Genomic DNA, 114,173 nt, shown 5'->3' with positions numbered 1-114,173 from the left:
TGCTGGCGACCTCGGTCGCAACCGCTGAGGCCCCAGACCTCAGCCGCCCCATTGCCCTGTCTGGTGCTTCCAACTTCCGCGACCTGGGCGGTTACCGGGGGCTGGACGGGCGCAGCCTGCACTGGCGCAAGCTGTATCGCTCGGCCCATCTGGCTCACCTGACGCCCGAGGATCTGGCCCAGCTCCAAACCCTGGGCGTCAAGCGCAGCGCCGATTTTCGCGGCTCGGGCGAGAGCCTGCATTTGGCATACCAGTGGCCCAGCATTGCCCGCCATGCCCTGGTGGTGGAGCCCACCGTGGTGCAGCGTGCCCAGGCCATGATGAGCCAAGGCGAGGAGCTGACGGCAGGCACCACCGAGGAGCTGATGCACGACACTTACCGCAGCTTTGTGAACGTTTACGGCCACCGCTTTGCGGAGTTCTTTGCCCTGCTGCAGGTCAGCGATGAGCCGCTGGTCTTTCATTGCACGGCCGGCAAGGACCGCACGGGCTGGGCCGCCTTGCTGCTGCTGACCGCACTGGGTGTGGATGAGCAGCAGATCATGGAAGACTATCTGCTGACCAACCAGCTGTTCAAACGTCCGGCGTCGATGTACGGCAACATGTCCGAAGAGGTGCTGGACGCCTTGTGGCGGGTGCAGCCTTCCTATCTGATGGCCTCGGTCGATGTGGTGCGCGCGCAAAGCGGCTCGGTGGACCGCTATCTGACCGAGGTGCTGGGTGTGGACCGTGCCGCGCGCGAGCGCCTGGCGCAGCTGTATCTGGAAGCTTGAAGAAACTCCTGATTCGATAGCTTCATACGTTTGATTGCATTGATCTTGAGCACAAATTAAGCCAAGTTTTGAGTGTGTTTACACTCTGAAATACCCCAGATTCGTTGCGCCGACCTGGGGTATTTTTCCAGGGGTTACCATGGGGCAATGGTCCCGAATATCGAGTCGGGCGTACTGGAGAGAGACATGCGAACCTGGATTTCATTGGCAGCCGCCGCCTTGCTGACGGCCGCACTGACCGCCTGCTCAGGCACCACCCCCACACAATCGGGCCAAAGCAGTCAAAGCGGCGTCACGGTGTTTGGCACCATCGATACCAACATCAGCCACACGCGTTAAACACCGCTGCGGCTGTTGCTGCAATTGGACAAGCCCCATAAAAAAAGCCCCACCGGCAACCATGCAGGCGGGGCTTTTTTGCGAGCGTATGGCGAGTGTTTACTCGCCGTGTGCGGCGATTTCGGCGTTCACCTGGGCATGGGTTTTCTGCACCTCGGCCGAAGGCGCTTTGCCCAGCAGGCTGACCACGATAATGGCCAGGCTGGACAGTGCAAAGCCCGGCACGATTTCATAGAGCTTGAACCACTGGTAGTTCTGCCAGACCAGCACCGTCACGGCGCCCACGATCATGCCGGCCAGGGCGCCGTTGCGCGTCATGCGGCCCCACAGCAGCGACAGCAGCACCAGCGGGCCGAAGGCCGCACCAAAGCCGGCCCAGGCATTGCTGACCATGCCCAGCACCTTGCTGTCCGGGTCTTGCGCAATCACGATGGCGATGACGGCAATGGCAAACACCATGGCGCGGCCGAACCAGACCAGCTCTTTCTGGCCGGCCTGCTTGCGCAAAAAGGTTTTGTAGATGTCTTGCGTCAGGGCGCTGGAGCAGACCAGCAGCTGGCAGGACAGGGTGCTCATCACGGCGGCCAGCACGGCAGCCAGCAGCACGCCGCTGATCCAGGGGTTGAACAGCAGCTTGGCGACTTCCAGGAACACGGTTTCGGCGTTGCCGTTCACGCCCACGGCCAGATCGGGGCGGCTGCCGAAAAAGGCGATACCGAAAAAGCCCACGGACACGGCGCCACCCAGGCACAGCACCATCCAGCTCATGCCGATGCGGCGGGCATGGGGAATGGTCTTGAGGGATTCCGCCGCCATGAAGCGCACCAGGATGTGGGGCTGGCCGAAATAGCCCAGGCCCCAGGCCAGCAGCGAGATCACGGCAATCGCCGTCTGGCCCTGGAACATGTCGAAGGCACCGCTGCGGGCGGTCGCGATGATGGCCGTGCTGGCGCCCACGCCGCCGTCGGCGTAGATGACCATCAGCGGCGCCAGAATCAGCGCCGTGATCATCAGCGAGGCCTGGATGGTGTCCGTCCAGCTCACGGCCAGAAAGCCGCCGATGAAGACATAGGCCATGGTGGCGATGGCGCCCACCCACAGGGCGGTCTGGTAGTCCATGCCGAACATGCTCTCGAACAGGCGGGCACCGGCCACCACGCCCGAAGCGCAGTAAATCGTGAAGAACACCAGAATCACCATGGCGGTGACGATGCGCAGCAGATTGCTGCGGTCTTCAAAGCGGTTGGTGAAGTAGTCGGGCAGCGTCAGCGCATTGCCCACTTTCTCGGTATAGACGCGCAGGCGCGCCGCCACAAAACGCCAGTTCAGCCAGGCGCCCAGGCACAAGCCTATGGCAATCCACGAGGCCGACAGGCCTTGCACGAACACGGCACCCGGTAGGCCCATCAGCAGCCAGCCGCTCATGTCCGAGGCACCAGCCGAGAGCGCGGTGACCACGGGCCCCAGGCTGCGTCCGCCCAGAATGTAATCGGAGAGGCTGGAAGTGGCTTTGTATCCCATCCAGCCGATGGCAAACATGGCCAGCAGGTAGATGGCGAAGGTGACGAGCGTTGGTGTATTGGCGGTCATGGAGGCTCCGGTTCGGCGCGGCACACTCCACGGTAGTGAGGGCGCGCAAGAAGGCCTCGCACAGGTGAACCGGATAGGTCGCACAGGGCAAGGCCAGGCCGGTATTGGAACAGCTTCTCAACAGCCCAGTAGGACAAAAGGCTGCAGGCGCGCCTGCAGCCTGGCCCTTTGTCGTGAAATCAAGCGCTTACTGCGGTGCTGCCGGGACGGGTAACGGAGCCAGGGGCGGCAGTTGCGTGCCCACATCGCTCCAGCCGGGCGGCGTGGACGACCCCGACTGCGATGGCGTCGAAGACGGTAGCGGAGAGGGTGGTGCAGACGGCGGAGCCAGACCCGGGCTGGTATCCAGATCCGGGCCGTCCTGACCCTGAGCCGGCGTCGGCGCTGCCGGAGCGTTGGAAGAGGGCAGGGCGGGCGTGCTCTCCTCAATCTCCACCGGGGTGTCGGCGGGCTGCGGCCTGGCGGGTGGCGGGGCCTTGCCCTCGTCCTTGCCGGCGTCCTCATCGGTTCCGGCCCATTGCTGCAGCTTCTCGCGCAGGCGGTCCACCAGATTGCCCCACCAATGGCTGGACTCGGGTTGGACAAACTGGGCCTTGGCATTGAGCAGCGGGCTGGCCAGCGCGCGGTGCATGAAGTCGCCCACCATGGGCAGGGCGCTGCGCGCACCCTGGCCCCAGAGATCGCTCTTGATGGTGATGCGCGCATCGTTGAAACCGGCCCAGGCACCGGTCACGATCTGCGGGTGCATGAGGATGAACCAGCCGTCGGCATTGCCCTGGGTGGTGCCGGTCTTGCCGGCCACATCGGCGCGTATGCCGTACTGGCGGCGAATGGCGCGGCCCGTGCCTTTGTCGATTACGCCGCGCAACATGTCCACCAGGGCGTAGTTCTCTTCCTCATCCCAGGCCTGCTGAGGCTTGGGTGGGGCAAATTCGGCCAGCACTTCGCCGTCGGAATTCTCGATGCGGGTGACCAACTGCGGCGGTATATAGCCGCCTTGGTTGGCCAGGCTGCCATAGGCGTTGACCATCTCCAGCAGCGTGACCGGGCTGGCGCCCAGAGCCAGGGCCGGAACGGCCTCCAGCGGGCTTTGGCGTACGCCCAGGCTTTGCGCCAGCTTGATGACGGAGGTCGGGCCGACTTCCTGCATCAGCTTGGCGGTAATCGTGTTCTTGGAATAGGCCAGGGCGTCCTTGAGCGTGAGTTCCACGCCCGTGGGGGCCGAGGCATCGGAGGGGCGCCAGATCTCACCGCCGGGCAGAGCGATTTCCACCGCCTCGTCCCGGCGCTTGTCCTCGGGCTTTAGGCCGTCCTTGAGGGCGGCGCCGTAGACAAAGGGTTTGAAGGTACTGCCGGGCTGGCGGCGCGCCTGCGCCACATGGTCGAAGGCATCCAACGCATAGTCGCGGCTGCCCACCCAGGCCAGCACGGCCGAGGTGCGCGGGTCCATGGCCACAAAGCCGGCCTGTATGCGCGTCTTGTCCGTGCGCAGCTCCTTCATGAAGCTCTTGTCGGCCAGCAGTTTTTTGACGACCTCCTGCTCGCTCAGGTCCTCGGTCTTGGCGCTCTTCATGCGTTTGCGAAAGGCATCGCTTTCGCGCACCAGCTGCACCACCAGCGGGTTGTTGGCATTCCAGCCGTCGGCGTGGTTCCAGTTGTTGTTGGTAATGCCTTGCAGCGTCTGCATCTGGCGGTTCACCGCCTGCTGGGCCCAGTTCTGCAGGCGCGAATCCAGCGTGGTGCGCACGATCAGGCCGTCGGTGTAGATGTTGTAGTCGTTCTTGTCGGCCCAGGCGATCAGCCATTTGCGCAGCTGCTGCGAAAAATGTGGGGCCATGCCCGTGGGCTCTTCCTGGCGCTCGAAGTTCAGGCGCATGGGGCGTTTCTTGAGGCGTTCGAACTCATCGTCCTTGAGCTCGCCGCGCTTGACCATCTGTGCCAGCACCGTGTTGCGGCGCGAGATGGCGCGGTCCGGATTCATCACCGGGTTGTAATAGGCATTGCCCTTGAGCATGCCCACCAGGGTGGCGCTTTCCAGCACCGAGAGCTTGGCCGCCGGCTTGTCGAAATAGGTGCGCGCCGCCATCTCTATGCCATAGGCGTTGTAGAGAAAAGGCACGGTGTTCAGATAGGTCTCGAGAATCTCGTCCTTGGTATAGAGCGCCTCGATCTTGAAGGCCGTGATGGCTTCCTTCAATTTACGGTTGAGGTTGCGCGCCCGGCCGATTTCCGTGGGGTAGAGATTGCGCGCCAGCTGCTGCGTAATGGTGGAGCCGCCCTGCGGATTGCCGCCCAGCGTATGAATCATCGAGCCCACGGTGCGCGTGAAATCCATACCGTGGTGCTGGTAGAAACGGTGGTCTTCGGTAGACACCAGCGCCTTCACCACCGAGGGCGAAATCTGCGCCAGTGGCACCCACTGGCGGTTGCTGCGCTTGAACTCGCCGATCAGCTTGCCGTCGGCGCTGAGGATTTGCGCCGGCTGCTCCAGCTTGGCCTTGCGCAGGTCGCTGATGCTGGGGGTGAAGGGAATCAGCAGCAGCACATAGAGCAGGGACAGGGCCGGCACTGCCGCCGCAAACCACAGCCATTCACGCCCTGTGGGCAGGCGGCGCCACCAGGGCAGATCGGCAATGCGCTGGCCCAGGGCGCTGGCGCGCCAGCGCATCCACAGCGCAGCTATGGAGGCCACCAGTTTTTCTTTGAAATCGTTCACGGACAGGCGCACGGAGCAGGGCAGCACTGGGCTGCGGATTGGCGAAAGCGCAAAGAATGCCCAAAATCAAGGCAGTTTGCTTGGGGTGGCGGTCTTTTCTACGCAGACAGCCCCGGTATTTTGCGGGCTCGGCTCTGGCGGGTGGCAAAACGGCTTAGCCCGATTGCGGCAGGCAGCCCGCGCGAGCTGTGCCGGTAACAGTGCTTTGCACCATGACGTAAGCTTGTCGCTTCACATCAGCCCAAACGGGAGGGCCGCATGAGCAGCACAGCACAAAGCGTTTTCGACTTTGAAGCCACGGACATCAAGGGGCAGAGCGTGCCCCTGTCGCAGTACCGGGGCAAGGTATTGCTGATTGTCAACACGGCCAGTGCCTGTGGCTTCACGCCGCAGTACAAGGGGTTGCAGGCCCTGCATGAAAAGTATGCGGACCAGGGCCTGGTGGTGCTGGGCTTTCCCTGCAATCAGTTTGGCGCCCAGGAAAAAGGCTCGGACGATGAAATCGCCAGCTTTTGCGAGCTAAACTTTGGCGTGAGCTTTCCGCTCATGCACAAGATCGAGGTCAACGGCGATGGCGCTCACCCGTTGTACCGCTGGCTGTGCAGCGAAGCGCCGGGCGTGTTGGGCACCAAGTCCATCAAGTGGAATTTCACCAAGTTCCTGATCGCCCGTGACGGCCAGGTGGTGCGCCGTTATGCCCCCCAGGACAAGCCGGAAAAGCTGGCCGAGGATATCGCAGCGGTGCTGAGCTGAAGCAGTTGAATTTTCTAAAACAATAGCGGCCAGCGCTTGTTGATCAAGGGCTGGCCGCTGTTTTTTCATGCATGTGGCCTGAATGCGCCGCCCGCTGTCAGGCGATGCCGTCCAGCGTCAGCACATCGGTTTCAACGCACACGCCGTTGTCCAGGCTGGTGCGGAGCACAAAGCCCTCGTCAATGGCCACCAGCTGCACGCTGTCCACATTCTGGCCCTGCTTGCCTTGCGGGCCGTCGAAGCTGAAAAAGCCGCGCAGCGGCAGCTCGGCAGCGCATTCCATGTCGGTATTTGCGTGCTGCTCCAGCAGCCACTGGCGGGCAGAGCGCAGCGTGGCGGCCACGGGTTGGAAGGCCTGGGGGAAGTCGATGTGCGCGGTGCGCGTGGTGTCGTCACCGCTCAGTCCGTCAAATTCGCCAATGGTGTAGAAGGGCAGGGTAAAGCTATGGATGCTCATGGGTTTTGCTATTAAAAAGGTTAGCGCTACGTCCGTATATCAAGCATTACCGGCGAGTTGGACTGAAGTTTTTAGCTCGGTGCCGTGACGGGACTGCATTGTGCTGGATGCTGCGCCGTCCAAAAAGGAAACAGCACGTGCAGGTGAATGGCAGGCGCCCGGCGCCAGGCCCTGCCGCTATTCCTCACCCATGGCTTTGAAGGCCGTCGCCAGATGATCGAGCAGTGCCCGCACCGCAGGCAGCTGCCCCCGGCGCGAGGCATAGACGGCGTGGATGATCTCGGCACGCGGCTCCCAGCCCGGTAGCACCTGCACCAGCGTGCCGCTGCGCAGATCGTCGCGTACAAACATGCTGGGCAGCTGCACCACGCCCACGCCGGCCATGGCGGCATCGCGCAGCGCCAGCATGGATTGCGTGACAAAGCGCGGGCTGTGGCGTATCTCGGCACGGTTGCCGTCGGGGCCGTAAAGCTGCCAGCGATGCGCTTCCTGTGGCGTGCCCATATCCAGGCTGGGCCAGTGCGATAAATCCATGGGCCCGGCCGCCTGACCGCATTGCTGCAGCAGCGCTGGTGCGGCCACCAGGCACTGGCGGCGTTCGGCCAGCGTGCGCAGTACCAGATCGCTGTCCTGCAGCGGCGGCGGGCGCACGCGAATCGCCAGATCCAGGCCTTCGGCCACCACATCCACCCGGCGATTGGTTTCATCCACCTGCAGCTGCACACGCGGGTGCTGCAGCATGAAGTCGGCCAGCATGGCGCCCACGCGTGCGGCCAGCAAGGCCACGGGGCAGCTCAGGCGCACCAGGCCGCAGGGCTCGGACTGGATCAGCGCCACCGACTCCTCGGCGGCCTCGGCCTCGGTCAGCATGGCGCGGCAGTGCTCGTAATAGCGTTTGCCCACCTCGGTGACGGCAAAGCTGCGGGTGGAGCGCAGCAGCAGCTGGACGCCCAGCCGCTCCTCCAGCAAGGCCACGCGGCGGCTGAGCTTGGACTTGGGCAGACCCAGGGCGCGGCCTGCAGGCGCAAAACCGCCGTGTTCCACCACCTGGGCAAAGTAGTACAGCTCGTTGAGGTCGGGTAGTTTCATTGTTTCAAAAATAGAACTCTGAGAGCAATTATTGCCGACTACTCAAATCATTGTTCCGAATTCATACTTCTCTCCATGTTCAACGGATCGGTGATGTCAGGCACAGGTGGTGACTGGCTTCCGATCCCAAAGCAGGCAACCGGTGAAAAACGCCGTGTTTGCCGCAACAGGAGAAGTGCCATGCTCAAGAAAATTCTGGGTGTTTACGAAGCCCCCCGTCCCCACTGGGTGGGCAATGGCTTTCCCGTGCGTTCGCTGTTCAGCTACGGCGACCACGGCAAGGCTTTGAGTCCCTTTTTGCTGCTCGACCATGCCGGTCCGCAAAGCTTTGCCCCCACCAGCGGCCGACGCGGCGTGGGCACGCATCCCCACCGTGGATTCGAGACCGTGACCATCGTCTATGAAGGCGAAGTCGCTCACCGCGACTCCACCGGCGCAGGCGGCACCATCGGTCCCGGCGATGTGCAGTGGATGACGGCGGGCTCGGGCATCTTGCATGAGGAGTTTCACTCCGAAGCTTTTGCCCGCAGCGGCGGCGCGCTGGAGATGGTGCAGCTGTGGGTCAATCTGCCTGCCAAGGACAAGATGAGCGCTCCCGGCTATCAGAACCTGCTCAATGCCGATATTACGCAGGTTGAGCTGCCCGGCGGTGCCGGTCATCTGCGCGTCATCGCAGGGGACTACAACGGGGCAGACCGCAAGGCCCACGGCCCGGCCCATACCTTCACTCCCATCAATGTCTGGGATGTGCGTATCAAGGCCGGTGCCACGACCGAGCTGAAGGCCCAGCCCGGCCACACGCTGGCGCTGGTGGTGCTGCACGGCACGGTGCTGATCAATGGCGAAGAAGTGGCGCGTGCCGGTCAGCTGGTGCATATGGATCGTGCTGAGGACACCGTGCATCTCGAAGCCAACAACGAGGTCACGCTGCTGTGGCTCTCCGGCGAGCCGATTGACGAACCCGTGGTCGGTCACGGCCCCTTCGTCATGAACACTGACGAGGAAATCGAGCAGGCCATTGACGATTTCCGCAGCGGCCAGTTTGGCCGTATTCCAGCCGTGGTGCGCGATGCGCCCCAGGCTGGACTGAACCACTGATGCATCGCCCGGACCTGCGCGGCAGCGCAGGTCTGCGATCTCCAGGCTCACCCGCTTTATCCCTGCCCCTCCCCCTGTCCTTTTCCACCTCCAGGAGACTGCCATGAGCATCCCGTCCGCTGCGATTCCTGCCAACTTCAACGGTGCCAAGCCCGTGATCGATCCCGACAACGTGGCCATGCTGTTGATCGATCACCAAAGCGGTCTGTTCCAGACCGTGCAGGACATGCCTTTCACCACGCTGCGCCGCCTGGCCAGCACGCTGGCCAAGATCGCCAGCCTGGCCAAGATTCCCGTGATCACCACGGCATCGGTGCCCCAGGGCCCCAACGGCCCGCTGATTCCCGAGATTCACCAGAACGCGCCCCATGCCATCTACGTGCCTCGCAAGGGCGAAATCAACGCCTGGGACAACCCGGACTTTGTGCAGGCCGTCAAGAATACGGGCAAGAAGCAGCTGATCATTGCCGGCACCATCACCAGCGTGTGTATGGCGTTTCCCTCCATTGCCGCCGTGGCGGACGGCTACCAGGTGTTTGCGGTGATCGATGCTTCGGGCACCTACTCCAAGATGGCCGAAGAAATCACCCTGGCGCGCATGCTGCAGGCCGGCGTGGTGCCCATCGATACCGCGGCCGTGGCCTCCGAGCTGCAAAAGACCTGGAACCGCGCTGATGCGGCCGAGTGGGCCCAGGCCTATACCGGCATCTTCCCCAACTACCAGTTGCTGATCGAAAGCTATGCCAAGGCACAGGAAGTGGTGCAAAACCACGAAGTGCTCGATTCCCTGCGCGCCTGATTTCCCTGGTCCCGTCATCTACCCTGAAGGAGATTCCCATGAGCAACAAGCCCTACGTTCGCCTCGACAAAGACAATGCCGCCGTGCTGCTGGTGGACCACCAGACCGGTCTGCTGTCCCTGGTGCGCGATATCGATCCGGACAAGTTCAAGAACAATGTGCTGGCCCTGGCCGACATGGCCGAATACTTCAAGCTGCCCACGATTTTGACCACCAGTTTCGAGAACGGTCCCAACGGTCCGCTGGTGCCCGAACTCAAGGAGAAATTCCCTACCGCACCCTATATCGCCCGCCCCGGTCAGATTAATGCCTGGGACAACCAAGACTTTGTGAAGGCCGTGAAAGCCACGGGTAAAAAGCAGCTCATCGTGGCCGGTGTGGTGACTGAAGTCTGCGTGGCTTTCCCCGTGCTGGCCGCCCTGGAAGAAGGCTTTGAGGTGTTTGTGATTGCCGATGCTTCCGGCACCTTCAACGCCATGACCCAGCAAGCCGCCTGGAGCCGCATGGAACAAGCCGGTGCCCAGCTGATGACCTGGTTTGGCGCGGCCTGCGAGTTGCACCGCGACTGGCGCAATGACGTGGAAGGCCTGGGCACACTGTTCTCCAACCACATCCCCGATTACCGCAATCTGATGAATAGCTACAGCGCGCTGACGGCCGGCAAATAAGCCTGCTCAGCCCGCAACAAAGCCCGTCGCGCGATGCGCTGACGGGCTTTGCTTTTTTGATAGCTGAAAGCGGATATTGCGTCTGCGCTCAGGCCGCTTTTTGCTCTGAATTTTCGGTGCAGCTGGCGGGCGGGGTGTCGTCATGCAGACGGTCCTTGACATATTCCTGGCCCCAGTTGCGCATGGCAATCAGCACAGGCTTCAGGCTGCGGCCCAGTTCGGTCAATTCGTAGTCCACGCGTGGCGGGACTTCGGCATATACCGTGCGCAGCACAATGCCCGCGTCTTCCAGCTCGCGCAGCTGCAGCGTGAGCATGCGCTGGGTGATGGCGCCTATCGAGCGGCTCAACTCGCTGAAGCGCTTTTTGCCGTGCAGCAGATGGAACAGGATGATGGGCTTCCAGGTGCCGCCCATGACAGACAGCGTCACCTCCACAGTGCAACCGCTTTTGCTGTTCAAACGTTTCACAAGCACCTCTTTTCCTGATTTCCAGATACGCTACATCCTAGCGCCAGGCAAGCATTCATGCATTACTTACATTTTTAATACTATCAAACAAATATGTAGGTTCTGGCGTTTTTCATCCTTTGACGGCACCATGCACAGCCTCTGCATTTCTTCTTCACAAGGACAGCCATGAAAGCCATGCAACTTGCCGCCCCCGGTGGCCTGGATAACCTGAAGATCACCGACCTGCCTGCCGCTGCTGCCCCTGCTGCAGGACAGATCCAGGTGCGCATTCACGCCAGCTCGCTCAACTATCACGATCTGGGCGTGGTTCGCCGCCCCGGCGCGGCTGCCGACGGCCGCATTCCCATGGCCGATGGCGCGGGCGTGGTGACCGCCGTGGGCGGTGGCGTGACGGAATTTGCCGTGGGCGATGCCGTGGTCTCCACCTTCTTCCCGCAATGGCTGGCCGGCCGCAAGGTGCCGACTGACTTTCAGCTGGTGCCCGGCGACGGCATGGACGGCTTTGCCCGCGAGTCCGTGACCCTGCCCGCCACCTCTTTTACCCGTGCGCCCAAGGGCTGGACGCATGCCGAAGCCTCTACGCTGACCACGGCCGGCCTGACGGCCTGGCGCGCCCTGGTGGTTGATGGCGGCATTCAGGCCGGCGATACCGTGCTGGTGCTGGGCACCGGCGGGGTCTCGATTTTGGCGCTGCAAATGGCCAAATCCATGGGGGCCAAAGTGATTGCCACCACCTCCAGCACCGCCAAGGCCGAACGTCTGCGCGCCCTGGGTGCCGATGTCGTCATCAACTACAGCGAAACCCCTGAATGGGGCGACGCCGTCCTGGCCGCCACCGGCGGGCGCGGTGCTGACATCGTGGTCGAAGTCGGCGGCCCCGGCACCCTGCCGCAATCGATTCGCGCCTGTGCCCCCGGCGGCCATATTGCGCTGATCGGCGTGCTCACCGGCATTGCTGGCGCCGTGCCCACGCTGGAGCTGATGCGCAAGCAGCAGATCCTCAAAGGCCTGATCGTCGGCAGCCGCGAGCAGCAGCAGGACATGGTGCGCGCGCTGGAAGTGTTCGGCTGGAAGCCGGTGATCGACAGCAGCTACCCGCTGGAGCGTATGGCCGAGGCATTTGCGCACCAGGCAGCAGGCAAGCATTTCGGCAAGATTTGCTTGGAATATTGATAGCTGATGGCGCTTGACGCGCCTTGGTTTGAGATGGATCGGGCATGTGATTATTTTTGAATCGCATGCCCGATTGGCTTTTAGCGGCCGGCTATCGATCCCTCACGGCTGGATAGCCATGCTTTGCAAGCAAAGAAAATCCAAATTCAATAGCCAATGGCAATTGACCGATAAACGCGAGACCGTAATGAGTGAATGGATTGATATCTCTCGCCCGATGGAGATTCTTTCGCTGAAAGACTGATGCCTGGGCCATAGGCTATAAACACCCATCCTTGAAACAACAAGATACAAGTGAGGGTGGAGGCAATGGCGGTACTGATACCCGCATTCGGCAGTTGCGCGGGGCGTATGACACATGGTGAAAAGCGTCTGGCCCAGCGTTTGCAGCAAAAGCTGGAAGACGATTATTGGCTGTGGTGGGATGTGCCAATCGGCCCCAAACAGACGCGGCCCGATTTTGTCTTGGTGCATCCGCGCCGGGGTGCGCTGATTCTGGAAACCAAGGACTGGCATCTGGAAACCATTCGCAAAGCCACGCGCGAATATTTTGAAATTCTGGATGCCGGCAGCAGCCGAGCCAAGGTGGTCATGAGCCCGCTGCAGCAGGCGCGCCACTGCGCGATTCAGGTTATCAATGCGCTGGAGCGCGATCCGCAATTGGTTGCTGATGACGGCCCGCACCAAGGCAAGCTGGCTTTTCCCTGGGGCCATGGCGTGGTCTTCACCCGCATCACGCGCAAGCAGTTCAACGATGCCGGTCTGGGCCATGCCATTGCCGGGCATCTGGTGATCTGCCAGGATGAGATGCTGGAAAACGTCGATGCCGAAGTCTTTCAGCAGCAGCTGTGGAATATGTTTCCGCACCGCTTTGGCCCAGACATCAATGTGCCGCAGCTGGAGCGCATCCGCTGGATTCTGTTCCCCGAAGTGCGCGTGCCTCAGCAGCAAAGCCTGTTTGACGACAGCGCCCGGAATCAGGATGAGCTGCCCGACATCATGCGCGTGATGGACTTGCAGCAGGAGCAGCTGGCGCGCAGCCTGGGCGACGGCCACCGCGTCATCCACGGCGTGGCAGGTTCGGGCAAGACCATGATTCTGGGTTACCGCGCCGAGTATCTGGCCAGCACGCAACAACAGGCGGACGTGCCGGACAGCAAGCCGATTCTGGTGCTTTGCTACAACGAGCCGCTGGGCGTGCAACTGGCGGCCAGCATGGAGGCCAAGGGCCTGCAGGACCGCGTCCATGTGCGCCATTTCCACAAATGGTGCCGCGAGCAACTGGTGGCCCATGAGCTGCTGCCCGAAGACACCCACGGCTGGCCGACAGGCAAGCTGATGGAGGAATATGTGCGGCGCGTCATCCGGGGCGTGGAGGACAAGCTGATTCCCACCGGCCAGTACCACGCCATCCTCATCGACGAAGGCCATGACTTTGCGCCCGAATGGCTCAAGCTTGTCACCCAGATGGTGGACCCCAGTACCGACAGCCTGCTGCTGCTCTATGACGATGCGCAAAGCATTTACGACCGGGGCCAGAAGCGCAACTTCAGCCTCAAAAGCGTGGGCATACATGCGGCCGGCCGCACCACCATTCTCAAAATCAACTACCGCAACACGCACCAGATTCTGCAACTGGCCCACCGTGTGGCGGGCGACATGCTCACGGCCGAAGATGCCAAGGATGAAGACAGCATTCCCCTGCTCAAACCTCTGAGCTGCGGCCGCGAAGGCCCGGATCCCATCGTCATCGACCTGCCTACCTTGCCCGAACGCGCTGCCCGCGTGGCCGAGCTGCTGGCCGACCAGCATGCCCAAGGCCATGCCTGGGGCGATATGGCCGTGCTGTGTCGCCACAAGGACGAGCTATGGGTTTGCGCAGACGCCTTGCGCCGCAAAGCCTTGCCGCATCGCGTGCGGGAAAAGTCCGGTGACTTCAAGCCTGAGCACGACTCCATCAAGCTCATGACCATGCATGCCAGCAAGGGGCTGGAGTGGCCGGTGGTGGCGGTGGTTGCTTCTGACGCAGAGCGCAAAGCCAAGGACGTGAAAAAGGATGGGGCGCTGGAGGCCAGATTGGTTTATGTGGCTGCAACTCGCGCAACATATAAAGCAATTCAAGTTTGATTACTTTGAATGTGTTTTTTGGGAAGAGGTTGGTATGAATCCCAGGCCAACACATTGCCGTAAATTTGAGCACCATGTGGCTGCACTCTTCGGCGCCGCTGCGCGCAACAAGAGGCTGCCGTCACCGGAGTGGGCATAAGGGACGATTACCGGGGCGGAATAGCTTCTTTATGAAATTAATAGCTGTTAGCGCAAGCAGCTATTCGGCTGAAGGCCTATTTCGCTCATAAATCTCGCAGACCGTCCGCTCCCACCCCTTTTGGCTGCGCCCGCAGCGAAACGCAGGGACGCAGACAGCAGGGCGGCGTTCTTTGCTTACTTTCTGGCGCGTCAGAAAGTAACTCGCCCACCGGGGCGAGACCCGGCATGTCTGGTCAGGCCGCTAGCGGGCAATGTCAGGGCATATCAAATTTGATAGCCGTCTGCGCTTGATGCACAAGCGCTAAAGGCAGATTTGGCACAAAAGGGCGAGCTGCCCCAGCGCCGTGCCTGATGCACTCTCCAGCAGCCGGGCTGCACGCTCAGCTGCGAAGGCGCAGGCTTACTTCTTCAACGCGGGCGCGCCGTTTTGCCAGGTGGCCCAGTCGCGCACGATGGTGTCCACCACGATGCTGCCGACCTTCGTCACATTGGCCACGGTTTCGGCAAAGCCGCCGGCGGTTTCGCCGGGCGCGGGGTCCAGGTGGGCCAGCGTGGTTTCGTTGGGGTTGCCCTGGTCGAAGTTGACCGAGCCGCGCAGGCTCAGGATACGGTCCGTGCCGTGGGTGCGGGCCAGCACCAGGGCGATGGCGGCGGCTTCCATTTCGGTGGCCACGTAGTCGTCTGCACCGTAGCTCTTGACGATGTACTGCGCTTCGTTCGACAGGCCGGGGCCGTGGAAGAAGGTGTCGCCCGACACATGGGTGCCCACGCCCACATGGGGAGCGCGGCGTGCCTGTGGCTGGGGGTAACGCAGGCGGTAGCGCTGGGCCGATTCGGAGTCCTGCAGCTGGGTGTTCTGGGTCAGCTGCATGGCCCATTGCACCAGGGTGGGGTTGAGCTGGAAGCGGCGGTAGTTTTCGTAGCCTTTGCGCGGCATGAAGACGGGCGCGCCGGGCTTGCCTTCTTCGGGTGCCCAGCGGTGGCCCAGGTCGTAGTCGACCAGCCAGCTGCCCCAGGTCACGTCGCCTATGGTGCCGCGCGCTGGCGGCGTGCCGGCCACGCCGGAGATCACGTAATAGGCCTTGGAGAAGTCGAACTGCGGGTTCAGCACGATGGCCTGCACCGAGGCCGAGGAGTTGACCTTGCCCATGCCGAGCACGCTGCCGCAGACGCCGTCGGCGTTGCAGAACACCGGGCTCAGTGCGCCGGGCACGTTGATGGGCGTGGCGTCTTTCCAGTAGCGCTCGAACCACAGCTGAAACTCGCCCGCGCGGTCACCGGTGTTATTGCCGATTTCAAACATGGCGCCGATAAAGACTTTCACGGCCACGGGTTTGGCCGCAGCCACGGTGGTTGCCGCCGCGCTGGTGGCTGGGGTCTGGGTCTGCGCCTGGTTTTGCGCGTAAGCGCCGCTTGCTGCAGCGCTCAGTACTGCGGCAGCCAAAGCGATTCGGGAGAGTGAGAAAAAAGCAGACATGGTGGGCAAGGAAAAAAATAGAGAGAGGGAAGTCAATGAGAAAGGGCGGGATTTTCGCATCTGCACCCGAGTGTGTGTGGCGTGCCGGAAGCCTAATTGCCTGCCGGTGCAGCGGAGCAGGCTTTTGCCGCGCTATGGATAAGCGCTAGCCAGCAATTTTCCCTGTATCTGGCACGACGGAAAACACCGTGGCTGCCACTGCTTTGCCATGTAGTTGTAGCCGGTTGCGGGCCATGCATTCCCGTGTGGCACCGTACTTCCTGGCCACGCTCTCGCTGGCGGTATTGCCCGTCGCCACCACAATTTCCACGCGCTGCATGCCCAGTGTCTGAAATGCGTAGGGCAGCAGCGTCTGCATCGTGCGCAAGGCGATGCCTTGGCGCTGTGCCGATTGTTTGACCCAGTAGCCGAGGTTGCAGAACCGGTGCTCGTGATTGATGGCGTTCAGCCCTGCTCCACCCAGCAGTTCGCCCTTTGCTGAGAAGATGCCAAATTCATGGGCGTTGCCGCTGGCTAGGCTTTCGCGGCACATGGAAAACCAAGCCAGGGCGGTGGCTTCTGAAAAGCCGGGCTGGCACCAGTCCATCCAGCGGCCCACGGTGGCTAGCGATTCATAGGTGGCTGCCGTCATGGCGCGCGCATCGCTGTCTTCAAAGGCGCGCAGCACCAGCCCTTCGCATTCGACGGTTGGGAGGCGGTGAAGTCGTGGCTTATCAAATTCCATAGCTGGTGGCCTTTTTTAGAGGAGGACTGAGGGGCGTTTCTACGGAGACCCCTGTACCGTGGAGCTGGGTACGTTCACTCCCTTCCCGATCGCAAAAAACTGCCCACCCGCCACATAGTGCAGCGTGCGCAGCTCGGCCGGTGCCGAATCAAACTCCCAGTGCCCGTCGCGGAACACGCGTTCGTCGGCCCAGGCGGCGATGACTTCGCCTATGAACAGGTCGTAGGTCTGCTGGTTGTGCGGCTCGGGTATGAGCTTGCAGACCAGCCAGGCGGCGCAGCCCGCGACCAGGGGCAGGGCTAAGCCCGGGGCCTCGAACAGCGGCACGCCATGCTTGGCGAGCTTTTCGGGCTCGGTCACGGCGCTGTCCGTGCCAATGCCTACCGTCATGGCGGCCTGGGGCACGGTGGGCAGTTGCAGGGCAAACAGGCCGCTGGCTTCGACCAGGGCACGGGTGCGCGTGGCCTTGTCGAGCACGACGGTGACCTTGGGCGGCGCAAAGTCCAGTGCGCAGGCCCAGGCGGCGCTCATGGCATTGCTCTGACCCGCATGCCGGGCCGAGACGATGACCGTGGGGCCGTGGTTGAGCAGGCGGTAGGCTTTTTCCAGAGGGACGGGAGTGAAGTGTGCAGGCAGCATGGCAAGTGGTGAATGCAAGGAGACAGGGTTGGCTCAAAAGCCCGTTACGATGGCGCGGCGATTTCCCCATCTTCGCCCGAATCCGGGCCCCTCAAGGAGAACACCATGTTTAGCCACATCATGTTGGGTGTGAATGATCTGGAGCGCGGCAAGCGCTTTTACGACGCGTTGCTGGGTCAGTTGGGCATTGCGCCCGGCGTGGCCAACCGCAACCGCTTCTTCTACCGCAGCCCCACGGGCACGTTTGCGATCTCCACGCCCATCAATGGCGAGCCTGCCTCGGCAGGCAACGGCGCGACCGTGGGCTTTGGCGCCCAGTCGCCCGAGCAGATCGATGCCGCACATGCGGCAGGTTTGGAGGCCGGTGGCGTGTCGATCGAAGACGCACCGGGCTGGCGCGGCGAAGGCGCTGCCGCCATGTATCTGGCCTATCTGCGTGACCCGGACGGCAACAAGATCTGTCTGGCTTATCGCAAGCCCAAGGCGTAAAAACAAAGCGGCCCACGGGCCGCTTTTTTATTTGTGCGTGGGCGTGAGCGAGGCTCAGGGCTGGCGTGGCGGCTCGCCAGGCGGCCGCATGCCGCGCCCCGGTCCCCGGCTGCCTGGTGGCGGGCCGGACGGGCGCTTGCCCCTGGCCTGACACACCGCGTCGTCCAGATTGCTGCGAATGACCAGCGTCTTGCTGGCCAGCATCACGCCGCCCACATTCTGGATGTCGAAAAGATAGGGCGATTTGTCGCTCTCGTTGCCTATGACGTTGTCGGTATCCAGCGTGGTGTCCGGCAGGCCTTTGGCGATGTACAGCGGCTGCTGCTCAAAGATGGATGTGTTGAGAGCATCGGGAAACAGCAGCTGGCTGACCAGCCAGGACGGGGCTCGGTCGCGCCCGTCGTAGCTGCCCTTCATCACGCGCAAATGCACATGGTTGGCGCGCCCGCCGTACCAGCCGGGAAAGCAGCTGTCAAAGTGCACCACGCCCAGCTCATCCGTGCGTTGCCAGCCGCGGAAAAACTGCCGGTTCTTGTCTTGTGCGTTGTTGTTGCACATGGGGTGTATATCGCCCGAATAGCCGCCTGTGTGGTTGGTGTGCCAGACCTCCAAGATTGCGCCCGCCACCGGCTGGCATTGGGCATCCACCACCCGCAGCTGCATCAGCATGGGCAGGCCGTTCCAGCCGTCGCTGATGTCCTGACGCTCTGGCGATTGGGTGTGGCAAGGGCCTATGGTGGCCTCGCAGCTTAGCTGGCAGCTGCTGGAGACGGCGGTGGCCGCAAACGGTTTGACGGCACGCGCAGCGGCTCCTATGCCGGCCGTGCCGCCACTGGCCCAGCGGGCCTGGGTCCAGCTTTCTACGGCCTTGGCATTGCGGGCCTGTGCGCCTGCCAGGGTGCTGTAGCCGCCCAGAGTGCCCCATAGCGGCAGTGCCCAGGCGGCATGGCTGGCGTGGCGCATCAGCGCACGCCGCGAGAGTGGGGCAAAGGTGCTTGGTGCCGAAGCGGCAAAGTCGTATGGAGCTGTGGGCATGGTGCGCATTCCTGATGACGCGCAAATGCTAAGCGGCAGCAGCCGGCCGTTGCTGTGTGTGGCCGGGTCTTTACCTGGCTTTACCTTGTTGCCAACATGGCTGTAAGAATAATTTTGATAGCTTAAAAAGATTGTCTGCATTGCGCTGCAGCCGATTTTTATTCCATCAAATGTGCCAAATTCCCGGCATGCCCGAGTGGGCAGGGGTGGCGATGTGGGATGGGCCGGTGCAAATGCGGTCTGGGCGGCACAATGGCGGCAATTACTGAACGATCAAGACATGAACAAGACCACCAAACCTTCTGAAGAGCATCTGTGCGAACCCTGCACCGGTATTCAGCGCAACTGGCGCAAGGCCCCGGGCCATGCCGAGCTGATGCAGCGCGGCAACCGCAATGAAGAGCGTGGCTCCCACAGCGTGACGATTACGCGCTATCTCTGCGAGCGCTGCGGCACCGTGTGGGACTATGAGAACGACAAAAAGGATCAGCGCAAGGGCTGGTCCGTGGTGGGCCGCGTTTAAAAGCGAGCCGCCGCCGTGTAGGCGGCTTGGGCACAACGGCGCCTTTGCGGCGCCGTTTTCATTGGATATTTCAGGGAGGCTGCGTGCAATCAGCAAGCAACGAGTGGTTTGACGAGGCGTATTACCAGCGCTTTTACTTTGACAAGAAGACCAGCGTGATCGACCCCGAGCACGCGCGGCGGCTGGGTGCTTTTGTTTGCTCGTATCTTGCCTATTTGCGTGTGCCGGTGCGCCGCGTGCTGGATGTGGGCTGCGGCATCGGCCTGTGGCGCGAGCCGGTGTTGCAGCACTTTCCGGGTGCCAGCTATCACGGTGTGGAGTTCAGCCCCTATCTGTGCGAGCGCTATGGCTGGGAGCAGGGCTCGGTGGTGGATTACCGGCCCAAGGATGGGCAGCCTTTTGATCTGGTGATCTGCCAGGGCGTGCTGCCGTATCTGAGCCCGGCCGATCTGAAGAAGGCCCTGGGCAATCTGGGCGCGCTGTCCAGCGGCGGCCTGTATATCGAGGCCGTGGCGCGCGAGGACTATGAGCGCGACATCATTGACGAAGACCTCACCGATGCGCGCCTGTACCGCCACCGTGCCGAGCTGTACCGGCGCGGCCTGCAGCCCCATTTCAAGGAGCTGGGCGGCGGCGTGTGGCTGAGCCGCAAGGCCGAGCTGCCGCTGTTCGAGCTGGAGTGCGTGGGCGGCTGATCTTGGCTTGCGCAGCTTGGTTTTTTGCAGGCAGCAGCCTATATTTCGGATCATTGCAAAAGACGAGAGACGGGAATGCGAAATAGAAGAATCAAGCCGCTGCTGATGGGCGTGGTGACTGCGGCGGCCCTGCTGGCCGGCTGCACCGACTCCAAGGATGCGGCAGCGCCTGCGGCCCAGCCGCCAGTTGCAGCGGCGCCAGAGCCCGCTAACACCGCTGCAACGCCAGCCGCTGCGCCGGGAGACAAGCGCGTCATTGATCAGCTGTTCAGCCTGGAGACGGTTGGCATGAACCTGGCCTATGTGGAAAAAATCGCGGGCCCGGCCATGCGCTCCGAATTTCACCGCCATCAATTCCGCAGCGATGGCTGCGAAGTCACGCTGCTCACCGACGATGCCGACAAGGTGGTCAATGGCGTGGAAGTGGCGATTGCACCGAGCTGCAACCTCTCGCTGGCCCCGCTGCTTGGTGGCTTTGCGGGCGAGCCGCCCATCACGCTCAATGAGCTGACTTTTGGCAAATACGAGCAGATGCTGGGCGGCGGCTACTACGCCGATTGCCTGAGCCTGTGCGGCAATGCCGCAGACCCCGTGGTGTACCTGCATGCGGAAGGCTCGCGTGCCATGCATTTGATGGAGTTCATGGTGCAGGCCCCCATGGTGTCGGGCCCGGTGCTGAATGCGACCAGCCAATGGCGCGATGCCATGATCAAGGCCGAGTCCGAGGACTATGTGCTGGACACGCGCTTCAACTGCGATCCCCAGCGTTTCCGCTCCGTCATCGCCACGGGTCTGGCGGCGGTCAAGCCCACGGCCTTCACCTTTGGCCGCGATCTGGGCTTTCCTCCGGGCGAGTGCAGCTAGGCCGGCGGCACTGGCTGTGCCGTAGCCGCAAAGCTGCAGGCGAATGAACAGGCTTGCGAACGCGCGCACAATGGCCGCCCTTGTGACTGAATCTGTTGGTACGCCTTGTGTCCGCTTTCTTGCCGTCCGCTTCCACGCCTTTGCCTTCTGCTGAAATGCTTGTTCCGCAGCCTCCTCTGAGCCATTTGCAAGCGGTTGAGTCTGAGGTGGAGCCGCATGCAGTTTCGCGTCTGCGCACCGCAAGACTGGCACGCAGTACGCGGCCGTTTCTGGCCCGTGGCGGCCCGCGTGGCGAGCGCTGCGAAGGCTGCCGCCTGCGCCCCTCGCACTGCATGTGCGCGCTGCGCCCGCAGCAGGCAACGCGGGCCGGCATGTGCGTGCTAATGCACGACGCCGAACCCCTGAAACCCAGCAACACCGGCTGGCTGATTGCCGATGTGGTGCAGGACACGTTTGCCTTTGGCTGGGCACGCACGGAAATCGACCCGCAACTCGAGGCTTTGCTGGCCGACCCGCAGTGGCAGCCCTATGTGGTTTTCCCGCGCGAGTTTGTGCACGAAGAAGGGCGCTCCGTGCAGGCACTGGACGGCGAGACGGCGGTGCTGCAGCCGGGCAAGCGGCCCTTGTTCATCTTGCTTGATGCCACCTGGCACGAGGCGCGCAAGATGTTCCGCAAAAGCCCGTACCTGGACGGCTATCCGGTGCTGAGCCTGCACCCCGATCAGGTCTCCGGCTACCGGCTGCGCCGCTCCACGCGCGACGATCACTTTTGCACCAGCGAGGTGGCGGCGCTGTGTCTGGAGCTGGTGGGCGATGCGGCCGATGTGCGTGCAGGCCAGGTGCTGGAGAGCTATCTGGGCGTGTTTACCGAGCGCTATCTGCAGGCCAAGAACCAGCAGCCTGCCGATGCGCAAAGCGCTGCCCATCAGCGCCTGTGCGAGTTGATGGGCTGGACCTCGTGAAACCGCAAGGGCAGGCATAAGCATTCCACTCAAAGCGATAAGCCAGCAACGACAATCAAGTCATCGACCTCCCGTGCTGTGCCAGGGGAGAGCTTTGCCGGATTGGGTTGGTGAATCAGCGCCGATGGCCATGGGTCTCGGCGCTTTTGTTTTTTGGAGTGGGTGATGAGCAAGTCCTTGAAATGGGTTGGTTTGGCTGCGGCCCTGGTTTGCGCGGCTTCGGCCCTGGCAGCAGGCAAGCCGGGCAAGGCCGAGCCGATTGGTGCCAACATCGATACGACAGTGGATGTAAGCCAGTCGCCCACGCTGCAGCGCTGGCAGGCCGGCGGCACGGTGGTGCTGGGCGTGCGCGAGGCGGCTTCGCCCATGGTCTATGCTCTGGGGGCCAACGAGAAGTTTGTCGGCTATCACATGGAGTTGTGCGAGCGCGTGGTGCAGGCGATTGCGCCCAAGGCCCAGATCAAGCCCATGGTGCTGACGGCGCAGAACACCATGCCGCTGATCCACAACGGCACGGCGGATTTCAACTGCGCCAGCATGACCAACAACCTCAACCGCCAAAAGCAGGTGGCTTTCGGCCTGACCACTTATGTGAGCGAGGTGCGGATGGCGGTGCGCGCGGATTCGCCCATCACCTCCTTCAAGCAGCTGCAAGGCCGGAATGTGGCTGCCACCACGGGCACGACGGCTGTGCAGATTCTGCGCAAGTACGCGGGCGAGAATGAGCTGAAATTCAAGACGCTGATGAGCAAGGATCACTTCGAGAGTTTCATGCTGCTGGAGTCAGGCCGCGTCGATGCCTTTGTGCTGGACGACAACCTGCTGGCCGGCGTCATCAGCCAGAGCAAGAACCCCAAGGACTACAAGATCGTGGGCGAGGTGATTGGTGCCGAGCCGATTGCGATTCAGTTCAGCAAGGACGATCCGCAGATCAAGAAGGCCGTGGATGGCGCCATCCTGCAGCTGATCCGTTCGGGCGAGATGCACAAGCTCTATGCCAAGTGGTTTATGCAGCCGATTGCGCCCAAGAACGTGAACCTGAACCTGCCCATGGGCGAGACCCTGAAGAAGCAGCTGGCCGCGCCCAATGACACGCCGCTGGAAGAGTTCGTGATACCCCGCTAAACCGCTGCGCGGGCACAGCAGATAGACTGGCTGGCAACGTTTGGGTCGCTGAAATGCGAGGGAGTTGCCACCGTGCTGGAGTATCTGGTCTATCCGCTGATTGCGCTGATGTTTGTCGCCGTGTTCACACGCGAGGTGATCGCGCCTGCATCGCGCAATCTCTGCAACCGGCGCTGGCTGATCTATAGCGCGGGACTGGGAGCGTTGACCATGCTCAGCGCGCTGGCGCTGGGCTATTTTCTGGAAGACCGCATACGTGCCCATGCCCTGCTGGAGGTGGGCGCGCGCTGGAATCCGCTGCTGGTGGGTTTTCTGAGTTTTTTCCTGACCAGCTTTGTCTTTTACTGGTGGCACAGGGCCACCCATGCCTCTGACTTTTTGTGGCGCAGCTTCCATCAGCTGCACCACAGCGCACGCCGGGTCGAAGCGCTGACCGCGTTTTATGCCCATCCCATGGACTCGGCCGCTGCCGTGATGCTGAGCACGCTATCGAGCTACTGGGTGCTGGGGGCCAGCCCTGCGGCAGCCGCGGTGGCGCTGGCGCTGACGGCAGGATTTGATCTGTTCACCCATGCCGATATGCGCACGCCGCGCTGGCTGGGCTATGTGTTGCAGCGGCCCGAAATGCATACCGTGCATCACCAGTACGGCCACCATGCGCAAAACTACGGCCTGCCGCTGTGGGACATCTTGTTTGGCACCTGGACCAATCCCGCAGAGCGCTCGCAGCACCTGGGTTTTGATGATGAAAAATCAGAGCGCCTGGCCGAAATGCTGCTGTGGCGTGACGTGCACAAAAGCCCGCCGGCCTGCACCGCAGGCCGCAAGCCAGCAGACTGAGTGTTTTCCTGAAAACATAGCTGCTGGCGCTTGAACATCAAGCGCTGCAGCCGGTTTTGCTTCAGGCGGGATCGTGGGCGAGAACCTCGTCCAGCGTGGCCGGTGCATTGCCTGGCACGGGCTGTGTGGGTGCCGGGGCGCTGTAGATGCTGGGGTCTGCCTGGATCAGGCTGATATCAAAGCGCTGGCCTGCCAGATAGTCGCCAATCGACTGCAGCACGATGGGGCTGCGGTGCAGATGGGCGCTGGCCTTGAGCTCGTCCAGCGTCAGCCAGACGCTGCGCACAATGCCGTCATCGAGCAGACGTTCGGCATGGTGCTGGCCCAGCAGGCCGGTAAAGGCAAAGCGCATATAGGTGATGTCGGCACCGGTACGCGTGCGCACGAAACGGTTCATGTAGATGCCGACCAGCGACTGGGGCGTGAAGCTGTATGCGGTCTCCTCCATCACCTCGCGCACGCAGGCTTCGATTGGGGTTTCAGCGGGGTCCAGGTGACCGGCAGGCGTGTTCAGACGCAGTCCATCCGCCGTGTTTTCTTCCACCATTAAAAAGCGGCCATCGCGCTCGATGATGGCCGACACAGTGACATTGGGTTTCCAGCGATTGGGCATGGCGGGCATTATCCCAATCTCGTCTGTCAGAGATGTAGGATATTTCCTACCATGTACAGCGCACCCTCTCCGTAGGTGGCCAGATGTTGTTGCTGTGCCGCATCTGTCACCTGTGTGGCGCGAAAGCCTTGACGTTCCCAATAAGCCTGTGAGCCCTGAACTGACACCAGGGCCGCCTGCCTGATGTTGCGTTGCCGGGCCTGCTGATACACGGCCGCCAATAGCCGCCCTGCCGCGCCCTGGCCTGCTGCGGTGGGCGAGACGGCCATGTCATGCAGATAGAGCACGCTGGCGTCTTGGTACTCGGCAAAGTCGCCGTTCAGCGGCGTGATGGCCCCGGGACGCGACCAGTAGGCTGCCAGATAGGCAATCACCTCATCGCCGCGCACGGCAGCCCAGGAGCAGTGCCAAGCCGTTTGCAGGCGGCGCAAGAACACGGCGCGCGGCTCCGCAAAATGCTCGCCATAGCACTGCCGTTGTATGCGCATCACGGCGTCGATATCTGCAGCAATAAGAGGGCGCATGGACAGAGCTGCTGGCGGCTTGGATGACTTGTGGCTTGCCGACATTTGATTTTCAAGATGGATAGCTGGTCACGCTTTTGGGATAAGCGCCGAAGGCTTGTTTGCCTTGTATTTCTCTGCCCCAGCTTAGCAAGCTTGCGCGGCAAAGCCGGGCGCTGCGGCTTTGTTGACTATCGCGATGGTAATGATTCTCAATTGGAGAAATATATAGCGTCCACCTACCATCAAGGAAACTGCTATCAGAAAGGGCCTCCATGACACGATTGACCAACACCTTGCGCACCCACCAGACCACGCTGGCCAAGACGGGCAGCTATTACTGCATTCACGTGGTGGTGGCCGCCTGCGTGGCCTATGCCGTCACCGGCAATCTGTGGGCATCGCTGACACTGAGTCTGCTGGAACCTACGGTTCAGGCGGTGGCGTTTTTCTTTCACGAGAAAGCCTGGGATCGCGGTCTGAAAAAACGCGATAAAAACGAAGGCCAACTGGCGGCCGGCGCGGCTTGAAGGAGGCGGTGATGCGCTTTGAACACTTTGGTCCGTGGCTGTTGCAGACCCTGGCCGCATGGGCCGACTGCGGCGGCCACGGCAGCTGATACATGCTGTGTAATTTATGTTGATAAATATGAGTAAAAGCTTTTTAAAAACCTGTTGAATATATTTTCTTATCTTGTGATGAATTTCTGTTGATTCTTCTTTGAAAAGAAGATGTTCATCAAATGTTGTTAACAGTCCTGTTATTTGATTGTTGGTGTTTTGTTTGTTGTTTGGTTTTATCTGTGGATAACTAAGAATTTATAGGTGAAAGGGGGTCGTGACAGGCAGCAGCCATGGGTTTGCGGCTATTTCGCAAACCGGGTTGGCAGGGCAACATGGGGCGCTTGTTGAGCCCAGGAGTTTCCATGCCGTTTGCCGACGCCCGACCCGAGACCTCCCATACCGAAGTGCGCCGGGATGCGCAGTGGCTGGAAGCCCACTGGATGCCCTTCACCGGCAACCGCAACTTCAAGGCCAACCCGCGCATGATCACCGGCGCGCAGGGGGCATATTTCACCGATGCCGACGGGCGCAGGATTTTCGACGGACTCTCGGGTCTGTGGTGTTCCGGCCTGGGTCATGGTCGGCGCGAGATTGCCGAGGCCGTGGGCAAGGCCGCGCTGCAGCTCGATTACGCACCGGCCTTCCAGTTCGGCCACCCGGCGGCGTTTGCGTTGGCCAACAAGATCAAGAGCCTGATGCCTGAGGGGTTGTCGCATGTGTTTTTTACCGGCTCGGGCTCGGAAGCGGCGGACACCTCGCTGAAGATGGCACGTGCCTACTGGCGGGCCAAAGGGCAGGGCAGCAAAACCCGTTTGATAGGTCGCGAAAAAGGCTATCACGGCGTGAATTTCGGCGGCATTTCCGTGGGCGGCATGTCGGGCAACCGCAAGTCCTTCGGTCAGGGCGTGGAGGCCGATCACCTGCCCCATACCCAGCCTCCGCCCGGCTCGTTTTGCAAAGGCATGCCGCAAACCATAGCCCACAGCGACGGCCGCGCGCTGGCCGACCGGCTGCTGGACATCATCGCCCTGCATGACGCCAGCAATATCGCCGCGGTCATCGTCGAGCCCATGTCGGGCTCGGGCGGTGTGGTGATACCGCCGGCCGGCTATCTGCAGCGGCTGCGCGAGATTTGCACCCAGCACGGCATCTTGCTGATTTTTGACGAAGTCATCACCGGCTTTGGCCGTGTCGGTGCCATGACGGCGGCCGAGGCCTTTGGCGTGACGCCCGACATCCTGAACATCGCCAAGCAGGTAACCAACGGAACCCAGCCGCTGGGGGCCTGCGTGGTGACGGGCGAGATTTATCACAGCTTCATGGCGGCCGGAGGGCCCGAATACATGCTGGAATTTGCCCATGGCTATACCTATTCGGCTCACCCCGTGGCTTGCGCTGCCGGGCTGGCGGCGCTGGAGCTGCTGGAGCAGGAAGACGGGCCGGGCCGTGTGAAGGCCATGGCCCCGTTTTTCGAACAGGCCGTGCACAGCTTGCAGGGGGCAAAACATGTGCTGGACATCCGCAATATCGGGCTGGCGGCGGGGCTGAGCATTGCGCCGCTTCCCGGCGAGCCGGCCAAGCGCCCTTATGAGATTGCGATGAAGTGCTGGGATGCCGGGTTTTATGTGCGCTATGGCGGCGACACGATTCAGCTGGCTCCGCCCTTCATCAGCGAAAAAGCCGAGATCGAGCGTCTGGTCAATGCTCTGGGCGACGCCTTGCAGGCCACGGACTGAGCGCGCCTGACCCATCTGCCCAGGCCAGATCATCAAGGCCTTGGGCAGCATCGCCGCACCCGGCTGGCGCAGTGGAAATGAGCAGCTTTTTCTTTCGCCTACAAGTCACAGCAGTTTGACCCGCAGCGGTGTACTGTTACGCCTCTTTTTTTGATAGCACTCGGCCTACAATGGCCGATTCGAGACCTATCATCCGCGCGCTGAGAAGGGCTGGGCCGTCAGGCCAGAGAGAGCCCTCACTGCGGATGGCTTACTTTGCGAGCTGGAGACTGCTGATGTCCGACACCAAGCCAATTACATCGATTGATAAGCGCGCGCTGCTGCGCCAGTCTGCACTGGAATATCACGAGTTCCCCAAGCCCGGCAAGGTGGCGATCATGGCGACCAAGCCCATGGCCAACCAGCACGATCTGGCTTTGGCTTATTCGCCCGGTGTGGCCGCTCCCTGTGAAGAAATCGTCAAGGACCCTGCTGCTGCCTACAAGTACACCAGCCGCGGCAACCTGGTCGGCGTGATCTCCAACGGCACAGCCGTGTTGGGTCTGGGCGACATCGGCGCGCTGGCTTCCAAGCCGGTGATGGAAGGCAAGGGCGTTCTGTTCAAGAAGTTCGCCGGCGTCGATGTGTTCGACATCGAAATCGATGAAAAAGACCCGCAAAAGCTGGTGGACGTGATTGCCGCGCTGGAACCTACGTTTGGCGCTATCAATCTTGAGGACATCAAGGCGCCCGAGTGCTTCTTCGTCGAGCGCGAGCTGCGCAAGCGCATGAATATTCCCGTCTTCCACGACGACCAGCACGGCACGGCCATCACCGTGGCGGCCGCCATGGTCAACGCGCTGAAGGTGGCGGGCAAGAAGATCGAGGAGATCAAGCTGGTGTCCTCGGGCGCAGGTGCTGCTGCCCTGGCCTGCCTGAATCTGCTGCTGGAAGTGGGCCTGAAGCGCGAAAACGTGTTTGTGACCGATATCGCCGGTGTGGTCTACGAAGGCCGTACCGAGCTGATGGATCCGGACAAGGCGCTGTTTGCCCAGAACACTCCGCTGCGCACCCTGGGTGAAGTGATTGAAGGTGCCGACGCCTTCCTGGGTCTGTCGGCGGGCAATGTGCTCAAGCAAGACATGGTCAAGAAGATGGCGGCCAAGCCCATCATCTTCGCCCTGGCCAATCCCAACCCTGAAATCATTCCCGAAGATGTAAAGGCAGTGCGCGACGATGCCATCATCGCCACGGGCCGCACGGACTACCCGAACCAGGTCAACAACGTCCTGTGCTTCCCCTATATCTTCCGCGGTGCGCTCGATTGCGGTGCCACCACCATCACCACCTCGATGGAAATTGCCTGCGTGCACGCGATTGCCGCGCTGGCACAGGCCGAGCAGAGCGAAGAAGTGGCAGCCGCCTATGTGGGCGAAGAGCTGAGCTTCGGCCCCGAGTACCTGATTCCCAAGCCCTTCGATCCGCGCCTGATGCTGATCGTGGCGCCTGCCGTGGCCGAGGCTGCGGCTGCTGCCGGTGTGGCCAAGCGCCCCATCGAGGACATGGATGCCTACCGCGAGCATCTGAAGACCTTTGTCTACGCTTCCGGCACCATGATGAAGCCCATCGTCATGGCCGCCAAGAAGGCGTCCAAGAAGCGCATTGCCTACGCCGAAGGCGAGGAAGAGCGCATCTTGCGCGCTGCGCAAATCGTGGTGGACGAGCGCATTGCCCGCCCCACGCTGATCGGTCGCCCCGGCATCATTGCCCAGCGTGTAGAGAAGTTCGGCCTGCGTCTGCAGGAAGGGCGCGACTACGATGTGGTCAACGTCGAGCATGACGAGCGCTACCGCGACTTCTGGCAGAGCTACCACCGCATGACGGAGCGCAAGGGCATTACCGCTCCGATCGCCAAGATCGAGATGCGCCGCCGCCTGACGCTGATCGGCTCCATGCTGCTGCACAAGGGCGAGGTCGATGGCCTGATCTGTGGCACCTGGAACAACACCAATGTGCACCTGAACTATATCGATCAGGTCATCGGCCGCCGCAGCGGCGTGACCACCTATGCCTGCATGAACGGTCTGCTGCTGCCCGAGCGCCAGGTCTTCCTGGTGGACACCCACGTCAACTACGACCCGACCGCCGAGCAACTGGCCGAGATCACCATCATGGCCGCCGAGGAAATGATGCGCTTCGGTATCAAGCCCAAGGCCGCGCTGCTGAGCCACTCCAACTTCGGCTCCAGCAACCAGCCCAGCGCCATCAAGATGCGCCGGACCCTGGAACTGCTGCGCGAGCAGGCACCCTGGCTGGAAGTGGATGGCGAAATGCACGGCGATGTGGCCCTGGACGGCAAGGCCCGCGCCAAGCTCATGCCCAACAGCACGCTGCTCGGTGATGCCAACTTGCTGGTCTCGCCCAATATCGATGCGGCCAACATCAGCTACAACCTGCTCAAGCAGGCGGCGGGCGGCGGCATTGCGGTCGGCCCGGTCCTGTTGGGTGCGGCCAAGCCCGTGCACGTGCTGACTCCCAGCACCACGGTGCGCCGCATTGTGAACATGACGGCCCTGACCGTGGCGGATGCCAACGTCGGTCGCTGAGAGCGACCCGCCTCTCTCAAGGCCAGCCCGGCAAGCCTTGCGGCTGCCGGGCTGGCATCACATGGAGTTTTGCTTAAAATTTGGGCATAACTTGCATTTTTGAGGGCTATCCGTCACACTTACGGGTCGAAATTTCAGGCCTTCCCTGAGATTCTGAAAGGTGTTTTGAATGCTGAAGGCCACTGCCGCCAAGCTGTACCAGACCGGTTTAGCACTCGTATTGGGTGCTGCTTTTGTGTTGGCCTCCCCGGCTGCGCAGGCGCGCAAGGCTGTAGAGCCCGTGGCGGCGGAGTCTGGCCTGGCGGCAATCGCCCTGGCCGACTTGCCGCGTGATGGCCGCAGCACCTATGCCCGCATCCTGCAGGGCGGCCCTTTCAGTAGCGACAAGGACGGCACGGTTTTTGGTAACCGTGAGCGCATACTTCCCCGTCAATCCCGAGGCTATTACCGTGAGTACACGGTGCGTACGCCCGGGGCCAAGAATCGCGGTGCACGCCGCATAGTCTGCGGTGGCGAGCAGCCACAGCGACCCGATGCGTGCTTCTACACCGGCGATCATTACAACAGTTTTCAGCAGATCGTCGAATGAGCCCCTCCGTTGCTGCTAGTCTGGAGAGGCTGGAAGACGTTGACGCGAGTCGCGCCTCTGACTTACAACAGCCGTCAGTACCCCATCTGCCACCTGCTTTGATGTTTTTAGAAAGAATCACGGAGATGGACACGCCACTTCGTAAAGCCTCAGAAACCCCGCTGCGCAATGTTCGCCCGAACATCGTGCAGTCCATTCGCGCCTATCGCATTCCCGATCTGCAAAAGGCCGCGGAGACTCTGGGATCCCATTTTCTGTATGCCAACCTGGCTCATGCCCAGAGCAAGGCCGACATCATGGAGCTGCTGGCCACGCAATTCCACCTGCCAGCGCACTTCGGCAAGAACTTCGATGCTCTCTATGACGTGATGACGGACCCCATCCACAAGGCCGGCGAGCAGCCGGGCTTCATTGTGGTGCTGGACCAGATTCCCACGGCGCCCAAGTTCGACAAGGAGGCGCGCGAGCAGCTGCTGGACGTGTTCCGCGACACGGCCGAGTTCTGGGGCGAGCGCAAGACGGCTTTTCGCTGCTTTTACTCGTTTCTGTAGCGCGTAAGCACGCAGCATTAATAGCAACGCCCGCTTGATTAGCGGGCGTTTTGCATTGAATGAGATCTGAAACGCTTGAGTATCAAGCGCCTGCAGCTCTTATTTTTGCGATAGCTGGGCAGCTACCGCCTCGTATTCGGCCACGGGTACTTCTTCGGCGCGTCGCTGCAGATCGAATTCGCCGCTGAAGCCTTTTTCGTCCAGCCATTTGCCCAGGGTGTTGCGCAGAATCTTGCGGCGCTGGCTGAAAGCGACCTGCACCATGGTCTCCAGCAGCTTGGCATCGAGCTGGGCCGGGGTCTGGCGCGGAATCATGCGCACTACGGCGCTGTCGACCTTGGGCGGTGGGTTGAAGCTGCCGGGCGGCACAAAGAGCACGCTCTCCATGGCGTAGCGCCACTGCAGCATCACCGTCAGGCGGCCATAGGCGGCCGTGCCGGCATCGGCCACCATGCGATCAATCACCTCTTTTTGCAGCATGAAGTGCTGATCCTGCACCACATCCACCTGCTCCAGCAGGTGAAACAAGATGGGGCTGGAGATGTTGTAGGGCAGGTTGCCGACCACGCGCAGCTTGGCCACGCCAAGGCGTGCCGCGATGGCGCGAAAGTCCACCTTGAGCACATCCGACTCCACCACATCCAGATCGGAGCGCAGGCGCAGGCGTGCGGCCAGATCGCGATCGAGTTCGATCACAGTGAGCTTGCCCACGCGCTCGACCAGGGGCTGGGTCAGCGCCATCAGGCCGGGGCCGATTTCCACCACGGGCTCGCCCGCCTGGGGGTTGATGGCGTCGACAATGCTGTCAATGATGGCGCCGTCGGTCAGAAAGTTCTGGCCAAAGCGCTTGCGGGGAATATGTTTCATTGCCATGAGAAAGCGGTGCCGCAGCACCGCTTAGAAAGTAATGGGGATGATCATGACACTGCTGTGCTGATTGACGGCAGGGCAGGGTCATCTAGGGGGCTGCCTGTTACAGCGGAGCCTCGCGGTATTCCACATAGGCGCGGCCGCGCAATTCCTTGAGCCAGGTACCGTAGTCCTGCTCGGCCTTGCGTTCGCGCACCACGTTGCGCACCATTTCACGCTGCTCGCGTGGGGTGAGCTTTTCCTGGCGGCGTTCGACCAGCTGGATCAGGTGCACGCCAAAGCGCGAGACCACGGGGTCGCTGATCTCGCCGGGTTGCAGCGCATCCAGGACGCGTTCGAACTCCGGTACAAATTGGCCGGGAGAGGACCAGCCCAGATCGCCGCCGCTGCGGGCGCTGCCGTCCTTGGAGAACTCCTGAGCCAGTTGCTCGAAGGTGGCCTGGCCGCTTTGCACGCGGCGTTTGTAGTCTTCCAGGCGTTTGGCGGCCTGGGCTTCATTCATGCCGTCGCCCACCAGCAGCAGAATATGGCGTGCATGGTTTTGCGTGATCATCACAGGCAGTCCGCCCTGGGACTTTTCCAGCACCTTCAGCACGTGAAAGCCTGCACCCGAGCGAATAGGGCCGACCACGGCGCCGGTGGCCGCAGCGCCTGCTGCCTTGGCAAACAGCTCGGGATAGTCGCTCAAGGGGCGCAGGCCCATGGCGCCGCCGCCCTGGCCGTTGGGTACATCCGAGTAATCTTTGACCACGGCGGCAAAGTCGGCATTGGCGGTGGCAGCTTCGGCTGCCTTCCTGGCCTTGGCCTCGCGCTCGGCAACCACGGCGGGGCTGGCATTCTCGGGCACGGTGATCAGGATGTGACCCAGATTCACGGCCGAGCTCGCCTGGGCATCGCCAGGGCGCTTTTGTTCCTTGAGATAGCGGTCGATATCAGCGTCGCTGACCTTGACGCGATTGTCCACATCGCGTTCTTTCACGCGCTGCATCAGCATCTGGTTGCGGATTTCGCTACGGAACTGGGTTTCGGAGATGCCCTCGGACTTCAAACGGGCCATCAGACCCGCATGATCGGTATTGTTCTGGCGGGCCACATTGGCGATGGCCTGGTTGATGGTCAGGTCGTCGACATTGATGCCGGAATCTTTGGCTTCCTGCAGCTGCACTTTTTCCACCACCAGGCGCTCCAGCACTTCGCGCGCCAAGATGGCATCAGGCGGCAGCTGGCCGCCTTGTTCGCTCACGTTCTGCGCCACACGCGCCATGCGGGCGCGAACTTCGTTGTTGGTAATGGGCTCGGAATTCACTACGGCCACGATGTAGTCGGCGGAGCGAACACCGCTTTTGCCGGCATCACGCAAAGGCGCAGCAGCGGGCTGGGCCGTGGCATCGAGGGCGCGGGAAACCGCTGCATCGCTTTTCTTGGCCTGGCCGGGGGCACGCATAGTCTGGGCTTGAGCGCCGATGGCCAGCATGGCGACGGCGACAGCGGCGGCGCACGATGTCTTGGAGAAAAAACGCATGAAAAAAAGCCTTGATCAGTCGTAATTGGTAAAGCGGCTAGGCGGGGAGACCGCTTCACGCAGATATTCATAACGGGGTACGTTGCGCTTGAGGCTGGCCGTGGGATCGGCACCAAAGCTCAGGCGCGAGAAGCCCACAAACTCGACCTGGAACAGCAGGCGCAGATTGGACTGCACGACCGAGCTTTGCAGGCGCTCCAGCACCACGCGGCCAATCCAGCAGCAACCGTCGTATTCGAAGCCCACCACGGTATCCACCAATTGTCTGTCTTTGATGCTGTAGTTGAGGCGACCCACGGTATACCAGCGACCACCGCCCTGGCCCCGGCCCTTGCCCAGATCTCGGCCTTTATCGCCCCAGAGATCATTGATAGGCCATTGCCAGCCTACATCGATCAACTCGCTGGTCGGCTTCTTGGTCGTGGTATCCAGTTGGGTACGGTAGCCGATATTGAAAGTTCTATACGGGCTGGGGCTGTATCGCGCCGTGGCCGTGGTGCGCACGGTGCGGTTCAGGTCCTTGTTGTACTGGGTGGTGGCTTCCGTGGACCATTTGTCCGTCCAGTTGATGCTGGCACCCAGCAGAATGTCGGACAGGCCCTTGGTGGCCACCGGGCCCAAAGCGACCTTCTGGTCGGAAAAACGCACGCGCTGGGCAATGGCCAGCTTGAATTTTTCGGCACCGGTGTCCGGATCGATGAAGCGCGAGGTTGCGCCCAGCGACAGCAAATTGTTGTCTGCAATGCGATCCTGGCCGCCGTAATCGTTTTCCGAGAAGATGCTGGCGAAGTTGAAGTCGTTGCGCGCCGTGTCATACAGCGGCAGCATGCTCTGGTCGCGGTAGGGTGTATAGGTATAGAAGGCGCGCGGCTCCAGGGTCTGCAGCAGATTGCTGCCGAACAGGGAGGTGTCGCGCTCGAACACCAAGCCGCTGTCCAGGCTGAAGGTGGGCAGGTTGCGGTTGGCGTTCTTGCTGCCGTTGCTCATCAACTGGTCGGTCTGGTACAGAGCCGAATGCAGCATGAGCTTGGGGGTGATGAAGCCTCCTGGCGACAGAAAGGGGCGACTCAGCTGCGTCTGTAAATAGCTGCGCTGGCCATTGTTAAAGAGCTGGCCAGCCAGGGGGTTGCGCAGTTCAAAGCGCGTGGTGTCCGCCACCAGACTGAAATCCAGGCCGTGCGGCAGATCCAGCGGCGTATAGCGGTACTGCAGCTGGGGCATCATGCTATAGGGCGGGGCAATCAGCGCCGCAGGGTCTTGCAGGGTCTGGTAGCGCGTCATATTGAGGCTCAGCACCCCGTCGCCCTTGGCCCAGCTCAGGCCGCCGGTGCTTGTGATCAGCCGCTGGCGCAGTCTGACCGGGGCCAAGCGGAAATCGCGCCAGTAGTCGTTGTCGCTGACCTGGTTCAGATCCAGGTTCAGCCCCAGTCCTCCCAGCTGGGTATCGAAAGTACCGCGGTGCTGCAAGGAGTACGCCCAGCGCGAACGGTCGCGCAGATTGTCCTTGGGCATATAGCTGGCATAGGCTTCGCCGGAGTAGCTGGGTTCCAGATAGCGGAACAGACCGGCCAGATTGGAGCCGCGCTTGGTCATCACGGTGGGGGTCACCGTCAGATCGCGGTTGGGGGCAATATTCCAGTAATAAGGCTGGGTCAGTTCAAAGCCGCCCAGCTTGTCCATGCCGAACATGGGCGGCAGCAGGCCCGACTTGCGCTTGTCCGACAGCGGAAAGCTCATGCGCGGCACGGGCAAAATGGTCACGCCTTTGAACTGCAGGGCCGCGTTATGGGCCACGCCTACATCCTCGGCCATGTCCATCTCTATGGTTTCGGCCTTCATCTGCCAGGCCGGCGTCCAGCTGGCTTCGTCGTCACGCTGGCATGTGGTGTAGGTGGCGTTGTGGACGACGGCGTGGTCTCTGTCGATAAAGTCCACGCGTGTGGATTCGCCATAACCCCCGGTTGCCAGAAAACGGTAGTTGGCGTTGTCGAACTGGCCTTTGAAGGCGTCCATCTGCAGGTCCAGTGCAGTGCCTTCATAGACATTGCCTGCCTGGTTGATGTGTACGGAGCCCACGGCGTTGACTCGGTCATCGGGCACGGCATAGTCCAGGCGCTCGGCGCGGATCATGGTGTCGCCACGGCGAATTTCGGCCTCGCCGGTGACGGATGCCTTGATATCGGGCTGGCCCGAGAGCGCATCGCCTTTGATGTAGGTGGGCTGCTGGTCCTGCACCTCTTTGGAGTAGGTCTCCTGCAGCAGATTGCTGGACTTGAGCTCCAGCGGGGCCAGGCCATCGGACGCCGTGCTTGGCGCTGCTGGAGCTTTCGTGACCTGGCTGACTTGCGGGGGCTGGGCCGAAGGCGCGGCCTCTTGCGCGTAGGCCGACATGCCCGCACCCGACCAGGCCAGAGCCACGGCCCAGGCCAGGGGGCGGATGACCGGCCGTGCCATAGCGGCCCGGCGGGGGCTGTGCGGCTGGGCTGGCAAAGAATCTCGCGGGTTGGATGGGGAGGGCACGGTGATCAAAAGCGCGCGCGCGCAGGCAGACGATGGGGAAAACTACAGAGCCTAGCACCTCTGACTTCAGGTGCTATGGCATCGGTTTGTAAAATCCGATTATCCATGACCGCTTCAATCACCTCCACCTCCGCCGTTGTCTGGGCTGACGCAGACCGCCATGCAGCCTTCGATGCCTGGCTGGCCCCCCTGGCCGCCAGCCACCAGCTGCGCCCTGAAACCCTGCGTCCCGCTTCGGCCGATGCCAGCTTTCGCCGCTATCTGCGCCTTGATGGCGTGGGCGGCGAAAGCCTGATCGTCATGGACGCGCCGCCGGACAAGGAAGATTGCGCGCCCTTTGTCAAAATCCAGGCCCTGCTGGCAGGTGCCGGCCTGTGCGTGCCGCAAATCCTGGACTGGAATGCCCAGCATGGCTTCATGCTGCTGAGCGACCTGGGCAGCCAGACCGTGATCGAGGCGCTGAACCCCGAAAAGCCGCAGGATGCAGAGGCTTGGTATCGCGCTGCGACAGAAGCGTTACTGGAATGGCAGCTGGCTTCCAAGGCCGGCAATGTCGGCCAGTTGCCTGAATACAACGAAGCCCTGCTGCGCCGCGAACTGCAGCTGTTTCCCGACTGGTATATCGCCCAGCATCGCCAGTTCACGCTGGATGACAAGCAGCAGGCCTTGCTGACCAAGACATTTGACCAGATCGTGGCTCACAATCTGCAGGCGCCCCGCGTATATGTGCACCGTGATTTCATGATGCGCAATCTGATGCAGCCGGTGGCCGCAGGCGCTCCTTTGGGAGTGCTGGACTTTCAGGATGCCGTCTATGGTCCCATCACGTATGACATTGCCAGCCTGCTGCGCGATGCCTTCATCAGTTGGGAAGAGGAATTCATCATCGACATCACCGTGCGTTACTGGGAAAAAGCCCGCAAGGCCGGTCTCGTGGGCGCCAACAGCGCCAGCGGCTGGGGCGATGACTTCGGCGAGTTCTACCGTGGGGTGGAATGGATGGGTCTGCAGCGCCATTTGAAGGTTGCTGGTATCTTTGCGCGCCTTACCCTGCGTGACGGCAAGCCCAAATACCTGGCCGATGCACCGCGCTTCATCCACTACATCCGCTCCACCTGCAACCGCTACCGCGCGCTAGGCCCCTTCTTGAAGTTGATCGATGAGATCGAAGGCATCCAGGCCCAGGTGGGCTACGCCTACGGCCGGATGTAAGCTATATAAAACCATAGCGGCTAGCGCTTGTTCAATATGAACTTCAGTTTCGAATTGGCCTGAAGTCATTGATCAACGAGCGCAAGCCGCTTCACTTTTGAAATTCATGCCCCGTTTTCACTGCCCCACGCCCTTGCACCTGGGCGCCGAACTGGATCTGCCCGCGGGCGCAGCCCGCCATGTGCAGGTGCTGCGCCACCAGCCGGGCGACACCGTCACCCTGTTTGAAGGGCAGACGGGTCAGGGCTTCAGCGGCGGCGAATTTGAAGCCGTCATCACCCATATGGGCCGCAGCGATGTAGGAGTGCGCATTGAGGCGCACCGCGCCGTGGAGCGCGAGGCTGCCCGTGCCGTGCATCTGGTGGTCGGCATGCCGGCCAACGAGCGCATGGACTGGCTGGTGGAAAAAGCCACCGAGCTGGGCGTGGCCAGTATTCAGCCCGTGATGGCCGCGCGCAGCGTGCTCAAGCTCAAAGGCGAGCGCGCCGACAAGAAAATCGAGCGCTGGCAGGCGATTGCTGTTTCGGCCTGCGAGCAATGCGGCCGCAATCAGGTGCCCGTCATTCATGCCCCTCAATCGCTGGCCGATTGGCTCAAGGGCAAGAATGCACCGGCTGCCGATGCGGCCCGCTTGCTGCTGTCGTTGCGCGACGGCAGCCGCCCTTTGCGCGTTGCGGCCGGCGATGCGTCTGCCGTGTGGGTGCTGCACGGCCCCGAAGGCGGGTTGACCGCACAGGAAGAAGATTGGGCGCTGGAGCAGGGCTGGGCACCCGCTGGCCTGGGCAGCCGTGTGCTGCGCGCCGAGACCGCCTCTGTTGCGGCCCTGTCTTTGCTGGCTCTTGATTGAGCGGGCAATAAATTGAGATTTCTATGAGCAGTTTTCACCTTTCCCTCCACGATGCCGAGCTGTACCGCCAGGCCTTTCGCGTGGATGCGCCCGAGCCCCTGCCGGAGCGCCACATCACCCCGCGCAAGCTTGGTTACATCATCGTCAACGCCGCGGCCGACGCATCGGCCGTGTTGCTGGGTCGCGATCCTGCCGTGGCTGAAAAGCTGCCTGCCGAGCTGGCCGCCGTTCCTGCAGAGGCCGCGGCAGATACGCCAGCTGCCGCAGAGGCACCCGAAGGCAAGCCCAAGGAGAGCGCTCCTTTGACCGTGGAGCGGGTGCTGGTGCCCGCCCAGTTCGGCCTGGTGCCCCACTGGGTCAAATCCGCGTCCGATGGCCGCCTGCGCGCGCTCAAGCTGGTCAACGCCAAGATCGACAATCTGACCACGGGCACGGCGTTTCGCGATGCCTGGCTCAACGGCCAGCGCTGCATTGTTCCCATTCAGTCGTTTCAGGTCGACGATATGCGTCCCGGCAAGGCACTGCCCACGCGCATCACGCGCGTCGATAACCAGCCCATGGGTGCCGCAGGCGTCTGGGCGCGCTGGGTGGGGGAGGACGGCGAGATCATCACCAGCTATGCGCTGATCACCATCAACGCCAATGCCCATGCGCTGATGAACCGCTACGGCCACCACGGCAATGACAAGGCCATGCCTGCCATCCTCAACGAAGGTGCTTATGACGCCTGGCTGCAAGCCAAGGTCAGCAAGGCCAAGGAATTTTTGCGCCCCTATCCCGCAGAAAAGCTCAGAGCCAATCCGGTGGAAAAAGGCCGCAAGCAGCCGCCCTCGTTTCTGTGAACTTCACGCGGGCGCGAACTGCTGATCCAGCCAGTGCCTTAGGCGTGAGAACACGGGCGCGGCCAGCGTCTCGCTTTCATTGAAGATCTCGTGATAGGCCTCGCCAAAGCGCTCAGCCTGCAGCACGGCAGGCGGCGCATGCTCGGCAAACAGCTGGCTGCCGGCGGGGTCCACCAGCTTGTCCTGCCCGGCCCACAGCAGCAGGGTGGGCACGCACCAGGCCCTGGCCCTGGCCTGCACGCGCGGGCCGCCTTCAGCCATGTACTGCGCCAGCCTGGCGCTGATGCGCCGGTGCTGCAGCCCATCGGCGTCATAGGCCTGAACCACGGCCAGATCATGTGACAGATATTGCGACTTCACCCCGTTGCTGATCTGCAGCTTGGGCAGCAGCTTGGGCAAGGTGTTGACCAGCAGCCGCTGAGCACCCGACAAATGCAGAGCCAGTGCCGGCGAGGAGAGCACCAGCGCATCCACATGGCGCAGGCCCGAGGCCACAAAATCTGCAGCGACCAGACCGCCCAGACTATGGCCCAGCAAGACCAGCGGCAGCTGTTGCAGCTGGCTGGCGCGGGTGGCATCCATCACGGCGGCCAGATCGTCGAGCAGCCGCGTGTCGCTGCTCAGGCCGCCGCGCGGCCCGCCCGAGAGACCGTGCCCGTACTGGTCATAGCTGCGCACGGCAAAGCCCCATTCGTTGAGGTGGCGCGCCAGCAGGTCGTAGCGGCCGCAATGCTCGCCCAGGCCGTGGACGATGAGTACCGTGGCGCGCGGGCGCTCCGAAGGCGGCAGCGGCCAGTCGCGCAGGGCCAGCTCCGTACCGTCTGGCGCCAGCATATGGCTGATGCGCATGGCAGTCTGTGTGGGATGTGTCAGCGTCACGCTCGGCTTTCCTGGCTCTCCTGCGTCCGCAGGCGGTGTGAAGGCGGTGTTCGCCCAAGGCTGCGAGGATGACGGGACGGGTGCCTAGCGTCAACACGGGCTTACCTGTTGGGGCCAAGTAGATCTATCAAAAAAATAGCTGCTTGCGCTCTATGTACAAGCGCCAGCAGCTGTTTTCATTTCAAAAATGAAGATGACCTGATCTTCAGACCACAGGCGTGTTTTCTCCGGGCTCCTCGCTTTGCGCGCGCGCCATGGCGGCAATCACTTCGGCCACCGAGGCGGTGAGCTTTTTGGCGTAGGGCACGTGCAGAAACTCATTGGGGCCGTGGGCATTGCTCTTGGGGCCGAGCACGCCGCAGACCATCATCTGGGCCTTGGGAAAGCCCTGACTCAGCTGGTTCATCAGCGGAATCGTGCCGCCCTGGCCGATATAGCCGCAAGACGCACCAAAGTGGGCCTGACTGGCGCTGTTGAGGGCTTTTTCAAACCAGCTGTCCATGCCCGGCGCATTCCAGCCGCTGGAGCTGGACAGTCCTTCCCAGGTCACCTTGGCGTCGTAGGGGGCGTTGTCTTCCAGCAGGGTCTTCAATTCCTGCACGCAGACCGAGGCATCCACCAGCGGCGGCAGGCGCAGGCTGAGCTTGAAGGCCGTGTAGGGGCGCAGCACATTGCCGGCATTCTGCAGACTGGGAATGCCGTCCACGCCGGTCACGCTGAGCGTGGGCGACCAGGTGCGGCGGATCAGCGCCTCCACGGGGTCGGTGGTGGTGGGCAGGGAGACGCGGGCCGAGCCGCCGCAGTCATAGTGCGCCCAGGGAAAGCGGGCATAGGTGTCCTCGCCCAGAATGTCGGCCGTGGCGCGGATCTGTTGCAGACGCTCGGCCGGCACCTCGCAGTGAAAGCTCTGAGGCAGCAGGCGACCGCTCTTGCTGTCTTCCAGGCGGTCCAGCACCTGGCGCAGGATGCGAAACGAGGAGGGCACCACACCCGAGGCATCGCCCGAGTGAATGCCCTCGGTCAGGATCTGCACCTTGAGCGTGCCGCTGGCCATGCCGCGCAAGCTGGTGGTCAGCCACAGCTGGTCGTAGTTGCCGGCGCCGCTATCGAGGCAGATCACCAGGCCCACATCACCGAGGCGGGGGCGCAGCATTTCCACATAGGGCAGCAGGTCGGCCGAGCCGCTTTCCTCGCAGGTTTCGATGAGGCCGACGATGCGCGGATGCGGCACACTCTGGCGCTTGAGCTCCTGGATGGCGGCAATGCTGGCATAGACGGCGTAGCCGTCATCGGCACCGCCACGGCCGTAGAGCTTGCCGTCCTCGTACTTGGGCGTCCAGGGGCCCAGATCGCTGCGCCAGCCTTCGAATTCGGGCTGCTTGTCCAGGTGGCCGTACATCAGCACCGTGGGATTGCTGGCCGCTTGGTCGGCTGTGCCATCGACTTCGAAGAACAGCACCGGCGTGCGGCCCGGCTGCTGAATCACCTCGAGTTTGAGCCCGGCCACTTTTTGCGCCTCCACCCAGGCTGCGGCATTGCGCATCACGGTGGCGATAAAGCCCTGCTGCTCCCAATCGGGCGCAAACATCGGCGATTTGGCTGGAATGGCGATGTAGTTCTTCAGCTCGGGGACGATTTGCTGGTCCCACTGGGTGGTGATGTGTTGCAGCGCTTCGGTTGCTTGCAGCAGCTGGGCGGGAGTGCGTGCGTTCATGGTCGGCTCCTTCAATAAGGGTGCGGGCCAAGGTCCCGCAATACGTCCTATTTTGCGCCAAGCCTTCTAGGCTGCACCGCAGGCCTTGGTATGCACTCCCTGCCGCGTCAGCTGCCGATTCAGATTCAAACAGCCGTGAAGCCCATATGGGTCATGGGCTGACAGCTATCAAGGCTGATGCTTTCAGGCGTGCTCGAAATGGAACACGGCCGTGGTGGCCAGCAGATTGGGCAGGCTGCGCACCACCTGGCCGTTTTGCAGGCCAAAGGAGTCCAGGATGCGCAAGCGGTTCTTGGTGGCCAGCACCTCGAAATCCTTGTAGGTGCCGACACGGATATTGGGCGTGTCATACCACTGGTAGGGCAGGCGGCGCGTGACCGGCATGCGTCCGCGCAGCACGGACATGCGGTTTTGCCAGTGCGCAAAATTGGGGAAGGCGACGATGCCGGCGCGACCTATGCGGGCGGTTTCCTGCAGCATCACCTCGGCATTGCGCAAATGCTGCAGCGTGTCGATCTGCAGCACCACATCAAAGCTGTTGTCGCCAAACACGGCCAGGCCGTCTTCCAGATTGAGCTGCAGCACATTCACGCCGCGGCGGGTACAGGCCAGCACATTGGCATCGTCCAGCTCCACGCCATAGCCGGTGCAGCCGCGCTCGCGCACCAGATGCGACAGCAGGGCGCCGTCGCCACAGCCCAGATCCAGCACGCGCGAGCCCTGGGGCACGAGCTTGGCAATTGCATGCATGGTGGTCAGTTCGGTCATGCGGCCTCCGTGGCAAGGGTAGCGGTGTTCAAAGCTTTGGCAATGCCATCAAAATAGGAGCGCATCACGTTCATGTAGCGTGGGTCATCGAGCAAAAATGCATCATGACCATGGGGAGCGTCGATCTCGGCATAGCTGACGTCGCGGTCGTTCTCCAGCAAGGATTTGACGAGCTCGCGGCTGCGCGTCGGGGCAAAGCGCCAGTCGGTGGTGAAGCTCACCAGCAGGAATTTGGCCTTGGCCAGCGCCAGCGCCTGGGTCAGATCGCCGTCATGGGCGCGGGCCGGGTCGAAGTAATCGAGCGCGCGGGTGATCAGCAAATAGGTGTTGGCATCGAAGTAGCTGCTGAACTTCTCTCCCTGGTAGCGCAGATAGCTCTCGATCTCGAACTCCACCTCTTGCGTGCTGTATTTGAGGTCCAGGCCGTCACGTAGCTGGCGACCGAACTTCTGGTTCATCACATCGTCGGAGAGATAGGTGATGTGGCCGATCATGCGGGCAATGCGCAGGCCGCGTGCCGGCACCACGCCATGCTCGTAGAAGTGGCCGCCGTAGAAATCCGGGTCGGTCACGATGGCGCGGCGGGCTACTTCGTTGAAAGCGATGTTTTCCGCGTTCAGATTGGGCGCGCTGGCCACCACCACGGCATGGCCCATGCGCTGCGGATAGCGCAGCGACCATGACAGTGCCTGCATGCCGCCCAGGCTGCCGCCAAGCACGGCGGCCAGCTTGTGTATGCCCAGACGATCGAGCAAACGCGCCTGTGCGTCCACCCAGTCTTCGACCGTCACCACGGGAAAATCGGCGCCATAGGGCTTGCCTGTGGCTGGATTGGTGTGCATGGGGCCGGTAGAGCCGAAACACGAGCCCAGGTTGTTGATTCCGATGACAAAAAACTGCCGGGTATCGACCGGCTTGCCCGGGCCGATCATGTTGTCCCACCAGCCCTCGCTCTTGGGCTGGCCCTCGTAGCTGCCCGCTACGTGGTGGGAGGCGTTGAGCGCATGACAGACCACGATGGCATTGCTCTTGTCGGCATTGAGCTCGCCGTAGGTCTCGAAGGCGAGGTCGTAGTTGGCGATGGAGCTGCCGCTCTGCAAAGGCAGCGGCTCATCGAAGTGCATGGATTGAGGTGTGGCGATGAAGGACATATGAAAAAACCCGGCATCGCTAAAAACGAGGCCGGGTCGGTGTACTGTCACTTCGCGGACGGGTCTTTAGCTGGATTTATAAAGCGCCCGCAAGCTGTAGCAAATCGGCGCGTAGTGGTTTCACTATACCAAAGCCTGGATGGCGGGAGCGAACAAAACAGCCAGACCCAGAACCAGGAAGATGGCCGCACATACCCGGTGAATCAGGCGGATCGGCAGCTTCTGGGTGATCTTGTCGCCCCACCAGACCACGGGCGCATTGGCCAGCATCATGCCCAGGGTGGTGCCCACAATCACCCAGAAGTATTCGCCTACATATTTGGCAGCCAGTCCCACGGTGGCCAGCTGGGTCTTGTCGCCCATCTCGGCCAGGAAGAACAGCATGACCGTGGTGCCGAAAATGCCCCAGCGGTTGTTGCTGCCCACGGACTCGTCGTCGAATTGGTCCGGAATCAGCATCCAGGCCGCCATGGCGATAAAGGAAATGCCCAAAATCCAGCGCAGCACATCTGCGCCCAGCACCGACGCAATCCAGGCGCCCACGGCACCGGCCAGGGCGTGATTGACCAGGGTGGCCACCAGAATGCCCAGAACAATCGGCATGGGTTTACGGTATTTGGCTGCGAGAACCAGGGAAAGCAACTGCGTTTTATCGCCCATCTCGGCCAGCGTGACGCTGGAGGTGGACACAAGGAAAGCTTCAATCATGAGGGGTATGACGGGCCGGAGTGATGCCAAAACGCATTGACCACGCACCAACTCCGGCCCATGAATCGTTATGGGATTGGCGCACGGTCAATGGTCTCGGCCGGTCGCACTGCGGTGTTGCACCGCAGGCCGCATATGCCATAAGCCACGAAGGCTCAAGTCTGTTGACACATGCATCCGGCAGCGTGAATTGCCTGCCGGACGGCCTACTCCCCAGGGACAGTAGGGTTTTATTCTAACATTTGATCTATGTAAGACAAAAAGCTGTTTTTTTATTCCATTTTTACATTTGAGGGTAAATCCCAGGCGCTTGATGTTGTTACGAGCATGAAATTTAGCCTTTTCGTAAAACATGGACAAAGCTTCTGCCACATAATGACGAAGTCTTTGTGTAGAGATACTATTTCTTCATAGGCGAGTGCGTTTGCGTCTCTAACGTTGTCATCCGTTGTTGACTCCCTAGGGCTCCATCGCGTTTTCATGTTTTTTCAGGAGTCCATCATGGGCAACAAGCTTTACGTCGGCAATCTGCCTTACTCTTTCCGCGACCAAGATCTGGAGCAAGCCTTCAGCGAATTCGGCACTGTGAACAGCGCCAAGGTCATGATGGAGCGCGACACCGGCCGTTCCAAGGGTTTCGGTTTTGTGGAAATGGGCAGCGATGCCGAAGCACAAGCTGCTATCCAAGGCCTGCACGGTCAAAACCACGGTGGCCGTGACCTCGTTGTGAACGAAGCACGTCCCATGGAAGCCCGTCCTCCCCGTTCCGGCGGCTTCGGCGGCGGTTTCGGTGGCGGCCGTGAAGGCGGCGGCGGCGGCTTCGGCGGCGGCCGTGGTGATGGCGGTGGTTACGGCCGTCGCAACAGCTACTAAGCAACGGGCAACCTGGCTTACTAGATAAAAAGGGATCTTCGGATCCCTTTTTTTTTGCCCAAACGCTGTCACCCCCTCGATTTGGAGCATTTATTTTTCTGCCAGCCCTGCTTCATAATTGTTTCTGGAGCATTCCCCGTTCGGAAATGAATCGGCATTTGGGTCTGTGCATGCGCTTTCGCAAGCAACTGGATGCTGAAATCCTGAAATTGATCGCCAAATTGAAAGCATTGAGGAGTTGAGGAGTTATGGGTAATAAGCTTTATGTCGGCAACCTTCCTTATGGTGTGCGTGACAACGACTTGGAGCAGGCCTTTGGCCAATTTGGCGCAGTTACCAGTGCACGCGTCATGATGGAGCGTGATACAGGACGTTCCAAAGGCTTTGGCTTTGTGGAAATGGCCAGCGAATCTGAGGCGTTGGCGGCGATTCAAGGTATGAATGGCCAACCGCTGGGTGGTCGCAGCCTGGTAGTGAATGAGGCTCGTCCCATGGAACCGCGCGCTCCCCGCCCTGGTGGCTTTGGCGGCGGTGGCGGATATGGTGGTGGTCGCGATGGCGGCTACGGCCGCAACGAGGGTGGCGGTGGTGGTGGATATGGGGGCGGCCGCGGTGATGGCGGTGGCTATGGCCGGGGTGACGGAGGCTTCCGCAGCCCCTATGGTTCCGGTCCTCGTCACGGTGGCCGTGGCGGTTATGGCGGTGGTAATAACCAAGGCGAATGATAATTTTTGATGCAGTTTGTGCTGCATCAAAAAGATAAAGGCACCATTTGGTGCCTTTATCTTTTGGGTAATCGCCGCTTGAAATCCAGGCCTCTAAGCGCGCAATGACTTACTTGTTGGATTGTAGATACCGAGGTTTGCGGCTTTTTCCTACAAGGAGCTTGTCCCAAATTGTATTTGGCAGAAAACGCATTATCTTTGCGACCAAGCCCATTTGCCAGGGGATGGTGGCATAGCTGGTTTTTTTCTCTATGGCTTTGAAAGCTCGTGCTGCAAATACCTGCGGACTGAGTAAGAAAGGCATGGCGTAGGGATTATTTTTGGTCAGTGGCGTATCCACATATCCCGGCAGCAAAGTGATTACTTGCACGCCAGATGACTGTAATTCTCCACGCAGGCTTTCGCAGTATGCAATGGCTGCAGATTTGCTTGCGCAATATGCACCATGGCCTGGCAATCCCCTGATTCCTGCCACGCTGGCAATGCCGACCAGGCTGCCGGAGCCGCGTTCTAGCATAGGGGTGATGAAAGGCTGAAAGCTGGCCGCCATGCCCGTGGTGTTCACGGCCAGTACCTGCTGCATGACTTCAAGGTCCTCACGCAGTGCGGTGTCCACGCCCCAGCTGATGCCTGCATTGGCGATGACGATGTCCGGCAAACCTTGCTGCTCCAGGCAGCGGCGACCTGCTGCGCAGGCGCTGTCAATCACGGCCACATCGGCAGCATAGAGTGCGTAGCGCTGGGGCTCCAGCTGCTGTTCCAAAGCCCATTCCTGCATGAGCTGCGTGCGCCTCGCGACCAAGGCCAAGGTATAGCCGGCCTGGTAATAGCGCAGGGCCAGAGCTTGGCCAATACCGCTGGATGCGCCTGTGATGTAGACCAAAGGGCGGGTTTGGGCAGAGCTGATGTGGGTCATGACCGGTCAGCGCTTGCTGGGCTGGATGAAGCCTTTGACCCGGCCATTCATCTGTAGCACCTGGTCCAGATTGCCGTATTCCATGCTGTCGCCGGTGAAGCGATCTTCACCACGGGTCATGACCACGGGCTTGTGGGTGCTGATGCGCTCTTCATTGGGCCAGATCTGCAGAAATTCGCTGGCTATCTGCATGGGCGGAACCGCTTTTTTACCCGGGGCGGCCGCGACAGCCTCACGGGTGATTACGGCGTCGCCAAAGAGCTGGACTTCAGAGCCGTCGCCATTGCTCAAAGCACGCTTGGCGCTGCCTACCGAGGTGCGGTCATCGGGCGTGATGCTGAGCATGCGCGCTTCATCCACTTCCAGCGTATCGGTATCCGGATAGTGGCGACCCTGGGTGCCCGTCAAGCGGGTCTTGAGGCGTCCGGATGCCTCAAAATTCTTGATCGAGAAATCTTTCATGAAGTAGTCGGGCTCGTGCACGCGCACTTTTTGCACGCCCGAACTTACCGGCTGAGGCGCATTGCGTACCAGCCACCAGGTACCCAGGGCCAGCAGTGCCATGAGCAGCGCTGGCAGATACAGCGTGGCCCTGTCGCTATAGCGTCGCCATGAGGTGCTCATGATGTGTAATCGGCCAGCAGGCCGGCATAGGCGCCGCGTGCCGCCAGCAGCAGGTCGCACAGCTGGCGTACTGCTCCATCGCCGCCGCAGCGCGTGGTGATGTGATCGGCCACGGCCAGGACTTCCTCATGGGCATTGGCGGGGGCACAGGCAAAAATACTGCGTTGCAGCACGGGCAGGTCGGGCCAGTCGTCTCCCATGGCGGCGGTCTGGCTCCATTGCAGGCCCAGCTCGGCCAGTATGGACTCGGCTGCCGGTACCTTGTCCTCGGTGCCAAAGCGTGCGTGCTCAATGCCTAGATTGCGCAGACGCAGGCGCAGGGCGGGAGAGTCGCGCCCCGTCACCACGGCGGGAGTGATGCCGGCTTTTTGCAGCATCTTGAGCCCATGGCCATCAAGCGTGTGAAAGCGCTTGAGCACCTCACCCTCGCAGCTGAAGTACAGGCCGCCGTCCGTGAGCACGCCATCCACATCAAAAAAAGCCACGCGCACATCCTGGGCCTTGAGCAACAGCTCGGGAGCCCATTGCTGGCGGGGAGTTGGGGTTGCTTTCTGCATCAGATCACCTTGGCTCGCATCAGATCACGAATATGCACCACGCCTTGCAGGCTCTGTTGCGCGTCGGCCACCAGCACGGTGGTGATGCCTTGCTCTTCCATCACGCGGGCTGCGGCCACGGCCAGCAGATCGGCGTTGATGGTGCGCGGATTGGCATGCATGACGTCACCGGCCTTGCGCTCGCGCAGATCGATGCCCGCCTCTACGCAGCGGCGCAGGTCGCCGTCGGTAAAGATACCCACCAGCATGCCTTGTGCATCGACCACGGCAGAGCAGCCCAGGCCCTTGGCGCTCATCTCGCGCATCAAATCCATGCAGCTGGCATCCTGGGTGACAAAGGGCAGGTCTTTGCCGCTGCGCATCACATCGCGCACATGGGTGAGCAACTTGCGGCCCAGCGAGCCGCCCGGGTGGGAGCGGGCAAAGTCTTCGGCACCGAAGCCGCGTGCATCCAGCAGGGCCACAGCCAGGGCATCGCCCATGGCCAGCTGGGCGGTGGTGCTGGCCGTGGGCGCCAAGTTCAGCGGGCAGGCTTCGCGCTCTACCTGGGTGTCCAGCACCCAGTCGGCGTGCTTGGCCAGTGTGGAACGCAGGCCGCCGGTCACGGCTACCAGAGGAATGCCTTGGCGCTTGATCGCGGGCAGCACGCCCGTGAGCTCATCGGTCTCACCGCTATTGGACAGTGCCAGCACCAGATCGTCCGTGGTGAGCATGCCGAGATCGCCGTGGCTGGCCTCGGCCGGGTGCACAAAGAAGGCGGGCGTGCCGGTCGATGCCAGAGTGGCGGCAATCTTGCGGCCTACGTGGCCGCTTTTGCCCATGCCCATGACCACCACGCGGCCCGAAATCTGCAGAATGCGCTGCACGACCTGGGTGAAATCGCCGTTGAGGCGCTGCGACATGGCCTGCAGGGCTTCAACTTCGATGGCGAGTGCTTCGCGCGCCAGGCGCAGGGCATTCGGAGCGTCGTCGGGACGGGTGGGGGCGGCATCAGAATTCATATCTAGGATTCTAGCCAGCGCAGGCGAGCCACACCGGGCCGGGTGCTTGCCGTTTATCCCTTTGGGCCTTCTGGTGGATGCCAGCTACTACACTGACTTCCCCCTAAGCGATCACTCTCAGCGCCATGCAATCCCACACCAGCGTTAACGACTATCTGCGCGCCCACATTCGCACCGTGTCCGACTGGCCAGCGCCCGGTGTGCAATTTCGTGACATCACGCCCCTGCTGCAAGACCCCAAGGTCTTTCGCGTGATGACGGACGCTTTTGTACACCGCTACATGGATCGCGATCTGCGTCCCGATGTAGTTGCCGGGTTGGATGCCCGCGGCTTCATCCTGGGGGCCGTGATCGCCCACGAACTCAATGTCGGCTTTGTGCCCATTCGTAAAAAAGGCAAACTGCCTTTCACCACGGTGGAGGAGACCTATGAGCTGGAATACGGCAGCGCCACGGTCGAGCTGCATACCGACGCCGTCAAACCCGGTGACCGGGTGCTGCTGATCGATGATCTGATTGCCACCGGCGGCACCATGATGGCAGGCAAGAAATTGCTGGAAAAGCTGGGCGCCACCGTCATCGAAGGCGCGGCCATTGTGGACTTGCCCGAACTGGGCGGCTCTGCCCATCTGCGCGAAAAAGGCCTGTCGCTGTTCACGCTGGTGGATTTCGCCGGGCATTGAGTCCGGCGCAGTGCCTGGCGACCGGCTAGCGTAGCTCGCCGTACTGGGTCACACCCAAAGAACCCATATCCGAGGCGTGGAAGTCGCTGCGAGCCTCTTCGTGCCCGTGCGTGCCGGGCCCCAGCAGCGGGCCGGAGCGGTGCTGGCCGTGTGAGGTAAATGACTGGCGTGAGTGCTGCACATCAATGGTTCCCGAGGCTGCCACGGCCAGCCTGAAGGCATCCATCTCCTGCGCATCAATGGGCTCGAAGGATCGCGGCAAAGTGCGTGCGGGCTGGGCTGCCCTTGCCGCGCGGGCCTGATGCAGCTGCTGTACGGCCGAGTTCAGCGGTGATTGGCCGGCGGTGGCTTCTGTTGGTGGCTTTACGGGTTTGAGCTGCTCGCTCACACGCCAGTACACGGCGTGCACGATGGCCGCCATGCGGGCCTTGGCCAGCTCGGCAATCAAGCTCTCAATTTCTCGCAGGCGTGCGGGCTCGGCCGCATAGGCATGGTCCAGATCCACCATGACTACAAAGCGCTGGCCCGCGTTATCCAGCGAAAGCACTTTGAACTTATAGCCTGCCGACAGAATGCTGACGCGCACCATGGCATCGCGGACGACGGAATAGAGCTGCTCGCGGCGTGCCGAGCGTTCGCTGCGCGGATGTTCCGAGTCATGGCGGTCATTGGGTGCTTCAGTGCGTATGGCACTGCCCTCTGTACGCGGCCTGCGAGTGAGCCATTGGAACAAAGACATGCTGCCCTCTTTTAAACCCATTTTTACAAACGAAGATATTTTGCCTGTTCCCGTGGGTGAGCCGCCTTTATTTGCAGCAATGTGCACATTCATCCGATGTGCATCAAAGGTCCGCGTCCACCAACTAGCTGGAAGTCGGCCAACGGCTTGGTGGATGCCGAGCCATGATTACCCCATACTGGGTATGTCGGCAATAACGCTGCTGGCTGAAGCTTGAAGGCGTAGTCTCATTGCCACGCAGACTTCAGGTGCTGGCGATGCGGCGGCGGCTGTCACTGGCGCGGCGAGCCAGCACCTGGCCGGCCATGACGACCAGAGCTAGTGCCAGCGGCGGCTGGCGGTTGGAGAGTTCCGAAAAGCGCAGAGCCGTGAGGCACCAGAGGCGGCTGGGCGTGGAGGCCTGTACCGTGGCGCGGCGGGGGCGGTGGGCAAAGAAGGCTCCTTCGCCCAGCACGGCGCCGGGGCCGACCAGGGCCAGGCGGATGCGCTCCTTGGCATCCTGGTAATGCACGCTCAGGGAGCCGGATTCCACCAGGTACAGGTTGCGGTCCAGCGCGCCTTCGGCAAACAGTGTTTCGCTGACGCTCAGGTTGACGGGCACCAGATAGGGGGCCAGCATTTCCCACTGCCCCGCATGCAACACGCTTTGTGCGCTGTCAGCCGCCATGGACGAGGTCATGGCTTGCATGAGGGCGGACAGGTCGTGGTGCTTGGCAATGGTGGACATGGACGGCGGTGATCTCGAAGATTGAAAGCAGATGTACAGGCCGCAAGCGGTGGCTGGCAGGCATGCTAAGCCAGCGTGGCGTTTTCGCCAATCCGGTAACTGCTGTTTTTTGTAGCAAAACTTGCATCAAGCTGCATTGTCTGGCGCAAACGCCGCACACTCCGGCTGCATCGGCCGTCGTAAAGGCCTTGTTCGTGAAAAAGGAGCGGAACCGACTTGCTGCTCATGACTGTTTTCATGCTGCTGCTGGCTGCAGCGGCGCTGTGGGGCCTGGGGACCATCTGGTTCCAGGGGCCTGGCAACGCGGTGTTGCGTCTGCTCTGGATGGCGGCCTGGCTGCTGTGGCTGGCTGGCTGCGGCCTCTGGGGGCTGGGCCGAGGCCTGCCTGCGGTCAGCACCGCTTTGTGGGTGGTCAGCCTGCTGTTGATGCTGACATGGTGGCGGCAGATCGTGCCCAGCGGCAGGCGCGACTGGGCAGACGATGTGGCCCTGCACATGCAGCTGCAGGCCGATGGCGCTCTGACCGATTCGCGCCAGCGCGTACTTTTGAAGAATGTGCGCAACTTCCGCTGGCGCAGCGATGAGGACTATGACGTGCGCTGGGAATCACGTCGCTATGAGCTGGCACAGCTGGCCAGTGTGGACGTGGCCACTTCGTACTGGATGGGGCCGGCAATCGCGCACACGCTGGTGTCTTTTGGCTTCAACAACGGAGAGCATGTCGTCTTTTCCATTGAAATCCGCAAGCAAAAAGGCGAGCAGTTCGATGCGCTGGCCGGTTTTTTCCGGCGTTACGAGCTGGCGCTGATCGCAGCGGATGAGCGTGATATCCTGGCCGTTCGCACCAATGTACGGGGCGAACAGCTCAGGCTGTACCGCTTGAATATGCGCCAGTCCGTGATGCGCGAGCTGTTCATGGCTTATGCGCGCGAGGCCGATTCGCTCAACGACAAACCGCGTTTCTACAACACGCTCACGGCCAACTGCACCACCATCGTCTGGCAACTGGCGCGGCGTGTGGGGGCTACGTTGCCGCTGGACTGGCGGCTGCTGGCCTCCGGCTATCTGCCCGAATATCTGAACAGCCTGGGTGTGCTCACGCCCGGTTATTCACTCGATGAATTGCGCCTGGCGGGCGATATCACCGAGCGGGCCAAGGCCTGGCAGCCTGCGGCCCTGGACTGCGATGTGGCGGCCAGCGTGGACTTTTCCCGTGCCATACGTGCCGGCATGCCAGGTGTTTTAAATACTCCTTGAATAGGAGCATAAAACGCAATCCATTGTTGGATTACAGGCATGAAATGTCTTGAAATCAAGATGGAATGAGCGCCAGCCGCTCTTATTTTCCTATGCAGAAGGAGCTGAAGATGACGCCCAGCAAGTCGTCCGAGCTGAATTCGCCGGTAATCGAGTTCAGCGACAGCTGGGCCAGACGCAGCTCCTCGGCCAGCAAGTCCAGGTGAGCTGCCTGGGCCGCGAGCTGCTCGTCGGCCATCTCCAGGTGCGCGGCCACAGCCTGCAGCGCTTCCACATGGCGGGCGCGGGCCAGGTACAGGCCTTCGGGGGCCGATTGCCAGCCAGCCACTTGCAGCAGATGGCGGCGCAGCGCATCCAGTCCGTCGCCGGTGCGGGCCGACAGGGCGACCTGGGCCGTCTCCACAGCCGCCGCGCAGCGCTCCAGCACGCCTGCGGCGGCGGTGTCGGTCTTGTTCCAGACATGGATGACGGGCACCTGATGGGGCAGTTTTTGCTGCAGCGTCTGGCCAATGGCCGCGTCGGCGGCCACATAGTCGGCCTGCTCCATGCGGGTGAGGTCGTGCAGAAACAGCACGGCGTCGGCGGCGGCGATTTCGTCCCAGGCGCGGGCAATTCCTATGCGCTCCACCTCATCGTCGCTGTCGCGCAGGCCAGCGGTGTCGATCACGTGCAGGGGCACGCCTTCGATCTGAATGGTTTGCTGCACCTTGTCGCGGGTGGTGCCGGCGATGGGGGTGACGATGGCCAGCTCCGCCCCGGCCAGGGCATTGAGCAGCGAGCTTTTGCCGGCATTGGGCTGGCCGGCGATCACCACCTTGATACCTTCGCGCAGCAGGGCACCCTGGTGCGCCTTGCTGAGTACAGTGGCCACCTGGGCACGCAGGCGCTCCAACTGGCCAAAGGCATCGGCTTTTTGCAGAAAGTCGATTTCCTCTTCGGGAAAGTCCAGCGTGGCCTCGACCAGCATGCGCAAATGCACCAGCGCTTCGCGCAGCACATGGATTTCCTGGGAGAACGCGCCCGACAGCGAGCGGCTGGCGCTGCGCGCAGCGGCTTCGGTGCTGGCGTCGATCAGATCGGCAATCGCCTCGGCCTGGGCCAGGTCGATTTTGTCATTCAGAAAAGCGCGTTCGGTGAATTCGCCGGGCTGGGCCAGGCGTAAACCGGGCAATGTGGCTGCATCGGAGTGTTCACTTACTTGTTGCGCAGCCTCCAGGCAGCGGGCCAGCAGCAGCTGCAGTACCACCGGGCCGCCGTGGGCCTGCAGCTCCAGCACGTCTTCACCCGTGTAGCTGTGCGGGCCGGGGAAGTAAATGGCCAGACCGTGGTCTATGGGCGCGCCGGCCGCGTCCTTGAAGGGCAGGTACGTGGCTTCGCGCGGCTTCAAATCTTTGCCGCACAGTGTTTTCACCAGCGCCGCAATGCCTTTGCCCGAGACCCGCACAATGCCCACGGCCCCGCGCCCTGGTGCGGTGGCGATGGCGGCAATGGGGTCGTTATGGCGGGGCAACATGGGTGGAGAGTCTTTCCAGAAGATAAGCGGTACAACAGCGCCGCGATGATAGCCCGCACCAGGCTTTGAGGTGGCTGTGGGGCATATCGTGGGCGCCTATATTTGCTATCTATTTAATAGCTTCAAGCGTTTGATATATATGGGTTATAGGTCAAAAACAATCATGTAATTGGGTTGCCTGTTTTTTAATCAATCGCCCATGAAAAAAGCCGCCACCCTGGCGGGTGGCGGCTTGGTCGCTTCAGCAGCGCAGCTTATTTGCTCTCGGCAGCCTTGCCAAACTTGGGCAGGTTGAACTGAGGCGGCACACCCATGCGTGTGTTGATGAGCCACTGCTGTGCAATCGACAAGATGTTGTTCGTCAGCCAGTACAGCACCAGACCGGCGGGGAAGAAGAAGAACATCACGCTGAACATCAGCGGCATGATCCACATCATCTTGGCCTGCATGGGATCTGGAGGCGCGGGGTTCAGTGCCGTTTGCAGCAGCGAGGACAGCGTCATCAACAGCGGCAGGATGAAGAACGGATCGGGCATCGACAAATCGTGGATCCAGCCAATCCAGGGAGCATTGCGGATTTCCACGCTGGACTGCAGCACCCAGTACAAAGCCATGAAGACCGGCATCTGGATGATGATGGGCAGACAGCCGCCCATAGGATTGACCTTTTCCTCGCGGTAGATGCGCATCATCTCCTGCTGCATCTGCTGAGGCTTGTCCTTCAGGCGCTCGCGCATTTCCTGAATCTTGGGGTTGATGGCCTTCATCTTGGCCATCGAGCCGTAAGCCTTGGCGTTGAACCAGTAGAAAGCAATCTTCAGCAGCACCACCAGGGCCACGATGGACCAACCCCAGTTGCCGATGAACTTGTGCAGCTCGGCCAGCAGCCAGTACAGGGGCTTGGCCAGAATGGTCAGCCAGCCATAGTCCTTGACCAGTTCCAGGCCGGGAGTCAGCGACTCCAGCATGGGTTCGATCTGAGGGCCGGTGAACAGGCGTGCGGACACGGTCTTGGTCTGGCCGGGTTCCACGGTGCCCAGGGGGGTGACCATGCTCACAGCAAACAGGTTGTCGCCGACCTTGGCCACGCGGTTGTCGCGCTGGATGCCGTCTGCCAGCAGCCAGGCGCTGGCAAAGTAGTGCTGCACCATGGCCACGTAGCCGTTGGTGGAGGACTTGTCCACTTCGGCCTTGCCGCTGGCAATGTCCTTGAACTCCACCTTGTGGTACTTCTTGGCTTCGGTATAGACCGCAGGGCCGGTGAAGGTGGAGTAGAAGGTGGACTCGTGCTCGGGCTTGTTGCCGTCACGCACCAGTTGCAGATACAACTGGGGAGCCACGGCCGCCGTGCCGGTGTTGACCACATCGTGCTGCACGTCGATAGCGTAGGAGCCGCGCTTCAGGGTGAAGGTCTTGATCAGCTTGACGCCGCCCACGGGCGCCGACTCGAAGCGAACCTGCACGCTGTCCTGGCCATCCTTGAGCTCGCGCTCGCCAGGCATCACGGTCATCGGTGTCTTGTGGTTGGGGAAGCTGCCGGCGGCGCCGGTCAGACCCGTCTGGCCCAGGTACACGCGCTTGGCGTTTTCCTCGAACACGGCCATCAGCTTGTTCTGATCCGTGGTGTCCGAGTACTTAAGCAGCTCGGAGCCCTTGAGCGTGCCGCCTTCGCTGTCAAACGTCAGTCGCAGCACGTCGCTGGACACGGTCACGTTCTGGCGAGGTGTGGCGGGCGCTGCGGCGGGCGTGGCCGCTGCATCGTTGGGCACGTCGCTGGTGGAGGCGGTCGCAGCGGAAGGCACTCCCACATTCGCAGGCTTGGCTGTCTCAGCCGCAGGCGCACTGGCGACCTGGGGCTGGGGGAAGAAGGTTGGCTTGTTGCCGTTATGGATTTGCCACTTGTCCCAGAGCAAAACCATGGAAAAGCCAAATATCACCCACAGTATGGTGCGGCGAATATCGTTCATGAAGACTTCTTAGGTGAGGAAGGTTGGGTGGTCGCGGAAGAGTCCGGGGCTGAATCCAGAAAGGAAAACAGCCTGGGCTTTTGCTGTGGCACAGGATCATGCCCTCCGTCACACCACGGATGGCAGCGCGCCAGTCGGCACACTGTCAGATAGGAGCCTACCGCAGCGCCGTGTTGCTCCAGCGCTTGAAGGGAATAGGCCGAGCAGGTCGGCTCGAACCGGCAGGCCGAGCCCAGCCAGGGGCTGAGCATCAGCCGGTAGCCTCGCACCACAGCCATGAGTAGGCGCTGCATCATGATGCAACTCCCGTGCCGGGCGCTATCAAAGTAGAAGCTTCTTGCGCTTTGATATCTTGGGCTGGAACCGACTTTTTATCGGCATCGGCAGGCGTATCGACCTCGGCCTTGGCGCGTGCAATGCGGCGCGAGGCAGAGCCGAACAGCTGTTGCAGCTCGGTGCGCACGGCGGCCTTGAGCGCATCCGAGCTCGCACTGACGAACTGCTTGCGGTCAAAGCCCGAGCGCAGCCGCACCACATGAGAGGCGCCATGCAGCGCTGTCTCATGGTCCTGCGCCACGGCATAGGCCTGGCGCTTGATCGTGTGACGCGTCACCGAATGCTTGGCCCAGCGCTTGGGCACCATGGCGCCCAGCCAGGCTTGCTCGCGCTCAGCACCAATGCCAAACAGGGCCTGCGGATCTTGCGATCCGGGCCCTGTATCGGGGTTGGCAGCCATATCCACTCCCGCACTCAGCACCATGCGATGCAAAGCGAAGTGAGGCGTGCGGGCAATAGTGCCCGCCGACATGGTTGCCTGGAACTGCGGACGTGTTTTCAGTCGTTGCATAGGAAAGCCCCGTTCAGAGGCCGTCAATACAGCGAAGGAGCAGACCGCCGAGCAATGCCGGCCTTAGACGGCCAGGCGCTTGCGACCCTTGGCGCGGCGAGCGTTGATCACGGCACGGCCACCCTTGGTCTTCATGCGAACCAGGAAACCGTGGGTACGGGCGCGGCGAGTCTTGGAAGGTTGGTAAGTACGTTTCATGTTGGTTCCTTGAGAAGGTTCAGTATTTGCGTCGGCAAAGCGCTACGTCTGCGCCCCGCCATCCAGGTTTTGCGCCGCACACTGTCGCCGCCAAGCCGGGTATTTTTTCACATGCGAGCATGTGTTGCGGCAAAACGGTTAACTTGTGGAGCAAAAGCACTCGCCGCATGCCCGAAAGCAGGTGGAAAATGCGCCCAAAATTGGCGCCCGGGTCATATCACCCTGAACACATTCAGGGAAACCCGCGATTATCACAGTGTTGGCGCTTTGATGCAATGACCCCAGAATTTGATTGGGGAGATAAGCCCACATTGCCAGAGACGCGGCAGGGTTTCAAACCGGGGCCGGCTTTCTTTACAAATGCCGTGCCGTCATGGCCCTGTCAATCCAGTAGGATAGGTGGGCTATCCCGCACCGCGGCGGGGGACAGCCTTCTGAAACCGTGTGGATAACTTCCGCAAAAGCTACAATAGCTACCCCGCAACTGTTCCTCCTATCCACAACTAGACTTTTGACAATGACAGAGGAACATACGAACGACGCAGGCCAGGCCCTGTGGCAGGTCTGCGTTGAGCAACTGGGTCAGGAGCTGCCCGAGCAGCAATTCAACACCTGGATCAAGCCGCTGACGGCGCTGGTTGCTGAAGATTTTTCCAAGGTCACGGTCTACGTGGCCAACCGCTTCAAGCTCGACTGGATCCGTGCCCAATATGCAGGCCGTATCTCGGCCATGCTGGAGTCGCTTTATGGCCAGCCCGTGACGCTGGAGCTGGCCATGGCCCACCGCGAAAGCGTGGTGCGCACCTATGTGCGCCCGCCATCGGGCGAGCGCAGTGCGCCGGCCGAGACGGTTTCCGTCTCCGTGCCCACGGTCAGCAACGAAGAAAGCGCAGCCCCCGTCTTCCGCACCCGCCTGAACCCCGCGCTCACCTTCGAGACGCTGGTCGAAGGTACGGCCAACCGTATGGCCCGCTCTGCGGCCATGCATGTGGCCGGTTCGCCCGGCCATCTGTACAACCCGCTGTTCATCTACGGCGGTGTGGGTCTGGGTAAGACCCACCTGGTGCATGCCGTGGGCAACCAGTTGCTCAAGGACAAGCCGGACGCCAAGATTCTCTACATCCATGCCGAGCAGTTCGTCTCGGATGTGGTCAAGGCCTATCAGCGCCGTACCTTTGACGAGTTCAAGGAGCGCTACCACTCGCTGGATCTGCTGCTGATCGACGACGTGCAGTTTTTCGCCAACAAGGACCGGACGCAGGAAGAATTCTTCAATGCCTTCGAAGCCCTGCTGGCCAAGAAGAGCCACATCGTGATGACGTCCGACACCTACCCCAAGGGACTGGCGAATATTCACGAACGCCTGGTTTCGCGCTTTGATTCCGGCCTGACGGTGGCAATCGAGCCGCCCGAGCTGGAAATGCGCGTGGCCATTCTGATCAACAAGGCCCGCGCCGAGAACGCCGAGATGCCCGAGGAAGTCGCCTTCTTCGTGGCCAAGAACGTGCGCTCCAACGTGCGCGAGCTCGAAGGCGCGCTGCGCAAGATCCTGGCCTATTCGCGCTTCAATCAGAAGGAAGTGTCGATTCAGCTGGCACGCGAAGCGCTGCGCGATCTGCTGTCCATCCAGAACCGTCAGATATCTGTGGAAAACATCCAGAAGACGGTGGCGGATTACTACAAGATCAAGGTCGCCGACATGTACAGCAAGAAGCGCCCCGCCAGCATTGCCCGGCCGCGCCAGATTGCCATGTACCTGGCCAAGGAACTGACGCAAAAAAGCCTGCCTGAAATCGGCGAGCTGTTTGGCGGTCGCGACCACACCACGGTGCTGCACGCCGTGCGCAAGATCGCGGCCGAGCGTCAGACCAATACCGAGCTGAACCAGCAATTGCATGTGCTGGAGCAGACGCTCAAGGGTTGATGAAAACTCCCCCATGAATGTCAAACGCACACGGCAAAATGGGGAATTCAAGCGGCATGAGGGAGAGCCCGTACCACCCTGCGGGCGCCGCCGCTTTACAAGATGCGCACTTAAATCACTGAGGTTGACATGATCGTCCTGAAAGCCACACAAGACAAAGTCCTCGCGGTTCTGCAACAGGTGGCAGGCATTGTTGAGCGCCGCCACACGCTGCCCATCCTGGCGAACGTGCTGATCAAAAAGACCGGCAACGCCCTGCAGCTGACGACCAGCGATCTGGAAATCCAGATCCGCACTACCGCCGAACTCGGCGGCGATACCGGCGACTTCACCACCACGGTGGGCGCCCGCAAGCTCATCGACATTCTGAAGACCATGCCCGGCGACCAGACCGTGAGCCTGGAGACTCAGCAGTCCAAGATGGTGTTGAAGGGCGGCAAGAGCCGCTTTACGCTGCAAACCCTGCCGGCCGAAGATTTCCCGCTGGTGCAGGAATCGGCCGCTTTCGGCCCCGCCTTCAGCGTGCCGCAGAAAGTCCTGAAGGATTTGCTGGGCCAGGTGTCGTTTTCCATGGCGGTGCAGGACATTCGCTACTACCTGAACGGCATCCTGTTCGTGGCCGAAGGCAAGCAACTGAGCCTGGTGGCCACCGACGGTCACCGTCTGGCTTGGGCCAGCGCTACGCTGGATGTGGAAGTGCCCAAGCAGGAAGTGATCCTGCCGCGCAAGACGGTGCTGGAGCTGCAGCGCCTGCTGTCCGATGCCAGCGGCGACAACCAGCCCGTGATCGAAATGCAGTTCGCGAACAACCAGGCCAAGTTCACCTTTGGCGGCATGGAGTTCGTGACCAAGCTGGTCGAAGGCAAGTTCCCTGACTACAACCGCGTCATTCCGCGCAACCATCAAAACAGCGTCACCCTGGGCCGCGCCCCGCTGCTGGCCAGCCTGCAGCGCACGGCCATCATGACCAGCGACAAGTTCAAGGGCGTGCGTCTGTCGGTGGAGCCCGGCACGCTGCGCGTGGCATCCAACAATGCCGAGCAGGAAGAGGCCATGGACGAACTCGATATCGACTACGGTGGCGACACCATAGAGATCGGCTTCAACGTGACCTATCTGATTGACGTGCTGACTAATATGAGCCAGGACATGGTCAAGATCGATCTGCAGGACGGCAACAGCTCGGCGCTGGTTTCCATCCCCGAGAACGACAGCTTCAAGTACGTCGTCATGCCCATGCGCATTTAAGCGCGGGTTTGCTGACTGCTAATGCTCATAATTCAATAGCTTGTAGCGCTTGATGAATAAGCGCTACAAGGCTATTTGACTGATATTTTCTTTTGGGAGGCTACAAGCCTCCACCGGATCGCAAGGCTTTCTTTCATGACCGCTGACAACACGCTGCCCGAACCTCAAGGCACTCCCGAGCCGGAGCAGGCCCCCAAGATCGACTCCCAGCAGCCCGGTGCCAGCGAAGGCTATGGCGAAGGCGCGATCCAGATTCTTGAAGGCCTGGAAGCCGTGCGCAAGCGCCCCGGCATGTACATCGGCGATACCTCCGATGGCACGGGCCTGCACCACCTGGTCTTCGAAGTGGTGGACAACTCCATCGACGAAGCCCTGGCCGGCCACTGCGACGACATTCTGGTCACTATCCATGCCGACGGCTCGCTGTCCGTCATCGACAACGGCCGTGGTATTCCCACCCGCGTGAAGATGGACGACAAGCACGAGCCCAAGCGCTCGGCGGCCGAAATCGCCCTGACCGAGCTGCACGCCGGCGGCAAGTTCAACCAGAACAGCTACAAGGTCTCGGGCGGTCTGCACGGCGTGGGCGTGTCCTGCGTGAATGCGCTGTCCATCTGGCTCAAGCTCACCGTCAGCCGCGAAGGCCAGCGCTACGAGATCGACTTCGCGCGCGGCTTTGTGCAAAACCGCCTGATCGAGGTGGTGGACGGCGTGGAAGTCTCGCCCATGCGCGTGCTGGGCCCCAGCGACAAGCGCGGCACCAAGGTGCACTTCTTGCCCGACCAGGAAATCTTCAAGGAAAATTTCGAGTTCCGCTATGAAATCCTGGCCAAGCGCCTGCGCGAACTCTCCTTCCTGAACAACGGCGTGCGCATTCGCCTCAAGGACGAGCGCGACGGCAAGGAAGATGACTTCTCGGGCGCCGGTGGCGTCAAGGGCTTTGTGGAGTTCATCAACGGCACCAAGAAAGTGCTGCACCCCACGACCTTCCATGCCGTGGGCACGCGTCCTGCGGATTCCTATGGCGGCATTCCCGGCACCGAAATCGGTGTGGAAGTGGCCATGCAGTGGAACGACAGCTATGCCGAGCAGGTGCTGTGCTTCACCAACAACATTCCCCAGCGTGACGGCGGTACCCACCTGACCGGCCTGCGCGCCGCCATGACCCGCGTGATCGGCAAATACATTGCCGACCACGAACTGGCCAAGAAGGCCAAGGTGGACGTCACCGGCGACGATATGCGCGAAGGCCTGTGCTGCGTGCTGTCGGTCAAGGTGCCTGAGCCCAAGTTCTCCAGCCAGACCAAGGACAAGCTGGTCAGCTCCGAAGTGCGTGCGCCCGTGGAAGACATCGTCGGCAAGCTGCTCACCGATTACCTGGAAGAAAAGCCGGGTGACGCTAAGATTCTCTGCGGCAAGATCGTGGAAGCCGCCCGCGCCCGCGAAGCGGCCCGCAAGGCCCGCGAAATGACGCGCCGCAAGGGCGTGCTGGACGGCATGGGCCTGCCCGGCAAGCTGGCCGACTGCCAGGAAAAAGACCCCTCGCTGTGCGAAATCTACATCGTCGAGGGTGACTCCGCCGGCGGCTCCGCCAAGCAAGGTCGCGACCGCAAGTTCCAGGCCATCCTGCCCCTGCGCGGCAAGATCCTGAACGTGGAAAAAGCCCGCTACGAAAAGCTGCTCTCCAGCCAGGAAATCATCACCCTGATTACCGCTCTGGGCACCGGCATTGGCAAGGCCAGCGAAGAATCGGGCAAGAGCGGCAGCGACGACTACAACGTCGACAAGCTGCGCTACCACCGCATCATCATCATGACCGACGCCGACGTTGACGGCGCCCACATCCGCACCCTGCTGCTGACCTTCTTCTACCGTCAGATGCCGGATCTGGTCGAGCGCGGCCACATCTACATTGCCCAGCCACCGCTGTACAAGGTCAAGAATGGCAAGGAAGAGCTGTATCTGAAGGACGGCCCGGCACTGGACCGCTACCTGCTCAGGATTGCGCTGAACCACGCCAGCGTGGACACCGGTGGCGCCAACGCCCGCACCGTTGACGGCGAAGAGCTGGCCAAGCTGGCCGACATGCATCTGGCGGCCGAAACCGTGATTGAGCGCCTGTCCAACTTCATGGATGCCGAAGCCCTGCGCGCCATTGCCGACGGCGTGCAGATCACGCTGGACACCATGGAAGACGCCCAGGCCTGCGCTGCCGTGCTGGAAGCCAAGCTGCGCGAACTCTCCGCCACCGGCGTGCCTGCCGCCGTGACAGCTGAGATCGACCCGAACAGCGAGCACCCCATCTTGCGCATCAGCCGCCACCATCACGGCAACATCAGGAGCTCCATCCTCACACAGGAGTTCGTGCGCAGCCATGACTACGCCGCGCTGTCTGCCGAGGCACAGAACTTCAACGGCTTGCTCAATGAAGGCGCCAAGGTCACGCGCGGCGAAGGCGACAAGGCCAAGACCGAAAAAGTGAGCGACTTCCGTCAGGCCATGACCTGGCTGATCTCGGAAGCCGAGCGCACCACGGGTCGCCAGCGCTACAAGGGTCTGGGTGAAATGAACCCCGAGCAGCTGTGGGAAACCACCATGGACCCCAACGTCCGCAGCTTGTTGCAGGTCCGAATCAACGACGCCATCGAAGCCGACCGCGTGTTCACCATGCTGATGGGGGACGAAGTAGAGCCACGCCGTAACTTCATCGAAGACAACGCCTTGCGCGCGGGCAATATCGACGTTTGATGATGTTGTAGGTGGATGCAATAAGCGGGATTTTGGTAGGCCAAAACTGGGATTCTTATCGTCAAACAATTCGAATAGTTATTGCCTAACAGTCACTTAATGAGCCACCTCATAAAAAGCCGCTTCATGCGGCTTTTTTATTTCACACTGTGCAAGTTGATGACTTTGGAGCCACGCATTCAAAGAGTCACAAAACTGCGGTGACTCCTGCAAGCGTTACCGCTTGCCACCATCTTTAATTTCAAGCGCTTAGGTCTTTAGACGTGACTTGCTCATAGAGCACACTCAACTCCGGGATGTTGCAGTTGGTGAACTGCGTTGAGAACACTATCGTTTGAATGCCTGGGTTACATACTCCACGAACGCCTGGACGCGAGTGGCCAGTTGGTGACGCTGCGGATATACCGCGTAAATATCGGCATCTGGTGTGTGCCATTGCGGAAGCACTTGAACGAGACGGCCGCTACGTAGGTACCGCTCAATATCCCATTCGGCGCGCATCAAGATACCGTGCCCGTCCAAGGCCCAATTCACGGCAATTTCTCCGTCGTTTGTTGTGAGGTTCCCTCGTGTCTTTATGGTGTCAACCGTCGCGCTTCCTCCGCGTCCACTGGTGAGCCGCCACACGCCATAGGCCTCTTCACCTTGGCGAATACCAATGCAGTTGTGTTTATTTAGGTCATTGGGTACTTTGGGAGTCCCATGTGCCGCGAGGTAAGCAGGCGATGCACACAGCAGACGGCGATTTGGTGCAATGCGTTTGGCAATAATTCTTGCGTCTGGCGGTGGGCCGAATCGAATACACACATCGAAAGAGTCGTCTGTCAACGCGGGCGGGTTCACCGAAAGTTGAAGCTGCACTTCTACCTGAGGATGCTTGCGTACAAACTTGGATATGAGCGGCGATACGTGCGTACGGCCAAAGCCCAATGTCGCATTCACCCGCAATAGCCCCTTTGGCGTGGCTTTGCCCTGGCCTAGCAGGTGCTCCATATTGTCAATCTCACCCAGGATGCGACGAGCATGCTCTAGGTACACCTCACCCTCAGGGGTCAGACTCATGCGCCTTGTTGTCCGGATGACGAGTGCCGTGTTCAGTCTGCTCTCCATCAGCGCAAGGTGCTTGCTGACGGCGGGCGTCGTAATGCCCAGCTCTCGTGCTGCAGCGCTCAGACTGCCTGCGCCAGCGAGAACAGAGAAGAAACCAAGGTCAGCAGGCTGGATGGAGGCAGTCATATTTCCCTTGAATGAGGCCGAAAGATAGTTAGCTTGAAGTAAACAATGGATTCACTTGAAGGGTGAATTCTAGGCTTTGAAGTGCATACAGTCACTCATCGACAACCTATCGGAGACCCTTGTGAAGACGTACAAAATTGCAACCATTCCTGGCGACGGCATCGGCAAAGAAGTCGTTCCAGCAGGCCAACAAGTCCTGAAGGTGCTGGCTGAGCAGAGCAAGGCGTTCAGTTTCGAGTTCGAAGACTTCGACTGGGGCGGCGACTACCACCGCAAGCACGGCGTGATGATGCCGGAGGACGGACTGGACGCATTGCGCGGCAAGGACGCCATCCTTTTTGGCTCCGCCGGAGACCCGGATATTCCTGACCACATCACGCTGTGGGGTCTTCGTCTCAAAATTTGCCAGGGATTCGACCAGTACGCCAACGTGCGCCCCACGCGCATCCTGCCTGGCATCGATGCTCCACTGAAGCGCTGCAAGCCCGAGGACCTGAACTGGGTCATCGTGCGCGAGAACTCCGAGGGCGAGTACTCCGGCGTGGGCGGCCGAGTGCACCAAGGACACCCTATCGAAGCAGCAACCGATGTGTCCATGATGACTCGTGCTGGTGTCGAACGCATCATGCGCTTCGCATTCAAGCTGGCACAGTCGCGTCCCCGCAAACTGTTGACGGTCATTACCAAGAGCAATGCGCAACGTCATGCCATGGTGATGTGGGACCAGATTGCCTTGGAAATCTCCAGGGAGTTCCCTGACGTCAAGTGGGACAAGGAACTGGTGGATGCCGCCACGGCTCGCATGGTGAACAAACCAGCGACGCTGGACACCATCGTCGCTACCAACTTGCATGCCGACATCCTGAGCGACTTGGCCGCTGCGCTGGCCGGTAGCTTGGGTATTGCGCCCACTGGCAACATCGACCCTGAACGGCGCTATCCCAGCATGTTTGAGCCAATTCACGGCTCAGCATTCGACATCATGGGCAAGGGCTTGGCTAACCCTGTTGGTACGTTCTGGTCGGTCGTCATGCTTCTCGAGCACCTGGGTGAGTTTGAGGCGGCGAAACGCGTAATGAGCGCTGTTGAGAAGGTCACGGCAGACCCATCGCTCCACACCGGCGACCTGGGTGGCAAGGCCACCACTGTTCAGGTTACCAGGGCTGTCTGCGACGCGCTCGCAGCCGGCTGACGCGCTCTCTCCAATGTCTACGCCCTGCTGGGCGTATCAATAGCCGATAGCTTGGCGGCGCTTGCTGCGCTGCCAGCTCTGCTACGGCCGCCATCAAGAGCGGCCGGCTTATGAACGGACGGAGACATGAGATGAAGTCCAGCGAAATTCAGCAACTGTTGCGTGCGATGTTCGACGCAGCGGTGGCAGCAGCGCAGCCTGCTTTGTGCGTTCCTCCTCATTTGCCACCAGCTCCGCAGGGACGGCTGGTCGTCATTGGCGCAGGCAAGGCATCGGCCGCCATGGCACAGGCTGTCGAGGCGAACTGGTCGGGCCCGTTATCCGGCTTGGTCGTCACTCGATACGGTTACGCACAGCCGTGCCAACACATCGAGATTGTTGAAGCTGCACACCCTGTGCCGGATGCAGCGGGCGAGGCAGCAGCAGCCCGGATGCTCGAAATGGTACGAGGTCTAACTGCCGATGACCTCGTGCTCTGTCTTGTTTCCGGGGGCGGGTCATCGTTGCTTCCGTTGGCTCTGCCTGGGCTGACACTGGCAGACAAGCAATCGGTCAATCGCGCATTGCTCCGCAGTGGGGCAAGCATCAGCGAGATGAATGTCGTTCGGAGGCACCTCTCAGCCATCAAAGGGGGGCGGCTCGCCGCTGCTTGCTACCCCGCCCGTGTGGTCAATCTGCTGCTTTCCGATGTGCCAGGAGACGACGCTAGGGACATTGCATCCGGCCCCACGGTCGCCGACCCAACCACCTGCGCAGATGCGCTCGCCATCCTGCGACGCTACTCCATCGATGTACCACCCGCTGCACTCGCCCTCTTGGAAAGCGGAGCTGGGGAGTCCATTAAGCCAGGCGACCCTCATCTACCGTCCATTGAGACACGCTTCATTGCTACGCCACAAATGGCATTGGAAGCTGCTGCGAAGGTTGCATCTTCGGCAGGTGTTGCAGCGCACATTCTGGGCGATGCCATTGAAGGCGAAGCTCGAGAGGTTGGGCGTGTCTTGGGCGGCATTGCCAGCCAGGTAGCTCGTCGAGGATTGCCTTTTGAAGTTCCATGTGTGCTTCTGTCTGGAGGCGAGACGACGGTCACGGTGCGTGGGAAAGGGCGAGGCGGACGCAACGTCGAGTTCCTCCTGGCCTTGGGTGTCGCGCTGAACGCCGAGCCTGGAGTGCATGCGTTAGCGGCAGACACAGATGGGGTGGATGGCCAGGAAGAAATTGCCGGCGCATTGCTCACCCCCGACTCCCTCAGCCGAGCATGGGCACTTGGTCTCCGCGCTAGAGACCGCCTAGACGAGAACGATGGACATGGCTTCTTCGAGGCATTGGGCGACTCTGTGGTTACCGGACCGACATGCACCAACGTAAATGATTTTCGGGCCATCTATATCGAAAGCCCTCAACCTGGAGCCTCGTAAATGCTTCGTTTGCGCAATGCAAAAATTCTCGCCACGCTTGGACCTGCCAGCTCCGAACGCAAAACGATTGAGGCGTTGGTGCACGCTGGTGCTGACGTCTTTCGACTGAATTTCAGCCATGGCACCCACGAGGACCATCGACGCCGATATGAGACCATTCGCGCCATCGAGGCAGAAGTTGGCCGGCCTATCGGCGTGCTCTTGGACTTGCAAGGACCTAAGCTTCGCGTCGGCACGTTCAAGGATGGCCCTGTTCGCCTTGCCGAAGGCGCCACGTTCCGTTTGGACCTAGACAAGAGTCTTCCTGGCGATGCGACTAGGGTGTCGATGCCGCATCCCGAGATATTTGCGGCACTCAGCTCAGGTGTGGACCTTCTCCTCGATGATGGACGTTTGAGGCTTCGTGTAGATGAGGCGGGGCCGGACTTCGCAGTGACCAGCGTCGTCACCGGCGGCATATTGTCCGAACGCAAGGGTGTGAATGTGCCAGGGGTGGTACTTCCGCTTTCCGCACTGACCCAAAAGGACCGCGCTGACCTGGACTTCGGACTCTCGCTCGGTGTCGACTGGGTTGCCTTGTCGTTCGTGCAGCGTGCCGCCGATATTGGAGAAGTCAAAGCGATTGTTCAAGGTCGTGCTGCCATCGTTGCGAAGCTTGAGAAACCGGCTGCCATCGACAGCTTGGATGCCATCCTGGCTGCGACGGATGCAGTCATGGTTGCCCGCGGAGACCTCGGCGTGGAGATGCCTGCAGAGCAGGTTCCCGCAATACAGAAACGAATCGTCCGCGCCTGCCGAAGGTTGGGCAAACCCGTGATTGTTGCCACGCAGATGCTCGAGTCCATGGTGAGCGCCCCTGTGCCAACGCGCGCGGAGGCTTCTGACGTGGCAACAGCCATCTATGACGGGGCAGATGCGGTGATGTTGTCGGCTGAATCTGCTTCCGGTCAGTTCCCAGTCGAGTCTGTTGCAATGATGAACCGCATCATTGTGCAGACCGAGGCTGACCCGCAGTACCGAGCCTCGTTGGATGCAACCCATACGCCACCTGCTGCCCGGACCGCAGATGCAATTGGTTGGGCAGCACGTTCGATTGCAGGCCTGTTGGACGTAGCGGTAATGGTCGCGTACACGAGCTCGGGCACATCGGCGCTCAGCATGGCTCGGGAACGGCCCAGAGGTTCAATCTTGGGCGTGACGCCCCACGTGTCTACAGCGCGTCGGCTTTCCCTTGTTTGGGGGGTGAGGCCAGTGATTAGCGACGACGTACCCACGGTCGACAGCATGACCGATGTCGCAGTCGACGCTTCCATCCGCATTCTGAAGGCGCAGCCTGGTCAAACAATCGTGATTGCCGCCGGTCTGCCCTTTGCCACCCCAGGTTCCACGAACCTGCTGCGCATTGCGCAAGTACCTTGAGGTAAATATGGTAGTGATACAGAGCATCTCTGGATTCGAGATACTGGATTCGCGGGGCAATCCAACGGTGGCCGCTGAAGTCGTACTGTCTGATGGTAAGCGCGGATTTGCGGCTGCACCATCCGGGGCGTCGACCGGTTCACGTGAGGCCATTGAACTGCGCGACGGTGACTCCAAGCGCTACGGCGGCAAAGGCGTCACCAAGGCCGTGTCGCACGTTAGCGAAGAGCTGAATCGCGTGCTGGTTGGACAGGATGCACGTGACCAAGCGAACATTGACCGGCTCATGATTGAGGCTGACGGAACGCCCAACAAGGGCAAGCTTGGCGCCAACGCGCTGCTGTCCGTGTCGCTCGCAGCCGCCCATGCCGCCGCCGCTTCAGCAGGCGAGCCGCTATACCGCCACCTCGCGAACGGCCGCTCGCCCAGACTGCCTATGCCCATGATGAACATCATCAACGGGGGCGCACACGCAGACAACAGCGTGGACATGCAGGAGTTCATGATTCTTCCCGTTGGGGCTCCCAACTTTGGAGAATCCATGCGCTGGGGCGTAGAGGTGTTTCATGCGCTGAAGGGAATCCTCAAGAAGCGAGGCCTGTCGACCGCTGTCGGAGATGAGGGTGGATTCGCCCCCGACCTACCTTCCAACGAGGCTGCGATTGAAGTCATTCTGGAGGCTATCGGGTTGGCAGGCTTCAACGCAGGAAACGACATTGCCTTGGGCCTTGATGTTGCTAGCTCGGAGTTTTTCTCCTCGGGCGTCTACAAGCTGGCATCAGAGGGTAAGCAGTTCAGCTCGGAGCAATTCGCAGATTTTCTCGGCCATTGGGTGGACAGCTATCCCATCGTCACCATTGAAGACGGTATGGCGGAGGGTGATTGGACGGGTTGGGAGCTACTGACTGCCAAGCTTGGGAAAAAGGTGCAATTGGTTGGTGATGACCTGTTCGTCACCAACACCGAGATTCTGCGTCAGGGGATTGAGCGCAGCGCTGCGAACGCCATCCTTATCAAGCCAAACCAGATTGGCACTCTGACCGAAACGCTGGCCGCTATCGACATGGCGGAGCGTGCCGGCTTTGCGTCTGTGGTCTCGCACCGCTCTGGAGAAACGGAAGACACCACTATCGCGGATTTGAGCGTCTGTACGGCCGCAACCCAAATCAAGACGGGGTCTCTGTGCCGGTCAGACCGCATGGCTAAGTACAACCGCCTGCTACTCATAGAGAGCGAGCTCGGAGCCGCTGCTACCTTCGCTGGGCGCTCATCTATTCGACAACTTAGGTAATCCGCTCGTGTTTAGGCATGTCACCCACGGTGACATGCCTACCCGGAACTGCTGCCACTGTTGAATCTGAGTTAACCATGCATTCACCCGGACAGCGAGTTCTTCCCTCAACGGGCCATAGAGTCTGTTTCATAAGTAAATAGGAGACAAGCATGAGCAACAAGCGTACCTTCCGCATCAAGTTCTTGCCAGCTATTGCCATGGCAGCAGTACTTTCCAGTACTGGAGCCATCGCGCAGAGCTTCCCGAGCAAGCCTATCACCCTCATCGTGCCGTTCCCAGCAGGCGGAACCACCGATGTGCTGGCACGTACGCTTGGCGAGCGCCTTTCGCGCAGCTGGGGTCAACCAGTCATCGTGGACAACAGACCTGGTGTGGGAGCCACTCTGGGTGCAAACATGGTCGCCAAGTCCAAGGCCGACGGCTACACACTGCTAATTGGCGCGGTACATCACACGATTGCGACGAGTGTCTACCCGAAGCTTACTTACGATTTCCAGAAAGACTTCGCCCCCATCACAGTTATCGCGATGGTTCCGAATGTCTTGGTTGTTAATCCCCGTGTTCCTGCCAAGAATGTGGCTGAGCTCGTAGCGTTAGCGAAAGCCCAGCCAGGTAAGCTGAGCTATGGCTCCAACGGAAATGGCACGGCTCAGCACCTGATTGGCACCCAGTTTGGGAACATGACGGGAGCGCAGCTTCTGCATGTGCCCTACAAGGGCAGCGGCCCGTTGGCAACCGACTTGCTCGGTGGGCAAATTTCGATGTCATTCGACACCATCACGCCGGTGCTTCCCCACATCAAAGCGGGCAAACTGACCGCGTTGGCTATCACCACAGACAAGCGCTCACCAGCGCTTCCCGATGTACCGACTCTGGACGAAGCTGGTCTAAAAGGCTTCAACCTGGGCACCTGGTTTGGAGTTCTGGCACCTGCAGGGACGCCCAAGGACGTGGTGACGAAGCTCAATACTGAGATGGCAAAAATCATCCACTCGCCGGAATTCCACAAGAAGATGGAAGAGATTGGTGCCGAGCCCATCGGTAATACTCCAGAGCAGATGGCCAAGCAGATTAGTGAAGAGACCCAGAAGTTTTCGAAGCTTGTGAAAGAGGGCAAAGTCGCAATTGAGTAAACCCTAGATACTCTTTCGTAAAAAAGCTGAATGCAGAGGCCGTTGCGGGCTGGTGAACCTCACGGGTTCTGCGGCGGCCGTTTGGTTTAAGTCGCCTCGCTACCGTAATAGCCTGACTGGCTAATTGCCGATAGAAGTTTGCCTCGCCTCGGCAGGCGGGGTGCTCCGACGGAGACCTACGTAGACTTCCGATGGTGCTGCTGCACCCTCTCACCGCTTGCTCACGTTTCTCAGGTGATACCTTGCTTTGACATCGCCAAGGGTTATCCTCTTAGAGCGCTGAGCCTCCTTAAAACCCGAAGCGGTTCACCTATGGGCTTTTCCATAAAATGGGGCTGAATCTGAGGATGGACATGCCATATGCCGCTTTTTAGAGGCGCTAAAAGCTGATGCGCGCACGTGTTGATGTGCATCGCTTTGCGGGTCCATGCATAGGACCAGAGCGAAAGAGCAAGTGATGAGGCATCCCATCTTTTAGGTGCAACTTGCCCCACTTTTCGGGGCCAAAGGTTAACACCTCATTGATTCAAAAAGGGATGAAATCCCTTTTATTCCAATCATCTACATGACCGCATAAGCGGAGAAAAAAGCAGCCATCAGTTGAGGAAACCAGGGCCGCCAGTTTCAATCGCTTCATAAAAAAGGCCAGCAATTGCTGGCCTTTTTTACGTGACCCAGAGAGGAAAATACCAGTCTGGTTGGGGTTTGCTCGGCGCGAGATAGCTTGGCAGCTTACGCATTTTTCGCGGCGTGAAGCCCCGCGTTGCGCCTGAGCACAACGGGCTTGCCACCCATGGTCTTCTTGGTCATCCAGGCGGCCAGTGCCGAGTCCAGATAGTCTGCATGGCCTGGGAACCAGGAGAACAATTGCCTTCCCAGGTTTTGCACCAGCTGGGCGCCGGCGCGGCCCTGGGCCAGCATCTCGCTGACCTCGTGCACTGACTTCAGCACGGCCGCATGCTCGTCAATATGGCAATCGCGCGGCGGAAAGCCGGTGGAGAGCATCCATTCGTCTTCCTGATCAAAATGGCTTTGCGCATGCTCGGCAAAGGCCTTCAGCGCCGCCGCCGCGGTGTCATCGCTGCAGCCTATGAGGCCCAGGGCCACGTCGTAAAACTCCTCGTGAACCAGGTCCATGGGTTGGTAGCCCAGCAGTCTGGCATCGGACCAGAGAACGCTGGTGTCCGCTTTGGGCGTGGGGGCAGCGGGATCTCTTTGAATCGCTTGCTTGGAGTCGCTCATGACCGTGTCTCGATGGAATGGATTTGCAGCCATTTTCGATGCAGATGGCGATTTGGGACTCGGCTGTTTGGAGGGTGTGAGAGGTCAATTTCTGGTGTTTTCGCACCTTGGTGCCGGTTTGCTCACCAGGTGGAGTTCGAAAAACAGTCGAAAATGACCGCTACGCCTTGTGAATAAATCACAGGATGCTATGAAATTTAAAGGCCGCCAGACGACTTATCGAATGCCTTGGCCTAGTAGCTTGCCGTTGACCATGGTGCCGTACAAGGAGTTCTCGGTGTCATGGAACTGTTTGCGCGTGCTGGCCACATCGCCGGTAAAACGAGGGTCCTGCGGGCGTTCTTGGCTGTCAATGAACTGGGCCACGTCCCAGGCTTGCTGATCGCTGAGTGTGTTGCCACGGCTCAGCGGCATATTGGCTTTCACAAAGCCTGCGGCATTGTGCAGATCGGCCATGCCTGCACCCCAGTTGTATGACTGGGCGCCCCACAGCGGCGGAAAGACTTGGATATCGCCGCTGCGCTGGCCTTCGCCATTGGCGCCGTGGCATAGCGCGCACTGGGCCTCATAGACGGCTTTGCCACGGGCGTAATCCGCTGCTTTTTCGGGTGCGGGCAGCTTGACGAAGCCCGAGCCCGGCAGTTTTTCGCCCACGGTCGTGCCCTTGGCCATCCAGTAGGAATAGGTTTCCAGGGCGACCAGCACCTCATGCCCGTCGGGTGGTGCCTTGCCGTTCATGCTGTACATAAAGCAGCCGCGCAGGCGCTCGGAAAAGGTGGACACGCTCTTGGTTTTGCTGCGGTAGGCGGGGTAGCTGAGATAGGCCCCCCAAAGCGGCGCAGAGTTGGCCAGGCGACCGGCATCAAGATGGCAATTCACGCAGTTGAGCGTGTTGCCCACAAAGCCTTTGGCATTGGCCCCGGTGTGCAAAAAGATCTGCTCGCCCTGGCGGATGACGTCGCCCATGGGGCCTTCGGGAATCTGGTCTGCGGCCGGTGGTACGAAGGCGGTTTTTTTGACCGGGCCTGGGCTGGAGGCCGCTTGAGCGCCCGGCGGTGGCGCTGCACCGGTGCTGCCTGCCGAGGCATTGGCGGTTGTGGCGGCTCCGGCTGCATCTGCTGCGTTGGTGGTCATGCGCGCCGGGTGCAGGGGTGGGGCGTCGTTTTGCACGTCTTCGCCGATTTGACGCCCTATCACGAGAGCGGATATCACCACGATCAGGGTGACGACCACGGCAAACCATTGGAGGGCAGCGAACTCTCTGCGTTCTTCACGCTCGGTTTGCTCGGCGCTGCTGGGGTGCTGGTTCATGGCGGCCTCCCTTACTTGCTGGCAGCGGGCGCTGCCGTCGATTGCTTGGCGTAGTACTGCGCAATGGCTTCCACATCCTGGGAGCTGAGCTTTTTGGCAATGTGCTGCATCAGCTCCAGCGGGCCGGGGCTGCGGCTGCCTTGCTTCCACGCATCGATCTGCGACTGCATATAGGCCGCGTTGAGCTTGCCAATGGCGGGAAAGTTGCTGCCTACGCCTTCGCCATGGGGGCCGTGGCAGCTGGCACAGGCGGGTACGCCGTCATTCATGCGCCCGCGCAGGGCCAGCCAGGCGCCGACATCCTTGGGGTCGGGCACGGGCACGCTTTTGGGGGAGGCGATGCCGGAGGGCAGGCTGGCAAAGTAGGCTGCCACATTGGCCTGGTCCTGCGCTTTCAGCCCTTTGGCCACCGGCTCCATGACCGCATTTTTCCGCGTGCCTGAGGCAAAGGCCGCCAGCTGCGCCTGTAGATAGGCGGCTCCCTGGCCGGCCAGCGGTGGAAAGGCCGCCAGACCTTCGCCCTTGGCTCCATGGCAGCTGGTGCATGCGGCAACCGCTGGCGGCACCCCTTTGCTGGCAATGGATTCGCCCGCCTTTGCATCGCCGGAAGCCTGTGCATGCACGCTGCCTGCTACAAAAAACAGGAGTGCAGTAAGCTTGTGCAGCGGGCGATATGGGCCAAAACACAAAAAATCAGAGGCAGCTTTCATCATGGACGGCCTTGTTTCGGTTTTGCTCAAATCTTAGGCAGTCCAAGTGTGGTTGGGTGTCGGCCACCACCTCATGCGCTGCGGATGTGGGTATGGTCCAGGCGAGGCCTGCTTCCGTCGCAGCTAGATTAGTACAGAAAACAAAAAACGGCCACCAGGGCCGTTTTGTTGCAAGTGCCGGAGGTTTACAGACCCAGCATGATTTGCAGGTTTTGCACGGCCGCGCCGCTGGCGCCCTTGCCCAGATTGTCCAGACGGGCGATCAGCACGGCCTGACGGTATTGCTCGTTGGCGAAGACGCGCAGTTCCAGCTTGTTGGTATCGGCCAGCGTATCGGCAGCCAGCTTGTTGTCGTCCGTGGGCGGCAGCACGCTGACCCAGTTGGCTGGCGTGTTGGTGGCGGCGTAGTGGCTGGTCAGTGCGTCGTGCAGATCGGCGGCCTTGGGGGCGCCGGGCAGCAGATCCAGATGCAGAGGCAGTTGCACCAGCATGCCCTGGCGGAAATTGCCCACAGCGGGGATGAACACGGGGCGGCGCGTCATGCCGGTGTAGTGCAGGATTTCGGGGACATGCTTGTGACCCAGGCCCAGGGCATAAGCCTCGTAAGGTGCGGCAGTGCCGGCCTCATAGGCTTCGATCATGGGGCGGCCGCCGCCCGAATAGCCGGAGACGGAAGGCAGGCTCAACGGAAAGTCGGCAGGAATCAGACCCGCGGCGACCAGCGGTGCCAGCAAGGCGATGGCGCCCGTGGCATAGCAGCCAGGGTTGGAGACGCGGGTGGCGGTCTTGACGGCATCGAGCTGGCCCGCGCGCAGCTCGGGGAAGCCGTAGACCCAGTCGGGGGCTGTGCGGTGGGCGGTCGAGGCATCAATGATCTTGATGGCGCGGCCTGTTTCAGCCGTGATGGCGTCCACCATGGCCGTGGTTTCGCGCGCGGCATCATCGTGCAGGCACAGAATGACCAGATCCACGCCGGCGATCAGGCTGCGTTTGGCGGCGGGGTCTTTGCGCAGCTCGGGCGCAATGCTCACCAGCTCTACGCCAGCAAAGTTGACCAGACGTTCGCGGATCTGCAGACCTGTGGTTCCTGCTTCTCCGTCGATAAAGACTTTAGCCATCGCTTTTCTCTCCTGCACGGCGCGCGCATTTGTTGGTCTATGCCGCTGCCTGCGGCACCATTGCCGCTTTTAGGCCGTTATTGTCGTTTAAACCCTGGGCTGGCGTGCAAAAGCGTGATTCTTTGTCTTCGGGCTTGAATTTGTATGTAGGAACCGACACTGTTCCGGCAGTAGCCCTGCAGGCTTCTCTGCTTTGGGCAGTTTTTGATGCATAGGCGTCTGCCCGGCGTGGCGGCTGGCGGTCTCAATAGCCTTATATATAAGACATAAGATAGTTGCGGAGCCCGGAAATATCGTGTAACTGGATTTGTCCAACGATATCAATGCATTGCAGCCAGGTTGCTCAGACGGCAAAGATGTAGGAAATTGTGGATTCTGCGCATATTCAGGTGTCGTTTTGCGCGGTGCAGCATGGTACATTGCTGCTCGCCATGTCATACGAACCCGACTTGTCTGACCACTCGAGTCCGTGGCAAGCGGGTATTTCCCCTCAGTTCAGAGAGACAAACTCATGAAGATTCATGAATACCAAGGCAAGGAAATCTTGCGTCAATTTGGTGTGCCCGTCCCCCGTGGCATTCCTGCATTCACAGTTCAAGAGGCTGTAGAAGCTGCGCAAAAGCTGGGTGGACCTGTGTGGGTGGTGAAGGCCCAGATCCACGCTGGCGGCCGCGGCAAGGGCGGCGGCGTCAAGGTTGCCAAGAGCATCGACGATGTGAAGGCCCTGTCCGAACAAATCCTCGGCATGCAGCTGATCACGCACCAGACCGGCCCTGAAGGCCAGAAGGTTCGTCGCCTGTACATCGAAGACGGCGCCGACATCAAGAACGAACTCTATGTGTCGCTGGTGACTGACCGCGCCACACAGAAGGTTGCCCTGATCGCTTCCAGCGAAGGCGGCATGGACATCGAGGAAGTGGCGCATTCCACTCCCGAGAAGATCATCACCGAGATGATCGATCCGCTGACCGGCATCACTGCCGAGCAAAGCAAGAAGGTTGCTGCAGCCATTGGCCTGACCGGCGCTTCCATTGATCAAGCCGTAGACATCTTCGCCAAGATCTACAAGTGCTACATGGACACCGATGCATCGCTGGTGGAAATCAACCCGCTGAACTGCGACTCCAAGGGCAATCTGATGGCCCTGGATGCAAAGTTCAACTTTGATCCCAATGCCCTGTTCCGTCACCCAGAAATCGTGGCTTACCGCGATCTGGACGAAGAAGATCCAGCCGAAGTGGAAGCTTCCAAGTTCGATCTGGCTTACATCTCCCTGGACGGCAACATCGGCTGTCTGGTGAACGGCGCCGGTCTGGCCATGGCCACCATGGACACCATCAAGCTGTACGGCGGCGAGCCAGCCAACTTCCTGGACGTGGGCGGCGGCGCTACGGCCGAGAAGGTGACTGAAGCCTTCAAGATCATGCTCAAGAACCCTGAAGTCAAGGGCATCATGGTCAACATCTTCGGCGGCATCATGAAGTGCGACACCATTGCCAACGGCGTGGTTACCGCTTGCAAGGCCGTGAACCTGCAAGTGCCTTTGGTTGTGCGCATGAAGGGCACCAACGAACAGCTGGGCAAGCAAATTCTGGCTGACTCCGGTCTGCCCATCATTGCTGCCGACAGCATGGCTGAAGCGGCTGAAAAAATCGTCGCTGCCGTTAAGTAAAAGCCCTCGGAGATACACATATGTCGATCTTTATCAACAAAGACACCAAGGTCATCACCCAGGGCATTACTGGCAAGACCGGTCAATTCCACACTGAAAAGTGCCAGGAATACGCGAACGGCAAGAACTGCTTTGTCGCGGGCGTGAACCCCAAGAAGGCTGGCGAAAAGATTTTCGACATCCCAATCTACGGTTCGGTCAAGGATGCTGCCAAGGAAACTGGCGCTACCGTGTCCGTGATCTACGTGCCTCCCGCAGGTGCTGCTGCCGCCATCTGGGAAGCTGTGGAAGCTGATCTGGACCTGGCCATCTGCATTACCGAAGGCATTCCCGTCCGTGACATGCTGGAAGTGCGCAACAAAATGCGTGCCAAGGAAGCTGCCGGCGGCAAGAAGACCCTGCTGCTGGGCCCCAACTGCCCCGGCCTGATCACGCCTGACGAGATCAAGATCGGCATCATGCCCGGTCACATCCACAAGAAGGGCCGTATCGGCGTGGTGTCCCGTTCGGGCACGCTGACATACGAAGCCGTGGCTCAGCTGTCCGAACTGGGCATTGGCCAGTCGTCCGCTGTCGGCATTGGTGGCGACCCCATCAACGGCCTGAAGCACATCGACGTGATGCGCGCCTTCAATGAAGATCCTGATACCGACGCCGTCATCATGATTGGCGAAATCGGTGGTCCGGACGAAGCCGAAGCCGCCATGTGGTGCAAGGCCAACATGAAGAAGCCTATCGTGGGCTTCATCGCTGGCGTGACTGCTCCTCCCGGCAAGCGCATGGGCCACGCAGGTGCCCTGATCTCCGGTGGCGCCGACACGGCCGATGCCAAGCTGGCCATCATGGAAGAGTGTGGTTTCACCATCACACGCAACCCATCCGAGATGGGCCGCCTGCTGCAAGGCTTGCTGAAGTAAGTCCTGAGAGTTTGTAATACTGCGGGTATTACGCAGTATTACGAACTGGCAAAGAGGTTTGAGACCTCTACACTGCCTCCACTCATAAAAGAAAGCGCCGCGCAATGCGGCGCTTTCATATTCAAAACAGTGGAGTAACAATGGAATTTCTCAACACTGCCGATTTCTGGATCGGCCTGGTGAAGATCATCTGGATCAACATCATTCTCTCTGGCGACAATGCGGTGGTCATCGCGCTTGCTGCCCGTTCCCTGCCTCCTGAACAGCAAAAGAAAGCCATCATGTTTGGCTCCGGCGCCGCCGTGGTGCTGCGTATCGTGCTGACGGTGGTGGCAGCCAAGCTGCTGGAGCTGTCTTTCCTGCAGGTAATTGGTGGCTGTCTGCTGCTGTGGATCGGCTACCAGTTGCTGACCGGTGGAGAAGAGGGCGAAGGCGACTCCAAGGGCCATGGCTCCATGGTGACTGCCATTCGTACCATTTTGATCGCCGACCTGGTGATGAGTCTGGACAACGTGATTGCCGTGGCTGCAACAGCCCAGGGCAATATGGTTTTGCTGATTCTGGGTCTGGCCATTTCCATCCCCCTGGTGATTTTCGGCTCCACGCTGATGATCAAGCTGATGGATCGCTTCCCCGTCATCATCACCCTGGGTGCCGCCCTGATCGGCTGGGTGGGTGGTGAAACCATCGTCAATGACAATCTGCTGCACGGCTACACCATGGCTCACCCCTGGTTGCACTATGCTGCTGCCGCAGCCGGCGCCGTGCTGGTGGTTGGCCTGGGCAAGCTCATGCAAGCCCGTTCGGCTGGCAAGCAAGTCGCGGCCTGATCTGCTGAGCGAGGCTCCCCAAAACGCACTGCTCGCGCAGTGCGTTTTGCATTGTGGCTGCCATACGCTGTTGTCTGCAGGCTTGCAGGGCACGCACACATTCCCATGGCGGCAGCAGCAACAGGCCCGTAGCGGCTTTTGCCGCCGCAGGTCTACACTTTCCTCAGAAATCCACGGAACGCCCGATGCTGTTGTCGGGCCTTTGTCCGTCCGCTTTCGCCGGATGGGGGCCGTGGGAGCCACAAGAAAGTGAATCGCCATGGACGCCATGCTTGGAGCCGATTTCTGGATCGGGCTGCTCAAAATTGTCTGGATCAACATCATCCTGTCTGGTGACAACGCCGTAGTCATCGCCTTGGCCGCGCGCGGCCTGCCTGCCCATCAGCAAAGCAAAGCCATCATGCTGGGCTCTGGCGCGGCCGTGGTGCTGCGCATTGCCTTGACTCTGGTTGCTGCCAAGCTGATGCAGCTCCCGCTGGTGGAAATCATGGGTGGCGTGCTGCTGCTGTGGATTGGTGTCGGTCTGCTCAAGGGCGAGGATGAAAGCGAGCAAAGCGGAGATGCCGTCAAGGTGGGCATGATGGCCGCAGTCCGTACCATCTTGCTGGCGGATCTGGTGATGAGCCTGGACAACGTGATTGCCGTGGCAGCCGCAGCCCAGGGCAATCTGGTCTTGCTGGTGCTGGGCCTGGCAATCAGCATTCCGCTGGTGATTTTCGGCTCCACGCTGATGATCAAACTCATGGCGCGCTTTCCCGCCATCGTCACCCTGGGGGCTGCGCTGATCGGCTGGGTGGCCGGAGAGACGCTTGCCAGCGATCATGTGCTGGAGGGCCTGATTCAGGCTCATCCCTGGCTTACCCATGCGGCTGCGGTGGCAGGCGCTTTGCTGGTGGTTGCCGTGGGCAAAATGTGGCAGGCCCGCAATGCCGCCCCAGCTTCTGGAGCATAAGCCCGCCGCTTCAAATCGGGTATGCCTGTGCCAGTCTCGAAATCGAACGATTAAAAAGTGAGCTGATAGCGCTTGTTTAATTGGACTCTTAAATACAAAGCCGCCTGTAAATTAATCAATCAAAGCACAATGCGCTCCTGATATTGAAGTAATCACCCATGCTGCTGCCGAGGAGCAACGGCTTAATCTGTCTTTGGCACTGGGGCTGGCTGGACTTTGGCAATTACGTTACGCTGAAGACCTGCTCTGACTACGCTCATGTTTCGTACCCTGTTTGTCATGCCTGCTGCACAGCCCCCCAGACCGCCTGCCGCATGGCCTGCTGTGCGCATGATTGCGCGCGTGCACACGGGGTTGGTGCGTACCAATAACGAGGATGCTGTCAGCATCCACCCTGAAGCCAGCCCCTGGCCTGTGGCCGTGCTGGCCGATGGCATGGGCGGTTACAACGCCGGGGAAGTCGCCAGCGCCATGGCCGTCAGCGTGATACCCGCAGCCATGCAGCACACGCACGAGGAACTGGTCGGTGTCGATGTGGAGCTGGAGGCCGCATCCAAGGACTTGGAAGAGGCCTTGTGCCTGGCCAATGCCGCAATCCGTGAAGCCGCCAGGGAAACATCTGGTTGCCAGGGCATGGGCACCACGGTGGTCGCTGCTGCCATCGTTGCAGGGCATGCGGTGATTGCCCACCTCGGTGACTCGCGGGCCTATGCATGGCGTACCGGTCAGCTGACTCGCCTTACCCGGGACCACTCCCTGGTCCAGCAGGAGATGGACGCCGGTCATCTCAGCGCGCAAGATGCCCAGGCTTCGGGCCTGGGTCACCTCGTCACGCGGGCTTTGGGGGTGCAGATGTCTGTCGATCCCGAACTGAACCGATGGCCGTTGCAGGTGCAAGATCGCCTCATGCTGTGCTCGGACGGCGTCACCGATATGCTCGATGACTCCCAGCTCCAAGCCTTGTTCGCTGCGGAGTCTTCACTGCAGGAACTGCTCACGGCTTTGCTGAGCGCCGCCAATGCTGCGGGCGGCAGAGACAACATCAGCGTGGTGCTGATGGAGAATGCCCACCGGGTCGCGCAAGGCCCAGGATCTCCAAGCACAAGCTTGTTTTGACCATTACCCGATGTTCCGTTGAGAATGACTGTGTCAAAGAGCATACACAGTCAGTCGACTGTGCAGGCTTTTGCTGTATTTGAAGCGGGGTCCGGTTCGCAACAGGGGCTGTTTTCATAGAATCACCCATGAGGTGGTCATTGTTTCAAACAGTAACTGCCAAACTATCCTCGGGTCTGTCCCGCTGCATTCAGGAGCTTTCGAGCATGCCGATCTTGGTCATTTCTATCGATGGCGCTGTGGTCAAAGAAGTACCGCTCACCAAAGAGCGCACCACTCTGGGCCGACGTCCATACAACGACATCGTGATCGACAACCTTGCCGTCAGCGGCGAGCATGCCGTGATCACCATGGCCGACGGCGCTGTAGCGATCGAAGACCTGCGCAGCACCAACGGCACCTATGTCAACGGCAAATCCGTGCAGCGTCACAGCTTGGTGCATGGCGATCTGCTGGATATCGGACGCTACAAAATCCGCTTTGTAAGCGCCGGCGAAGAGCCCGCTCGCACCTCTGCCGCACTGGAAGCCATTGCCGCCGTCTCTTCCGCCATGGCGGAGAGCGCCGATGACGTGCACAGCAGACTCAGCACGCCTTCCGGTTTTGGCGAGCTCACCGGCTTTGCGCCTACACAGCACGGCATGTCGTCCATGCTGCCCGAGCGGCATGCAGTGGTGCGAATGCTCAGCGGCAGCATGACAGGCAAGGAAGTCTCACTCTATAAAGTGGTTACCACCTTGGGCCGCCCGGGTGTGACCATCGCTTCCATCACCCAAAAGCCCCATGGCTTTGTGCTGACCCACATGGAAGGCGAGAGCGCATCGCTTAAGCTCAACGGCCAGGAAGTCGGCCCGCTGCCCGTGCCTCTGCTCAATGGCGACACCATGGAGCTGGCAGGGACGCGCATGCAGTTTGTGGTGGGGTGATGGCGTACCTTGGCATCGACATTCAAAGATGCGTAGGCTGATACTTACAAAATTGTCACCATCGTTGCCTGGATAAGTCAAAAGAGGCACTTTTTGGCAACTGTCGCGCGGCGAAAAATGTCAGTACAGAAGTCCCTCTGTCTGTGCTCAACACTTGGCACGACGATTGCTTGAAAGGAACATACTTCTTCAACCAAGGAATTTCGTATGAAGCGTTCCATTCAAAAGGGTTTCACCCTGATCGAGCTGATGATCGTTGTGGCGATTATCGGTATTTTGGCTGCCGTGGCTTTGCCGGCTTATCAGGACTACACGATCCGTGCTAAGGTTTCTGAAGCAATATTGGCTGGCTCTGCGTGCCGAACCTCCATCACTGAAGCGATCCAAAGCCTGCCTGCTGGCCAGACGGTCGCTGCCAATGGATGGGGTTGTGAATACGCTGCCACGACCGATGGCTCTACTGGTACCAAGTACGTGGCATCGATTCAAACTACAGGTTTGACTGCCACACCGGTAACAGCTGATGCTGTGGTTACGGTGACCACGAGAAATATTAAAAACGCGGCTGCAGGTGCTGAAGGTGGAGCCTTGGTGATGGAGGCTTGCTCTGCTTCAACCCAAACGACCTTTTCTACATGTATTCCACCAGCGGCCGGTGGCGTTGTGAACAGCTGGCTGTGTGGCCCGGGCGGAACTGTTCCAATCTTGGCCAAGTTCTTGCCAGGTTCTTGCCGCGCTGCCTAAAAGAGTTTTGTGCGACGAAGAGGCGGCCTGATGGCCGTCTTTTTTTGTCCTAAAGCATTACTGCTTAGTGGCCAGAAAATGCCTCGCTTTTTAATCTCTTGCCCATGATCCGTCTCCCTCTACCCGTAGTAAAAATCAAAGGGTATCCACTTGGTTGATGAGCGCAAAAAATGCATTCTTTGAGATGGCGCCTGCGCGCCAGCACCATTCACTTGGCTATTAGCTTATTGGTTGCTACCTTGGCAGCCTTGTTAGTGTTCGGCCTGTGGTACCCATTTCCGTACCGTGAACTTTCCGGTGGACGCGAACTTTTTTTATGGGTCGTGTTAGTAGACGTGGTGCTGGGTCCTCTCATCACGCTAGTGATATTCGACCGCACCAAAACACCTCGTCATTTGCTGATGGACTTCACCGTGGTGGGTTTGCTTCAACTGGCTGCGCTGTCTTATGGGATATGGGCCGTTTTTACGGCACGTCCTATACACTTGGTATTTGAATACCATCGTATGGCCGTAGTGCATGCCGTGGACGTTGACTTGGCTACGTTGACTCAAGCACCAGCTGAGCTACAGTCTTCGCCACTAACCGGGCCCACTCTGTTATCTTTGCGTTCTTTCAAAAGTGCCAATGAAAGTTATAACTCAACTATATTGGCGTTGGCAGGTATTCCCCAAGCTGCACAACCTGCCCTATGGCAGTCCTATGAAATAGCTCGTGGTGATATTTTGAAGGAATCGAAATCGGTGACTGAACTCAAGGAGCGCTTCCCAGCTCAATCTCACATCATCGAGCACGCGATTAATCTAACAGGGCGTCATCCTGATACTCTGCGAAGCTTGCCTCTAATCGCCCGAAAAACAGCTTGGACGGTACTGATCGATGCTGAGACAGCTTTGCCCGTAGGCTTTGTGCCAATAGATTCTTTTTAGAGTCGAAGCAAGAAATTTCTAAAATCGCTGCCTCGCATAATCAACTTGTCAAGCCACCCAGCTTCCCGACTTTCCCCCCCGCTTCTCCATTACCTTGATCCCTCCCATCACCATCCCCTTATCCACTGCCTTGCACATATCGTAGATAGTCAATAAGCCGACTTGCACGGCGGTCAGGGCTTCCATTTCTACGCCGGTCTGGCCCATGGTTTCTACGGTGGCGGTACAGAGGATGTAGTGGGATTCGGGTTGCAGCTCAAACTCTACGGCCACGCGGGTCAGGGCCAGGGGGTGGCATAGAGGGATGAGGTCGCTGGTCTTTTTGGCGGCCATGATGGCGGCGATGCGGGCGATGCCCAGCACGTCGCCTTTTTTGGCTGTGCCGTTTTGCACAATCGCCAGCGTTTCGGGCTTCATGGTGATCTGGCCTTGGGCCACGGCCACGCGGTGGGTGCTGGGTTTGGCGCCAACATCCACCATATGGGCCTGGCCTTGGGCGTCGAAGTGGGTAAGAGAGGACATGAGGGTTTTTCTTTCGTGTTGGGGCTGGGCGCACGCGCGAGTCCAGCGGTGTTTCTGGCCCGGCTTTACTCTGGGATAAGCCGCCAGGCCGGGCAGCGCAAATCAATCAGGGCATCATAGTGGGGTGTTGAACTGCTGGCAGCTCAGACGGCTGAATGCTGGCAATGCTGTGATCGCCATGCCAATTGTGATGAAAAAACTGCGTCAACCCCATATTTTTAAAGCGCTAACAGCTTCCATACTGATAGCAATTCAGTGTGCAAGCCTGGTACCGGCACCTGTGCAGGCCGCTGGTTTGCCCACCCTGGGCGACGGTGCCTCGTCCATCACCACGGGCGATGAGCGCCGGCTTGGCGACTCCATCGTCAAGGAGCTGTACCGCGATCCTGACTATCTGGATGATCCGGTGCTGCAGGAGTATGTGGAAGGCATATGGCTGCATCTGCAGGATGCGGCGCGCAAGCGTGGCGAGTTGTCGCCCGAGCTGGAAGAGCGCTTTGCTTGGACTTTGCTGCTGGGCAAGGACAGGCAGGTCAACGCTTTTGCGCTGCCTGGTGGCTATATGGGCGTGTACCTGGGGCTGATCAGCGTGGTGGGCAGCGGGGATGAGCTGGCTTCGGTCATTGCGCACGAAACCAGTCACATCACCCAGCGCCATATTGCGCGCATGCTGGCCCAGCAGGGCAAGCAGGCGCCGCTGATGCTGGCTTCCATGCTGCTGGGGGCGCTGGCGGCCACGCGCAGCCCCGATGCGGCCATGGCCATCATGATGGGCGGGCCGGCGGCGATGATGCAAAACCAGCTCAATTTCTCGCGCGCCATGGAAAGCGAAGCCGACCGCGTGGGCTACAGCCTGATGGCTCCTGCGGGCTTTGCACCACAAGGTTTTGTGAGCATGTTCGGCAAGCTGGAGCAGGCCAGCCGCCTCAATGACAACGGTAGCTGGCCTTATTTGCGCAGCCACCCGCTGACCACGCAGCGGATTGCCGACATGGACTCGCGCATTCCGGCCGGCAAGCGCGCCAATGCGCCTGTGCCGACCTTGGCCCACGCCATGATGGCTGCGCGGGCGCGCATCCTGTCCAACCCCGGGGTGGACGTGCGCCGCCAGTGGATGGAATTGCCTCGTTCCGGCAGCTTTGGCAATGCCAGCCAGGTGGAGCAGGTGGGTCAGCTTTATGCCGCCAGCCTGAGCGCGATGGAGCTCAGGGAGTGGAAGTCCGCCCGCGAGATGACACAGCGCTTGCTGACGGCGGTGGCCGGCAACCCCGAGGCTTTGCTGCAGGCCCAGTGGCTGCAGGCGGAGCTGGAGTACAAGGCGGGCAATGCGCAGGCGGCACTCGATGCACTACCCCAGCGACACGCGACTGCGGCCGTGCAGGTGCCCAAGCTCACGGCCAGTGGAAACCTGGCCGGGCCCAGCCTGGCTACTGTGGATGTGGTCGAGCATGTTGCTCCGCGCAGGCCCGAGATGCTGTTGCGTACCGACATCCTGCTCAAGCTCAATCAGTCCAGCGACATGGCCGGTCCGCTGCAGACCTGGGTGACGGATCATCCGCGCGATGCCGGAGCCTGGCAGACGCTGGCGCGCGTATGGCGCGCCCAGGGACAGGAGTTGCGGGCTTTGCGGGCCGAGGCCGAGGCGCAGGTGGCGCGTTACGATTACGCGGCGGCGGTGGACCGCTTCAAGGCGGCGCAGGACATGGCCCGCAAGGCGGGCGGCCAGGCCGATTACTTTGAGGCGTCCATCATCGACACGCGCTTGCGTGCCGTGCAGGAATTACTCCGGGAACAGGCGAGCGACAAGAGCATCCACAAATAGGCCCAGCGCCGAATAGATCAGCGCACCCAGCATGGCAGCCCAAAAGCCGCTGACATGAAAGCCACCGAGGATGCCTGAGGCCATCCAGAACATCAGCCCGTTGACCACAAACAGGAACAGACCCACGGTGATGATGGTCACCGGCAGGGTCAGCACCACCAGAATGGGGCGAATCACGGTGTTGAGCAGGCCGATGACCAGGGCCGCGATCATGGCCGAGCTGAAGCCCTGTACTTGAACGCCGCTGTACACATAGGTGACCAGCAGCAAAGAGGCTGCACAAAGCAGCCATTTGACGATGATTTTCATAGATTCAGCATAGCAGCGGCGAGTGCCTGGGGCATGAAAAAGCCTTGTGCAGCTTTCACCGCACAAGGCCTGGAGATCAGTCGCTATTAGTTTGCCAAAGGGCTCAGATCGAGAGCGATTCCTCGACCACAAAGCCCAGCATGGCGCCGAGAGCAGCCATGGTGCCGGGCAGATTCCAACGGCGACCCGAGGCGTTGGGAGCATCGGCGGTCTTGGCGGGCGCGACCTGCATGGCTTCCTGCTTGGGGCGGCGGGCGTCTATGATCTGGGCTGCGCCGTGTTCCTGTTGCAGCTCGGCAATCAGCTCGGTCAGCGGGCCCTTGGCCAGCACGGGGGTGACCTTGGCGCCGGGCACGGACATGACGGGCAGCACGGCAGCAAACAGCTTGTCTGCCCATTTGCCGCGCCAGTTTTCGCGGGCACGGTGGCTGACCCATTTGCTCACACGGTGGGTCATGCGCGGGGCACAGGCAACCAGCAGCCAGTGGGAAGAAGCCGCCTGGCTAGATCCCGCGAGAGCCTGAAGCATGGGCAGGGCGTATGCGGCGTCATCCACGTAAACAATGATGGGGGTCAAGATGCGTCCTTGTTGGAGCGGTGTTGAGGGAATACAGCCTCCTGTAGGAGGCTTCCGACACTATTGTGAAGCGTGAAGGGCCGGCTTGTATAGCAGCCCTTCACCAGCCTCAGGTTTTAGCCAGGCTGGGCCTGTGCTTAGTGGCTGTGCGCGACAGCTGCGGGGCGGCGGCTGGCCACCCACTTGCCCAGGGCCAGCACCAGCAGGGCGCCGCCAACGTGGGCAATCCAGTACAAGGTAGTGGAGATCTGGGCCAGGCCTTGTTCGTCCAGCGTGCCCAGCTTGGGCATCCAGGTCCACTTTTCAGTGTTCACGAACAGCGGATCGGTCACCAGCATGCCGCCAGCAATCCAGCCCAGCAGCATGCCGCCGACTACGATGATGATGGGGAAGCGTTCCATCAGCTTGATCACCAGCTGCGAGCCCCAGACGATGATGGGGATCGAAATCAGCAGACCCAGCACCACCAGCAGCATCTGGTGTTCACCCGAACTTTGGGCTGCACCGGCAATGGCGATCACGTTGTCCACGGACATCACCAGGTCGGCCACGATGATGGTCTTGATGGCGGCAAACAGCTTGTCGCTGCCCTGGATGTTGTCATGGCCTTCCTCATCGGGGGCAATCAGCTTGATACCGATCCACACCAGCAGCAGGGCGCCGATGAGCTTGAGCGCAGGCAAGGCCAGCAGCGTCATGGCGAAGGCGATCAGAATCACGCGCAACACAATGGCACCGGCCGTGCCATAGATGATGCCCTTGCGGCGCTGCTCAGGCGGCAGCTTGCGGCAGGCCAACGCGATCACGACCGCGTTGTCGCCACCCAGCAGGATGTCAATGATGATGATTTGCCCCAGCGCAATCCAGAACGGCGTGTGGGTGAGAAAGTCCAGATCCATGTGTTGTTTCCTCGTTGTCGAATGCCGCTGACAGACAGTGATCGCAGAATAACCGCGCTTGCCATCAACATCAAATTACCAATGTGACGTCAGGCCAAGTGCTTGATCCGGGCGAGGAAAACCATGCTCGGGGGAGTGCGCCTTGATCGACCGTCATCAGGTCCATCAAAGGTCTTGCTCGATTGCAGCGTGACTGCAACCCGGAGGGCCGGAAGCCTGAGGCTTCGTATTGACGACCATCCGATACCGGCAAAAAGCCAGTGAGGAGCTACTCCCCTTCGAAGCTGCGGATTTCATCACAGTCAACTCTGCATGGCAAGGCATAAAACCCATGATGTTCACAGGTTTTATATCGTGAAAAACGCTGAGGGTGTAGAAGGAATCTGCGCTTTATGCTATTAATTGATGAGCAACCTTGCTGCTGCAGGCAAAGATAGCGCGGCTTATGATTCCGGCTCAGAGTCCTTTTTGAGCCAATGCACGCAGCCATTCACATCACCGATATCGAAGCCGCCATCAACTACTGGCGCGCGCGCGCTCCATCGCCGGATGGTGTCTTGCTCAGCCCCGAGGTGCGGGCGCTGGCCGAGGTGTATGGGCTGATGATTGTGAGCCGCGAGGTGGAAGTGAATACGGTGGGCTTTCCGTCTCACGCCATGGCGGCCTGGCTGGTCTGGTACGACACCATGCCCGACACGCCCTGTATTGCGATCTGCTCGACCAGCCAGGGCGATGCAAAGTGCAAGGGCTGCGGCCGCAGCTTTGACGAGGTGCAGTTCTGGACGGCCATGGAGCCGGCTGAAAAACGTGTGGTTTGGCGCCGGATCACCGCAGAAGGGGATTCCTGGCGCTTTAACCGCTATGCGGAGCGCGCGACCGAGAATCGTCGGCCGCGCGGATAACAGCGCTTATTTCCAGCGAACCGGCTCGACAAACACCGTGCCCAGATTGCTGGACAGGGTCAGCTGGCCTTCCTGAATCGTGGCTTGCAGCTGCATGCTGCGCTCGGCCAGGCTGCCCAGTTGCTGGGCGACTTCGGCGTCGATGTAATGCACTTCCAGCTTGCTTTGGCGGTTGAGCTTGCCTTCCAGGCCTTTCCACCAGATGTGGGACGAATGGTGGAAAGGGTAGACCAGCATGTGGTCCGACTTGTTGCAGGCCTTGGTGATGGGCTTTTCGTCGGGCTGGCCGACTTCGATCCACAGACGTTTCTGGCCGGTGTAATCGGTGATGTGCACATCGGGATCGTCCGGGTCGGACAGGCCGATGCCAAAGCCCAGCGTGCCGTCGCCGTTGCACAGGTCTTGCAGCTTCCAGGCGTTCAGTGCCAGGGCCACCAGGCGCACCATCATGCGGTCGTCGGTCTCGCTGGGGTGACGAGCTAGAGTCAGGTTGTGGTCGGCGTAGTAGTTGTGGTCGATGTCGGCAATCGACAGATTGGCTTTGAAGATGGTGGACTTGATGGCCATGGCGGTAGGCAGTGCTGCCCGCAGGCAGTCCAAAAACAATGATGTAAAAACAAGAGCTGCCTGCGCCTGATTGCTCAGGGTTTGGCAGCTCTTTCTATCTGCAACTGCCTGTTGTCAGGCGGTTGCAGCTATGGATTGCGTAGCGAAGCTTAGACGCGCTTGGCCAGCTCGGCAGCCTTGCCGATGTAGCTGGCAGGCGTCATGGCCAGCAGGCGATCCTTGTCGGCCTGGGGGATTTCCAGGCTGTGGATCAGCTTGTGCAGGTCTTCGGCCAGCACGGTCTTGCCGCGCGTGACTTCCTTGAGCTTTTCGTAAGCGCCTTGCACGCCATAGCGGCGCATCACGGTCTGGATGGGCTCGGCCAGCACTTCCCAGGCGTGGTTCAGATCGTCCTGCAGGCGCTCTTCGTTGAGTTCCAGCTTGTTCAGACCGGTCATCAGCGAGGCATAGGCCAGCGTGGTGTAACCGAAGGCCACGCCGATGTTGCGCAGCACGGTGGAGTCGGTCAGGTCACGCTGCCAGCGGCTGATAGGCAGCTTTTCGGCCAGGTGCTTGAGCATGGCGTTGGCCATGCCCAGATTGCCTTCGCAGTTCTCGAAGTCGATGGGGTTGACCTTGTGGGGCATGGTCGAAGAACCGATTTCACCGGCCTTCAGGCGCTGCTTGAAGAAGCCCAGGGACACATAGCCCCAGATGTCACGCGACAGATCGATCAGGATCGTGTTGGTGCGGGCCATGGCGTCAAACAGCTCGGCCATGTAGTCATGGGGCTCGATCTGGATGGAGTAGGGCTGGAAGCTGATGCCCAGGCCCTTGGGCTCGGCTGCTTCCACCACGTTCTGGCTGAAGTTTTCCCAGTCAAATTCGGGCCAGGCCGACAGGTGGGCGTTGTAGTTGCCCACGGCGCCGTTCATCTTGCCCAGAATCTTCACGCCGGCGATGTTGGCAGCGGCCTTTTGCAGGCGCACCACCACGTTGGCGAGTTCCTTGCCCACGGTGGTGGGCGAGGCGGTCTGGCCGTGGGTGCGGCTGAGCATGGGCACTTCGGCGTAGAGGTGGGCCATCTCGCGCAGCTTGGCGATGATGCCTTCGACGGCGGGCAGCAGCACGGTGTCGCGGCCGACGCGGATTTGCAGGGCGTGGCTGGTGTTGTTGATGTCTTCGCTGGTGCAGGCAAAGTGCACGAACTCGGCAGACTTTTGCAGCTCGGCGCGGCCTTCAAATTGGGCCTTGATCCAGTATTCCACGGCCTTCACGTCGTGGTTGGTGGTCTTTTCGATGGCCTTGATGGCGTCGGCATCGGCTTCGGAGAAATTGGCTACCAAGCCGTGCAGATAGTCGCGCGACTCGGCGGACAGTGGGGGGAATTCGGCAAAACCTGCATCCGACAAGGCGATGAACCAAGTCACCTCCACCTGAACACGGCGGTGCATATAGCCGTATTCGCTCATGATGGGGCGCAGTGCAGACAGCTTGGCGGCGTAGCGGCCGTCCAGCGGAGAAATGGCGGTGAGGGAGGACAGGTTCATGGTGGCGCAATTGTAGGTGCGCAGCATCAAGCGCACGCTGCGCTGGGTTGCTCATGTGCTTGGCAATCCGTCGCCATCCACGGGCGCTCCCTGTGCGCAGGGCAGCGCTCATGACCGCAGAACTAGCGCATAGAATCCAACTACCGGTCTGTCGCCGGTGACCTGTGTCATGGGATAGCTGCTATGAAACTGATAGGCTCAACCTCCAGTGCCTACGTGCGAAAAGTCCGCATCGTGCTCGCTGAAAAAAAGCTGGACTACCAATTCGTCGAGGAAAACCCCTGGGAGGCCGAGCGCACGCCCGGTACCGGCAATCCTCTGGGCAAAGTGCCGCGTCTGATCATGGAGGGCAGCGAAGCCATCTTCGACTCGCGGGTCATTGTTGAATACCTGGACACCCTGTCACCCGTGGGCAAGCTCATTCCGGGCACCGGCCGCGAGCGGGCCGAGGTCAAGACCTGGGAAGCGCTGGCGGATGGACTGCTGGATGCGGGCGCGCTGGCACGCCTGGAAGCCACCTGGCCCGGCCGCACCGACGAGCAGCGCTCTCAGGCCTGGATGGATCGCCAGCTGGGCAAGATCAAGGCGGCGCTGAAAGTCATGTCACACGGCCTGGGCGAGAAGCCGTTTTGCTGCGGCGGCACGCATCTGACGCTGGCCGATATCAGCGTGTGCTGCGCTCTGGCCTGGCTGGATTTCCGCTTTCCCGAGCTGGACTGGCGTGCCGATCACCCCAATCTGGACACGCTGCTGAGCAAGATCGGCGCTCGCCCCAGCTTTGTCGCGACCGTGCCCCACTGAGCGGGGTGCGTACCCAAGAAAAAGGCCGCTGTGCAGCGGCCTTTTTTCTTTGCTTGTTAAAAAAGTTGCGAAGCATCCCGAAACGAATTAAGAGAGGGAGGGAGGAGAAGCGCTCCGGGCCTTCATTGGGCTATACCCAAAGTCTTCGCAACATGAAACTAGGTTGTGCTTGTCCTGTCAATCCAACACATGCTTGATAGATGCGTCACTCTTGCAGAAGTTCAAGCCTCTGTGGCGCTCAAGTTGTAACAGTTTAGAGCTTGATGGCGGCCGCGCTGTAGGCCGCTTTTGACGAATCGTGAGAGTGCTCACTCTTTGAGTGTCAGGGCTGCGGTTTGGGCGGGGATCCGTACATCCGCAGCGCGGCCGTGGCCCAGCTGTGGATGGATTGGGAAAACGCTCAATCGCCTGTTTTGGCAAACACCGCGTTCCAGAGCGCCAGCACGGCATTGCGTGGCTGGCGGGCCTGTTCAGGCTCAAGCTGGCCCGGTTGCTCGTCCAGCCGTGCCACGTGCTGCAGGCGGCGCAGCTCGCGGTAGGCCTTGGCGGCCTCGTAGCCAACGCCCTTGGGTAGCAAACCGGCATCTTCTGCGCGCTGCAGCAGGGCGATATTGCCCACGTTGGCAATCAGCTCGCGGTGGGCTGCAGATTGCGACAGCACCAGGTATTGCACGGCAAATTCCACATCCACCATGCCGCCGGCGCTGTGCTTGACGTCGAACAGCTGACCGCGCACCGGATGAGCGCTGCGCACGCGCTCGCGCATGGTTTCGATTTCGCTGCGCAGGGAAACCGGGTCGCGCGGGGCGGTGATGACGGCTTCACGCACGGCGTCAAAGCGCTCGTGCAGATGCATATCGGTCATGGGCTGGCCGGGCGGCGGCGGAAAGTCGCGGCTGCCCAGCACAAAGCGGGCGCGGGTCATGGCCTGGTGCTCCCAGGTCCAGGCGGTGTTGCTGCCGCGCTGCTGCTGGTAGTTGGCGTAGGACTCGAAGCTGGTCACCAGCAGACCGGAGTTGCCGTTGGGGCGCAGGGCGGTGTCGATCTCGAACAGATCGCCTTCGCCGGTCTTGACGGTGAGCCAGTTGATGAGCTTGCGCACAAAAGCGGCATAGACCTCGGGGGCGCGGTCGTCGTCGTCGTCGAACACAAAGACGATGTCCAGGTCGCTGCCGTAACCCAGCTCCTTGCCACCCAGCTTGCCGTAGCCAATGATGCCGAAGCGGGGCGAATCGCGGTGGCGGTTCTTCAGGCGTGCCCAGCACCACTGGGCGGTGACGCGCAGTATGCAGTCGGCCAGGGCGCTCAGGTCGTCGGCCACCTGTTCCACGGTGATGCGGCCCTCGATGTCGCGGGCCAGGGTGCGAAAGACCTCGGCATGGTGGGCGCGGCGCAGCAGATTGAGCAGGGTCTCGTCGTCGTCTTCGCCCGTCGATTGCAGGGCGGCCAGGCGCAGGGCCAGTTCGCGCTCGAAATCGGCGGCGATGAAGCGCTCCTTGAGAATGGCATCGCTGGCCAGCTCGTCAATCACGCCGGGGTGTTGTTGCAGATAGCGTGCCGGCCAACGTGCGGCACCCAAAAGGTGTAGCAATCTTTCATGGACGGCTGGACGCTCCAGCAGTAAAGCCAGGTAGCTTTCGCGGCGCAGCAGCGGCTCCAGCCACTGCAGAAAGCGCCGGGCCGCCTCTTCGGGTACCTGGGCGCTTTCCACCCATTGCGAGGTGCGCTCGACCAGACGGAACAGGCGGGCGCGCGCTTCGTCGCGCAGACCGGTGATGCGGGCGTTGTTGCGCCAGTCCGCCACCTGCCCGGCCAGGGCGGGCGGCAGCAGCTCGATCAGGTTCTCAATCTCCTGCGGCGTGGGTGTATTGCTGGCGGCACCCTTGCCACCGCCGCAGCGGCCGCTGTTGCACTGCTGGACATCGCCGCCCAGCAAGGTATCGAACTCTTCGGCCACGCGCTCGCGGTGCTCGTCAAGCTGGTGCAGAAAGCCGCGGGTGTCGGCAAAGCCCATGGTGCGGGCAATCCACAGCAGATCGTCATCGCGGGTGGGCAGCACATGGGTTTGCTGGTCGTCCAGATATTGGATGCGGTGCTCGACCTGGCGCAGAAAGACATAGGCCTGGGTCAGCGCCTGGGCAATGTCCTGGCTCATCAGATCGGCCCGGGCCAGACGGTGCAGCGCTTCCAGCGTGGGGCGGCAGCGCAGCTCGGGGAACTGGCCGCCGCGAACCACCTGCAGCAGCTGCACGATGAATTCGATTTCGCGTATGCCTCCACGCGAGAGTTTGACGTCGTTGGCGCGTTCGGGATGGCCTGCGCTGCGCTTGGCCGCATGTTCGCGGATTTGGCGATGCAGCACGCGCAGCGAATCGAACACCGAATAATCCAGATAGCGGCGAAACACAAAGGGCAGTACCACGTTGCGCAAGGCCTGGACATGGGGGGACTGCACGGCGGCATAGGGGGCGACCACACGGCTCTTGAGCCAGGCAAAGCGCTCCCATTCGCGGCCATGGATCTGCAGGTACTCCTCCAGCGAGGCCAGCGAGACAGCGGGCGCACCCGAGTTGCCATTGGGGCGCAGCGCCAGGTCCACGCGAAACACAAAGCCGTGCTCGGTGGTGTCGCCGATCAGGCCGTAAATGCCTTTGACGGCGCGGCCAAAGTACTCATGGTTGGAGATCACGCCTCGGCCGTCGCGCTGGCCAGCGGTATCGCCGTCTGTTTCATAGACGTAGATCAGGTCGATATCGCTGGAGACATTGAGTTCGCGCGCTCCGAACTTGCCCATGCCTATGACCCACAGCTGCACGGGCTGGCCGTCCGGGCCTTGCGGCGCACCGTGGCGGGCATCCAGATCGGCTCTGACCTGGGTGCAAGCACGGTCCAATGCCAGCTCGGCCAGCTCGGTGACAGCCTTGGTCACTACGGAAAGCGTAGCGTTTTGCTCGCAATCCAGGGTGATGAGCCTGTCCATCACCAGCTGGCGCAGCACGCGCAGGCTGGCCGAAAGATCCAGACCGCGCTGGGCAAGCGTGGCCAGAGCCTGCTCCATCAAGGCCTTGTCGGGTGCCCCCGGCGGCAGAGCATCAAACCAGTTTTCATAACGGCGGTGCAGCCGCTGCTGAAAGCGTGAATACTGGGCCAGGGAAGAAATATTCAAGGCGTTGTCTGCCATTGCGTACTCTGGGAACTGCATACGGACCGCGAAAAATTGGCCATGCAGGCGGATGACCCCCAAGGCAACGCTTGGTTACCGAATTGCCGATGAGGGGGCCGGTCATAATTCCCGCCATTGCTCAAGCCACAGATGATCGAACCGAAACCGCACCCAACTCGCCGAACCCATAGGCTGGCCAGCTTGGCACGGTGGTCACTTGGTGTGATTTTGAGCTTATGGCTTCTGGTGGCCGCCGTGTGGGGGGTGCTCCATGGCTGGATTGTGCCGCGAATCAGCGAGTGGCGCCCCGAGCTGCAATCCCTGGCCTCACGTACCCTGGGTGTACCGGTCACCATCGGTTCGTTGTCGGCCCGGCGCGATGGAATCATTCCCCGTTTCGAACTCGGCGATGTGGTGCTGCACGACCCCGCCAGCGGCAGCGAAGCCCTGCATTTGTCGCGCGTGGTGATAGGCGTTTCCGCCCATTCGCTGCTGACGCTGGGGGTGGAGCAGATCTATGTGGAAGCTCCGGATCTGACGATTCGCCGCGCGGCAGACGGTCATATTTTCATAGCTGGCATCGCAATGGATACCAGGGTCAGCGGCAATAATTCGGCTGCAGACTGGATCTTTTCCCAGCCGGAAATTGCCTTGCGCCACGGCCGGCTGCAATGGGTGGACGAGCTGCGCCAGACCCCGCCGCTGTTGCTGACCGATGTGGATCTGGTGCTGCGCAACAAGGCCTGGAGCCACTCGCTGCGCCTCGACGCCACGCCGCCCGAGGCCTGGGGCCAGCGTTTTACCGTCATGGGCAACTACAAGGAGCCGCTGCTTTCCGTGCATGAAGGGCAGCTGGATCGCTGGAGCGGCCAGACCTATCTGGACTTCGCGCAGATAGACCTGTCCCAGGCCGGTCCCTATATCGATACGGCTGACTGGCAGCTGCAGCAAGGCCGTGGCGCCCTGCGCGCCTGGGTGGAAATCGGCCGCGGAAAGCCGGTAGGCCTGGTGGCCGATGTGTCCATCGAATCCCTGGCCTTGCAGTGGAAGGACAGGCCGCAGCCCCTGCAGCTGCAGGCGCTGCAAGGTCGCTTGCGGGTGCGCGAGCACAACGGCTATCAGGCTTCGGTAGAGAATTTCAGCTTTACCGCTGACGACGGTCTGCAGTGGCCGCGCGGCAATCTCTCCCTGAACTATCTGCCCCTGGGCACGCCCGAGCAGGGTCCGCTGGGCGAACGCGGCGAAATCCAGGCCGATGAAATCAATCTGGCCATTGCGGCCCAGCTGCTGCAGCGTCTGCCCGTGCCTCAGGCGCTGCAGGATCAGATGGCGGCCATCACCCCCAGCGGCCTGCTGCGCCAGTGGCAGCTGAGCTGGCGTGGGCCCCCGCAGGCTCCGCTGCAGTTCAAGTCGTCGGGTCGGGTGGAAAAACTCACCCTGCATTCCCAGCCGTCGCCCGAGCCTGCCAGCTACGGCGTGCCCGGCATGAGCGGGATCAGCGGCCGTTTTTCCTTCGATCAGGATAGCGGTGAGGCGCAGCTGAGCAAGGACGCCAGCGTGGCCAGGGCCAGCCTGAGCTTTCCCGGCGTGTTCGAGCTGCCGGAGATTCCTTTCCAGCAACTGGATGCCACGGTGCGCTGGCAGACTCCGACCCAAGGCCAGGGGCGGGCGATCAAGGTGCAAGTGCCTCAGCTGAGCTTTGCCAACGAGGACACGGCGGGCCAGGCCCAGGCCCAGTGGCAGACCGGGGCGGGCACGGCCGCCCAGCCGCAGTTTCCCGGCGTGCTGGACTTGCAGGGGCAGCTGAGCCGGGCCAACGGTGCGCGCATTTACCGCTATCTGCCGCTGGATCTGGGCGGCGATGCCCTGCGCTATGTGCGTGAGGCCGTGGCCTCCGGGCAGGCCGGCAATGTGAAGTTCAAGGTCAAGGGCGAGCTGGATCTGGTGCCGTTCGAAAAGCCCGGCCAGGGGGAGTTTCACATCAGCGCCCAGGTGCGCGATGTGAACTACCGTTATGTGCCAGCCCATTTGCTGGGCGCGGGCGAGAAGCCCTGGCCCGCGCTGACGCGCATGTCTGGCGAGCTGGTGTTCGACAGAAACTCCATGGCCGTGCGCAATGCCAAAGGCTTTCTGGGCGATAGCGCCGTGGTGGTGGACGAGGCCCAGGCCAGCATCGCGGACTGGAATACCACCGAGGTGAAGGTCGCCGCTAAGGCCCATGGCGCGCTGAGCGAGATGCTGGGCGTGGTGCAGGGTTCGGCCCTGGCGGCGCTGACCGGTCATGTGCTGGACGAAAGCCGTGCCACGGGTAGTGCCAGGCTCAATCTGGATTTGTTCCTGCCTACGCTGCACATGGAGCGCAGCAAGGTCAAGGGTGAGCTGCAGTTCGCCGGAAACACCGTCAATCTCATGCCCAGCGTGCCGCCGCTGACCCAGGTGCGCGGGGCTGTGCAGTTCTCCGATACCGGCTTTGCGCTGGCTGGTGTGCAGGCCACGGCGCTGGGCGGTGATGTCAGGCTGGAAGGCGGCATGAAGCCAGAGCCGGTCAAAGCGGGTGCGGGCAAGATGGGGACTGTGAGCAGCCCGGTGCAGATTCGCATCGAGGGCACGGCCACGGCCCAAGGTCTGCAGGAGGCCAAGGAGCTGGGCCTGCTGCCGCAACTGGCCCGCCATATGCAGGGCCAGGCGCGCTACGGCTTGCAGCTCAGAATTGCGCACAGCGAGCCCGACATCAGCTTTCAAAGCGATTTGCAGGGCATGGCCGTTAATCTGCCCGCGCCCTTTGCCAAGGCTGGCGAAGCGGCTTTGCCGCTGCGTGTGAACCGCCTGACGGCTCCCACGCCCGAGCCCGGCACCGATCAGATCAGCGTGCGCTGGGGCGATACAGCGGCAGCGCTGCTTGAGCGCGACATCAGCGGTGCACAAGCCCGTCTGCTGCGCGGCAGCGTGGAGCTGCTGGGCAGCGCCAAGGCCTTGGCCGCGCCAACCGTCAGCCTTCCGGCCAGCGGCTTGCAGGCGCGGGTGGAGCTGCCGGTGGTGGACGTGGATGCCTGGGAAAAGCTGCTTTCCGCACCTGCGGCAGCCGAACCTGCGGCCTCCGCAGCCGCCTCGCCCACGCCTGCTGCCGACTGGCTCTCCTATCTGCCCCGCCAGCTCACGCTCAAGACCGGGGAACTCAAGATCCATGGGCGCCAGCTGCACGATGTCTCGGCCCAGCTCACGCATGCCGGCAGCGTGTGGCAAAGCCAGGTGGATGCGCGCGAACTGGCGGGCCAGATCGAATACCGTCAAGCAACGCTGGCGGAACCCTCGGGCCAGCTGATTGCGCGCCTGTCGCGTCTGGTGATTCCGGATGCCGAAGCCGACGCCCAGCTGGAGGTCTCCCGCGAGCAATCCTCTCCCAGAGAGCTGCCTGCGCTGCAGATATCGGTGGATAACTTTCTGCTGGGCAAGCGCTCGCTGGGGCGTCTGGATGTGCAGGCGCGCAACCTGCTGGTGGCGGGCAGCCCCGGCCTGAGGGAATGGCAGCTTTCGCGCTTTGACATCACCACGCCAGAGGCCGGCTTGACGGCCAAGGGGCGCTGGGCGCTGCGGGCCGGAGACAGCAAGCATCCGGGTCACACCCAGATGCAGTTCCAGCTCAATCTGCGGGATGTGGGCAAGCTGCTGAACCGTTTTGAAATGCCGGGCGTGGTGGCCAACGGTCAGGGCAAGATGCAGGGTGAGATCAGCTGGACCGGCTCGCCCATGACGCCCGATTTCAAGACCATGTCTGGCGGCGTGCATCTCGATGTGCAAAAAGGCCAGTTTCTCAAGGCCGAGCCGGGATTGGCCAAGCTGCTGGGCGTGCTGAGCCTGCAGGCCTTGCCGCGGCGGCTGACGCTGGATTTCCGGGACGTATTTCGCAACGGTTTCTCGTTTGATTTCATGCGCGGCGATGTCAATATCCAGAACGGGATTGCGCGCACCAACAATATGCAGATGAAGGGCGTGAATGCCGCCGTGCTGCTGGAAGGCAGCGCCGATATCGACAAGGAAACCCAGGATCTGCATGTGGTGGTCGTGCCCGAGATCAATGCGCTGACGGCATCGCTGGTGGCCACGGCCATCAACCCGATGATCGGTCTGGGCAGTTTTCTGGCGCAAATGGTTTTGCGTGGTCCGCTGATTGCAGCGGCCACCAAGGAGTTCCAGATTCGCGGCAGCTGGGATGATCCACAGGTGATCGAGTTGCCACGACGTGCAGCCAAAGGCGGTGGCGCTGCCGATGCCGCTACGCCCAAAACAGAGGAAGCCCCATGAAAGTTGCTGCTTTGCAAATGGTGTCCGGCATGGCCGTACCCGCCAATCTGGACACGGCCAGACTGCTGATGCAGCAGGCCGCCTCTCTGGGCGCCGAGCTGGTGGTGCTGCCCGAGTATTTTTGCGGCATGGGCGCGCGCGACACGGACAAGCTGGCATACAAAGAGGCGTTCGGGCAGGGCCCCATACAGGATTTTCTGGCCCGCAGCGCCAGAGAGCTGGGTCTGTGGGTGGTGGGCGGAACGCTGCCGCTGCAGGCCGCTGACGAGCAGCATGTGCTCAATACCAGTCTGCTGTTTTCGCCCCAGGGCGAATGTGTGGCACGCTACGACAAGATCCATCTGTTTCACTTCGACAATGGCCGCGAGCGCTATATCGAGGCCGCCGTCGTCGAGGCTGGCGGCCAGCCCGTGGTTTGCGACATACAGGCGCGAAACGGCGAGAGCTGGCGTCTGGGCTTTAGTGTCTGCTATGACCTTCGCTTTCCCGAGCTGTACCGGGCCCTGAGCGCCCAGGGCGCAGACCTGCTGCTGGTGCCCAGCGCCTTCACCTACACCACGGGCCAGGCGCATTGGGAGTTGCTGCTGCGCGCACGCGCCGTGGAGAATCTGGCCTATGTGCTGGCGCCGGGCCAGGGCGGAGTCCATGAAAACGGGCGCCGCACCTGGGGCCACAGCCTGTTGATTGACCCCTGGGGAGAGGTCCAGGCTCTGCAGGCTGAAGGCGCGGCGGTGGTGATGGGCGAGCTTTCTCGGCAACGCCTGAGCCAAGTGCGGCAACAATTGCCCGCTTTATCCCATCGCGTGCTGTGAGTTCCGATTCCATTCTTTCTACCGATCTTTCCTCCGAGCATCCGGCAGGTTGGCCCTGGCGTCGCTGGCGCATGGCGTGGCGGCGCTGGTCGCTGTGGACGCTGCTGGTGGCCCTGGTGGTCAGCATGCTGGTCACCATGGTCTGGCTGGCCGGGCGCTATGAAGCCAGCCAGGTCCAGGAAAAGCTGGAGCGCGACACCGCCAATGCGGTGGGCGATATACGGGCGTCGCTGAACCGCAATCTGCAGGATTTGCTGGCGCTCAACGCGCCCGACAACGAGATCGCCGGCTGGAAGGTGCGCGCCGCCGAGCTGCTGCAGGTGCGCCGCGAGCTGATGCGCATTCAGTGGCGCAATGCAGACTTTCATGTGCGCGCCCATGCCGAAACCCCGTACCGCGCCGTGCAATGGGAAGACGAGGAGCACTCGCGCAACAGCCTGCTGGGCGATTCTCTGACCTGCACGCATGCGCGGCGGGTGAACGGCCCGACTTATTCGCCCAGCCGCTTTCAGCTTCAGGGAGAAGGGCTGGGCACCGAGACCATGGATGTCTGTCTGCCGCTGACGCAAAGCGGCCAGATCGTGGGCTATGTGGTGGGAACCTACAGCCTGCAAGGCATTCTGATGTCCCAGGTGGGCAAATCCTTGCCGCGCACCCAGGAAGTGTCGTTCACCGAGCCGGATGGCACGCGGCTGGCCCTGGTCGGAGCGGCCTGGCGCGGCTCGCGCATGTTCACGGCGCAGCAGCTGCTGGACTTGCCGGGCAACACCCTGGTGCTGCGCATGGACAGCTGGCATCATGCGCCCAGCGTCTTCCCCAATGTGATGACGGCGTTGGTCACGCTGATGTCGATTGCGCTGATCTCGGTGGTGGTGGTGCTGGTGCGCGACAACCGCCGCCGTCTGCGCGCCGAGCGCGACCTGGGCGATGCGCTGGCGTTTCGCAAGGCCATGGAGGACTCTCTGGTCACCGGCATGCGGGCGCGCAACCTCACCGGCCACATCACCTATGTGAACCCCGCGTTCTGCAATATGGTGGGCTTTACGGCGGACGAGTTGCTGGGGCTGAACGTGGCCCCCTACTGGCCGCCCGAGCTGGCCCAGGAATATATGCTGCGCCGCGACCACCGGCTCTCCGGCATCTCCCCGCCGCCGCGGGAGGGGGCCGAGAGCGTGTTCATGCGCAAGGATGGCTCGCGCTTTCCGGTCCTGATTTTTGAAGCACCGCTGATCAATGCCCAGGGACTGCACACGGGCTGGATGAGCGCCTTCATCGACATCAGTGAGCAGCGGCGCATGGAAGAGCTTTCGCGCTCCTCGCACGAGCGCCTGCAGGCCACGGCCCGTCTGGCCACGGTGGGCGAGATGGCTTCGCTGCTCAGCCATGAGCTGACCCAGCCGCTGGCCGCCATCTCCAGCTATGCCACGGGCGCGCTCAATATGCTGGGGGTTTCGGGCAGCGATGCCGAGCCCGACCCGCGCGAGCTGCACCAACAGCAGCAGGACATGCGCATGGCTATGGAGCGCATCAGCTACCAGGCCGACCGTGCCGGCCGTGTCATCAAAAGCGTGCGGGATTTTGTGCGCCGCCGCGATCGCTCGCGCGAAGTGGTGACGGCGACGGAGCTGTTTGAGGCCGTTTTGCCTCTGGTGAATCTGCAGGCGCACAAGCTGCGGGTCAAGGTGCAGCTGCAGGTGCAGCCCGGCCTGCCGTCCGTGCTTTGCGACCCGACCATGGTGGAGCAGGTGTTGCTCAATCTGGCGCGCAACGGCATGCAGGCCATGGACGGAATCGAGCTGGCTATGCGGGTGCTCACCCTGCGCGCAAGCAGCCAAGAGCAAGCGGATATGTCACGTTGGGTAGAATTTTCGGTAGTGGACTGCGGAACCGGTATTTCTGACGAGATCGCCGAGCAGCTTTTCACCCCCTTCTACACCACCCGTGTCGAGGGCATGGGGCTTGGTCTGAGCCTGTGCCGCACCGTGGTGGAGCAACACGGCGGACGGTTGAGCCACCGCCGGCATCTTCCCCAGGGCACGGAGTTTGTTTTCACGCTGCCGGTCCACAGGGAACTCTGAGAGAGCCAGGATTTCATGGAACCAGTAACTGACGCCACTGTCTACATTGTGGATGACGATGCCGATGTGCGCGAAGCCTTGGCATGGCTGCTGCGTTCGCGCCGTCTGCTCAGCGAATGCTATCCCAGTGCCGAAGCCTTCGAGCTCATGCTGCAGACCCAGTCCGCAGTGCGCCGCCCTTGCTGCCTGCTGTTGGACATGCGCATGACGGGCATGAGCGGCCTGTCGCTGTTCAACCTCATGCTCGAGCGCGGCCAGACCGATGCCATGCCGGTGATCTTCCTCACCGGCCATGCCGATGTGCCCACGGCCGTGGATACGGTCAAGCGTGGTGCGTTTGATTTCTGTGAAAAGCCGTTTTCCGATAACGCCTTGGTCGACCGGATCGAGCAGGCGCTGGCCAAATCCGGCGAGTTCCTGCAGGCCAAGCAGGCGAGGGAGGCGGTGCGCTGCCGACTCAAGGAACTGACCGAGCGCGAACAGGACGTGATGCGCCTGGTGGTGGAAGGCGTGCCCAACAAGCTGATTGCCGATCAGCTCGATATCAGCGTGCGCACGGTGGAAGTGCACCGGGCCCGCGTGTTCGACAAGATGCAGGTCAAATCGGCGGTGGAACTGGCGAATCTTTTAAGAACCCCCTGAGCCTATGCCTTGGGTCCGGGGAGAACCGGTTATCTGTGCTGCCCATTGGTCCTGCACATGAAAAAGCCCCGCTTTGGCGGGGCTTTCCTTTGGGCCTGGGCACTATGCTTAACGGGCTCGTTCGCCCACAAAGATTTCCACGCGGCGGTTGCGTGCGCGGCCGTCAGCCGAGTCGTTGGAGGCCACGGGCTGGCGCGAGCCCATGCCTTGCACCTGAATGCGGGTGCCGCCCACGCCACGCATGGTCAGGTAGTTGCGGGTGGATTCGGCGCGACGCAGCGACAGCGGGTCGTTGATGGCGTCGGAGCCCGTGCTGTCGGTGTGGCCGATGATGCGCACTTCCGCATTGGGGTTGTTGCGCAGGCCGTCGGCAAAGCGATCCAGGATGGGGGCAAAGTTGCCCTTGATGTCGGAGCGGCCGGTGTCAAACGAGATATCGCTGGGAATGTCCAGCTTGAGCTGGTTGTCGGCGGTCTGGGTCACGCCCACGCCGGTGCCCTGGGTGGCGGCTTCCATTTCGGCTTTCTGCTTTTCCAGATTCTTGGACCAGATGTAGGAGCCCAGAGCGCCCACGCCGGCGCCGATCAGGGCTCCCTGGCCCGCATGGCCGCCAGCGATGGCGCCAATGGCTGCACCGCCGAGTGCGCCCACGCCCGCACCGGTGGCCGTGCGGCGCGTGGTGTCGGACATGCCGCCGGTGTTGGCACAGCCGGCGATCAACAGTGCAGAGGCCAGAGCAGCCGTTACGGCCAGATTTTTACGCATAGAAAACTCCTTGTGTTGGCGGCCCTTGAAAGGGTCAGACAAACGGGCTTCAAGTCTGAAGCCATCAAAGCTCAAGCGTAGCAGTGCCACAGGACGAAAATTCGTAAGACTATGTCTCTCATCGGCCAGCAGATAGCCGGTGTGGTCGCTACGGGTCTGTTATACCCTTGCTGTCGGAAAAGCGCTTGTTTTAACGCTTGGGCGGCACATCTGCTTGCTCTTTACCGGCGTCTTCCAGCGGTGAAGGTGCAGCGGTTTGAGAGGGCAACTCACCCTTGCTGCGACCAGAGAACATGGTCCACCACACAATAGCGACCAATATCGCCAACGCCAGCAGTGCTTCGAGCAAAATCAGACCCATGAATTTCCATCTCCTGCGCCATGCCTTGATGGCGCTGATTGTAGGGACCCTGGTGGCCTGCACCACCACCCCGCAGCAGAACGATCCCTCGCCGGTTCCGGATTTGCAGCCCCATGGCGGCACCGCCACGCCACGCCCGCCGATTGCCACCAACACGCCGACCAAGAGCCGCTGGGTGCCGGTGGACTGGTCCGAACTGCCTGGCGTGCAACAGGATTCGTTCACCGAAGCCTGGAATGGCTGGATCAAGAATTGCGAGCGCCCCAATACCGTGTTTGCGGGCCTGTGCACCGAGGTGCGCCGCCTGAGCATTGCCGGCGAGGATGAACAGCGCAACTGGATGATGTCCCAGCTGCAGCCTTATCGCATCGAGGCCAGCACGGGTGGCCCCGACGGCTTGCTGACCTCGTACTACGAGCCCGTGTTCGACGCGCGCCGGGTGCAGGGCGATGGCTTCAACGTGCCGCTCTACCAGACGCCGGCCAGCCTGGGCAAGCGCAAGCCCTGGTACACGCGCCAGCAGATCGAGTCGCTGCCTGAAGCGCAGTCCGCTCTCTCGGGGCGTGCGATTGCCTGGCTGCGCGATCCTGTTGATGCCATGGTGTTGCACATCCAGGGCTCGGGCCGTCTGAACCTGACCGAGCCCGATGGCCGTCAGCGCATGGTGCGCATGGCTTATGCAGGCACCAACGACCAGCCTTACAAGAGCGTGGGCCGCTGGCTGCTGGACCGCAATCTGGTGCGCGATGCCACCTGGCCAGGCATCAGTGCCTGGATTGCCGCCAACCCCTCGCGCGTGAACGAGATGCTGTGGAGCAACCCGCGTTATGTGTTCTTCCGCGAGGAAGAACTCAACCCCCTGGATGCGCAATTCGGCCCCAAGGGCGCGCAAGGCGTGGCGCTGACGCCCGGACGCTCGATTGCCGTGGATCGCAACAGCATTCCCTATGGCACGCCGGTCTGGTTGTCCACTCCCGGGCCCACCGTGGCGCTCAACCGACTGGTGTTTGCCCAGGACACGGGCAGCGCCATTCTGGGTGCCGTGCGTGCCGACTTCTTCATGGGCTGGGGTCCGGAAGCCGGAGATCTGGCCGGACGTGTGAAGCAGAACCTGCGCCTGTGGGCCTTCTGGCCCAAGAGCCAGGCGGGCAGCGCACCGCATCTGCGCTGAGGTCTGTGCATTAGTCAGCTGCTCATATAAAAAGAGCTGCTTGCGCTTGAATTTCAATGATTTCAGATGGTTTTCTATCTGAAATCTAAGAAATTAATGCGCTGGCAGCTCTTTTTTATGGGGCGCGATTACTCCGAGTCGGCAAAGTAGCGCTGCACCAGCGGCGGCTCCTTGCCCCGGTGGTAGGCCAGTTTGCGGTCGCGCAGCGCCACGTCGTCGGCCGTGACGCGGTCAAAGCGGCGAAGGTGCTCGGTCCAGGATTCGTCAACGATCTGCTCCAGATAGCGCTCCGGGCGGCTCATGCTGTGCAGCAAATGCCAGGACAGCGCGCCCTGGCGCATGCGGCTGCGGCGGCTTTCCTGCATCAGGGCGCGGAAATCCTTGGCCCGGTCCGGATCGATCAGGTACTCGATGATCACCACCACGCGGCCGGCCTCGGGCGGCACATCGAATTCGGGGCGCTTGATGGCCTTGGACGGGCTCAGATCCTCTTCGATCTGCCGGTCTTTGATCAGTCTTTGCACCAGCAGCATGGAGCTGACGCCAAACACGGCGGCTACTGTCAGGCTGGTGCGCACGTCGCTCATGGTGGCGACCTGGCCCCAGAGCGCCGCGCCCGCCGCCGTGCCGCCCATGATGGACATTTGATAGATGGACATGCCGCGTGCCCGCACCCAGTTGGGCAGCGCCATCTGGGCCGCAACGCCCAGCGTATTGGCGGTAATGATCAGCGCCACGCCGCTCAAGAACATGGCGGGGGCGCCCACATAGACATTGGGCGAGAAGGCCACCAGCAGCGTGGACAGGGCTTGGACCACAGAGCCCAGCAGCACCAGCCGCTCTTTGGAAAACGCCTGGCGCAGGCGCGGCAGAAAGAAGGCGCCGACGATGGCACCCGCGCCCATGCAGGCCAGCAGCAGCGTAAAGGTGTTGGCACCGCCGTCGGCGTCCGGCCCGTGCAGGCGCTGGGCGGTCAGCGGCAGCAGGGCCATCACGGCCGTGGCCTGCAGAAAGTAGGAGATGGTGCGCGCCAGCACGGCGTGCATGCGCGGTGACTCTTTGATGAACTGCAGGCCTACGCGCATGGCCGAGGGCAGGCGCTCGCGGCCCAGCGGATTTTCCTTGTGGGCGCGCTTCCAGCGAATCAGCACAAAGGCGGAAACGATGGACAGCGCCGCATTGAGCACAAACACCCAGGCGCTGCCCAGGCTGGCAATGATGGCGCCGGCCAGCAGTGGGCCGATGATGCGCGAGGCATTCATGGCCACGCCGTTGAGCGCCATGGCCGAAGGCAGGTGGTGCTTGGGCACCAGCTCGGGAATCAGGGCCGAGAACACCGGCCAGCGCATGGCCAGACCGATGCCGTTGGCAAAAGTCAGCACCAGCAGCAAATGCGCCGTCATCTGGCCCGAGAGCACGGCCAGACACAGCAGCAAGGCCACGGCAGCCACCCAGAACTGGGTGACGATGAAGTAGCGGCGCCGGTCCAGAATGTCGGCCAGCGCGCCGCTGGGCAGGCCCAGCAGAAACACCGGCAAGGTGGAGGCCGACTGCACCAGGGCCACCAGCACGGGCGAGGTGGTCAGCGAGGTCATCAACCAGGCGGCGGCCACGTCGTTCATCCACATGCAGGTGTTGGCCGCCATCCAGATCAGCCACAGCATGCGGAAGGTGGGGCCGGACAGCGGCGCCCAGACGGCATCGGCCGACTTCTTGGCCTGCTCCTCCTGGGCGGCCTGGGCGGCGCCCGCCCTGTCGGCTGCCGTCATGCCCGAGGGATCTTCCAGCAGGATGCCCGAGGCGCCGGGGCCCGGATCCGGCGCTGCCGGGCTGGCAGAGCATTGCGGCTCTGGAGAAAATGGTGTCGCGAGTGGGGGATGAGGATCGTCAGCCATTGATCTGCATTTTGCGGTCAAAAGTTCTGATGTGAACTAATGAAGGTGTAATTTGCAGATGATTGGCTTGCAGCCATTGCATATCAATCGCTTGTTGCTATTAATTTTGCAGTCAATGCTTTAGCTGCGTTTTTTGACTGGCGCCTTGGTGACTCCCGGCGCCTGGCCGGCCATCGCGCCCAGATGGGCCAGCGGCAGGGCCGGGCTGGACTTGATCTCACCCAGGGAAAAGCTGGTCTGCATGTCTTTCACATTGGGCAGACTCAGCAGCGTGTTGCGCGCAAACTGGGCAAAGCTGTCCAGATCCTTGGTGACGACCTGCAGCTCGAAGGTGCCGGTGCCGCTGATGTAGTGGCAGGACACCACCTCGGGCAGCTTGCGAATGGCGTCTTCCATTTCCTGGGTGAGGGATTTGGCCGTCTGCACCGCATCCAGCCGCACAAAAGCCAGCACGCCCAGGCCGATTTTGTGGCGGTCGATATCGGCGTGGTAGCCGCGGATATAGCCGGCTTCCTCCAGCGCTCGCACGCGCCGCCAGCAGGGCGCGGCAGACAGGCCTACGCGCTGGGCCAGTTCGGCATTGGTCAGTCGTGCATCGGCTTGCAGATGGGCCAGTATGGCAATGTCGAATTTGTCCAGATCGTTCACAAAAGCTTTTCTTAAAGAAAGAATCTTGCTCAGGATAGCTGAAATTGAGCAAAGAAAGCAAAGACTTATCCGGCTCCCACCTCTACACTTGAAAGCGGCAATTCACTATCAATGACAACGAGTTGGACGCGGTCCGGCCCCTAGACAGGGCTGGCGCACGACGTCCGGCCACCTACATGGAGACAAGCCATGAATGCCCCACTACCGAACGAAGTGCGCAAAGCACTCGAATCCGTCACGCTCGACGATAAATACACACTGGAGCGTGGCCGTGCCTTTATGAGCGGCGTACAAGCCCTGGTGCGTCTGCCCATGCTGCAACGCCAGCGCGACGCCATGGCCGGGCTCAATACCGCCGGTTTCATCAGCGGCTATCGCGGCTCGCCGCTGGGCACGTACGACCAGTCCCTGTGGGCGGCCAAAAAGCATATGGAGGCGAACCACATCGTCTTCCAGCCCGGCGTCAACGAGGAGTTGGGCGCCACGGCCGTCTGGGGCACGCAGCAGCTTGATCTCTATCCCGATTCCAAGAAGTTCGACGGCGTGTTCGGCATCTGGTACGGCAAGGGCCCGGGGGTGGACCGCTGCTCCGACGTGTTCAAGCACGCCAATATGGCGGGCACGGCCAAGCATGGCGGCGTGATTGCGATTGCGGGCGACGACCACATCAGCAAGTCCTCCACGGCCGCCCACCAGAGCGATCACATCTTCAAGGCCTGCGGCACGCCGGTGTTCTTTCCCAGCAATGTGCAGGACATTCTGGACATGGGCTTGCATGCCTTTGCCATGAGCCGTTTCTCCGGCCTGTGGTCGGGTCTCAAGACGATTCAGGAGGTGGTGGAGTCCTCTGCCTCCATCGAGGTGGATCCCGATCGCGTCAACATCATCCTGCCCGAAGACTTTCAGATGCCGCCCGGCGGCCTGCATATTCGCTGGCCCGATCCGCCACTGGAGCAGGAACAGCGTCTGATGAACTACAAGTGGTATGCAGCCCTGGCCTATGTGCGCGCCAACAAGCTCAACCACAACGTGATTGAAAGCGCGAACGACCGCTTCGGCATCATCTCCAGCGGCAAGGCCTATAACGACACGCGCCAGGCTCTGGCCGATCTGGGCCTGGACGAAGACACCTGCCATCAGTTGGGCATTCGCCTGCACAAGGTCAACGTGGTCTGGCCGCTGGAAGCCACCATCACCCGCGACTTTGCCCGGGGCCTGCAGGAAATTCTGGTGGTGGAGGAAAAGCGCCAGGTCATCGAATACCAGATCAAGGAAGAGCTGTACAACTGGAACTCCGACGTACGCCCGAATGTGGTGGGCAAGTTCAGCGACGAGCATGGCGGCGAATGGTCGCTGCCCAACCCCAGCACCGACTGGCTGCTGCGCCCCAATGCCGATCTGACGCCGGCCATCATTGCGCGCGCCATTGCCCAGCGCCTGAAGAAACTGGGCGTGCCCGGTTATATCGAGGTGCGCATGCAGCAGCGCCTGGCGGTGCTCGATGCCCGCGAAGCCGCCATGAATGCGGCCAAGGCCGACCCTACGGGCGACCGCACGCCCTGGTTTTGCAGCGGCTGCCCGCACAACACCTCCACCCGCGTGCCCGAAGGTTCGCGCGCCGTGGCCGGTATCGGCTGCCATTACATGACGACCTGGATGCCCGACCGCAATACCAGCACCTTCACGCAAATGGGCGGCGAGGGTGTGACCTGGGTGGGGCAGGCGCCGTTCACCAAGGAGGCGCATGTCTTTGCCAACCTGGGTGACGGCACCTACTTCCACAGCGGCCTGCTGGCGATTCGCCAGAGCATTGCGGCAGGTACCAACATCACCTACAAGCTGCTTTATAACGACGCCGTGGCCATGACGGGCGGCCAGCGCGTGGGCGAGCGGCCCGAGGGCCATTCGGTGCTGCAGATCATGAACAGCCTGCTGTCCGAAGGCGTTCAGAAGCTGGTCATCGTCACCGACGAACCGCAGAAATACGCGGGCGCGAAGCTGGGTGAGGGCGTGAGCGTGCACCACCGCGACGAGCTGGACCACATCCAGCGCCAGTTCCGCGAGCTCAAGGGTTGCACGGCCATCATCTACGACCAGACCTGCGCCACCGAAAAACGCCGCCGCCGCAAACGCGGCACCATGAGCACGCCCGACAAGACGGTGATCATCAACGAGCTGGTCTGCGAAGGCTGTGGCGATTGTTCCGTGCAGTCCAACTGCCTGTCGGTGGAGCCGGTGGAGACCGAATTCGGCCGCAAGCGCCGCATCAACCAGAACAGCTGCAACAAGGATTACTCCTGCGTGAAGGGCTTTTGCCCCAGCTTTGTGACGGTGGAGGGCGGCACGCTCAAAAAGCCCAAGAAGGAGAAAAAAGGCAATCTGAACTCCTTGCCCGCGATTCCCGATCCCGTGCTGCCCGTGGCCGAGCAGGCCTGGGGCATTGTGGTGGCCGGCGTGGGCGGCACGGGCGTGATCACCATCGGCTCATTGCTGGGCATGGCTGCCCACCTTGAAGGCAAGGGCGTCATCACCCAGGATGCGGCAGGTCTGGCGCAAAAAGGCGGCTCCACCTGGAGCCATATCCAGATCGCCAACCGGGCGGAGGCCATCTATACCACCAAGGTGGACATGGCCAAGGCCGATCTGGTGATCGGTTGCGATCCCATCGTGGCGGCCACGCCCACCACCATGGCCGTTATGCAGCCAGGCCGCACCTTTATTGCGCTCAACACCCATGCCTCGCCCACGGCCGCCTTTGTAGGCAATCCGGATTGGCAATCGCCCGATACCCGCTGCGTCGCGGTGCTGGCGCAAACCGTGGGCCAGGACAGCGTGGGCAGCTTCGATGCCGAGAAAGCCGCCTCGGCCTTGCTGGGCGACAGCATTTATGCCAACCCCATGATGCTGGGCTACGCCTGGCAAAAAGGCCGCGTGCCGCTGACCCATGCCTCGCTGATGCGCGCCATGGAACTCAATGGCGTGCAGGTGGCCAACAACCAGGCCGCTTTCGAATGGGGACGCCGCTGCGCCCACGATCTGAATGCGGTGCGCGCCCTGTATCAGGCTTCGCAGGTCATCCAGTTCGTCAAAAAGCCTTCGCTAGAGGAAATGCTGGCCAAGCGGGTGGAATTTCTCACCGGCTACCAGAATGCCGCCTACGCCCAGACCTACCAGGACTTTGTGGCCCAGGTGCGTGCAGCGGAGGCGCCGCTGAACCAGGGCACGCGCCTGTCGCAAGCGGTGGCGCGCTATCTCTTCAAACTCATGGCCTACAAGGACGAGTACGAAGTGGCGCGTCTGCACACCGATGCAGCCTTCACCCAGAAGATTGGCGACATGTTTGAAGGCGACTTCAAGATCGTGCACCACCTGGCGCCGCCTGCCATGGCCAAAAAGGACGACAAGGGCCATCTGCTCAAGAAGTCCTACGGCCCGTGGATGCGCAAGGCCATGGGCGTGCTCGCCGGCATGAAAGGCCTGCGCGGCACGGCGCTGGACCCGTTCGGCAAGACCGAAGAGCGCAAGATGGAGCGCGCCCTGATTGTCGAATACCGTCAGTGCATCGAAACGCTGCTGGCAGGACTGACTGCCGACAAGCTGGCGCTGGCCGTGGAGATTGCCTCCATTCCCGAAGACATCCGCGGCTACGGCCATGTCAAGGAGAACCATCTGGCCGCCGCCCGTATCAAGTGGCAGACCTTGATGACCCGCTGGAATGCCCCGGCTTCGCTGGAACAGCCGCAGCCTGTGCCTGCCACGGTGTAAGCTGCAGTGAACTAATCGCGTCTGTGCGCATCAGACAAAGGCCGGGACAACCCGGCCTTTGTATTGGGGCTGGCAGGGCTATTGTTTTGATAGCTGGTTGCGCCGACAATGATTGAATTCAAAAGCATAACAACGAATCATTCGAGAACCAACAAGCGCTAGCCGCTATGGTTTTGTGTCTCCCGTCTGTATTACCGGCTGATGCCCCGCCCATCAGGGATTGTCTGTGCCTGCAGCCCTGTCCCTGCGAGAGGTGGGTGCAACAGGGCCGAATACAATGTTTCGCTAAGCTGCATGGGCCGGAGCACTCTGGCGCATGCAGACATTCTTTTGACAATTCCACTCTTTTCGGAGTTCCGTTCGTGTTTATCTCTTCCGCTTTCGCCCAGACCGCCCCCGCTGCCGCCGCCGAGGGTGGCTTCATGGGTTCGCTGACCGGCATGCTGCCCTTGGTGTTGATGTTCGTGGTGCTGTACTTTGTGATGATTCGTCCTCAGATGAAGCGTCAAAAGGAACACCGCTCCATGATCGATGCGCTGGCCAAGGGTGACGAAGTCGCTACCGCCGGCGGCATCATCGGTACGGTGACTCGCATGGGCGAGCAATTCCTGCACATCGAAGTGGCTTCCGGCGTGGAAGTGCAGATTCAGCGCTCTGCCGTGGTGCAAGTGTTGCCCAAGGGCACATCCAAGTAAGCCCTGCGGCTTTGGATTTCGATAGGGGGTACGGCGCTGCAGGTCGGCGCGCGTACCCGTTGTGCGTTGCTGTAATACAAAGAGCGCGATCATGAACCGATACCCGGTCTGGAAGTACGCGATCCTCGTGATCGCGCTGCTGGTGGGGGTGCTCTACACCCTGCCCAATTTCTTCGGTGAAGCGCCTGCCGTGCAGGTTTCTTCCGGCAAAGCCACCGTCAAGGTGGATCACGCCGTGCTGCAAAAGGTGGAAGCCGCCTTGGCAGCCGCCAACCTCAAGCCCGATGCCCTGTCGCTGGAAGGCACTTCGGTGCGTGCCCGCTTTGAGACGCCCGATGAGCAGCTCAAGGCCAAGGACGTGATCCAGAAGGCCTTGATTCCCGATCCCAGCGATCCCGCCTTTATCGTGGCGCTGAATCTGGTCTCGCGTTCGCCTGAATGGATGGCCGCCATCGGCGCCAAGCCCATGTATCTGGGTCTGGACTTGCGCGGCGGCGTGCACTTCATGCTGCAGGTGGACATGGCCGCGGCCCTGACCAAGAAGGCCGAAAGCTACGCCAGCGACCTGCGCACCACCATGCGCGACAAGAATATTCGCCATGGCGGCATCAGCCGCGATGGCAACAACATCGACATCCGCGTGCGCGACGAAGCCACGCAGAAGGCGGCCAGCAATCTGATCACGGACCAGTTCCCCGATCTGATCGCGGTGTCCCAGCCCGATGGCACAGGTTTCAAGTTGCGCGCCAGCATCAAGCCCGAAGCGCTGCGCAAGGTGCAGGAACAGGCGCTCAAGCAGAACATCGTCACCCTGCACAACCGTATCAACGAGCTGGGCGTGGCCGAGCCGGTGATTCAGCAGCAGGGTCTGGATCGCATCGTGGTGCAGCTGCCTGGCGTGCAGGACACTGCCAAGGCCAAGGACATTCTGGGCCGTACCGCCACGCTGGAAGTGCGCATGGTCGATGAGTCCACCGAAGCGCGTGGCGCGGAAATGGGCACCGGCCCCGTGCCTTTCGGCTCCGAGAAGTACCTGGACCGCAACGGCCAGGCGGTGATCGTGCAAAAGCAGGTGACGCTGACCGGCGAGAACCTGACCGATGCCCAGCCCGGCTTTGACAGCCAGACCCAGGAGCCCACCGTCAATCTGACGCTGGACGCCAAGGGTGCACGCATCTTCAAGGACGTGACCCGCGAGAACGTGGGCAAGCGCATGGCCATCATCCTGTTCGAAAAGGGCAAGGGCGAGGTGGTGACGGCGCCGGTGATCCGTGGCGAAATCGGTGGCGGCCGGGTGCAGATCTCGGGCCGTATGACGACCCAGGAAGCCAATGACACCTCGCTGCTGCTGCGCGCCGGTTCGCTGGCCGCGCCCATGGAAATCATCGAGGAATACACCATCGGCCCCAGCCTGGGTGCCGACAACATCAACCGCGGTATTCACTCCGTAGTCTGGGGCATGGTGGCGATTGCGGCCTTCATGTGCGTGTACTACATGCTGTTCGGCGTGATCTCCACGATCTCGCTGGGCGTGAACGTGCTGCTGCTGCTGGCCATTCTGTCCATGCTGCAAGCCACGTTGACTCTGCCCGGTATTGCCGCCATGGCCCTGGCGCTGGGCGTGGCCATTGACTCCAACGTGCTGATCAACGAGCGCATCCGCGAGGAATTGCGTGCCGGTGCTTCGCCGCAGGCCGCGATTCATGCCGGCTACGAGCATGCCTGGCACACGATTTTGGACTCCAACGTCACCACGCTGATCGCCGGTCTGGCGCTGCTGGCCTTTGGCTCGGGTGTGGTGCGCGGCTTTGCCGTGGTGCACTGCATTGGCATTCTGACCAGCATGTTCTCGGCCGTGTTCTTCTCGCGCGGTCTGGTCAATCTCTGGTACGGCGGCCGTAAAAAGCTCAAGAGCCTGTCGATTGGTCAGGTCTGGAAGCCTCAGGGCGACGAACACCGCTCTGTGGCCAGCCGCGGCGGCAACAACTAAGGAGGAAGATCATGGAATTCTTCCGCATCAAAAAAGACATCCCGTTCATGAAGTACGCGTTGTTCCTCAACGCGGTTTCCTTCATCACTTTTGCTCTGGCCGTCTTCTTCCTGTTCTCGCGCGGGCTGCACCTGTCGGTGGAGTTCACGGGCGGTACGGTCATGGAAGTGGCCTATACCCAGCCTGCCGATATCGGCAAGGTGCGCGAAACCATCTCCAAGCTCGGCTTTCAGGATGTGATCGTGCAGAACTTCGGCACGTCCAAGGATGTGATGATCCGCCTGCCGGTGCAAAAAGGCGTGACCTCCGCTCAGCAAAGTGAGCGCGTGCTCTCCGAGCTGAAGTCGCAGGATGCCGAAGTGACGCTGCGCCGTACCGAGTTCGTGGGGCCGCAGGTGGGCGACGAGCTCATGCACAACGGTCTCATGGCCCTGGGCATGGTGGTGCTGGGCATCGTGATCTATCTGGCCTTCCGCTTCGAGTGGAAGTTCGGTGTGGCGGCCATCGTCGCCAACTTGCACGATGTGATCATCATTCTGGGCTTCTTCGCCTTCTTTCAGTGGGAGTTCTCGCTCTCGGTGCTGGCAGGCGTGCTGGCCGTGCTGGGTTACTCGGTCAATGAGTCGGTGGTGATCTTTGACCGGATTCGCGAAGCCTTCCGCAAGTTCCGCAAGCTCGATACCGACGAGGTGATCAACCACGCCATCACCTCCACCATGAGCCGCACCATCATCACCCACGCTTCCACGGAAGCCATGGTGCTGTCCATGTTCTTCTTTGGCGGTCCCAGCCTGCATTACTTTGCGCTGGCGCTGACCATCGGCATCTTGTTCGGTATCTATTCCTCGGTGTTCGTGGCGGCCGCCATTGCCATGTGGCTGGGCGTCAAGCGCGAAGATCTGGTCAAGGCTCCGTCCAAGGCATCTCAGGATCCCAACGACCCCAATGCGGGAGCGACCGTATAGAAGTTGGGCTTACACTTGAGCCAATGCCGCTCTCGCCGCCCTCATCCAACGCGCCTGCAGCCCAGATTCAACTGGGTTGGCAGGCGCGCTTGCGTTGGGCGCATGGCATCTGCCAGGGCCTGCCGGCGGTGGTCCGGCAGATCGACGATGCCCTGGGCAGGCCTGCCGAAATGGGCTGCACGCATAAGCAGATGCAGGACCAGCGCGAGGCCTGGGAGTCGTTTCAGCAGCACAAGGTTGTCTGGCAGCAAGAGAGCCTGAAAGCACTGCAGCTGACGGCGCGCCAACAGGCCACGACGGCAGCAATAGCGGCCCCGGTCAAAGCCGCTGCTCCGCTGACTTTCGAGCTGCTCAGCGACGATGTGGTGGAAAACAAGATTCAGGCTTCGCGCATGGCATTGACCATGGGCGAGGCCACGCAACCCGGCTTTGATGCCATGCGCCTGCGCATCCAGGCGCTGGAAGGCCGGGAAATGTCGGCGCAGGACATTTTTCGGGTGGATGCCGTCTGTCTGCTGCTGGTGGAGCAGTGGCTGCTGTGCGGCA

103 protein-coding genes and 1 riboswitch (2 of these 104 running past the window's edge) are annotated in these 114,173 nt (G+C 61.2%); of the genes, 57 read left to right on the top strand and 46 right to left on the bottom strand.

The window, feature by feature from the left end:
- Both EAO39_RS01015 and EAO39_RS22415 read left to right on the top strand, forming a co-directional pair.
- Positions 1-773: the 3' portion of a tyrosine-protein phosphatase gene (locus EAO39_RS01015; RefSeq protein WP_120965400.1), read on the top strand. The gene continues 19 nt to the left of window position 1, outside the view; 773 of the gene's 792 nt are visible here — the last part of the coding sequence; its start codon lies beyond the left edge, outside the window; the stop codon is at positions 771-773.
- Between the two features lie 186 nt (positions 774-959).
- The gene (locus EAO39_RS22415; protein ID WP_162989464.1) at positions 960-1,112 is read left to right on the top strand and encodes a hypothetical protein; all 153 of its coding nucleotides are present in this window, start codon (positions 960-962) and stop codon (positions 1,110-1,112) included.
- A gap of 99 nt (positions 1,113-1,211) precedes the next feature.
- Here EAO39_RS22415 and putP read toward each other — a convergent pair whose 3' ends face one another.
- Together putP and EAO39_RS01005 are read right to left on the bottom strand one after the other, a co-directional pair.
- A complete protein-coding gene (putP, locus tag EAO39_RS01010; RefSeq protein ID WP_120965398.1) occupies positions 1,212-2,702 on the bottom strand; it encodes a sodium/proline symporter PutP in 1,491 nt (496 codons plus the stop codon).
- Positions 2,703-2,889: 187 nt separating this feature from the next.
- Positions 2,890-5,370 carry a transglycosylase domain-containing protein gene (locus tag EAO39_RS01005; protein WP_120970549.1) on the bottom strand — a complete coding sequence of 827 codons (2,481 nt, stop codon included), beginning with the start codon at positions 5,368-5,370 and terminating at the stop codon, positions 2,890-2,892.
- Between the two features lie 306 nt (positions 5,371-5,676).
- Here EAO39_RS01005 and EAO39_RS01000 point away from each other — a divergent pair, with 306 nt between their 5' ends.
- Positions 5,677-6,171: a glutathione peroxidase gene (locus EAO39_RS01000; RefSeq protein ID WP_120965396.1), complete on the top strand. Its 495-nt coding sequence runs from the start codon at positions 5,677-5,679 to the stop codon at positions 6,169-6,171.
- A gap of 97 nt (positions 6,172-6,268) precedes the next feature.
- Here EAO39_RS01000 and EAO39_RS00995 read toward each other — a convergent pair whose 3' ends face one another.
- Both EAO39_RS00995 and EAO39_RS00990 read right to left on the bottom strand, forming a co-directional pair.
- Positions 6,269-6,628: a hypothetical protein gene (locus EAO39_RS00995; protein WP_120965394.1), complete on the bottom strand. Its 360-nt coding sequence runs from the start codon at positions 6,626-6,628 to the stop codon at positions 6,269-6,271.
- A gap of 177 nt (positions 6,629-6,805) precedes the next feature.
- The gene (locus EAO39_RS00990) at positions 6,806-7,717 is read right to left on the bottom strand and encodes a LysR family transcriptional regulator (RefSeq protein WP_120965392.1); all 912 of its coding nucleotides are present in this window, start codon (positions 7,715-7,717) and stop codon (positions 6,806-6,808) included.
- Positions 7,718-7,897: 180 nt separating this feature from the next.
- Here EAO39_RS00990 and EAO39_RS00985 point away from each other — a divergent pair, with 180 nt between their 5' ends.
- From EAO39_RS00985 to ycaC, 3 genes are all read left to right on the top strand, one after another.
- Complete coding sequence (locus EAO39_RS00985) at positions 7,898-8,815, top strand: pirin family protein (protein WP_120965390.1); 918 nt, start codon at positions 7,898-7,900, stop codon at positions 8,813-8,815.
- Positions 8,816-8,918: 103 nt separating this feature from the next.
- The gene (locus EAO39_RS00980) at positions 8,919-9,614 is read left to right on the top strand and encodes an isochorismatase family protein (RefSeq protein WP_120965388.1); all 696 of its coding nucleotides are present in this window, start codon (positions 8,919-8,921) and stop codon (positions 9,612-9,614) included.
- Between the two features lie 38 nt (positions 9,615-9,652).
- Positions 9,653-10,282, top strand: a complete 630-nt coding sequence (ycaC, locus tag EAO39_RS00975; protein ID WP_120965386.1) for an isochorismate family cysteine hydrolase YcaC — start codon at positions 9,653-9,655, stop codon at positions 10,280-10,282.
- 88 nt (positions 10,283-10,370) lie between these two features.
- Here the strand turns inward: ycaC and EAO39_RS00970 are convergent, their stop codons facing one another.
- Positions 10,371-10,757 (bottom strand): helix-turn-helix domain-containing protein, encoded by a 387-nt coding sequence (locus EAO39_RS00970; RefSeq protein WP_276209232.1) that lies wholly within the window; start codon positions 10,755-10,757, stop codon positions 10,371-10,373.
- A gap of 162 nt (positions 10,758-10,919) precedes the next feature.
- Here EAO39_RS00970 and EAO39_RS00965 point away from each other — a divergent pair, with 162 nt between their 5' ends.
- The 3 genes from EAO39_RS00965 to EAO39_RS00960 all read left to right on the top strand — a co-directional run bounded on the left by EAO39_RS00965 (position 10,920) and on the right by EAO39_RS00960 (position 14,054).
- Positions 10,920-11,927, top strand: a complete 1,008-nt coding sequence (locus EAO39_RS00965) for an NAD(P)-dependent alcohol dehydrogenase (RefSeq protein WP_120965382.1) — start codon at positions 10,920-10,922, stop codon at positions 11,925-11,927.
- A gap of 46 nt (positions 11,928-11,973) precedes the next feature.
- Positions 11,974-12,171 (top strand): hypothetical protein, encoded by a 198-nt coding sequence (locus tag EAO39_RS22410; protein WP_162989463.1) that lies wholly within the window; start codon positions 11,974-11,976, stop codon positions 12,169-12,171.
- 107 nt (positions 12,172-12,278) lie between these two features.
- Positions 12,279-14,054 (top strand): 3'-5' exonuclease, encoded by a 1,776-nt coding sequence (locus EAO39_RS00960; RefSeq protein ID WP_120965380.1) that lies wholly within the window; start codon positions 12,279-12,281, stop codon positions 14,052-14,054.
- Between the two features lie 541 nt (positions 14,055-14,595).
- On the opposite strand, the gene EAO39_RS00955 is transcribed toward EAO39_RS00960, so the two are convergent.
- From EAO39_RS00955 to EAO39_RS00945, 3 genes are all read right to left on the bottom strand, one after another.
- Positions 14,596-15,672 (bottom strand): purine nucleoside permease, encoded by a 1,077-nt coding sequence (locus EAO39_RS00955; RefSeq protein ID WP_120965378.1) that lies wholly within the window; start codon positions 15,670-15,672, stop codon positions 14,596-14,598.
- A 145-nt stretch (positions 15,673-15,817) separates the two neighbouring features.
- Entirely contained in the window at positions 15,818-16,396 is a 579-nt protein-coding gene (locus EAO39_RS00950; protein WP_120965377.1) for a GNAT family N-acetyltransferase, read from the bottom strand.
- Positions 16,397-16,435: 39 nt separating this feature from the next.
- Positions 16,436-17,035 carry a flavin reductase family protein gene (locus EAO39_RS00945; RefSeq protein ID WP_120965375.1) on the bottom strand — a complete coding sequence of 200 codons (600 nt, stop codon included), beginning with the start codon at positions 17,033-17,035 and terminating at the stop codon, positions 16,436-16,438.
- 105 nt (positions 17,036-17,140) lie between these two features.
- Between EAO39_RS00945 and EAO39_RS00940 the strand changes: the two genes are divergently transcribed.
- Positions 17,141-17,524: a VOC family protein gene (locus EAO39_RS00940; RefSeq protein WP_120965373.1), complete on the top strand. Its 384-nt coding sequence runs from the start codon at positions 17,141-17,143 to the stop codon at positions 17,522-17,524.
- A 54-nt stretch (positions 17,525-17,578) separates the two neighbouring features.
- On the opposite strand, the gene EAO39_RS00935 is transcribed toward EAO39_RS00940, so the two are convergent.
- On the bottom strand, positions 17,579-18,559 hold the full coding sequence (locus EAO39_RS00935; protein ID WP_120970547.1) for an intradiol ring-cleavage dioxygenase: 981 nt from the start codon (positions 18,557-18,559) through the stop codon (positions 17,579-17,581).
- Between the two features lie 280 nt (positions 18,560-18,839).
- On the opposite strand from EAO39_RS00935, the gene EAO39_RS00930 reads away from it, so the two are divergent.
- The 6 genes from EAO39_RS00930 to EAO39_RS00905 all read left to right on the top strand — a co-directional run bounded on the left by EAO39_RS00930 (position 18,840) and on the right by EAO39_RS00905 (position 23,568).
- Complete coding sequence (locus EAO39_RS00930; protein WP_120965371.1) at positions 18,840-19,082, top strand: hypothetical protein; 243 nt, start codon at positions 18,840-18,842, stop codon at positions 19,080-19,082.
- Positions 19,083-19,165: 83 nt separating this feature from the next.
- On the top strand, positions 19,166-19,777 hold the full coding sequence (locus EAO39_RS00925; RefSeq protein ID WP_120965368.1) for a class I SAM-dependent methyltransferase: 612 nt from the start codon (positions 19,166-19,168) through the stop codon (positions 19,775-19,777).
- Between the two features lie 75 nt (positions 19,778-19,852).
- Positions 19,853-20,641 carry a hypothetical protein gene (locus EAO39_RS00920; protein ID WP_120965366.1) on the top strand — a complete coding sequence of 263 codons (789 nt, stop codon included), beginning with the start codon at positions 19,853-19,855 and terminating at the stop codon, positions 20,639-20,641.
- Positions 20,642-20,796: 155 nt separating this feature from the next.
- A complete protein-coding gene (locus EAO39_RS00915) occupies positions 20,797-21,603 on the top strand; it encodes a tRNA-uridine aminocarboxypropyltransferase (protein WP_120965364.1) in 807 nt (268 codons plus the stop codon).
- A gap of 165 nt (positions 21,604-21,768) precedes the next feature.
- Positions 21,769-22,728: a transporter substrate-binding domain-containing protein gene (locus EAO39_RS00910; RefSeq protein WP_120965362.1), complete on the top strand. Its 960-nt coding sequence runs from the start codon at positions 21,769-21,771 to the stop codon at positions 22,726-22,728.
- Between the two features lie 72 nt (positions 22,729-22,800).
- On the top strand, positions 22,801-23,568 hold the full coding sequence (locus EAO39_RS00905) for a sterol desaturase family protein (RefSeq protein WP_240466869.1): 768 nt from the start codon (positions 22,801-22,803) through the stop codon (positions 23,566-23,568).
- Between the two features lie 61 nt (positions 23,569-23,629).
- Here EAO39_RS00905 and EAO39_RS00900 read toward each other — a convergent pair whose 3' ends face one another.
- Complete coding sequence (locus tag EAO39_RS00900; protein ID WP_120965360.1) at positions 23,630-24,190, bottom strand: NUDIX hydrolase; 561 nt, start codon at positions 24,188-24,190, stop codon at positions 23,630-23,632.
- A 17-nt stretch (positions 24,191-24,207) separates the two neighbouring features.
- Positions 24,208-24,705 (bottom strand): GNAT family N-acetyltransferase, encoded by a 498-nt coding sequence (locus tag EAO39_RS00895; RefSeq protein ID WP_240466868.1) that lies wholly within the window; start codon positions 24,703-24,705, stop codon positions 24,208-24,210.
- A gap of 254 nt (positions 24,706-24,959) precedes the next feature.
- Between EAO39_RS00895 and EAO39_RS00890 the strand changes: the two genes are divergently transcribed.
- The 5 genes from EAO39_RS00890 (at position 24,960) to EAO39_RS00870 (ending at position 30,708) form a co-directional block, all read left to right on the top strand.
- Positions 24,960-25,214 (top strand): DUF2061 domain-containing protein, encoded by a 255-nt coding sequence (locus EAO39_RS00890; protein WP_120965356.1) that lies wholly within the window; start codon positions 24,960-24,962, stop codon positions 25,212-25,214.
- Between the two features lie 395 nt (positions 25,215-25,609).
- On the top strand, positions 25,610-26,983 hold the full coding sequence (locus EAO39_RS00885) for an aspartate aminotransferase family protein (protein WP_120965354.1): 1,374 nt from the start codon (positions 25,610-25,612) through the stop codon (positions 26,981-26,983).
- Between the two features lie 275 nt (positions 26,984-27,258).
- Positions 27,259-29,568, top strand: coding sequence for an NADP-dependent malic enzyme (locus EAO39_RS00880; RefSeq protein WP_120965352.1), 2,310 nt, complete (start codon positions 27,259-27,261; stop codon positions 29,566-29,568).
- A gap of 169 nt (positions 29,569-29,737) precedes the next feature.
- Entirely contained in the window at positions 29,738-30,157 is a 420-nt protein-coding gene (locus EAO39_RS00875) for a ribonuclease domain-containing protein (protein WP_120965350.1), read from the top strand.
- Between the two features lie 125 nt (positions 30,158-30,282).
- A complete protein-coding gene (locus EAO39_RS00870) occupies positions 30,283-30,708 on the top strand; it encodes a barstar family protein (RefSeq protein WP_120965348.1) in 426 nt (141 codons plus the stop codon).
- A gap of 99 nt (positions 30,709-30,807) precedes the next feature.
- Here the strand turns inward: EAO39_RS00870 and rsmA are convergent, their stop codons facing one another.
- From rsmA to EAO39_RS00855, 3 genes are all read right to left on the bottom strand, one after another.
- A complete protein-coding gene (gene rsmA / locus EAO39_RS00865; RefSeq protein WP_120970543.1) occupies positions 30,808-31,575 on the bottom strand; it encodes a 16S rRNA (adenine(1518)-N(6)/adenine(1519)-N(6))-dimethyltransferase RsmA in 768 nt (255 codons plus the stop codon).
- A gap of 106 nt (positions 31,576-31,681) precedes the next feature.
- Positions 31,682-33,100: a peptidylprolyl isomerase gene (locus EAO39_RS00860; RefSeq protein WP_120965346.1), complete on the bottom strand. Its 1,419-nt coding sequence runs from the start codon at positions 33,098-33,100 to the stop codon at positions 31,682-31,684.
- 15 nt (positions 33,101-33,115) lie between these two features.
- Entirely contained in the window at positions 33,116-35,554 is a 2,439-nt protein-coding gene (locus EAO39_RS00855) for an LPS-assembly protein LptD (RefSeq protein WP_120965344.1), read from the bottom strand.
- 171 nt (positions 35,555-35,725) lie between these two features.
- Here EAO39_RS00855 and EAO39_RS00850 point away from each other — a divergent pair, with 171 nt between their 5' ends.
- From EAO39_RS00850 to EAO39_RS00840, 3 genes are all read left to right on the top strand, one after another.
- Positions 35,726-36,832 carry a phosphotransferase gene (locus EAO39_RS00850; protein WP_120965342.1) on the top strand — a complete coding sequence of 369 codons (1,107 nt, stop codon included), beginning with the start codon at positions 35,726-35,728 and terminating at the stop codon, positions 36,830-36,832.
- A gap of 106 nt (positions 36,833-36,938) precedes the next feature.
- Complete coding sequence (locus tag EAO39_RS00845) at positions 36,939-37,679, top strand: 16S rRNA (uracil(1498)-N(3))-methyltransferase (protein WP_120965340.1); 741 nt, start codon at positions 36,939-36,941, stop codon at positions 37,677-37,679.
- Positions 37,680-37,702: 23 nt separating this feature from the next.
- Positions 37,703-38,521, top strand: a complete 819-nt coding sequence (locus tag EAO39_RS00840; RefSeq protein WP_120965337.1) for an SOS response-associated peptidase family protein — start codon at positions 37,703-37,705, stop codon at positions 38,519-38,521.
- A gap of 3 nt (positions 38,522-38,524) precedes the next feature.
- On the opposite strand, the gene EAO39_RS00835 is transcribed toward EAO39_RS00840, so the two are convergent.
- The 5 genes from EAO39_RS00835 to EAO39_RS00815 all read right to left on the bottom strand — a co-directional run bounded on the left by EAO39_RS00835 (position 38,525) and on the right by EAO39_RS00815 (position 43,738).
- Positions 38,525-39,370, bottom strand: a complete 846-nt coding sequence (locus EAO39_RS00835; protein ID WP_120970541.1) for an alpha/beta hydrolase — start codon at positions 39,368-39,370, stop codon at positions 38,525-38,527.
- Between the two features lie 235 nt (positions 39,371-39,605).
- Positions 39,606-41,114 (bottom strand): M20 family metallopeptidase, encoded by a 1,509-nt coding sequence (locus EAO39_RS00830; protein ID WP_120965335.1) that lies wholly within the window; start codon positions 41,112-41,114, stop codon positions 39,606-39,608.
- A gap of 183 nt (positions 41,115-41,297) precedes the next feature.
- Positions 41,298-41,882: a methionine biosynthesis protein MetW gene (gene metW, locus EAO39_RS00825; protein WP_120965333.1), complete on the bottom strand. Its 585-nt coding sequence runs from the start codon at positions 41,880-41,882 to the stop codon at positions 41,298-41,300.
- Positions 41,879-43,033, bottom strand: coding sequence for a homoserine O-acetyltransferase (locus tag EAO39_RS00820; protein ID WP_120965331.1), 1,155 nt, complete (start codon positions 43,031-43,033; stop codon positions 41,879-41,881). Before EAO39_RS00820 ends, metW begins: the two co-directional genes overlap by 4 nt.
- Positions 43,034-43,156: 123 nt before the next feature.
- Entirely contained in the window at positions 43,157-43,738 is a 582-nt protein-coding gene (locus EAO39_RS00815; protein WP_120970539.1) for a TMEM165/GDT1 family protein, read from the bottom strand.
- A gap of 16 nt (positions 43,739-43,754) precedes the next feature.
- Positions 43,755-43,968: riboswitch (yybP-ykoY riboswitch) on the bottom strand.
- Between the two features lie 274 nt (positions 43,969-44,242).
- On the opposite strand from EAO39_RS00815, the gene EAO39_RS00810 reads away from it, so the two are divergent.
- Positions 44,243-44,614, top strand: coding sequence for an RNA-binding protein (locus tag EAO39_RS00810; protein ID WP_120970537.1), 372 nt, complete (start codon positions 44,243-44,245; stop codon positions 44,612-44,614).
- Positions 44,615-44,862: 248 nt separating this feature from the next.
- On the top strand, positions 44,863-45,339 hold the full coding sequence (locus EAO39_RS00805) for an RNA-binding protein (RefSeq protein ID WP_120965329.1): 477 nt from the start codon (positions 44,863-44,865) through the stop codon (positions 45,337-45,339).
- 109 nt (positions 45,340-45,448) lie between these two features.
- Here EAO39_RS00805 and EAO39_RS00800 read toward each other — a convergent pair whose 3' ends face one another.
- From EAO39_RS00800 to EAO39_RS00785, 4 genes are read right to left on the bottom strand one after another with little or no spacing between them, the layout of a single operon-like run.
- Entirely contained in the window at positions 45,449-46,255 is an 807-nt protein-coding gene (locus tag EAO39_RS00800; RefSeq protein ID WP_120965327.1) for an SDR family oxidoreductase, read from the bottom strand.
- Positions 46,256-46,261: 6 nt separating this feature from the next.
- Positions 46,262-46,879 (bottom strand): LPS export ABC transporter periplasmic protein LptC, encoded by a 618-nt coding sequence (lptC, locus tag EAO39_RS00795; RefSeq protein ID WP_120965325.1) that lies wholly within the window; start codon positions 46,877-46,879, stop codon positions 46,262-46,264.
- A complete protein-coding gene (locus EAO39_RS00790; RefSeq protein ID WP_120965323.1) occupies positions 46,876-47,436 on the bottom strand; it encodes an HAD hydrolase family protein in 561 nt (186 codons plus the stop codon). Before EAO39_RS00790 ends, lptC begins: the two co-directional genes overlap by 4 nt.
- On the bottom strand, positions 47,436-48,437 hold the full coding sequence (locus EAO39_RS00785) for a KpsF/GutQ family sugar-phosphate isomerase (RefSeq protein ID WP_120965321.1): 1,002 nt from the start codon (positions 48,435-48,437) through the stop codon (positions 47,436-47,438). Before EAO39_RS00785 ends, EAO39_RS00790 begins: the two co-directional genes overlap by 1 nt.
- Before the next feature lie 125 nt (positions 48,438-48,562).
- Here EAO39_RS00785 and EAO39_RS00780 point away from each other — a divergent pair, with 125 nt between their 5' ends.
- The gene (locus tag EAO39_RS00780) at positions 48,563-49,120 is read left to right on the top strand and encodes an adenine phosphoribosyltransferase (RefSeq protein WP_120965319.1); all 558 of its coding nucleotides are present in this window, start codon (positions 48,563-48,565) and stop codon (positions 49,118-49,120) included.
- A gap of 25 nt (positions 49,121-49,145) precedes the next feature.
- Here the strand turns inward: EAO39_RS00780 and EAO39_RS00775 are convergent, their stop codons facing one another.
- Positions 49,146-49,859 carry a hypothetical protein gene (locus EAO39_RS00775; RefSeq protein WP_120970535.1) on the bottom strand — a complete coding sequence of 238 codons (714 nt, stop codon included), beginning with the start codon at positions 49,857-49,859 and terminating at the stop codon, positions 49,146-49,148.
- Positions 49,860-50,103: 244 nt separating this feature from the next.
- Positions 50,104-50,586: a cyclic nucleotide-binding domain-containing protein gene (locus EAO39_RS00770; RefSeq protein ID WP_120965317.1), complete on the bottom strand. Its 483-nt coding sequence runs from the start codon at positions 50,584-50,586 to the stop codon at positions 50,104-50,106.
- Between the two features lie 225 nt (positions 50,587-50,811).
- Here EAO39_RS00770 and EAO39_RS00765 point away from each other — a divergent pair, with 225 nt between their 5' ends.
- Positions 50,812-51,843, top strand: coding sequence for a DUF4105 domain-containing protein (locus EAO39_RS00765; protein WP_120970533.1), 1,032 nt, complete (start codon positions 50,812-50,814; stop codon positions 51,841-51,843).
- 82 nt (positions 51,844-51,925) lie between these two features.
- Here the strand turns inward: EAO39_RS00765 and mnmE are convergent, their stop codons facing one another.
- The 5 genes from mnmE to rpmH form a co-directional block, all read right to left on the bottom strand.
- A complete protein-coding gene (mnmE, locus tag EAO39_RS00760; RefSeq protein ID WP_120965315.1) occupies positions 51,926-53,356 on the bottom strand; it encodes a tRNA uridine-5-carboxymethylaminomethyl(34) synthesis GTPase MnmE in 1,431 nt (476 codons plus the stop codon).
- A gap of 254 nt (positions 53,357-53,610) precedes the next feature.
- Positions 53,611-55,323: a membrane protein insertase YidC gene (yidC, locus tag EAO39_RS00755; RefSeq protein ID WP_120965313.1), complete on the bottom strand. Its 1,713-nt coding sequence runs from the start codon at positions 55,321-55,323 to the stop codon at positions 53,611-53,613.
- The gene (gene yidD / locus EAO39_RS00750; RefSeq protein WP_120965311.1) at positions 55,320-55,619 is read right to left on the bottom strand and encodes a membrane protein insertion efficiency factor YidD; all 300 of its coding nucleotides are present in this window, start codon (positions 55,617-55,619) and stop codon (positions 55,320-55,322) included. Before yidD ends, yidC begins: the two co-directional genes overlap by 4 nt.
- Positions 55,616-56,170 (bottom strand): ribonuclease P protein component, encoded by a 555-nt coding sequence (locus EAO39_RS00745; protein WP_120965309.1) that lies wholly within the window; start codon positions 56,168-56,170, stop codon positions 55,616-55,618. The genes yidD and EAO39_RS00745 overlap by 4 nt, the downstream gene beginning before the upstream one ends.
- Before the next feature lie 63 nt (positions 56,171-56,233).
- On the bottom strand, positions 56,234-56,368 hold the full coding sequence (rpmH, locus tag EAO39_RS00740) for a 50S ribosomal protein L34 (protein WP_012207856.1): 135 nt from the start codon (positions 56,366-56,368) through the stop codon (positions 56,234-56,236).
- A gap of 517 nt (positions 56,369-56,885) precedes the next feature.
- On the opposite strand from rpmH, the gene dnaA reads away from it, so the two are divergent.
- The 3 genes from dnaA (at position 56,886) to gyrB (ending at position 62,288) form a co-directional block, all read left to right on the top strand.
- On the top strand, positions 56,886-58,292 hold the full coding sequence (gene dnaA, locus EAO39_RS00735) for a chromosomal replication initiator protein DnaA (protein ID WP_120965307.1): 1,407 nt from the start codon (positions 56,886-56,888) through the stop codon (positions 58,290-58,292).
- A 129-nt stretch (positions 58,293-58,421) separates the two neighbouring features.
- Positions 58,422-59,540, top strand: a complete 1,119-nt coding sequence (gene dnaN / locus EAO39_RS00730; RefSeq protein WP_120965305.1) for a DNA polymerase III subunit beta — start codon at positions 58,422-58,424, stop codon at positions 59,538-59,540.
- Between the two features lie 135 nt (positions 59,541-59,675).
- Entirely contained in the window at positions 59,676-62,288 is a 2,613-nt protein-coding gene (gene gyrB / locus EAO39_RS00725) for a DNA topoisomerase (ATP-hydrolyzing) subunit B (RefSeq protein WP_120965303.1), read from the top strand.
- A 327-nt stretch (positions 62,289-62,615) separates the two neighbouring features.
- Here gyrB and EAO39_RS00720 read toward each other — a convergent pair whose 3' ends face one another.
- Entirely contained in the window at positions 62,616-63,524 is a 909-nt protein-coding gene (locus EAO39_RS00720; RefSeq protein WP_120965301.1) for a LysR substrate-binding domain-containing protein, read from the bottom strand.
- A 121-nt stretch (positions 63,525-63,645) separates the two neighbouring features.
- Here EAO39_RS00720 and EAO39_RS00715 point away from each other — a divergent pair, with 121 nt between their 5' ends.
- From EAO39_RS00715 to EAO39_RS00695, 5 genes are all read left to right on the top strand, one after another.
- The gene (locus EAO39_RS00715) at positions 63,646-64,716 is read left to right on the top strand and encodes a tartrate dehydrogenase (RefSeq protein WP_120965299.1); all 1,071 of its coding nucleotides are present in this window, start codon (positions 63,646-63,648) and stop codon (positions 64,714-64,716) included.
- A 131-nt stretch (positions 64,717-64,847) separates the two neighbouring features.
- A complete protein-coding gene (locus EAO39_RS00710; RefSeq protein ID WP_120965297.1) occupies positions 64,848-66,134 on the top strand; it encodes a glycerate kinase in 1,287 nt (428 codons plus the stop codon).
- Positions 66,135-67,553, top strand: coding sequence for a pyruvate kinase (pyk, locus tag EAO39_RS00705; RefSeq protein ID WP_120965295.1), 1,419 nt, complete (start codon positions 66,135-66,137; stop codon positions 67,551-67,553). It begins immediately after the preceding gene.
- A gap of 7 nt (positions 67,554-67,560) precedes the next feature.
- The gene (gene eno, locus EAO39_RS00700) at positions 67,561-68,844 is read left to right on the top strand and encodes a phosphopyruvate hydratase (protein ID WP_120965293.1); all 1,284 of its coding nucleotides are present in this window, start codon (positions 67,561-67,563) and stop codon (positions 68,842-68,844) included.
- Positions 68,845-69,044: 200 nt separating this feature from the next.
- Entirely contained in the window at positions 69,045-69,980 is a 936-nt protein-coding gene (locus tag EAO39_RS00695; RefSeq protein ID WP_240467062.1) for a tripartite tricarboxylate transporter substrate binding protein, read from the top strand.
- A 732-nt stretch (positions 69,981-70,712) separates the two neighbouring features.
- On the opposite strand, the gene EAO39_RS00690 is transcribed toward EAO39_RS00695, so the two are convergent.
- From EAO39_RS00690 to argC, 4 genes are all read right to left on the bottom strand, one after another.
- On the bottom strand, positions 70,713-71,222 hold the full coding sequence (locus EAO39_RS00690) for a hemerythrin domain-containing protein (protein ID WP_120965289.1): 510 nt from the start codon (positions 71,220-71,222) through the stop codon (positions 70,713-70,715).
- A gap of 216 nt (positions 71,223-71,438) precedes the next feature.
- The gene (locus EAO39_RS00685) at positions 71,439-72,533 is read right to left on the bottom strand and encodes a c-type cytochrome (RefSeq protein WP_240466867.1); all 1,095 of its coding nucleotides are present in this window, start codon (positions 72,531-72,533) and stop codon (positions 71,439-71,441) included.
- A gap of 11 nt (positions 72,534-72,544) precedes the next feature.
- The gene (locus EAO39_RS00680; RefSeq protein WP_162989462.1) at positions 72,545-73,156 is read right to left on the bottom strand and encodes a c-type cytochrome; all 612 of its coding nucleotides are present in this window, start codon (positions 73,154-73,156) and stop codon (positions 72,545-72,547) included.
- Between the two features lie 272 nt (positions 73,157-73,428).
- Entirely contained in the window at positions 73,429-74,361 is a 933-nt protein-coding gene (gene argC / locus EAO39_RS00675; protein WP_120965285.1) for an N-acetyl-gamma-glutamyl-phosphate reductase, read from the bottom strand.
- Between the two features lie 511 nt (positions 74,362-74,872).
- Between argC and sucC the strand changes: the two genes are divergently transcribed.
- The 8 genes from sucC (at position 74,873) to tfpZ (ending at position 82,447) form a co-directional block, all read left to right on the top strand.
- A complete protein-coding gene (gene sucC, locus EAO39_RS00670) occupies positions 74,873-76,033 on the top strand; it encodes an ADP-forming succinate--CoA ligase subunit beta (RefSeq protein ID WP_120965283.1) in 1,161 nt (386 codons plus the stop codon).
- Between the two features lie 20 nt (positions 76,034-76,053).
- A complete protein-coding gene (sucD, locus tag EAO39_RS00665) occupies positions 76,054-76,950 on the top strand; it encodes a succinate--CoA ligase subunit alpha (protein ID WP_120965281.1) in 897 nt (298 codons plus the stop codon).
- Positions 76,951-77,090: 140 nt separating this feature from the next.
- On the top strand, positions 77,091-77,780 hold the full coding sequence (locus tag EAO39_RS00660; protein ID WP_120965279.1) for a TerC family protein: 690 nt from the start codon (positions 77,091-77,093) through the stop codon (positions 77,778-77,780).
- A 259-nt stretch (positions 77,781-78,039) separates the two neighbouring features.
- Positions 78,040-78,732, top strand: a complete 693-nt coding sequence (locus EAO39_RS00655) for a TerC family protein (protein ID WP_120965277.1) — start codon at positions 78,040-78,042, stop codon at positions 78,730-78,732.
- Positions 78,733-78,990: 258 nt separating this feature from the next.
- Positions 78,991-79,848: a Stp1/IreP family PP2C-type Ser/Thr phosphatase gene (locus EAO39_RS00650; protein WP_346427101.1), complete on the top strand. Its 858-nt coding sequence runs from the start codon at positions 78,991-78,993 to the stop codon at positions 79,846-79,848.
- Between the two features lie 206 nt (positions 79,849-80,054).
- Positions 80,055-80,774, top strand: a complete 720-nt coding sequence (locus tag EAO39_RS00645) for an FHA domain-containing protein (protein ID WP_120965275.1) — start codon at positions 80,055-80,057, stop codon at positions 80,772-80,774.
- 207 nt (positions 80,775-80,981) lie between these two features.
- The gene (locus tag EAO39_RS00640) at positions 80,982-81,518 is read left to right on the top strand and encodes a pilin (protein WP_120965274.1); all 537 of its coding nucleotides are present in this window, start codon (positions 80,982-80,984) and stop codon (positions 81,516-81,518) included.
- Between the two features lie 170 nt (positions 81,519-81,688).
- Positions 81,689-82,447, top strand: coding sequence for a TfpX/TfpZ family type IV pilin accessory protein (tfpZ, locus tag EAO39_RS00635; RefSeq protein WP_120965272.1), 759 nt, complete (start codon positions 81,689-81,691; stop codon positions 82,445-82,447).
- A 48-nt stretch (positions 82,448-82,495) separates the two neighbouring features.
- Here the strand turns inward: tfpZ and moaC are convergent, their stop codons facing one another.
- Positions 82,496-82,969, bottom strand: coding sequence for a cyclic pyranopterin monophosphate synthase MoaC (moaC, locus tag EAO39_RS00630; protein WP_120965270.1), 474 nt, complete (start codon positions 82,967-82,969; stop codon positions 82,496-82,498).
- Between the two features lie 190 nt (positions 82,970-83,159).
- On the opposite strand from moaC, the gene EAO39_RS00625 reads away from it, so the two are divergent.
- On the top strand, positions 83,160-84,791 hold the full coding sequence (locus tag EAO39_RS00625) for a M48 family metalloprotease (protein ID WP_120970527.1): 1,632 nt from the start codon (positions 83,160-83,162) through the stop codon (positions 84,789-84,791).
- Here the strand turns inward: EAO39_RS00625 and EAO39_RS00620 are convergent.
- The 3 genes from EAO39_RS00620 to EAO39_RS00610 all read right to left on the bottom strand — a co-directional run bounded on the left by EAO39_RS00620 (position 84,750) and on the right by EAO39_RS00610 (position 86,576).
- A complete protein-coding gene (locus EAO39_RS00620) occupies positions 84,750-85,100 on the bottom strand; it encodes a phage holin family protein (RefSeq protein WP_120965268.1) in 351 nt (116 codons plus the stop codon). The genes EAO39_RS00625 and EAO39_RS00620 overlap by 42 nt on opposite strands.
- A 103-nt stretch (positions 85,101-85,203) precedes the next feature.
- Positions 85,204-85,677: a hypothetical protein gene (locus EAO39_RS00615; protein WP_120965266.1), complete on the bottom strand. Its 474-nt coding sequence runs from the start codon at positions 85,675-85,677 to the stop codon at positions 85,204-85,206.
- 137 nt (positions 85,678-85,814) lie between these two features.
- Positions 85,815-86,576: a TerC family protein gene (locus EAO39_RS00610; protein WP_120965264.1), complete on the bottom strand. Its 762-nt coding sequence runs from the start codon at positions 86,574-86,576 to the stop codon at positions 85,815-85,817.
- A gap of 476 nt (positions 86,577-87,052) precedes the next feature.
- On the opposite strand from EAO39_RS00610, the gene EAO39_RS00605 reads away from it, so the two are divergent.
- Positions 87,053-87,478 (top strand): DUF3717 domain-containing protein, encoded by a 426-nt coding sequence (locus EAO39_RS00605; RefSeq protein WP_120965262.1) that lies wholly within the window; start codon positions 87,053-87,055, stop codon positions 87,476-87,478.
- 6 nt (positions 87,479-87,484) lie between these two features.
- Here EAO39_RS00605 and EAO39_RS00600 read toward each other — a convergent pair whose 3' ends face one another.
- Positions 87,485-88,045 carry a YaeQ family protein gene (locus EAO39_RS00600; RefSeq protein WP_120970525.1) on the bottom strand — a complete coding sequence of 187 codons (561 nt, stop codon included), beginning with the start codon at positions 88,043-88,045 and terminating at the stop codon, positions 87,485-87,487.
- Positions 88,046-88,194: 149 nt separating this feature from the next.
- Positions 88,195-89,574: an adenylosuccinate lyase gene (purB, locus tag EAO39_RS00595; protein ID WP_120970523.1), complete on the bottom strand. Its 1,380-nt coding sequence runs from the start codon at positions 89,572-89,574 to the stop codon at positions 88,195-88,197.
- 183 nt (positions 89,575-89,757) lie between these two features.
- Here purB and EAO39_RS00590 point away from each other — a divergent pair, with 183 nt between their 5' ends.
- Complete coding sequence (locus EAO39_RS00590; RefSeq protein WP_120965259.1) at positions 89,758-90,375, top strand: glutathione S-transferase C-terminal domain-containing protein; 618 nt, start codon at positions 89,758-89,760, stop codon at positions 90,373-90,375.
- Positions 90,376-90,775: 400 nt separating this feature from the next.
- Here the strand turns inward: EAO39_RS00590 and glnE are convergent, their stop codons facing one another.
- A complete protein-coding gene (glnE, locus tag EAO39_RS00585; protein WP_120965257.1) occupies positions 90,776-93,556 on the bottom strand; it encodes a bifunctional [glutamate--ammonia ligase]-adenylyl-L-tyrosine phosphorylase/[glutamate--ammonia-ligase] adenylyltransferase in 2,781 nt (926 codons plus the stop codon).
- Between the two features lie 132 nt (positions 93,557-93,688).
- Between glnE and EAO39_RS00580 the strand changes: the two genes are divergently transcribed.
- The 4 genes from EAO39_RS00580 to EAO39_RS00565 all read left to right on the top strand — a co-directional run bounded on the left by EAO39_RS00580 (position 93,689) and on the right by EAO39_RS00565 (position 101,372).
- Positions 93,689-97,840, top strand: coding sequence for a YhdP family protein (locus EAO39_RS00580; RefSeq protein WP_276209230.1), 4,152 nt, complete (start codon positions 93,689-93,691; stop codon positions 97,838-97,840).
- Complete coding sequence (locus EAO39_RS00575; RefSeq protein WP_120965253.1) at positions 97,837-98,652, top strand: carbon-nitrogen hydrolase family protein; 816 nt, start codon at positions 97,837-97,839, stop codon at positions 98,650-98,652. Before EAO39_RS00580 ends, EAO39_RS00575 begins: the two co-directional genes overlap by 4 nt.
- A 71-nt stretch (positions 98,653-98,723) precedes the next feature.
- Positions 98,724-100,730 carry an ATP-binding protein gene (locus tag EAO39_RS00570; RefSeq protein WP_120965250.1) on the top strand — a complete coding sequence of 669 codons (2,007 nt, stop codon included), beginning with the start codon at positions 98,724-98,726 and terminating at the stop codon, positions 100,728-100,730.
- Positions 100,731-100,745: 15 nt separating this feature from the next.
- Entirely contained in the window at positions 100,746-101,372 is a 627-nt protein-coding gene (locus EAO39_RS00565; protein ID WP_120965247.1) for a response regulator, read from the top strand.
- 108 nt (positions 101,373-101,480) lie between these two features.
- On the opposite strand, the gene EAO39_RS00560 is transcribed toward EAO39_RS00565, so the two are convergent.
- Together EAO39_RS00560 and EAO39_RS22405 are read right to left on the bottom strand one after the other, a co-directional pair.
- The gene (locus tag EAO39_RS00560) at positions 101,481-102,137 is read right to left on the bottom strand and encodes an OmpA family protein (RefSeq protein ID WP_120970521.1); all 657 of its coding nucleotides are present in this window, start codon (positions 102,135-102,137) and stop codon (positions 101,481-101,483) included.
- 190 nt (positions 102,138-102,327) lie between these two features.
- Positions 102,328-102,498, bottom strand: a complete 171-nt coding sequence (locus EAO39_RS22405; protein WP_162989461.1) for a hypothetical protein — start codon at positions 102,496-102,498, stop codon at positions 102,328-102,330.
- On the opposite strand from EAO39_RS22405, the gene EAO39_RS00555 reads away from it, so the two are divergent.
- On the top strand, positions 102,497-103,669 hold the full coding sequence (locus tag EAO39_RS00555) for an MltA domain-containing protein (protein ID WP_240466865.1): 1,173 nt from the start codon (positions 102,497-102,499) through the stop codon (positions 103,667-103,669). The genes EAO39_RS22405 and EAO39_RS00555 overlap by 2 nt on opposite strands.
- Positions 103,670-103,797: 128 nt before the next feature.
- On the opposite strand, the gene EAO39_RS00550 is transcribed toward EAO39_RS00555, so the two are convergent.
- Positions 103,798-105,438: an MFS transporter gene (locus tag EAO39_RS00550; RefSeq protein ID WP_162989627.1), complete on the bottom strand. Its 1,641-nt coding sequence runs from the start codon at positions 105,436-105,438 to the stop codon at positions 103,798-103,800.
- 246 nt (positions 105,439-105,684) lie between these two features.
- Entirely contained in the window at positions 105,685-106,212 is a 528-nt protein-coding gene (locus EAO39_RS00545; protein WP_120965238.1) for an Lrp/AsnC family transcriptional regulator, read from the bottom strand.
- A gap of 189 nt (positions 106,213-106,401) precedes the next feature.
- Between EAO39_RS00545 and EAO39_RS00540 the strand changes: the two genes are divergently transcribed.
- The 5 genes from EAO39_RS00540 to EAO39_RS00520 form a co-directional block, all read left to right on the top strand.
- The gene (locus EAO39_RS00540) at positions 106,402-109,977 is read left to right on the top strand and encodes an indolepyruvate ferredoxin oxidoreductase family protein (RefSeq protein WP_120965235.1); all 3,576 of its coding nucleotides are present in this window, start codon (positions 106,402-106,404) and stop codon (positions 109,975-109,977) included.
- 362 nt (positions 109,978-110,339) lie between these two features.
- Complete coding sequence (yajC, locus tag EAO39_RS00535) at positions 110,340-110,672, top strand: preprotein translocase subunit YajC (RefSeq protein ID WP_120965232.1); 333 nt, start codon at positions 110,340-110,342, stop codon at positions 110,670-110,672.
- Between the two features lie 91 nt (positions 110,673-110,763).
- Positions 110,764-112,662: a protein translocase subunit SecD gene (secD, locus tag EAO39_RS00530; protein ID WP_120965229.1), complete on the top strand. Its 1,899-nt coding sequence runs from the start codon at positions 110,764-110,766 to the stop codon at positions 112,660-112,662.
- An 11-nt stretch (positions 112,663-112,673) separates the two neighbouring features.
- On the top strand, positions 112,674-113,627 hold the full coding sequence (gene secF, locus EAO39_RS00525; RefSeq protein WP_120965226.1) for a protein translocase subunit SecF: 954 nt from the start codon (positions 112,674-112,676) through the stop codon (positions 113,625-113,627).
- Positions 113,628-113,650: 23 nt separating this feature from the next.
- Positions 113,651-114,173 carry the beginning of a DUF1631 domain-containing protein gene (locus tag EAO39_RS00520; protein ID WP_120965223.1) on the top strand. It continues 1,820 nt past the right edge of the window, so only the first 523 of its 2,343 coding nucleotides appear in the window; it begins with the start codon at positions 113,651-113,653; its stop codon lies beyond the right edge, outside the window.

The sequence above is a fragment of the Comamonas sp. lk genome, assembly GCF_900564145.1.
Taxonomy (GTDB): Bacteria; Pseudomonadota; Gammaproteobacteria; order Burkholderiales; family Burkholderiaceae_C; genus Comamonas.
This window is presented reverse-complemented; position numbering and strand designations above follow the sequence as displayed.

Coding starts and splice junctions, on each gene's coding strand:
- EAO39_RS22415 (WP_162989464.1), top strand. CDS start 960: ATGCGAACCTGGATTTCATTGGCAGCCGCCGCCTTGCTGACGGCCGCA.
- putP (WP_120965398.1), bottom strand. CDS start 2,702: ATGACCGCCAATACACCAACGCTCGTCACCTTCGCCATCTACCTGCTG.
- EAO39_RS01005 (WP_120970549.1), bottom strand. CDS start 5,370: ATGCGCTGGCGCGCCAGCGCCCTGGGCCAGCGCATTGCCGATCTGCCC.
- EAO39_RS01000 (WP_120965396.1), top strand. CDS start 5,677: ATGAGCAGCACAGCACAAAGCGTTTTCGACTTTGAAGCCACGGACATC.
- EAO39_RS00995 (WP_120965394.1), bottom strand. CDS start 6,628: ATGAGCATCCATAGCTTTACCCTGCCCTTCTACACCATTGGCGAATTT.
- EAO39_RS00990 (WP_120965392.1), bottom strand. CDS start 7,717: ATGAAACTACCCGACCTCAACGAGCTGTACTACTTTGCCCAGGTGGTG.
- EAO39_RS00985 (WP_120965390.1), top strand. CDS start 7,898: ATGCTCAAGAAAATTCTGGGTGTTTACGAAGCCCCCCGTCCCCACTGG.
- EAO39_RS00980 (WP_120965388.1), top strand. CDS start 8,919: ATGAGCATCCCGTCCGCTGCGATTCCTGCCAACTTCAACGGTGCCAAG.
- ycaC (WP_120965386.1), top strand. CDS start 9,653: ATGAGCAACAAGCCCTACGTTCGCCTCGACAAAGACAATGCCGCCGTG.
- EAO39_RS00965 (WP_120965382.1), top strand. CDS start 10,920: ATGAAAGCCATGCAACTTGCCGCCCCCGGTGGCCTGGATAACCTGAAG.
- EAO39_RS00960 (WP_120965380.1), top strand. CDS start 12,279: ATGACACATGGTGAAAAGCGTCTGGCCCAGCGTTTGCAGCAAAAGCTG.
- EAO39_RS00955 (WP_120965378.1), bottom strand. CDS start 15,672: ATGTCTGCTTTTTTCTCACTCTCCCGAATCGCTTTGGCTGCCGCAGTA.
- EAO39_RS00950 (WP_120965377.1), bottom strand. CDS start 16,396: ATGGAATTTGATAAGCCACGACTTCACCGCCTCCCAACCGTCGAATGC.
- EAO39_RS00945 (WP_120965375.1), bottom strand. CDS start 17,035: ATGCTGCCTGCACACTTCACTCCCGTCCCTCTGGAAAAAGCCTACCGC.
- EAO39_RS00940 (WP_120965373.1), top strand. CDS start 17,141: ATGTTTAGCCACATCATGTTGGGTGTGAATGATCTGGAGCGCGGCAAG.
- EAO39_RS00935 (WP_120970547.1), bottom strand. CDS start 18,559: ATGCCCACAGCTCCATACGACTTTGCCGCTTCGGCACCAAGCACCTTT.
- EAO39_RS00930 (WP_120965371.1), top strand. CDS start 18,840: ATGAACAAGACCACCAAACCTTCTGAAGAGCATCTGTGCGAACCCTGC.
- EAO39_RS00920 (WP_120965366.1), top strand. CDS start 19,853: ATGCGAAATAGAAGAATCAAGCCGCTGCTGATGGGCGTGGTGACTGCG.
- EAO39_RS00915 (WP_120965364.1), top strand. CDS start 20,797: ATGCTTGTTCCGCAGCCTCCTCTGAGCCATTTGCAAGCGGTTGAGTCT.
- EAO39_RS00910 (WP_120965362.1), top strand. CDS start 21,769: ATGAGCAAGTCCTTGAAATGGGTTGGTTTGGCTGCGGCCCTGGTTTGC.
- EAO39_RS00900 (WP_120965360.1), bottom strand. CDS start 24,190: ATGCCCGCCATGCCCAATCGCTGGAAACCCAATGTCACTGTGTCGGCC.
- EAO39_RS00895 (WP_240466868.1), bottom strand. CDS start 24,705: ATGCGCCCTCTTATTGCTGCAGATATCGACGCCGTGATGCGCATACAA.
- EAO39_RS00890 (WP_120965356.1), top strand. CDS start 24,960: ATGACACGATTGACCAACACCTTGCGCACCCACCAGACCACGCTGGCC.
- EAO39_RS00885 (WP_120965354.1), top strand. CDS start 25,610: ATGCCGTTTGCCGACGCCCGACCCGAGACCTCCCATACCGAAGTGCGC.
- EAO39_RS00880 (WP_120965352.1), top strand. CDS start 27,259: ATGTCCGACACCAAGCCAATTACATCGATTGATAAGCGCGCGCTGCTG.
- EAO39_RS00875 (WP_120965350.1), top strand. CDS start 29,738: ATGCTGAAGGCCACTGCCGCCAAGCTGTACCAGACCGGTTTAGCACTC.
- EAO39_RS00870 (WP_120965348.1), top strand. CDS start 30,283: ATGGACACGCCACTTCGTAAAGCCTCAGAAACCCCGCTGCGCAATGTT.
- rsmA (WP_120970543.1), bottom strand. CDS start 31,575: ATGAAACATATTCCCCGCAAGCGCTTTGGCCAGAACTTTCTGACCGAC.
- EAO39_RS00860 (WP_120965346.1), bottom strand. CDS start 33,100: ATGCGTTTTTTCTCCAAGACATCGTGCGCCGCCGCTGTCGCCGTCGCC.
- EAO39_RS00855 (WP_120965344.1), bottom strand. CDS start 35,554: ATGGCACGGCCGGTCATCCGCCCCCTGGCCTGGGCCGTGGCTCTGGCC.
- EAO39_RS00850 (WP_120965342.1), top strand. CDS start 35,726: ATGACCGCTTCAATCACCTCCACCTCCGCCGTTGTCTGGGCTGACGCA.
- EAO39_RS00845 (WP_120965340.1), top strand. CDS start 36,939: ATGCCCCGTTTTCACTGCCCCACGCCCTTGCACCTGGGCGCCGAACTG.
- EAO39_RS00840 (WP_120965337.1), top strand. CDS start 37,703: ATGAGCAGTTTTCACCTTTCCCTCCACGATGCCGAGCTGTACCGCCAG.
- EAO39_RS00835 (WP_120970541.1), bottom strand. CDS start 39,370: ATGCGCATCAGCCATATGCTGGCGCCAGACGGTACGGAGCTGGCCCTG.
- EAO39_RS00830 (WP_120965335.1), bottom strand. CDS start 41,114: ATGAACGCACGCACTCCCGCCCAGCTGCTGCAAGCAACCGAAGCGCTG.
- metW (WP_120965333.1), bottom strand. CDS start 41,882: ATGACCGAACTGACCACCATGCATGCAATTGCCAAGCTCGTGCCCCAG.
- EAO39_RS00820 (WP_120965331.1), bottom strand. CDS start 43,033: ATGTCCTTCATCGCCACACCTCAATCCATGCACTTCGATGAGCCGCTG.
- EAO39_RS00810 (WP_120970537.1), top strand. CDS start 44,243: ATGGGCAACAAGCTTTACGTCGGCAATCTGCCTTACTCTTTCCGCGAC.
- EAO39_RS00805 (WP_120965329.1), top strand. CDS start 44,863: ATGGGTAATAAGCTTTATGTCGGCAACCTTCCTTATGGTGTGCGTGAC.
- EAO39_RS00800 (WP_120965327.1), bottom strand. CDS start 46,255: ATGACCCACATCAGCTCTGCCCAAACCCGCCCTTTGGTCTACATCACA.
- lptC (WP_120965325.1), bottom strand. CDS start 46,879: ATGAGCACCTCATGGCGACGCTATAGCGACAGGGCCACGCTGTATCTG.
- EAO39_RS00790 (WP_120965323.1), bottom strand. CDS start 47,436: ATGCAGAAAGCAACCCCAACTCCCCGCCAGCAATGGGCTCCCGAGCTG.
- EAO39_RS00785 (WP_120965321.1), bottom strand. CDS start 48,437: ATGAATTCTGATGCCGCCCCCACCCGTCCCGACGACGCTCCGAATGCC.
- EAO39_RS00780 (WP_120965319.1), top strand. CDS start 48,563: ATGCAATCCCACACCAGCGTTAACGACTATCTGCGCGCCCACATTCGC.
- EAO39_RS00775 (WP_120970535.1), bottom strand. CDS start 49,859: ATGTCTTTGTTCCAATGGCTCACTCGCAGGCCGCGTACAGAGGGCAGT.
- EAO39_RS00770 (WP_120965317.1), bottom strand. CDS start 50,586: ATGTCCACCATTGCCAAGCACCACGACCTGTCCGCCCTCATGCAAGCC.
- EAO39_RS00765 (WP_120970533.1), top strand. CDS start 50,812: ATGACTGTTTTCATGCTGCTGCTGGCTGCAGCGGCGCTGTGGGGCCTG.
- mnmE (WP_120965315.1), bottom strand. CDS start 53,356: ATGTTGCCCCGCCATAACGACCCCATTGCCGCCATCGCCACCGCACCA.
- yidC (WP_120965313.1), bottom strand. CDS start 55,323: ATGAACGATATTCGCCGCACCATACTGTGGGTGATATTTGGCTTTTCC.
- yidD (WP_120965311.1), bottom strand. CDS start 55,619: ATGATGCAGCGCCTACTCATGGCTGTGGTGCGAGGCTACCGGCTGATG.
- EAO39_RS00745 (WP_120965309.1), bottom strand. CDS start 56,170: ATGCAACGACTGAAAACACGTCCGCAGTTCCAGGCAACCATGTCGGCG.
- rpmH (WP_012207856.1), bottom strand. CDS start 56,368: ATGAAACGTACTTACCAACCTTCCAAGACTCGCCGCGCCCGTACCCAC.
- dnaA (WP_120965307.1), top strand. CDS start 56,886: ATGACAGAGGAACATACGAACGACGCAGGCCAGGCCCTGTGGCAGGTC.
- dnaN (WP_120965305.1), top strand. CDS start 58,422: ATGATCGTCCTGAAAGCCACACAAGACAAAGTCCTCGCGGTTCTGCAA.
- gyrB (WP_120965303.1), top strand. CDS start 59,676: ATGACCGCTGACAACACGCTGCCCGAACCTCAAGGCACTCCCGAGCCG.
- EAO39_RS00720 (WP_120965301.1), bottom strand. CDS start 63,524: ATGACTGCCTCCATCCAGCCTGCTGACCTTGGTTTCTTCTCTGTTCTC.
- EAO39_RS00710 (WP_120965297.1), top strand. CDS start 64,848: ATGAAGTCCAGCGAAATTCAGCAACTGTTGCGTGCGATGTTCGACGCA.
- pyk (WP_120965295.1), top strand. CDS start 66,135: ATGCTTCGTTTGCGCAATGCAAAAATTCTCGCCACGCTTGGACCTGCC.
- eno (WP_120965293.1), top strand. CDS start 67,561: ATGGTAGTGATACAGAGCATCTCTGGATTCGAGATACTGGATTCGCGG.
- EAO39_RS00695 (WP_240467062.1), top strand. CDS start 69,045: ATGGCAGCAGTACTTTCCAGTACTGGAGCCATCGCGCAGAGCTTCCCG.
- EAO39_RS00690 (WP_120965289.1), bottom strand. CDS start 71,222: ATGAGCGACTCCAAGCAAGCGATTCAAAGAGATCCCGCTGCCCCCACG.
- EAO39_RS00685 (WP_240466867.1), bottom strand. CDS start 72,533: ATGAACCAGCACCCCAGCAGCGCCGAGCAAACCGAGCGTGAAGAACGC.
- argC (WP_120965285.1), bottom strand. CDS start 74,361: ATGGCTAAAGTCTTTATCGACGGAGAAGCAGGAACCACAGGTCTGCAG.
- sucC (WP_120965283.1), top strand. CDS start 74,873: ATGAAGATTCATGAATACCAAGGCAAGGAAATCTTGCGTCAATTTGGT.
- sucD (WP_120965281.1), top strand. CDS start 76,054: ATGTCGATCTTTATCAACAAAGACACCAAGGTCATCACCCAGGGCATT.
- EAO39_RS00660 (WP_120965279.1), top strand. CDS start 77,091: ATGGAATTTCTCAACACTGCCGATTTCTGGATCGGCCTGGTGAAGATC.
- EAO39_RS00655 (WP_120965277.1), top strand. CDS start 78,040: ATGGACGCCATGCTTGGAGCCGATTTCTGGATCGGGCTGCTCAAAATT.
- EAO39_RS00650 (WP_346427101.1), top strand. CDS start 78,991: ATGTTTCGTACCCTGTTTGTCATGCCTGCTGCACAGCCCCCCAGACCG.
- EAO39_RS00645 (WP_120965275.1), top strand. CDS start 80,055: ATGCCGATCTTGGTCATTTCTATCGATGGCGCTGTGGTCAAAGAAGTA.
- EAO39_RS00640 (WP_120965274.1), top strand. CDS start 80,982: ATGAAGCGTTCCATTCAAAAGGGTTTCACCCTGATCGAGCTGATGATC.
- tfpZ (WP_120965272.1), top strand. CDS start 81,689: ATGCATTCTTTGAGATGGCGCCTGCGCGCCAGCACCATTCACTTGGCT.
- moaC (WP_120965270.1), bottom strand. CDS start 82,969: ATGTCCTCTCTTACCCACTTCGACGCCCAAGGCCAGGCCCATATGGTG.
- EAO39_RS00625 (WP_120970527.1), top strand. CDS start 83,160: ATGAAAAAACTGCGTCAACCCCATATTTTTAAAGCGCTAACAGCTTCC.
- EAO39_RS00620 (WP_120965268.1), bottom strand. CDS start 85,100: ATGAAAATCATCGTCAAATGGCTGCTTTGTGCAGCCTCTTTGCTGCTG.
- EAO39_RS00610 (WP_120965264.1), bottom strand. CDS start 86,576: ATGGATCTGGACTTTCTCACCCACACGCCGTTCTGGATTGCGCTGGGG.
- EAO39_RS00605 (WP_120965262.1), top strand. CDS start 87,053: ATGCACGCAGCCATTCACATCACCGATATCGAAGCCGCCATCAACTAC.
- EAO39_RS00600 (WP_120970525.1), bottom strand. CDS start 88,045: ATGGCCATCAAGTCCACCATCTTCAAAGCCAATCTGTCGATTGCCGAC.
- purB (WP_120970523.1), bottom strand. CDS start 89,574: ATGAACCTGTCCTCCCTCACCGCCATTTCTCCGCTGGACGGCCGCTAC.
- EAO39_RS00590 (WP_120965259.1), top strand. CDS start 89,758: ATGAAACTGATAGGCTCAACCTCCAGTGCCTACGTGCGAAAAGTCCGC.
- glnE (WP_120965257.1), bottom strand. CDS start 93,556: ATGGCAGACAACGCCTTGAATATTTCTTCCCTGGCCCAGTATTCACGC.
- EAO39_RS00580 (WP_276209230.1), top strand. CDS start 93,689: ATGATCGAACCGAAACCGCACCCAACTCGCCGAACCCATAGGCTGGCC.
- EAO39_RS00575 (WP_120965253.1), top strand. CDS start 97,837: ATGAAAGTTGCTGCTTTGCAAATGGTGTCCGGCATGGCCGTACCCGCC.
- EAO39_RS00570 (WP_120965250.1), top strand. CDS start 98,724: ATGGCGTGGCGGCGCTGGTCGCTGTGGACGCTGCTGGTGGCCCTGGTG.
- EAO39_RS00565 (WP_120965247.1), top strand. CDS start 100,746: ATGGAACCAGTAACTGACGCCACTGTCTACATTGTGGATGACGATGCC.
- EAO39_RS00560 (WP_120970521.1), bottom strand. CDS start 102,137: ATGCGTAAAAATCTGGCCGTAACGGCTGCTCTGGCCTCTGCACTGTTG.
- EAO39_RS00555 (WP_240466865.1), top strand. CDS start 102,497: ATGAATTTCCATCTCCTGCGCCATGCCTTGATGGCGCTGATTGTAGGG.
- EAO39_RS22405 (WP_162989461.1), bottom strand. CDS start 102,498: ATGGGTCTGATTTTGCTCGAAGCACTGCTGGCGTTGGCGATATTGGTC.
- EAO39_RS00550 (WP_162989627.1), bottom strand. CDS start 105,438: ATGACGGCAGCCGACAGGGCGGGCGCCGCCCAGGCCGCCCAGGAGGAG.
- EAO39_RS00540 (WP_120965235.1), top strand. CDS start 106,402: ATGAATGCCCCACTACCGAACGAAGTGCGCAAAGCACTCGAATCCGTC.
- secD (WP_120965229.1), top strand. CDS start 110,764: ATGAACCGATACCCGGTCTGGAAGTACGCGATCCTCGTGATCGCGCTG.
- secF (WP_120965226.1), top strand. CDS start 112,674: ATGGAATTCTTCCGCATCAAAAAAGACATCCCGTTCATGAAGTACGCG.